Annotated in this window: 108 protein-coding genes, 1 tRNA gene and 2 pseudogenes (1 of these 111 cut by a window edge); 43 read left to right on the top strand and 68 right to left on the bottom strand. The window is 62.5% G+C overall.

The genetic code is table 11. From position 1 onward, the window contains the following. From EOC94_RS11860 to hutI, 6 genes are all read right to left on the bottom strand, one after another. On the bottom strand, positions 1-2841 hold the 5' end (the start) of the coding sequence (locus tag EOC94_RS11860; RefSeq protein ID WP_127290591.1) for a glucoamylase family protein. The gene continues 5721 nt to the left of window position 1, outside the view; only the first 2841 of its 8562 coding nucleotides appear in the window; its start codon is at positions 2839-2841; its stop codon lies off the left edge, out of view. Between the two features lie 246 nt (positions 2842-3087). After that, the gene (locus EOC94_RS11855; protein ID WP_095485700.1) at positions 3088-3675 is read right to left on the bottom strand and encodes a HutD family protein; all 588 of its coding nucleotides are present in this window, start codon (positions 3673-3675) and stop codon (positions 3088-3090) included. Positions 3676-3683: 8 nt separating this feature from the next. Further along, positions 3684-5354 carry a urocanate hydratase gene (gene hutU, locus EOC94_RS11850; RefSeq protein ID WP_095485699.1) on the bottom strand — a complete coding sequence of 557 codons (1671 nt, stop codon included), beginning with the start codon at positions 5352-5354 and terminating at the stop codon, positions 3684-3686. A gap of 39 nt (positions 5355-5393) precedes the next feature. Beyond that, complete coding sequence (gene hutG, locus EOC94_RS11845) at positions 5394-6212, bottom strand: N-formylglutamate deformylase (protein ID WP_127290589.1); 819 nt, start codon at positions 6210-6212, stop codon at positions 5394-5396. A 220-nt stretch (positions 6213-6432) separates the two neighbouring features. Beyond that, a complete protein-coding gene (gene hutH, locus EOC94_RS11835) occupies positions 6433-7968 on the bottom strand; it encodes a histidine ammonia-lyase (protein WP_127290587.1) in 1536 nt (511 codons plus the stop codon). Beyond that, the gene (gene hutI / locus EOC94_RS11830; RefSeq protein WP_127290585.1) at positions 7965-9200 is read right to left on the bottom strand and encodes an imidazolonepropionase; all 1236 of its coding nucleotides are present in this window, start codon (positions 9198-9200) and stop codon (positions 7965-7967) included. Before hutI ends, hutH begins: the two co-directional genes overlap by 4 nt. A 99-nt stretch (positions 9201-9299) precedes the next feature. Here hutI and EOC94_RS11825 point away from each other — a divergent pair, with 99 nt between their 5' ends. Beyond that, positions 9300-10652: a formimidoylglutamate deiminase gene (locus tag EOC94_RS11825; RefSeq protein ID WP_127290583.1), complete on the top strand. Its 1353-nt coding sequence runs from the start codon at positions 9300-9302 to the stop codon at positions 10650-10652. After that, entirely contained in the window at positions 10649-11395 is a 747-nt protein-coding gene (gene hutC / locus EOC94_RS11820; RefSeq protein ID WP_127290581.1) for a histidine utilization repressor, read from the top strand. The genes EOC94_RS11825 and hutC overlap by 4 nt, the downstream gene beginning before the upstream one ends. Positions 11396-11559: 164 nt before the next feature. Here hutC and EOC94_RS11815 read toward each other — a convergent pair whose 3' ends face one another. Continuing rightward, entirely contained in the window at positions 11560-11904 is a 345-nt protein-coding gene (locus tag EOC94_RS11815; RefSeq protein ID WP_095485694.1) for a RidA family protein, read from the bottom strand. 216 nt (positions 11905-12120) lie between these two features. On the opposite strand from EOC94_RS11815, the gene aztA reads away from it, so the two are divergent. The 4 genes from aztA to EOC94_RS11795 all read left to right on the top strand — a co-directional run bounded on the left by aztA (position 12121) and on the right by EOC94_RS11795 (position 15331). Further along, positions 12121-12939, top strand: coding sequence for a zinc ABC transporter ATP-binding protein AztA (gene aztA, locus EOC94_RS11810; RefSeq protein ID WP_127290579.1), 819 nt, complete (start codon positions 12121-12123; stop codon positions 12937-12939). Beyond that, entirely contained in the window at positions 12939-13814 is an 876-nt protein-coding gene (gene aztB, locus EOC94_RS11805; RefSeq protein ID WP_127291041.1) for a zinc ABC transporter permease AztB, read from the top strand. Before aztA ends, aztB begins: the two co-directional genes overlap by 1 nt. A gap of 22 nt (positions 13815-13836) precedes the next feature. After that, positions 13837-14757: a zinc ABC transporter substrate-binding protein AztC gene (aztC, locus tag EOC94_RS11800; protein ID WP_127290577.1), complete on the top strand. Its 921-nt coding sequence runs from the start codon at positions 13837-13839 to the stop codon at positions 14755-14757. A 235-nt stretch (positions 14758-14992) separates the two neighbouring features. Beyond that, complete coding sequence (locus EOC94_RS11795) at positions 14993-15331, top strand: TIGR01244 family sulfur transferase (RefSeq protein ID WP_126106965.1); 339 nt, start codon at positions 14993-14995, stop codon at positions 15329-15331. Here the strand turns inward: EOC94_RS11795 and EOC94_RS11790 are convergent. Beyond that, positions 15328-15795 (bottom strand): Lrp/AsnC family transcriptional regulator, encoded by a 468-nt coding sequence (locus EOC94_RS11790; protein ID WP_095485837.1) that lies wholly within the window; start codon positions 15793-15795, stop codon positions 15328-15330. The two genes, EOC94_RS11795 and EOC94_RS11790, sit on opposite strands and share 4 nt — an antisense overlap. Positions 15796-15937: 142 nt before the next feature. On the opposite strand from EOC94_RS11790, the gene hppD reads away from it, so the two are divergent. The 3 genes from hppD to EOC94_RS11775 all read left to right on the top strand — a co-directional run bounded on the left by hppD (position 15938) and on the right by EOC94_RS11775 (position 17722). After that, positions 15938-17053 (top strand): 4-hydroxyphenylpyruvate dioxygenase, encoded by a 1116-nt coding sequence (hppD, locus tag EOC94_RS11785; protein WP_127290575.1) that lies wholly within the window; start codon positions 15938-15940, stop codon positions 17051-17053. A gap of 70 nt (positions 17054-17123) precedes the next feature. Beyond that, positions 17124-17351 carry a type II toxin-antitoxin system prevent-host-death family antitoxin gene (locus tag EOC94_RS11780; protein WP_095485689.1) on the top strand — a complete coding sequence of 76 codons (228 nt, stop codon included), beginning with the start codon at positions 17124-17126 and terminating at the stop codon, positions 17349-17351. Beyond that, positions 17348-17722, top strand: coding sequence for a type II toxin-antitoxin system VapC family toxin (locus tag EOC94_RS11775; protein WP_095485688.1), 375 nt, complete (start codon positions 17348-17350; stop codon positions 17720-17722). The genes EOC94_RS11780 and EOC94_RS11775 overlap by 4 nt, the downstream gene beginning before the upstream one ends. Here EOC94_RS11775 and EOC94_RS11770 read toward each other — a convergent pair whose 3' ends face one another. The 7 genes from EOC94_RS11770 to hmgA are packed head-to-tail and all read right to left on the bottom strand — an operon-like array spanning position 17723 to position 22443. Next, positions 17723-18262: a DinB family protein gene (locus tag EOC94_RS11770; protein ID WP_127290573.1), complete on the bottom strand. Its 540-nt coding sequence runs from the start codon at positions 18260-18262 to the stop codon at positions 17723-17725. 1 nt (position 18263) lies between these two features. After that, the gene (locus tag EOC94_RS11765) at positions 18264-18551 is read right to left on the bottom strand and encodes a hypothetical protein (protein WP_127290571.1); all 288 of its coding nucleotides are present in this window, start codon (positions 18549-18551) and stop codon (positions 18264-18266) included. A gap of 35 nt (positions 18552-18586) precedes the next feature. Beyond that, positions 18587-18871 (bottom strand): hypothetical protein, encoded by a 285-nt coding sequence (locus EOC94_RS11760; RefSeq protein ID WP_245465544.1) that lies wholly within the window; start codon positions 18869-18871, stop codon positions 18587-18589. A gap of 13 nt (positions 18872-18884) precedes the next feature. Further along, complete coding sequence (locus EOC94_RS11755; RefSeq protein WP_127290567.1) at positions 18885-19898, bottom strand: fumarylacetoacetate hydrolase family protein; 1014 nt, start codon at positions 19896-19898, stop codon at positions 18885-18887. Between the two features lie 18 nt (positions 19899-19916). Further along, a complete protein-coding gene (locus tag EOC94_RS11750; RefSeq protein ID WP_127290565.1) occupies positions 19917-20258 on the bottom strand; it encodes a hypothetical protein in 342 nt (113 codons plus the stop codon). A gap of 2 nt (positions 20259-20260) precedes the next feature. Continuing rightward, complete coding sequence (locus tag EOC94_RS11745; protein ID WP_127290563.1) at positions 20261-21133, bottom strand: MBL fold metallo-hydrolase; 873 nt, start codon at positions 21131-21133, stop codon at positions 20261-20263. Continuing rightward, positions 21130-22443, bottom strand: coding sequence for a homogentisate 1,2-dioxygenase (hmgA, locus tag EOC94_RS11740; RefSeq protein ID WP_127290561.1), 1314 nt, complete (start codon positions 22441-22443; stop codon positions 21130-21132). The genes EOC94_RS11745 and hmgA overlap by 4 nt, the downstream gene beginning before the upstream one ends. Positions 22444-22588: 145 nt before the next feature. On the opposite strand from hmgA, the gene EOC94_RS11735 reads away from it, so the two are divergent. Then, positions 22589-23056 (top strand): MarR family transcriptional regulator, encoded by a 468-nt coding sequence (locus EOC94_RS11735; RefSeq protein WP_127290559.1) that lies wholly within the window; start codon positions 22589-22591, stop codon positions 23054-23056. A 4-nt stretch (positions 23057-23060) separates the two neighbouring features. On the opposite strand, the gene tdh is transcribed toward EOC94_RS11735, so the two are convergent. Both tdh and EOC94_RS11725 read right to left on the bottom strand, forming a co-directional pair. After that, a complete protein-coding gene (gene tdh, locus EOC94_RS11730) occupies positions 23061-24095 on the bottom strand; it encodes an L-threonine 3-dehydrogenase (RefSeq protein WP_127290557.1) in 1035 nt (344 codons plus the stop codon). Between the two features lie 52 nt (positions 24096-24147). Then, entirely contained in the window at positions 24148-25335 is a 1188-nt protein-coding gene (locus tag EOC94_RS11725; protein WP_127290555.1) for a glycine C-acetyltransferase, read from the bottom strand. 277 nt (positions 25336-25612) lie between these two features. Between EOC94_RS11725 and EOC94_RS11720 the strand changes: the two genes are divergently transcribed. Both EOC94_RS11720 and EOC94_RS11715 read left to right on the top strand, forming a co-directional pair. Beyond that, positions 25613-27685: an EAL domain-containing protein gene (locus EOC94_RS11720; RefSeq protein ID WP_095485678.1), complete on the top strand. Its 2073-nt coding sequence runs from the start codon at positions 25613-25615 to the stop codon at positions 27683-27685. Between the two features lie 65 nt (positions 27686-27750). After that, positions 27751-28494, top strand: coding sequence for a polysaccharide deacetylase family protein (locus EOC94_RS11715; protein ID WP_185928215.1), 744 nt, complete (start codon positions 27751-27753; stop codon positions 28492-28494). Between the two features lie 14 nt (positions 28495-28508). Here EOC94_RS11715 and EOC94_RS11710 read toward each other — a convergent pair whose 3' ends face one another. Together EOC94_RS11710 and EOC94_RS11705 are read right to left on the bottom strand one after the other, a co-directional pair. Further along, a complete protein-coding gene (locus EOC94_RS11710; protein ID WP_127290553.1) occupies positions 28509-28751 on the bottom strand; it encodes a type II toxin-antitoxin system Phd/YefM family antitoxin in 243 nt (80 codons plus the stop codon). A 25-nt stretch (positions 28752-28776) separates the two neighbouring features. After that, positions 28777-29205 (bottom strand): MarR family transcriptional regulator, encoded by a 429-nt coding sequence (locus tag EOC94_RS11705; RefSeq protein ID WP_127290551.1) that lies wholly within the window; start codon positions 29203-29205, stop codon positions 28777-28779. Positions 29206-29326: 121 nt separating this feature from the next. Here EOC94_RS11705 and EOC94_RS11700 point away from each other — a divergent pair, with 121 nt between their 5' ends. Next, positions 29327-29734: a hypothetical protein gene (locus tag EOC94_RS11700; protein ID WP_127290549.1), complete on the top strand. Its 408-nt coding sequence runs from the start codon at positions 29327-29329 to the stop codon at positions 29732-29734. A gap of 143 nt (positions 29735-29877) precedes the next feature. Here the strand turns inward: EOC94_RS11700 and EOC94_RS11695 are convergent, their stop codons facing one another. After that, positions 29878-31923: an NADH:flavin oxidoreductase gene (locus EOC94_RS11695; protein WP_127290547.1), complete on the bottom strand. Its 2046-nt coding sequence runs from the start codon at positions 31921-31923 to the stop codon at positions 29878-29880. Positions 31924-32036: 113 nt separating this feature from the next. On the opposite strand from EOC94_RS11695, the gene queF reads away from it, so the two are divergent. Beyond that, complete coding sequence (gene queF / locus EOC94_RS11690; RefSeq protein WP_127290545.1) at positions 32037-32498, top strand: preQ(1) synthase; 462 nt, start codon at positions 32037-32039, stop codon at positions 32496-32498. A gap of 23 nt (positions 32499-32521) precedes the next feature. Here queF and EOC94_RS11685 read toward each other — a convergent pair whose 3' ends face one another. From EOC94_RS11685 to EOC94_RS11665, 5 genes are all read right to left on the bottom strand, one after another. Beyond that, the gene (locus EOC94_RS11685) at positions 32522-33706 is read right to left on the bottom strand and encodes a mandelate racemase/muconate lactonizing enzyme family protein (RefSeq protein WP_127290543.1); all 1185 of its coding nucleotides are present in this window, start codon (positions 33704-33706) and stop codon (positions 32522-32524) included. Between the two features lie 11 nt (positions 33707-33717). Beyond that, positions 33718-34278, bottom strand: a complete 561-nt coding sequence (locus EOC94_RS11680; RefSeq protein ID WP_095485672.1) for a hypothetical protein — start codon at positions 34276-34278, stop codon at positions 33718-33720. A 4-nt stretch (positions 34279-34282) separates the two neighbouring features. Next, positions 34283-34762, bottom strand: a complete 480-nt coding sequence (locus tag EOC94_RS11675; protein ID WP_095485671.1) for a DUF3828 domain-containing protein — start codon at positions 34760-34762, stop codon at positions 34283-34285. 140 nt (positions 34763-34902) lie between these two features. Next, a complete protein-coding gene (locus EOC94_RS11670; RefSeq protein ID WP_127290541.1) occupies positions 34903-36552 on the bottom strand; it encodes an ABC transporter substrate-binding protein in 1650 nt (549 codons plus the stop codon). Between the two features lie 41 nt (positions 36553-36593). Beyond that, a complete protein-coding gene (locus EOC94_RS11665) occupies positions 36594-38144 on the bottom strand; it encodes a trimethylamine methyltransferase family protein (RefSeq protein ID WP_127290539.1) in 1551 nt (516 codons plus the stop codon). Between the two features lie 91 nt (positions 38145-38235). Here EOC94_RS11665 and EOC94_RS11660 point away from each other — a divergent pair, with 91 nt between their 5' ends. Beyond that, a complete protein-coding gene (locus tag EOC94_RS11660) occupies positions 38236-39144 on the top strand; it encodes a LysR substrate-binding domain-containing protein (protein WP_095485669.1) in 909 nt (302 codons plus the stop codon). Positions 39145-39165: 21 nt separating this feature from the next. Here EOC94_RS11660 and EOC94_RS11655 read toward each other — a convergent pair whose 3' ends face one another. Further along, positions 39166-40155: a zinc-dependent alcohol dehydrogenase family protein gene (locus EOC94_RS11655; protein ID WP_127290537.1), complete on the bottom strand. Its 990-nt coding sequence runs from the start codon at positions 40153-40155 to the stop codon at positions 39166-39168. Positions 40156-40259: 104 nt separating this feature from the next. Here EOC94_RS11655 and EOC94_RS11650 point away from each other — a divergent pair, with 104 nt between their 5' ends. Together EOC94_RS11650 and mutL are read left to right on the top strand one after the other, a co-directional pair. Then, the gene (locus EOC94_RS11650) at positions 40260-41162 is read left to right on the top strand and encodes a LysR family transcriptional regulator (RefSeq protein WP_127204363.1); all 903 of its coding nucleotides are present in this window, start codon (positions 40260-40262) and stop codon (positions 41160-41162) included. 84 nt (positions 41163-41246) lie between these two features. Then, the gene (gene mutL, locus EOC94_RS11645) at positions 41247-43121 is read left to right on the top strand and encodes a DNA mismatch repair endonuclease MutL (RefSeq protein WP_127290535.1); all 1875 of its coding nucleotides are present in this window, start codon (positions 41247-41249) and stop codon (positions 43119-43121) included. A 70-nt stretch (positions 43122-43191) separates the two neighbouring features. On the opposite strand, the gene EOC94_RS11640 is transcribed toward mutL, so the two are convergent. After that, complete coding sequence (locus EOC94_RS11640) at positions 43192-44085, bottom strand: DMT family transporter (RefSeq protein ID WP_127290533.1); 894 nt, start codon at positions 44083-44085, stop codon at positions 43192-43194. Positions 44086-44175: 90 nt separating this feature from the next. Between EOC94_RS11640 and EOC94_RS11635 the strand changes: the two genes are divergently transcribed. Next, entirely contained in the window at positions 44176-45102 is a 927-nt protein-coding gene (locus EOC94_RS11635; protein ID WP_127290531.1) for a LysR substrate-binding domain-containing protein, read from the top strand. A gap of 143 nt (positions 45103-45245) precedes the next feature. Further along, positions 45246-45479 (top strand): DUF2093 domain-containing protein, encoded by a 234-nt coding sequence (locus tag EOC94_RS11630; RefSeq protein WP_027153867.1) that lies wholly within the window; start codon positions 45246-45248, stop codon positions 45477-45479. Between the two features lie 25 nt (positions 45480-45504). Here EOC94_RS11630 and lpxK read toward each other — a convergent pair whose 3' ends face one another. From lpxK to EOC94_RS11600, 6 genes are all read right to left on the bottom strand, one after another. Next, a complete protein-coding gene (gene lpxK, locus EOC94_RS11625) occupies positions 45505-46533 on the bottom strand; it encodes a tetraacyldisaccharide 4'-kinase (RefSeq protein WP_126106990.1) in 1029 nt (342 codons plus the stop codon). A 1-nt stretch (position 46534) separates the two neighbouring features. Further along, positions 46535-47851, bottom strand: coding sequence for a lipid IV(A) 3-deoxy-D-manno-octulosonic acid transferase (waaA, locus tag EOC94_RS11620; protein WP_095485663.1), 1317 nt, complete (start codon positions 47849-47851; stop codon positions 46535-46537). Beyond that, positions 47848-48636 carry a lysophospholipid acyltransferase family protein gene (locus tag EOC94_RS11615; protein ID WP_095485662.1) on the bottom strand — a complete coding sequence of 263 codons (789 nt, stop codon included), beginning with the start codon at positions 48634-48636 and terminating at the stop codon, positions 47848-47850. Before EOC94_RS11615 ends, waaA begins: the two co-directional genes overlap by 4 nt. A gap of 5 nt (positions 48637-48641) precedes the next feature. Continuing rightward, positions 48642-48887, bottom strand: coding sequence for a DUF4170 domain-containing protein (locus tag EOC94_RS11610; RefSeq protein WP_095485661.1), 246 nt, complete (start codon positions 48885-48887; stop codon positions 48642-48644). A gap of 76 nt (positions 48888-48963) precedes the next feature. Next, complete coding sequence (locus EOC94_RS11605; protein WP_095485660.1) at positions 48964-49770, bottom strand: 3'(2'),5'-bisphosphate nucleotidase CysQ; 807 nt, start codon at positions 49768-49770, stop codon at positions 48964-48966. Next, positions 49757-51100: a TldD/PmbA family protein gene (locus EOC94_RS11600; protein ID WP_095485659.1), complete on the bottom strand. Its 1344-nt coding sequence runs from the start codon at positions 51098-51100 to the stop codon at positions 49757-49759. Before EOC94_RS11600 ends, EOC94_RS11605 begins: the two co-directional genes overlap by 14 nt. A gap of 347 nt (positions 51101-51447) precedes the next feature. Here EOC94_RS11600 and EOC94_RS11595 point away from each other — a divergent pair, with 347 nt between their 5' ends. Genes EOC94_RS11595 through EOC94_RS11585 form a run of 3 tightly spaced genes read left to right on the top strand, consistent with a single transcriptional unit; the run spans position 51448 to position 53621 of the window. Next, a complete protein-coding gene (locus EOC94_RS11595) occupies positions 51448-52521 on the top strand; it encodes a glycosyltransferase family 2 protein (protein ID WP_095485833.1) in 1074 nt (357 codons plus the stop codon). After that, a complete protein-coding gene (locus tag EOC94_RS11590) occupies positions 52496-53188 on the top strand; it encodes a class I SAM-dependent methyltransferase (RefSeq protein ID WP_095485658.1) in 693 nt (230 codons plus the stop codon). The genes EOC94_RS11595 and EOC94_RS11590 overlap by 26 nt, the downstream gene beginning before the upstream one ends. Further along, positions 53181-53621 carry a GtrA family protein gene (locus tag EOC94_RS11585; protein ID WP_245329878.1) on the top strand — a complete coding sequence of 147 codons (441 nt, stop codon included), beginning with the start codon at positions 53181-53183 and terminating at the stop codon, positions 53619-53621. The genes EOC94_RS11590 and EOC94_RS11585 overlap by 8 nt, the downstream gene beginning before the upstream one ends. Here EOC94_RS11585 and EOC94_RS11580 read toward each other — a convergent pair. The 7 genes from EOC94_RS11580 to EOC94_RS11550 form a co-directional block, all read right to left on the bottom strand. Continuing rightward, positions 53618-54229: a hypothetical protein gene (locus EOC94_RS11580; protein WP_245329877.1), complete on the bottom strand. Its 612-nt coding sequence runs from the start codon at positions 54227-54229 to the stop codon at positions 53618-53620. The two genes, EOC94_RS11585 and EOC94_RS11580, sit on opposite strands and share 4 nt — an antisense overlap. A 7-nt stretch (positions 54230-54236) precedes the next feature. After that, positions 54237-55400, bottom strand: a complete 1164-nt coding sequence (locus tag EOC94_RS11575) for a hypothetical protein (RefSeq protein WP_095485832.1) — start codon at positions 55398-55400, stop codon at positions 54237-54239. A gap of 110 nt (positions 55401-55510) precedes the next feature. Further along, positions 55511-57481 carry a glycoside hydrolase family 127 protein gene (locus EOC94_RS11570; RefSeq protein ID WP_127290529.1) on the bottom strand — a complete coding sequence of 657 codons (1971 nt, stop codon included), beginning with the start codon at positions 57479-57481 and terminating at the stop codon, positions 55511-55513. A 24-nt stretch (positions 57482-57505) separates the two neighbouring features. Further along, positions 57506-58363: a carbohydrate ABC transporter permease gene (locus tag EOC94_RS11565; protein ID WP_127290527.1), complete on the bottom strand. Its 858-nt coding sequence runs from the start codon at positions 58361-58363 to the stop codon at positions 57506-57508. After that, complete coding sequence (locus tag EOC94_RS11560; RefSeq protein WP_127290525.1) at positions 58363-59289, bottom strand: sugar ABC transporter permease; 927 nt, start codon at positions 59287-59289, stop codon at positions 58363-58365. Before EOC94_RS11560 ends, EOC94_RS11565 begins: the two co-directional genes overlap by 1 nt. 375 nt (positions 59290-59664) lie before the next feature. Beyond that, a complete protein-coding gene (locus EOC94_RS11555) occupies positions 59665-60906 on the bottom strand; it encodes a sugar ABC transporter substrate-binding protein (RefSeq protein ID WP_127290523.1) in 1242 nt (413 codons plus the stop codon). Between the two features lie 54 nt (positions 60907-60960). Continuing rightward, positions 60961-62013: a LacI family DNA-binding transcriptional regulator gene (locus EOC94_RS11550; RefSeq protein WP_126107002.1), complete on the bottom strand. Its 1053-nt coding sequence runs from the start codon at positions 62011-62013 to the stop codon at positions 60961-60963. A 459-nt stretch (positions 62014-62472) separates the two neighbouring features. Between EOC94_RS11550 and EOC94_RS11545 the strand changes: the two genes are divergently transcribed. Beyond that, positions 62473-64203, top strand: a complete 1731-nt coding sequence (locus tag EOC94_RS11545; protein WP_127290521.1) for an adenylate/guanylate cyclase domain-containing protein — start codon at positions 62473-62475, stop codon at positions 64201-64203. A gap of 153 nt (positions 64204-64356) precedes the next feature. Here EOC94_RS11545 and EOC94_RS11540 read toward each other — a convergent pair. From EOC94_RS11540 to EOC94_RS11525, 4 genes and pseudogenes are all read right to left on the bottom strand, one after another. Further along, a pseudogene (locus EOC94_RS11540) lies at positions 64357-64705 on the bottom strand (LacI family DNA-binding transcriptional regulator); the annotation flags it as partial. A 164-nt stretch (positions 64706-64869) separates the two neighbouring features. After that, positions 64870-65628 (bottom strand): hypothetical protein, encoded by a 759-nt coding sequence (locus tag EOC94_RS11535; RefSeq protein WP_127290519.1) that lies wholly within the window; start codon positions 65626-65628, stop codon positions 64870-64872. Between the two features lie 24 nt (positions 65629-65652). Then, the gene (locus EOC94_RS11530; protein WP_127290517.1) at positions 65653-66603 is read right to left on the bottom strand and encodes a Shedu immune nuclease family protein; all 951 of its coding nucleotides are present in this window, start codon (positions 66601-66603) and stop codon (positions 65653-65655) included. 285 nt (positions 66604-66888) lie between these two features. Beyond that, entirely contained in the window at positions 66889-67473 is a 585-nt protein-coding gene (locus tag EOC94_RS11525; protein WP_127290515.1) for a hypothetical protein, read from the bottom strand. 152 nt (positions 67474-67625) lie between these two features. Between EOC94_RS11525 and EOC94_RS11520 the strand changes: the two genes are divergently transcribed. Next, positions 67626-68357, top strand: coding sequence for a hypothetical protein (locus EOC94_RS11520; protein WP_127290513.1), 732 nt, complete (start codon positions 67626-67628; stop codon positions 68355-68357). Positions 68358-68422: 65 nt separating this feature from the next. Here the strand turns inward: EOC94_RS11520 and EOC94_RS11515 are convergent, their stop codons facing one another. Then, complete coding sequence (locus EOC94_RS11515) at positions 68423-69322, bottom strand: HNH endonuclease (protein WP_127290511.1); 900 nt, start codon at positions 69320-69322, stop codon at positions 68423-68425. Between the two features lie 205 nt (positions 69323-69527). Here EOC94_RS11515 and EOC94_RS11510 point away from each other — a divergent pair, with 205 nt between their 5' ends. After that, complete coding sequence (locus EOC94_RS11510; protein ID WP_127290509.1) at positions 69528-70070, top strand: dihydrofolate reductase family protein; 543 nt, start codon at positions 69528-69530, stop codon at positions 70068-70070. A 229-nt stretch (positions 70071-70299) separates the two neighbouring features. Here EOC94_RS11510 and EOC94_RS11505 read toward each other — a convergent pair. Further along, positions 70300-70575, bottom strand: a pseudogene (locus EOC94_RS11505) (LysR substrate-binding domain-containing protein); the annotation flags it as partial. 243 nt (positions 70576-70818) lie between these two features. Between EOC94_RS11505 and EOC94_RS11500 the strand changes: the two are divergent. After that, positions 70819-72171 carry a hypothetical protein gene (locus EOC94_RS11500; protein ID WP_095485647.1) on the top strand — a complete coding sequence of 451 codons (1353 nt, stop codon included), beginning with the start codon at positions 70819-70821 and terminating at the stop codon, positions 72169-72171. Between the two features lie 49 nt (positions 72172-72220). Here the strand turns inward: EOC94_RS11500 and EOC94_RS11495 are convergent, their stop codons facing one another. Further along, positions 72221-73129 carry a LysR family transcriptional regulator gene (locus tag EOC94_RS11495; protein WP_127290505.1) on the bottom strand — a complete coding sequence of 303 codons (909 nt, stop codon included), beginning with the start codon at positions 73127-73129 and terminating at the stop codon, positions 72221-72223. A gap of 158 nt (positions 73130-73287) precedes the next feature. Here EOC94_RS11495 and EOC94_RS11490 point away from each other — a divergent pair, with 158 nt between their 5' ends. From EOC94_RS11490 to EOC94_RS11475, 4 genes are all read left to right on the top strand, one after another. Beyond that, positions 73288-74184 (top strand): MBL fold metallo-hydrolase, encoded by an 897-nt coding sequence (locus EOC94_RS11490; RefSeq protein WP_185928214.1) that lies wholly within the window; start codon positions 73288-73290, stop codon positions 74182-74184. Positions 74185-74369: 185 nt separating this feature from the next. Continuing rightward, the gene (locus tag EOC94_RS11480; protein ID WP_245458060.1) at positions 74370-75479 is read left to right on the top strand and encodes a nitronate monooxygenase; all 1110 of its coding nucleotides are present in this window, start codon (positions 74370-74372) and stop codon (positions 75477-75479) included. Positions 75480-75656: 177 nt separating this feature from the next. Next, positions 75657-76082, top strand: a complete 426-nt coding sequence (locus tag EOC94_RS35065) for a CapA family protein (RefSeq protein WP_281032970.1) — start codon at positions 75657-75659, stop codon at positions 76080-76082. Further along, the gene (locus tag EOC94_RS11475) at positions 75997-76797 is read left to right on the top strand and encodes a CapA family protein (RefSeq protein ID WP_281032969.1); all 801 of its coding nucleotides are present in this window, start codon (positions 75997-75999) and stop codon (positions 76795-76797) included. The genes EOC94_RS35065 and EOC94_RS11475 overlap by 86 nt, the downstream gene beginning before the upstream one ends. Before the next feature lie 27 nt (positions 76798-76824). Here the strand turns inward: EOC94_RS11475 and EOC94_RS11470 are convergent, their stop codons facing one another. From EOC94_RS11470 to EOC94_RS11460, 3 genes are all read right to left on the bottom strand, one after another. Continuing rightward, on the bottom strand, positions 76825-77229 hold the full coding sequence (locus tag EOC94_RS11470) for a c-type cytochrome (protein ID WP_127290497.1): 405 nt from the start codon (positions 77227-77229) through the stop codon (positions 76825-76827). A 163-nt stretch (positions 77230-77392) separates the two neighbouring features. Further along, the gene (locus EOC94_RS11465) at positions 77393-78010 is read right to left on the bottom strand and encodes a cupin domain-containing protein (protein WP_126107012.1); all 618 of its coding nucleotides are present in this window, start codon (positions 78008-78010) and stop codon (positions 77393-77395) included. A 113-nt stretch (positions 78011-78123) separates the two neighbouring features. Continuing rightward, the gene (locus EOC94_RS11460) at positions 78124-78483 is read right to left on the bottom strand and encodes a hypothetical protein (RefSeq protein ID WP_127290495.1); all 360 of its coding nucleotides are present in this window, start codon (positions 78481-78483) and stop codon (positions 78124-78126) included. A 357-nt stretch (positions 78484-78840) separates the two neighbouring features. On the opposite strand from EOC94_RS11460, the gene EOC94_RS11455 reads away from it, so the two are divergent. Further along, positions 78841-79992: a LuxR C-terminal-related transcriptional regulator gene (locus tag EOC94_RS11455; protein WP_127290493.1), complete on the top strand. Its 1152-nt coding sequence runs from the start codon at positions 78841-78843 to the stop codon at positions 79990-79992. An 11-nt stretch (positions 79993-80003) separates the two neighbouring features. Here EOC94_RS11455 and EOC94_RS11450 read toward each other — a convergent pair whose 3' ends face one another. Beyond that, positions 80004-80705 carry a response regulator transcription factor gene (locus EOC94_RS11450; protein ID WP_127290491.1) on the bottom strand — a complete coding sequence of 234 codons (702 nt, stop codon included), beginning with the start codon at positions 80703-80705 and terminating at the stop codon, positions 80004-80006. A gap of 284 nt (positions 80706-80989) precedes the next feature. Between EOC94_RS11450 and EOC94_RS11445 the strand changes: the two genes are divergently transcribed. Beyond that, entirely contained in the window at positions 80990-83653 is a 2664-nt protein-coding gene (locus tag EOC94_RS11445) for a PAS domain-containing sensor histidine kinase (RefSeq protein WP_127290489.1), read from the top strand. Further along, on the top strand, positions 83650-84363 hold the full coding sequence (locus EOC94_RS11440; RefSeq protein WP_126107017.1) for a response regulator transcription factor: 714 nt from the start codon (positions 83650-83652) through the stop codon (positions 84361-84363). The genes EOC94_RS11445 and EOC94_RS11440 overlap by 4 nt, the downstream gene beginning before the upstream one ends. 49 nt (positions 84364-84412) lie before the next feature. On the opposite strand, the gene EOC94_RS11435 is transcribed toward EOC94_RS11440, so the two are convergent. Further along, positions 84413-85108: a hypothetical protein gene (locus tag EOC94_RS11435; protein ID WP_127204659.1), complete on the bottom strand. Its 696-nt coding sequence runs from the start codon at positions 85106-85108 to the stop codon at positions 84413-84415. A 327-nt stretch (positions 85109-85435) separates the two neighbouring features. Between EOC94_RS11435 and EOC94_RS11430 the strand changes: the two genes are divergently transcribed. Further along, on the top strand, positions 85436-85921 hold the full coding sequence (locus tag EOC94_RS11430) for a hypothetical protein (protein ID WP_126107019.1): 486 nt from the start codon (positions 85436-85438) through the stop codon (positions 85919-85921). A gap of 95 nt (positions 85922-86016) precedes the next feature. After that, entirely contained in the window at positions 86017-86886 is an 870-nt protein-coding gene (locus tag EOC94_RS11425) for an ADYC domain-containing protein (RefSeq protein WP_127290487.1), read from the top strand. A 112-nt stretch (positions 86887-86998) separates the two neighbouring features. On the opposite strand, the gene EOC94_RS11420 is transcribed toward EOC94_RS11425, so the two are convergent. The 5 genes from EOC94_RS11420 to EOC94_RS11400 form a co-directional block, all read right to left on the bottom strand. Next, positions 86999-87868: a patatin-like phospholipase family protein gene (locus tag EOC94_RS11420; RefSeq protein WP_127290485.1), complete on the bottom strand. Its 870-nt coding sequence runs from the start codon at positions 87866-87868 to the stop codon at positions 86999-87001. Between the two features lie 20 nt (positions 87869-87888). Then, complete coding sequence (locus EOC94_RS11415) at positions 87889-89181, bottom strand: pitrilysin family protein (RefSeq protein WP_245465560.1); 1293 nt, start codon at positions 89179-89181, stop codon at positions 87889-87891. Between the two features lie 223 nt (positions 89182-89404). Then, complete coding sequence (locus tag EOC94_RS11410; protein WP_127290483.1) at positions 89405-90769, bottom strand: pitrilysin family protein; 1365 nt, start codon at positions 90767-90769, stop codon at positions 89405-89407. A 97-nt stretch (positions 90770-90866) separates the two neighbouring features. Then, entirely contained in the window at positions 90867-91421 is a 555-nt protein-coding gene (gene rsmD / locus EOC94_RS11405) for a 16S rRNA (guanine(966)-N(2))-methyltransferase RsmD (protein WP_127290481.1), read from the bottom strand. Then, positions 91402-93558 carry a pseudouridine synthase gene (locus tag EOC94_RS11400; RefSeq protein ID WP_127290479.1) on the bottom strand — a complete coding sequence of 719 codons (2157 nt, stop codon included), beginning with the start codon at positions 93556-93558 and terminating at the stop codon, positions 91402-91404. The genes rsmD and EOC94_RS11400 overlap by 20 nt, the downstream gene beginning before the upstream one ends. Positions 93559-93635: 77 nt before the next feature. Here EOC94_RS11400 and EOC94_RS11395 point away from each other — a divergent pair, with 77 nt between their 5' ends. Then, positions 93636-94088, top strand: a complete 453-nt coding sequence (locus tag EOC94_RS11395) for a nucleoside deaminase (protein WP_095485627.1) — start codon at positions 93636-93638, stop codon at positions 94086-94088. A 23-nt stretch (positions 94089-94111) separates the two neighbouring features. Here EOC94_RS11395 and EOC94_RS11390 read toward each other — a convergent pair whose 3' ends face one another. Next, entirely contained in the window at positions 94112-94789 is a 678-nt protein-coding gene (locus EOC94_RS11390) for a hypothetical protein (RefSeq protein ID WP_095485829.1), read from the bottom strand. 310 nt (positions 94790-95099) lie between these two features. Continuing rightward, positions 95100-98102, bottom strand: a complete 3003-nt coding sequence (gene ileS, locus EOC94_RS11385) for an isoleucine--tRNA ligase (RefSeq protein ID WP_095485626.1) — start codon at positions 98100-98102, stop codon at positions 95100-95102. A gap of 43 nt (positions 98103-98145) precedes the next feature. Here ileS and EOC94_RS11380 point away from each other — a divergent pair, with 43 nt between their 5' ends. Further along, complete coding sequence (locus EOC94_RS11380; protein WP_126107026.1) at positions 98146-98433, top strand: hypothetical protein; 288 nt, start codon at positions 98146-98148, stop codon at positions 98431-98433. On the opposite strand, the gene EOC94_RS11375 is transcribed toward EOC94_RS11380, so the two are convergent. Further along, a complete protein-coding gene (locus EOC94_RS11375) occupies positions 98409-99221 on the bottom strand; it encodes a MipA/OmpV family protein (protein WP_127290477.1) in 813 nt (270 codons plus the stop codon). The two genes, EOC94_RS11380 and EOC94_RS11375, sit on opposite strands and share 25 nt — an antisense overlap. A gap of 208 nt (positions 99222-99429) precedes the next feature. Between EOC94_RS11375 and EOC94_RS11370 the strand changes: the two genes are divergently transcribed. Then, positions 99430-99984: an HdeD family acid-resistance protein gene (locus tag EOC94_RS11370; protein WP_095485827.1), complete on the top strand. Its 555-nt coding sequence runs from the start codon at positions 99430-99432 to the stop codon at positions 99982-99984. A gap of 58 nt (positions 99985-100042) precedes the next feature. Here EOC94_RS11370 and EOC94_RS11365 read toward each other — a convergent pair whose 3' ends face one another. Continuing rightward, positions 100043-101026, bottom strand: coding sequence for a bifunctional riboflavin kinase/FAD synthetase (locus EOC94_RS11365; RefSeq protein ID WP_095485625.1), 984 nt, complete (start codon positions 101024-101026; stop codon positions 100043-100045). A gap of 26 nt (positions 101027-101052) precedes the next feature. Further along, positions 101053-101913 (bottom strand): TIGR01459 family HAD-type hydrolase, encoded by an 861-nt coding sequence (locus tag EOC94_RS11360; protein WP_127290475.1) that lies wholly within the window; start codon positions 101911-101913, stop codon positions 101053-101055. Between the two features lie 340 nt (positions 101914-102253). On the opposite strand from EOC94_RS11360, the gene EOC94_RS11355 reads away from it, so the two are divergent. After that, on the top strand, positions 102254-104206 hold the full coding sequence (locus tag EOC94_RS11355) for a pilus assembly protein (protein WP_127290473.1): 1953 nt from the start codon (positions 102254-102256) through the stop codon (positions 104204-104206). A 321-nt stretch (positions 104207-104527) separates the two neighbouring features. Continuing rightward, entirely contained in the window at positions 104528-105160 is a 633-nt protein-coding gene (locus EOC94_RS11350) for a LysE family translocator (protein ID WP_127290471.1), read from the top strand. Positions 105161-105274: 114 nt separating this feature from the next. On the opposite strand, the gene EOC94_RS11345 is transcribed toward EOC94_RS11350, so the two are convergent. Together EOC94_RS11345 and EOC94_RS11340 are read right to left on the bottom strand one after the other, a co-directional pair. Continuing rightward, positions 105275-106102 (bottom strand): DUF2189 domain-containing protein, encoded by an 828-nt coding sequence (locus EOC94_RS11345; protein WP_127290469.1) that lies wholly within the window; start codon positions 106100-106102, stop codon positions 105275-105277. A gap of 233 nt (positions 106103-106335) precedes the next feature. After that, positions 106336-107085, bottom strand: a complete 750-nt coding sequence (locus EOC94_RS11340) for an SDR family oxidoreductase (protein WP_127204646.1) — start codon at positions 107083-107085, stop codon at positions 106336-106338. Positions 107086-107179: 94 nt separating this feature from the next. Here EOC94_RS11340 and EOC94_RS11335 point away from each other — a divergent pair, with 94 nt between their 5' ends. Beyond that, a complete protein-coding gene (locus tag EOC94_RS11335; RefSeq protein WP_127290467.1) occupies positions 107180-107551 on the top strand; it encodes a helix-turn-helix domain-containing protein in 372 nt (123 codons plus the stop codon). A 99-nt stretch (positions 107552-107650) separates the two neighbouring features. Here EOC94_RS11335 and EOC94_RS11330 read toward each other — a convergent pair whose 3' ends face one another. Beyond that, on the bottom strand, positions 107651-108355 hold the full coding sequence (locus tag EOC94_RS11330; RefSeq protein WP_127290465.1) for a glutathione S-transferase family protein: 705 nt from the start codon (positions 108353-108355) through the stop codon (positions 107651-107653). 108 nt (positions 108356-108463) lie between these two features. Here EOC94_RS11330 and EOC94_RS11325 point away from each other — a divergent pair, with 108 nt between their 5' ends. Further along, positions 108464-108829: a helix-turn-helix domain-containing protein gene (locus EOC94_RS11325; protein ID WP_095485619.1), complete on the top strand. Its 366-nt coding sequence runs from the start codon at positions 108464-108466 to the stop codon at positions 108827-108829. Positions 108830-108965: 136 nt separating this feature from the next. Here EOC94_RS11325 and EOC94_RS11320 read toward each other — a convergent pair whose 3' ends face one another. Then, entirely contained in the window at positions 108966-110045 is a 1080-nt protein-coding gene (locus tag EOC94_RS11320) for a mechanosensitive ion channel family protein (RefSeq protein ID WP_127291035.1), read from the bottom strand. Between the two features lie 246 nt (positions 110046-110291). Between EOC94_RS11320 and EOC94_RS11315 the strand changes: the two genes are divergently transcribed. Then, positions 110292-110366 (top strand) — tRNA-Asn (locus tag EOC94_RS11315). A 393-nt stretch (positions 110367-110759) separates the two neighbouring features. Here EOC94_RS11315 and EOC94_RS11305 read toward each other — a convergent pair. Beyond that, complete coding sequence (locus EOC94_RS11305; RefSeq protein WP_185928227.1) at positions 110760-111521, bottom strand: ferritin-like domain-containing protein; 762 nt, start codon at positions 111519-111521, stop codon at positions 110760-110762. A 259-nt stretch (positions 111522-111780) separates the two neighbouring features. After that, a complete protein-coding gene (locus EOC94_RS11300; protein WP_127290461.1) occupies positions 111781-112503 on the bottom strand; it encodes an RNA polymerase sigma factor in 723 nt (240 codons plus the stop codon). Positions 112504-112843: the final 340 nt, after the last annotated feature.

Genomic DNA, 112843 nt, shown 5'->3' with positions numbered 1-112843 from the left:
GACGCCGATAATCACCGCGCCATACATCATGCCGTAATAGGAGCCGAGATCATTGTCGCCGTTCTTGTGCGCCTGCGAGGCCGTGCGCCATTCGAGCAGGTTCTGCCGACTGACGAACAAGCGGTAGAGCGTGCGAATGATAGCGTCGCCCATCATCCAGGCCAGATGCGCCATCAGCACGATCTTCAGAGCCACCAGGGCGGTGCCGAAGACAACATCGCGTGCCAGTGCCGAGAAATGGCCGCGCGGTGTCTGGTCGCCGCTTTTCGGCAGGATGGCGTGGATGATGTCGAACGTTGGCGCCATGAACAATGTGAGGATCAGCAGCGCCTGCCATTGCGCGGCCTGTGTGAAGGGCAGCAGCGTCCAGCCGGCGATCGCCGCCATCACCCAGAAGATCGGCGTCAGCGAGCGGCGCAGATTGTCGACCATCTTCCAGCGCGACAGCGCCGGCACGCCAGAGCGCGGATCGAGAAGAAAGCCCAGAAGCTGCCAGTCGCCGCGTGCCCAACGATGGTGGCGCGATGCGTCGACCGAATAGCGGGTCGGATAGTCCTCGACCAGTTCGACGTCCGTGACCAGCGCCGCGCGGGCCAATGCCCCTTCGAGCAGATCGTGGCTGAGGATGGTGTTTTCGTCGATGCGGCCCTTCAGCGCCGCTTCGAAGGCGTCAACATGATAGAGGCCCTTGCCGGTGAAGGAGCCGTCGCCAAAGACATCCTGGTAGATGTCCGAGACGGCAAAGACGTAAGGATCGAGGCCGCGATTGGCGGAAAAGACCCGCTGGAAGAAGGATGCGTCGTCGCCGCTGGTCAATGATGCGGTGATGCGCGGCTGCAGGATGGTGTAGCCGGCGGTGACAAGGCGCTTTGTGACATCGAAATGCGGGCGGTTGAGCGGATGGCAAAGCTTGCCAACCAGACTGGCGACGGCATCGCGGGTGGTGCGTGTGTCGGCGTCCAACGTCATCACATGGATGACGTTTTCCGGCAACGGCACATCCAGCGGCAGGAAGGTGGTGTCGCTGTCACCGCGCAGCAGAAGATTCAGTTCGTGCAGCTTGCCGCGCTTGCGTTCCCAGCCCATCCAGGCGCCCTGGGATTCATTGTAGAGCCGCCGGCGGTGCAGGACGTAGAAACGCGGCACGCCTTCGCTGGGATAGCGGGCGTTCAGCCGCGCGATCTCGTCGCGAGCATATTGGAGGATCTCAATATCCGCGGCATCGATTTCGGTCTTCGAGTCCGGCCAGTCCGAAAGCAGAGCAAAATGGATTTCGTCCGCCGTGTTGGCCAGGTGGTGCACTTCGATGTTGCGGATGTTTTCCTCAACGTCGTCGCGCGAGCCGATCAGCGACGGCACCACCACCAGCGTGCGGGCCTCGGGCGGCATGCCGCGTCTGTAGTCGTAGCCGACGAGGCGCGTTGGCTTGAGGAACAACGATACGACGGTGTTGAAGAAGGCAAGCGCGCCTTCGCTGGCTGGCACGGCAAACAGCGCCAGCATCAAGGCGATCGACGGCACGGACAGGCCGAGATTGGCAAGGGCATTGCCGGAGACGAGCAAAAGCAGGACGGTCAGCGCGAAGACCGGCACGACAATGCCCAGCCATCCGGTTTTGCGGAACGCCCGTTTGGTCGTGACGCTGACGGTCGGCCGATAGCCGATCGCCTTTTCCAGTTCCAGCCGGCGCGGGCCGACCAGGAAGAACCCGACGTCGGTGTGAGCGGTCGGACCGGTGCCGGTGGTATCGACGACAGCGGCATGGCCGGCAAGTTCGATCGCCTTTTCGGCGACACGGAATTCTGAACGATCGGAGCGGCGCGCCAGTTCCTCGATCGCGGTCCGGTACTGGTCGCGCGAGAAGAAATCGAGCGCGGCGAAATCGGTGCGCTCGCGCAGCAAGGTGTCGATGCGGCTGACACCTTCGAACCAAACCGTCCAGTCGATATCGTTGATCAGACGCAGGCCACGGATGATGTTACCGGTGGTTACATTGCCACCAGACAGCGTGCGATGCTCGCTGATGATGATTTCCTCGGCATCGGAGCCGGACTCTTCAAGCTCGCCCTCCAGCCATTCCAGCGCCCTGCCGGCATTCTGCGACCCGTCGCGCAGGCGGTAGAGCAGTTGGGTGGCGAAGGTGGTGTCCTGCGCATGGGCTACGTAGTTCGACAGGATCGCCTGACGGTCGGCGTTGTCGTCGATCGCCAGCACGCGATCGGCAACCTCGTTGGCAATCTGGCGCATCTGCCGGGTACGATTGACCCGGACCGCGATCCGGCGAAGATTTTCGATCAGAACGAAGCGCAGCAGCGATGGCAGCGCCCAGAGTTCGCCGATTTTCAGCGGCTCGACGGACTGAAAGCCTTCGACGATCGCCTTGAACATGGTCGCCGAGACGGAACTGTCCGAATGGGCGACGTACGTCCAGGCCAGCGCAAGGGCGCGCGGCACGCTGGCGCCGTCGGACAGCTTCAGGGTCGGCAACTGCCGATAGAAACGGCGCGGCAGGTCGCGTTTGACCTGGAAGATGGTTTCCTCGACCAGATAGTTGTTGTCGAGCAACCATTGCGCCGCCGGCGTGATCGTCTCGCCCCTCGCCTGCGCGGCATTGGTCGAGCGGTAGACTTCGAGGATCTTGCTGGCGCTGTCGCGGACGCGTGGCTGGAAATCGAACGGCTCCAGGCCGAACAGATCCTTGACGTCACCCTCGGCGAGGCTTGTACCCAGCGTGCGCAGGCGCTCTTCCGGCAGGAAATTGGAGCGTATCGGCTCTTCGGTGATGGCCGGGAAGCTCGCGCCCGTCTTTTCCATTTGGGTGGGGTTCGTCTGGATATTCATTGAAAATTCCGTATGGGGGACGCATAGCGGCGTCACCGCCACGGCAATGTCCCTAAAACCGATTCAAATGCAATTGGTTGCATCGAAACACGGGCCGAAAGTTTGTTTTCGCACCACAACTTTCAGACGTTCACCCCTTCGCTCCCGTCGGGACTTGATCGACGGAAGGATTCGGGCTTTTTCGTGATGTGGACTTGAGCTTACGGTATATTTCGCCGGTGCTGCGATCATGTTTCGAAACAGGCGTTAATCGTTTGCAGCAACGCGATCGATGCGGATCACGAACAGCGTCGCCGTTCGGGCAGGCTCCAGGCGCCGTTTCAGGGCGTCCGGACTGAGCAACAGCGTGTCGCGCGGTCCGATGCGGACAGGCGCCGCGCCGGCCATTGTGATCTCGCCGTCAAAACACAGGATGAGGGTCGCATCGGCCGCTGAGTGGATGTCCGTCGGGGCCGAAATCACCACGCGCTCGACAGTGTGGGTCATCCGTCCGCGCCGCGTCATGACGTTGAGATCGGTGATCGGGCCGGCGATCAGCGCCGCTTGCGTCGGTACATCGGCCGGAAAGGAAAGCGGGGCGGAAACCTTGGTCACCGTGGCCGCCGGGCGACCGGCGATATCAAGGATAATCCCCTCACCTTCCAGCACGGCCAAGGTTCGGTCCACTCCGGCAAACGCGGAGAATGGCCCGCCGCTTTCGACGCGCGCCATTGAGACGCGCCAGTCGAAATCATCGAGCGCAGCACCTGCGGGCGAGACGGCGATCTCCGTCGTCACCCCGCCGCCGTTCTTCCAGGGCATAGACCGGTATTCGGCTGCTCGGAGGATGCGCAAGGCGCGGCTCAGCCGAGGATGCCTGGCAGGTTAAGTTGGTGCTCCCTGGCGCAGTCGATGGCGACGTCATAGCCGGCATCGGCGTGGCGCATGACGCCGGTCGCCGGGTCGTTCCACAACACGCGCTCAAGGCGTTTGGCCGCTTCGCGTGTGCCGTCGGCGACGATGACCATGCCGGCATGTTGCGAAAAGCCCATGCCGACGCCGCCGCCATGATGCAGCGACACCCAGGTTGCGCCGGAGGCGGTGTTAAGCAACGCATTGAGCAGCGGCCAGTCGGATACGGCGTCCGAGCCATCCTTCATCGATTCCGTCTCGCGGTTCGGCGAGGCAACCGAGCCGGAATCGAGATGATCGCGGCCAATGACCACCGGCGCCTTGAGCTCGCCCTTCGCCACCATCTCGTTGAAGGCGAGGCCGAGCCGGTGGCGGTCGCCGAGACCGACCCAGCAGATGCGCGCCGGCAGACCCTGGAACGCGATGCGCTCGCGCGCCATGTCGAGCCAGTTGTGCAGATGGGTGTTGCCAGGTGTCAGCTCGCGGACCTTGGCATCGGTCTTGTAGATGTCCTCGGGATCGCCTGAGAGGGCTGCCCAGCGGAACGGGCCGATGCCGCGGCAAAACAGCGGTCGGATGTAGGCCGGCACGAAACCCGGGAAAGCAAAAGCGTTCTCGAGCCCTTCCTCCTTCGCCACCTGACGGATGTTGTTGCCATAGTCGAGCGTCGGCACGCCGGCGTTCCAGAACGCCACCATCGCCTCGACATGCTCGCGCATCGACGCGCGCGCTGCCTTTTCGACCGCCTTCGGGTCGCTGGTGCGCTTCTCGCGCCATTCGGCGAGCGACCAGCCCTTGGGCAGATAGCCGTTGAGCGGATCATGCGCCGACGTCTGGTCGGTGACCAAGTCGGGGCGCACGCCGCGCCGCACCAGTTCCGGCACGATGTCGGCGGTGTTGCCGACCAGGCCGACTGATTTCGCCTCGCCGGCCCTGGTCCAGCGCTCGATCTTTTCCAGCGCCTCGTCGAGCGTGTCGGCGCGTTCGTCGACATAGCGGGTGCGCAGCCTGAAATCGATGCGGTCGGGATCGCATTCGATAGCCAGGCAGCAGGCGCCTGCCATGACCGCGGCCAGCGGCTGGGCGCCGCCCATGCCGCCGAGCCCGCCGGTCAGGATCCATTTGCCCCTGAGATTGCCGCCATAATGTTGGCGGCCGGCCTCGACGAAGGTCTCGTAGGTGCCCTGCACGATGCCTTGCGTGCCGATGTAAATCCACGAGCCGGCCGTCATCTGGCCGTACATCATCAGGCCCTTCTTATCGAGTTCGTTGAATTTCTCCCAGGTCGCCCAGTGTGGCACGAGGTTCGAATTGGCGATCAGCACGCGCGGCGCATCGGTGTGCGTCCGAAACACGCCGACCGGCTTGCCGGACTGCACCAGGAGCGTCTCGTCATCTCCAAGCGTCTTCAGAGAGGCGACGATGCGATCGAAATCGTTCCAGGTGCGCGCTGCCCGGCCAATGCCGCCATAGACGACCAGTTCGTTGGGGTTTTCGGCGACGTCGGGATCGAGATTGTTCATCAGCATGCGCAACGGCGCTTCCGTCAGCCATGAGCGGGCGTTGAGCTCGCTGCCGCGCGGGCTGCGGACTTCGCGGATGTTGTGGCGAGGATCGGTCATGGCGTCAGTCCCTTTCGAATGAGATGCGGCGTTGCGCGTTCAGCCGTGTGCCCAGACAATCGCGTTTTCGAGGATCTTTTTCAGCGTGACGCGGATCGGCGCGGCAAAATCGGCATCGTAGGATACCGGCCAATTGTCCGGCGCACCCTTGCCTTCGGGCTCGCGCATATAGCCGCGGTTGGACAGTTCCATCTGCAGCGCATGAACTCCGTTTTGCGGCTGGCCGAAATGGCGTGTGATCCAGCCGCCCTTGAAGCGGCCGTTGATGACAAAGGTCTCGCCGGTTTCGGCTAGGATCTGGCCGACCATTGCCTGCAAGGCCGGGTCGGCGCTTTTGCCGTCATTGGTGCCGAGATTGAACACCGGCAGCGTTCCCTCGAACAGGCGTGGCAGCACCGAGCGGATCGAGTGGCAGTCATAGAGGACGACCTTCTGGTGCAAGGCGCGCAGCCTGTCGATCTCGGCCTGCAAGGCGGCATGGTAAGGCACAAAGTATTTTTCGCGGCGCTCGTCGACCTCCGATGGTCCCGGCTCTTCCCCGGCGCGATAGAGCGGATCGCCATCGAAGGTCTCGGTCGGGCAGAGACCTGTCGTCGCCTGGCCGGGATAGAGTGAGGCGCCCGACGGGTCGCGATTGACGTCGATGACGGTGCGCGAGATCGCCGTGTGCACCACCGTCGCGCCGAGGCTTTCGGCGAAATCATAGAGCTTGTCGATCCACCAGTCGGCGTCGCGGCGGCCGAGCCAGGGCGACACCAGCCGGTTCTCAAGACCGGCGAGATCGATGCCGGTGTGCGGGATCGAGACCAGCAGGGGTGCCGTGCCCTGAGTGACTGTGAGCCAGGAGGCTGCGGTCATGAGAGATCTCCGCGGGTTGGAGCTCTACGGCGCCCCCTTCTGTCCTGCCGGACATCTCCCCCACTTGGGGGGAGATTGGCAGCTTTGGCGCCCCGCTCAACCCTGCAACCTTGGCGATTGGCGAAAGCCGGCGTGACATCCGATCTCCCCCCAAGTGGGGGAGATGTCCGGCAGGACAGAGAGGGGCGCGAAGGATCGCGACCTATCGAGGTGTGCGCTCTCATGACGCAATTCCCGGCAGCGCCACCTTGCCCGCCGCCTTCACTGCCGCGCCGCTGCGCACCATGGCGATGGCCTTTTCCATGTCGGGGTGAAAATGCCGGTCATTGTCGAGATGCGGCACCTCAGCCCTGACCAGCCTGCGCACTGCCTCGAGTGCTGCGCTCGACGCCAGCGGTGCATGAAAATCGCAACCTTGCGCGGCGGCCAGCAATTCGATGCCGATGACGGCCGTCGCATTCTCGACCATGCCGATCAGCCGGCGCGCGCCGTGTGCTGCCATCGAGACGTGGTCTTCCTGGTTGGCCGAGGTCGGGATCGAATCGACGCTAGCCGGATAGGCCTTCTGCTTGTTTTCCGAGACGAGTGCTGCCGCCGTCACCTGCGGGATCATGAAGCCGGAATTCAAACCGGGCTTCGGCGTCAGGAAGGCCGGCATGCCCGACAGTGCCGGATCGACCAGCATGGCAATGCGACGTTCCGACAGCGAGCCGATCTCGCAGACGGCGAGCGCGATCATGTCGGCGGCGAAGGCCACCGGCTCGGCGTGGAAATTGCCGCCGGAAAGTGCGGTGTCGTCCTCGGCGAAGATCAGCGGATTGTCGGTGACGCCGTTGGCCTCGGTGCCCAGCGTGTCGGCGGCCTGGCGCAGCACGCTAAGCGCAGCACCCATTACCTGAGGCTGGCACCGCAGGCAGTACGGATCCTGCACGCGCTCGTCGCCGAGCCGGTGCGATTCACGGATGGCACTGCCGGCCATCAAATTGCGCAGCGCTTCCGCCGTCTCGATCTGGCCAGGATGCTTTCTCAAGAGATGGATGCGTGGATCGAATGGGGCGTCGGAGCCTTTCGCAGCATCGGTCGACAGCGCGCCGGCAACCAGCGCCGATTGATAGAGAACTTCGGCATCGAACAGGGCGGCCAGCGCATAGGCAGTCGAGAACTGCGTGCCGTTGAGCAGCGCCAGGCCTTCCTTGGCGCCGAGTGTCACCGGCTCCAGTCCGTGCGAGACGAAAGCGACCTTGGCCGGGAAGCGGCCATGCGGGGTGAAACACTCGCCGACGCCGATCATGACAGCCGTCATGTGCGACAGCGGCGCGAGATCGCCGGAGGCGCCGACGGAGCCTTGCGCCGGAACCACCGGAATGACGTCATTGGCCAGCATCGCTTCCAACAGTTCGACAGTCTGCGGCCGCACGCCCGAGGCACCCTGGGCCAGGCTGGCCAGCTTCAGCGCCATCATCAGCCGGCAAACAGCAACCGGCATCGGCTCGCCGACACCGGCGGCATGCGACAGCACGATGTTGCGCTGAAGGGTCTCGAGGTCGGCGGCGGGAATGCGGACGCTGGCCAATTTGCCGAAACCGGTGTTGATGCCATACACCGGCTCACCCTTGGCGACGATCCGCGCAACCGCTTCGGCGCTGGCCTTGATCTTCGGTCGGCAGGCAGCGTCTAGCTTCGGCACGGCGCCACGATAGATTTCGCGCCAGTCGGCCAGGGTTGTGTTGCCCGGCTTGAGTTTGAGTTGGCTCATTGTCCTCTCCAGATGCGGGCATGCAGCGGGTTGAAGCCCATGCGGTAGACGAGCTCGGCCGGGCGCCCAATATCCCAGATCGCCAGGTCGGCCGATTTTCCGACCTCCAGCGTGCCGGTTTGTCCGAGAAGTCCGAGCGCGCGGGCGGCCTCACGGGTGACACCGGCCAGGCATTCGTCGACGGTCAGGCCAAATAAAGTCGCCGCCATGTTCATGGTCAGCAGCAGCGAAGTCAGTGGCGAGGTGCCGGGATTGCAATCGGTGGCGACCGCCATCCTGACGCCGTGCTGGCGAAACAGACCGATCGGCGGCTTCTTGGTCTCACGTATGAAATAATAGGCGCCGGGCAGGATCGTCGCCACGGTTCCTACCTTCGCCATCGCCGCCGCACCCGCGTCGTCGGTGTATTCGAGGTGGTCGGCCGACAGGGCGCCATAGCGTGCCGCGAGTTCGGCGCCGTGCAGATTGGAAAGCTGGTCGGCATGGAGCTTGACCGGCAGGCCTGCTGCTTTCGCCGCGTCGAACACGCGAGAAATCTGCTCGAGCGAAAAGGCGATGCCTTCGCAAAAACCATCGACCGCGTCGGCCAGGCCCTCGGCAGCGACGGCCGGCAAAATCTCCTTTGCGACCAGATCGATAAAAGCATCCTTGTCGCCTTTCGCTTCGGGCGGCAGGGCATGGGCGCCGAGGAAGCTCGTCCTTACTGTTACTGGACGATGTTCGCCCAGGAACCGCGCTGCACGCAGCGACTTCTTCTCGTTTTCGATGTCGAGGCCATATCCAGACTTGATCTCGATGGTGGTGAGACCTTCGGCGATCAGCGCATCGAGGCGCGGCAGCGACTGCGCAACCAGTTCGTGCTCGCTGGCAGCGCGCAGCGCCTTGACCGACGAGACGATGCCGCCGCCTGCCTTGGTGACCTCTTCATATGTAGCGCCGGCCAGCCGCATCTCGAATTCGTTGGCGCGGTTGCCGGCATGGACCAGATGGGTGTGGCAATCGATCAGGCCTGGCGTGATCCAGCGGCCTTCGCAATCGACAATCTCGGCGCTCTGGCTCAGCGCTGCCGGCATGCCGGCTTCCGGGCCGGCATAGACGATCACTCCATCGCGTGCGGCGATCGCGCCGTGTTCGACGATGCCCAGTCCGGTAGCACTTTCAACCATGGTCGCCAGACGCGCATTGCGCCAGAGGCGAACCTCCCCTGCCCGGCTTTTGCTCTCTCCAGCCATGATCTTTTCCGTTTCAATCGATGGCGATTATGTATATACATATTGCAAGGCGCTGCAAGTGCTATGATCATACTGCCAAATGGGATTTTGGAGAAAAACGTGACGGCGATCTTTGCAGAACAGGTGCTTCTGCCCGACGGCTGGCATTCCAATGCCCGGATCATCGTCAGTGATGGCCGCATCGCCACGGTCGAGCCGAACACCACATCTCGGCCCGGCGACGAACGCCATGCCATCCTGCTGCCAGGCATGCCGAACCTGCATAGCCACGCCTTTCAGCGCGGCATGGCCGGCCTTGCCGAGCTGCGTGGCCCTTCAGCCGACAGTTTCTGGAGCTGGCGCGAGGTGATGTATCGTTTCGCGCTGTCGATGACGCCGGATCAGGTCGAGGCGGTCGCCGCGCAGCTCTATGTCGAGATGCTGGAGGCCGGCTTTTCGCGCGTCGGCGAGTTTCACTATCTCCACCACGATCGTGACGGCCAGCCCTATGCCAACATCGCCGAAATGGCCGAACGCATCATTTCCGCTGCTGCTGACACCGGCATTGGGCTGACGCTGCTGCCGGTGTTCTATGCGCATTCCTCTTTCGGCGGCGCTACGCCGAATGAAGGCCAGCGGCGATTCATCAACGATGTGAATCGGTTCTCGCGGCTTGTTGAGAAATGCCGCGAATCCGTTCGCGCCTTGAATCAAGGCGTCGTTGGCGTCGCACCACACAGTCTGCGCGCCGTGACACCGGAAGAATTGGAAAACATCGCTGCAATGGTGCCCGGCGGACCGATCCACATCCATATCGCCGAGCAAGTGAAGGAGGTCGAGGACTGCCTTGCCTGGTCGGGGGCGCGACCGGTCGAATGGCTGCTCGCCAACGCCAAGGTCGATGAGCGCTGGTGCCTGATCCATGCCACCCACATGACCGATGCGGAAACGATTGGCATGGCGAAAAGCGGGGCAATCGCCGGGCTCTGCCCAATCACCGAGGCCAATCTCGGCGATGGCACCTCTGCAGCACCCTTATTCAAACGACATGGCGGCCGCTTCGGCATCGGCTCCGATTCCAACGTGCTGATCGGCCTGCCGGACGAATTGCGACAGCTTGAATACTCGCAGCGCCTCGCCCATCACGCCCGCAATGTGCTTGCGGTCGCCGGCGGCTCGACCGGCCGCGCGCTGTTCGATGCAGCGCTCGACGGCGGCAGTGCCGCCCTTGGTGCTGGCCCCTCGCGGATCGCCGCTGGTGCCTCAGCCGATTTCGTCTCGCTCGATGGCAAGCACCCTTCGCTGGCCGGCAAGACGGGCGATGCGGTGCTCGACGCCTGGATCTTCGCCAACGGCGCCAAGGTCGATTGCGCCTGGGTGCATGGCAAGAAACTGGTCAGCGGCGGCAGGCATGCAAGGCGCGATGCCATTGCCGAGCGTTTTCGCAAGGTGATGACGGCGCTTTCGGCATGAGCACAATCGAGGCAGTGGATGTGGACGTCGGCGAGTCTGTCTCGCTGCATCAGCGCATCCTGTCCGACATTAGCGAACGGATCCTGTCCGGCGCCTGGACGCCCGGCCACCGCATTCCGTTCGAGCACGAGCTGACGGCCGAGTACAAATGTTCGCGCATGACGGTGAACAAGGCGCTGTCGCAGCTTGCCAAGGCCGGGCTGATCGAGCGCCGCCGCCGCTCCGGCAGCTTTGTCCGGCGGCCGCAGTCGCAAGCCGCGGTACTGGAAATTCACGACATCAGGATCGAGGTCGAGGCGCTCGGCCTGCCCTATCGCTACGAGCGTCTGGCGCGACATAAAAGGCGCAGCAGCGCGGAGGATCGCGCCTTGCTGGAACTTGACTCCAACGGGCCGGTGCTCGCGCTGGAATGCCGGCATTTCGCCGGCAAACGGCCGTTTGCCCACGAACAGCGGCTGATCAACCTGGCCGCCGTGGCCGAAGCCGCCGACGAGGAATTTCATGCTATCGCGCCCGGGCCGTGGCTGATTGCCCGCGTGCCGTGGAGTGCCGCCGAGCACCGTATTCGCGCAGTCGCCGCCGACAGGCACATTGCGGCCGCGCTCGACATCGAGCCCGGTGCGCCGTGCCTGGTGGTCGAGCGACGGACATGGAGCGCCGAGCACCCGGTCACCCATGTCCGGTTCACCTATGCGGCCGAGAGCCACGCGCTGGTCGCACGGTTCACGCCCTCGCAGGGCTAGCTTCCCCCTCGAGGGGAGGGTCGCGGAGCAAATGCGGCATGGTGGCACTTTGTGACGCGGGGTGGGGTCGGTGCAACCCACCGACCCACCCCGTCTCGCAATCTACGCTTCGCTCCGACTACTCGCCGACCCTCCCCTCAAGGGGGAGGGTAAAGCGCTCTGCCTCAAATCGCAGCGGTAACAATGATCTCGACCAGATATTCCGGTCCGGCAAGCTTGGCCTCGCCGGTAGCGCGGGCCGGGGTGTGGCCCTGCGGCACCCACTTGTCCCATTCCGCGTTCATCTCGGCGAACGTGCTCATGTCGGCCAGCCAGATGATCGCCTGCAGGATCTTGGTCTTGTCGGTGCCGGCCTTGGCCAGCAATTCGTCGATGGCCGCCAGAATGTCCCTTGTCTGGGCGCCGACGTTTCCGCCCGGCTGGCCGACCTGACCGGCCAGATAGACGGTGTTGCCGTGGATGACGATCTGGCTCATGCGCGGGCCTACATCGATGCGACGAATGCTCATGGGACGTTTCCTTCCTTTGTGGGTCGCGCCTCTTTAGAGTCGCGGTTCGCCGGGGGCAAGGTTGCACGAGCGAATCCTCTTGAGCCAACCGCCAAAGAGCACAGGGCAAATTGCCTCGGTCGCCGCAATTCCGCCCGATTGACTTGTTGACTAATGTAATAACATCACATATCCAATCGCCGCCGCCGTACCAGTCGTGCCCCCACGGATCGTCACATGACCAAAACCTGCCTGACCTTCCGCGACCTGACGCTGGGCTACAACAGCCATCCGGCGATCCATCATCTCGACGGCACGATCCGCCGGGGATCGCTGACCGCCGTCGTCGGCGCCAATGGCTCGGGCAAGTCGACCCTGATGAAGGGTATCGTCGGCGTGTTGAAGCCGATGGCCGGCACGGTTGTCCGCGCGCCCGGCGTGCGCGCCGCCTATCTGCCGCAGCAGTCGGAGCTCGACCGCTCCTTTCCGGCCAGGGTTGTCGACCTGGTTTCGCTCGGGCTGTGGCCACGGCGCGGGCTGCTCGGCCGCCATACCAAGGAAGATCGCGATTCGGTCAGCCAGGCGCTCATGGCCGTCGGCCTCGGCGGCTTCGAGAAGCGCCCGATCGACACGCTGTCGGGCGGCCAGCTACAGCGCACGCTGTTTGCCCGCGTTCTGCTGCAGGATGCCGACCTCATCCTGCTGGACGAGCCGTTCAACGCCGTCGACACCAAGACGGTCGGCGATCTGATCGCGATGATCAAGCGCTGGCATGGCGAGGAGCGCACCATCATGGTCGTCGTCCACGATCTGGATCTGGTGCGGCAGAATTTCCCCGAGACGCTGCTGCTGGCACGTCAGCCGATCGCCTGGGGCGAGACCAAGGAAACGCTGCGGCCGGAAAACCTGTTGCGCGCGCGCCGCTTCCACGAAGCCTGGGAGGAGAACGCGCCCTGGTGCGAGCCCGACAACCATGAGCACGGTGATCACGCTCATGACCCTGGGCACGACCATCAGCACGACCATCATCACGGTTCCGGGCCGAGGGCGGCATGATGGACACGCTTTACGGTCTTCTTATCGCTCCGTTCGCCGACTTCGCCTTCATGCAGCGCGCGCTTTTCGGGTCGCTGATGCTGTCGCTCGGCGCCTGCCCGGTCGGTGTGTTCCTGATGCTGCGGCGCATGAGCCTTTCCGGCGACGCCATGGCCCACGCTATCCTGCCGGGCGCTGCGGCCGGTTTCCTGTTCTATGGTCTGGAGATCCTGCCGATGACCATCGGCGGCCTGATCGCCGGCATCATCGTCGCACTCGGCGCCGGCGCCGTCTCGCGCTTCACCATCCAGCGCGAGGACGCCTCGATGGCGGCCTTCTACCTGATTTCTCTGGCTATCGGCGTGCTGATGGTGTCGATCCGCGGCTCCAGCGTCGATCTCATGCATGTGCTGTTCGGAACCGTTCTGGCACTCAACAATGAAGCGCTGACACTGATCGGCGGCATCGTCGTGGTCACGCTGGTCAGCCTCGCCATCTTCTGGCGGGCACTGGTCGCCGAATGCCTCGATCCACTGTTCCTGCGCTCAGTCAGCCGGCTGGGCAGCCCGGTGCATTTCATCTTCCTCGGCCTCGTGGTGCTCAACCTTGTCGGCGGCTTCCAGGCGCTCGGCACTTTGCTGTCGGTCGGGCTGATGATGCTGCCTGCAGCCGCCGCCCGCTTCTGGACCATGCGCGTCGAGCCGATGTGCGCGCTGGCGGTGCTGATCGGCTTTGCCTCCTGCGTCGCCGGGCTGCTTCTGTCCTATCACGTGTCGCTGCCTTCCGGCCCGGCGATCATCCTGTCTGCAGGCGTCGTCTATTTCGCCTCGATCCTGTTCGGCACGCGCGGCATCCTGCGCGCCCGTATCATCCATCACCGCCACAGAACCGCCTGATCCCAACAAAGGAGACCCGTCCATGCTGAAATCGATCCGCGCCGCTTTGGCAATGAGCGTTATAACATTCACCGCCTTTGGCGCATCGGCGGCTCTCGCGGAGCCATTGAAAGTGGTCGCCAGCTTCACCATCATCGCCGATTTCGCCAAAAATGTCGGCGGCGACCGCATCAATCTGACCACCATCGTCGGGCCGGATGGCGATGCCCATGTCTACGAGCCGAGCCCGGCGGACGCGGTGGCAATGGCTGGGGCGGACGTGGTGCTGATCAACGGCCTGCATTTCGAAGGCTTTCTGCAGCGCCTGGTCGACGCCAGCGCCACCAAGGCGACAATCGCCGTTCTGACCAAGGACGTCACGCCGATCAACTTCAAACCCGAATTCGCCGATGCCGACGCCGCTGAAGGTGCAGACACCGATCCACATGCCTTCCAGTCGATCGCCAATGCCAAGATCTATGTGAAGAACATCGCCGATGCCTTCTGCACGGCCGACGCTGAGGGTTGCGACAGCTACAAGGCCAATGCCGCCGCATACACAACGAAGCTTGATGCGGTCGAAGGCGAAGTGAAAGCGGCAATCCAGTCCATACCGGAAGAGAAACGCGTCGTCATCACCTCGCATGACGCCTTCGGCTATTTCGAGAAGGCCTATGGCCTCACCTTCCTGGCCCCCGAAGGGGTGTCGACCGAGTCGGAGCCTTCCGCTGCCGACGTCGCCAAGCTGGTCAGCCAGGTGAAGCAGGACAAGGCGGCGGCGGTCTTCATCGAGAACATCACCAACGCGCGGCTGATCGAGCAGATCGCCAGCGAGACCGGCATCAAGGTTGGCGGCACGCTCTATTCGGACGCGCTGTCGCAACCCGACGGCCCGGCCTCGACCTATATCGACCTGATGCACAACAACATCGCCCAGATCAAAGGCGCGATCCTCGGAAGCTGAGCGGTCGACGCCGTTCGCTCGGTGGGGCTTGCGCACGTGCGGGCAACAAAGTGCTACAGCGTCCTTTGCGCATCCAAAGGACGCACGGCGCCTTAGGTAGCCCGGCTGGATTTCCCGCATGAGAATGTCTATCTGCGCAGAGGGATTTCTTTTCTGCGCGGATTGCCGCCCAGGCCTGGGAGCGGCAAGACTCCGCCCCTGGCCAGCAGGCATCGAACATTGCGAGGACGCCATCATGGAATATCGTCAGATCAGCGAGGACTATTCGGTCTCCGGCCAGATCCAACCCGAAGAAGTCGCCGCCATCAAGGCCGCCGGCTTCAAGAGCGTCATCTGCAACAGACCTGATGACGAGCAGCCCGGCCAGCCTTCGGCGGACAGTGTCAAGGCGGCGGTCGAAGCCGCCGGGCTCGCTTTCCGCTACATCCCCGTCATCAGCGGCCAGATCACGCATGAGAATGTCGAGGATCAAGCCGAGGCGCTCGACGAACTCGAAGGCCCGATCTTCGCCTATTGCCGTTCCGGCGCACGCTGCACCAACCTTTATGGGCTGATCCAGCAATCGAAGGGTTAAATCGGCAGCGCGCCGGTTTCCTTCAGCGTTTCGAGCACGATCGCCGTCTTCACATGCTGCACGGATTCGTGCGGCAGAAGCACGCCGTTGACGAATTCCGACAGCGACTTCAGGTCCGGCGTCACCACTTTCAGGATGTAGTCCATCTCGCCGGTCAGCGCGTGCGCCTCCTGCACCTCCGGCAGCCGCGCCACCAATTCGCCGAACCGCTGTGCATTGTCGCGGTTGTGGGTGGCAAGCGTCACCGAGATGACGTTGACCAGCGAGAAGCCGAGCTTGTCGCGGTCGAGCACAGCCCTGTAGCCCCTGATATAGCCGTCCTCCTCCAGCCTCTGGCGGCGGCGCGAACATTGCGACGCCGACAGGTTCACCCGTTCCGATAGATCGTTGTTGGTCAGCCGCGCGTCGCTCTGCAGTAGAGCCATTATCTTGCGGTCAAACTGATCAACGCGCGCGTCATCCATAAAGTTTCCTTCGATCATGCACAATTCCCGCATAATCTGATCATTTCAAGCGTTTGAATGCAAGCACCATGCAGCTGCTCCGCGCTATAATAGCGCCGAAATGGCCTTTCCGGCCACGCCAAGCTTTTTGGAGGACAATGCCATGGGTCCCTTCCCGCACGATGCACCGCCCGCAAAGATCAGCAAGGCCAATCCCGCCGGCACAGACGGCTTCGAATGCGTCGAGTTCGCCCATCCCGAACCGGAAAAGCTCGCCGAGCTTTTTACCCGCATGGGTTACGTGCCGGTGGCCAAGCACCGCAGAAAGAAAATCACCGTCTGGCGGCAGGGCGACATCAACTATGTCGTCAATGCCGAGCCCGGCTCGCATGCGATGAAGTTCGCCGACAAGCACGGCCCCTGCGCGGCCTCTATGGCCTGGCGGGTGGTTGACGCCAGGCATGCCTTCGATCACGCCGTCGCCAAAGGCGCCACCCCCTATGAGGGCACCGACAAGGCGCTCGACGTGCCGGCAATCGTCGGCATCGGCGGTTCGCTGCTCTATTTCATCGAGGTCTATGGCGAGAAGGGCTCGGCCTATGATGCCGAGTTCAACTGGCTGGGCGCGCGCGACCCGAAGCCGGAAGGCGTCGGCTTCTATTATCTCGACCACCTCACCCACAATGTCTATCGCGGCAACATGGACAAATGGTGGGACTTCTACCGCGACCTGTTCGGCTTCAAGCAGATCCATTTCTTCGACATCGACGGCAAGATCACCGGGCTGGTCAGCCGCGCCATCACCTCGCCCTGCGGCAAGATCCGCATCCCGCTCAACGAATCCAAGGACGAGACCAGCCAGATCGCCGAATATCTGAAGAAGTATAACGGCGAAGGCATCCAGCACATCGCCGTCGGCACGGACGAAATCTACGGCGCCACCGATAGGCTGGCCGCCAACGGGCTAAAATTCATGCCCGGTCCGCCGGAAACCTATTATGATATGTCCCATGCCCGCGTGCACGGCCATGACGAGCCGATCGAGCGCATGAAAAAGCACGGCATCCTGATCGATGGCGAAGGCGTGGTCGATGGCGGCACGACCAAGATTCTGCTGCAGATCTTTTCCAAAACCGTGATCGGACCGATCTTCTTCGAATTCATTCAGAGGAAGGGCGACGAAGGCTTTGGCGAGGGCAATTTCCGCGCATTGTTCGAATCGATCGAGCAGGACCAGATCAAGCGCGGGGTGATCAAGGTGGACGGCAAGGCGGCGTAGCCAGTTCGGCCGAGGGTGCCTTGTGGTTTGATCAGTTATGACCTAAATTCTGGTCATAAGAGGTCTGACCATGAATGTTCCGATGGCAAAAGCAAAGGCCCAACTCTCCGAGTTGGTGAAACGCGCCCAGGCCGGCGAAGAGATCCATCTGACGCGGCATGGAGAGGTGGTGGCGACCTTGAGCGCGCCCGCCCGGGCTGGCGGGAGCAAGGGCCTTTTTGGGGCCCTGAAAGGCCAAATTCGAATATCGGATGATTTTGATGAACTCGGTCCCGAATGGGACGAGTACACTAAATGAGCCACCAATATCTGGTGGATACTCATATTCTGCTTTGGGTACTCAACGCAGACTCACGCCTTTCGGACCACCATCGCGACATCTTTCTTGCGGGCGAGGATGTGGTCGTCAGCGCCGTCTCGGTAGCAGAGATCGCCATCAAGAAATCGCTCGGCAAAGTCACGCTGACAGGCAACATAGTGGAAATCTTGCGATCGAACGGCATTCCGATCCTCAGTGTGAATGAACTACACGCGGCGAGGCTTGAGCATTTGCCGCTCCATCACCGCGATCCTTTCGACCGTCTGCTCATCGCACAGGCTCAAATTGAAGGCCTGACGTTGGTCACTGCGGATCGGCATTTTTCAGCCTATGACGTTGCGTTGGTTTGATCATTCCAGGTTCAACCTTTCGACCTCCGCTTTCCGCAGCTTCAGATCATAGTCGAGGAAGAACTCGTCGAGCTGCGGCGGCTTCACCGACGTGCCTGACAGCATTGCGTGCACTTGGCCGCGATGATGGATGTCGTGGATGAAGAGGTGGGCGAGCAGGTCACCGATGCGCTCCGGTATTCTTCCGTCCTCGCGCCGGTCGGTGATGACGCGGCGATCGAGATCGTCGGCCGATAGACGGTCGCAAAAGGCGATCAGCCGCCGGTCGGCCACAACTTGGGCGGCAAACAGCGCCTGCGCTCGGTCGAAGGGCACGAAATCGTCATGGGCCGCGGCGCCAACGCCGCCCTCTTCGAGAAAATCGAGATAGAGATGATCGACCGCCAGGATGTGGTTGAGCGTTGCCTTGATCGACGGGAAGAAGCTGGTGCGCTCGGCTTCGAATTCGCCTGGTTTGAGTTGCAGCACAGCGCGATAGATCCGGTCGTTCGACCAGAGATTGTTGCGCGCCATGCGGCGGATATGGTCCAGCAAGTCCACGTCACACACCAGTCCAGGCAACCAAATTCACGGCGATACCGATAGCACCTATGGCCAGCAGACGAGCGATCATACCACGGCGCAGCGCCTGCGTTTCAACATCGCTCGCAACGTCCCGATTTATAGCGACGTTAACAAGCTTCGGCAGACGCGCCACGCTACTGAAGTTACGCAGTCTTTCAGATCGATCCTCGATCTGACGGCAGAGCCGGATCGCCGAAATCAAAAGCCAGGCAGTAACGATGCTACAAACTCCCACGAACCAAAGGTAAGTAGCGGTGTAAGGCATCTTGGGTCCCCCGCGTTTGGAACGATTAAGCTAGATCACTCCACTGACTGGACCAAGGACACGCCCGCCCAGAGAAGCGCAAATCCGGCGAGAACGATCAGCAGCAGCCGGTTCATGCGCCGCCGCATGGCTTGCGTTTCCTGATCCCGCGCCACGTTCGTGTTGGTTACGGTATGGAACATCATCGCGTTGCGCGGAAAGCCGCTGCGGTTGGCCAGGTCGGGAGAGCGTGCTTCGATACGGTAGCTCAATCGGATCGCCTGGATGAAGACCGCCAGCATGACAAGGGCCCAGACACCGCACAGAAGATAGAAAGACATGCCTGTCATTCCCTTATCCCCCGTATTTCTCGACCTTCTGCTCGATGGCGCCGAAGATCGAATGTCCGGTCCTGTCCTTCATCTCGATGCGCACCGTGTCGCCAAAGCGCAGGAATGGCGTTTTCGGCGCGCCAGCCTCGATGGTCTCGATCATACGCAACTCGGCAATGCAGGAATAGCCGGCGCCCCCTGCCGAGACAGGCTTGCCCGGGCCGCTGTCGAGCTTGTTGGAGACCGTGCCCGAACCGATGATCGTGCCGGCGGCCAGCGGCCGGGTTTTCGCGGCATGTGCGATCAGCGCCGGAAAATCGAAGGTCATGTCCACGCCGGCGTTCGCCCGGCCAAACGGCTTGCTGTTGAGATCGACCAGCAGCGGCAGGCTGACCTTGCCGCCATCCCAGGCCTCGCCTAGTTCGTCCGGCGTGACCGCGACCGGCGAAAAAGCCGAGGACGGCTTTGATTGGAAGAAGCCGAAGCCCTTGGCTAGCTCTGGCGCAGTCAGGGAGCGCAGCGTGACGTCATTGACCAGCATGACCAGCCGGATCGCCGCCCGCGTCTCATCCAGGCTTGCTCCCATCGGGACATCATCGACGATGACGGCGATCTCCCCTTCCATGTCGACGCCAAAAGCCTCGTCGGTCGCCCGGATCGGATCACGTGGCGCTATGAAACTGTCGGAACCACCCTGATAGATCAGCGGATCGGTCCAGAAGCTTGCCGGCATCTCGGCGCCACGCGCCTTCCGCACCAACTCGACATGATTCACATAGGCCGAGCCATCCGCCCATTGATAGGCGCGCGGCAACGGCGAATGGGCGTCATGCTCGTGAAAGCGCGCTGACGGCACCGCATTGTTCTCCAGCGATTCCGCCATGGCGGCCAGATGCGGCGCGATCCGGCTCCAGTCGTCGAGTGCCGCCTGCAGCGTCGGCACCAGAAACGAGGCATCGGTGAACCGCGTCAGGTCGCGCGAGACGACGGCCAACTTTCCGTCACGCGTCCCGTCCTTCAATGTGGCAAGCTTCATGTGTCCTCCCAGGGGCGTTTACTCGTAGTATTTGCCGGCATAGATAACTCTGGCTGCGGCTTTCCAGGGATTGTCACCCGCCAAAAATGCCGGGTCGCCCCGCTCATTGTCTTTGAACCAAGCGACCGATGATTCAAGAAATGTGCTGAGCGAGCCATTTTCCCATCCGTTCCAGCCGGTATCAGGTCCTGCTGGCTCCGTTGCCTCCTTGCGATCCGCGTCCTTACGGTCCTTGCTCAGCGCGTCGATGAACCGGACGAAAGATGGCAGATCCTGCACTTTCTCAAGAAGCATCGAGAGTTGCGTCGCGGATCTCTCGTCGGATACGCGCACCTCTTCCCAAAGCTTGTCGTTGGCCATCCTCACTCCCTAAGCCCCACAACAAGGCCGTCGCGGGCGATCGTCAAGTCACCCGCCCATGTTTTCCTAACGGCGGCGATCCAATCGGCCTCACCGATCTCGGGATCGTCGGCCGGAATGAGGTGGTTGAGCACCAGTCGCCCGACCCCGGCCTCGGTCGCAATGCGACCCGCCTCCCCGGCAAGACTGTGGCTGGCGAGCAGATGTTCCCTCAGCCGCGCGCCGTTGCCGGTCCGAGCAACCAGCCGGTCGATGCCTTCTTCCAGCATGGCTTCATGGACGAGGATATCGGCGCCTTTGGCAAAATCGGCCAATGGCGGAAAGTATGCCGTATCGGCTGAGAACACGACGCTTTTTGCACCATGTTCGAAGCGCAGCGCAAAGCAGTCGGTCACCGGCGGATGGTCGACGCGCAGCGCTGAAACCTTCAGGCCGCGCTGCTCCACAACCAGGCCTTGGCCGAACTCGACGATCGCAACCATCTCTCTGATATCCGGCCGGCCTTCGTCGGTGATGCGGATCTCGATGTCGAACTCCATCGCCTGGCAAAAGCGCTGCCAGTAATGGCCGGTGCCGGGCGGGCCGAACACAGTGACCGGTGTCGCCAGACCCGCCGTCCAGGCGGTGTGGATCAGCGGACCGAGTTCCAGCAAATGGTCGGAATGCAGATGCGTGATGAAGATCAGGTCCAGCATCTTCAAGCTGGTGCCGGCGTCGGCCAGCCCACGCGTCACGCCAAGCCCACAATCGACGACGATGTTGCGGCCGCCGATCTCCAGCAGCGACGAACTCGGCCACGGCCCACCCGGCCGAAGCGCCGGGCCGCCCTTCGACCCCAGCAGCACCAGCCGATCCCGCGTTGTATCAGCGCTCAAGACCAGTCGCCCTCGGGCGTGCCGTTGAAGCGCTTCTTCAGATCGGCCCAGCAGTCGATGTAATTCTCCTGCCGGGTTTCAACCTCGGCGGCGTAGCGGGTCAGCATCTGCGGGAATCGGGTCTCGAACATGAAGGCCATGGTGTTGTCGAGCTTGACTGGTTTCAGCTCGGCACGCGAGGCCTTTTCGAAGCCAGACGCGTCGGGCCCGTGGGCCAGCATCAGATTGTGCAGGCTGATGCCGCCGGGAACGAAGCCCTCCTCCTTAGCGTCGTACTGGCCATGGATCAGGCCCATGAACTCGCTCATGATGTTGCGGTGATACCAGGGCGGGCGGAACGTGTTTTCGGCGACCAGCCAGCGCGGCGGGAAGATGACGAAGTCGATGTTGGCGGTGCCCTCCTCGCCGCTCGGCGCGGTCAGCACCGTGAAGATCGACGGATCGGGATGGTCGAACAGGATCGCGCCGACCGGCGAAAACGTTGCAAGATCATACTTATAGGGCGAATAATTGCCGTGCCACGCCACCACATCCAGCGGCGAATGATCGAGTTCGGTGACATGAAACTGCCCGCACCATTTCACGATCAGCCGGCAGGGCGTTTCCTTCTCCTCGAACCAGGCGCAAGGCGTCTTGAAATCGCGCGGATTGGCCAGGCAATTGGCGCCGATCGGGCCACGATCCGGCAGCGTCAGCTTGGCGCCGTAATTCTCGCAGACATAGCCGCGCACTGTTTCATCGACCAGTTCGACCTTGAACACGAGGCCGCGCGGCAGCACCGCGATCTCGCCCGGTCGCAATTCGATGACGCCCATCTCGGTAACGAGGCGTAGGCTGCCGATCTGCGGCACGACCAGCAACTCACCATCGGCGTTGAAGAAATGATCGTCGACCATCGAACGGTTGGCAACATAGACATGGGCGGCCATGCCGGTCTGGCCGAGCACGTCGCCGGCGGTGGTGATGCTGCGCATGCCGGCGATGAAGTCGGTCGGCTCCTTCGGCATCGGCACCGGATTCCAGCGATATTGACCAAGCGCCAGCTCGTGATCGCCGAGATTGGGCGCGCTCTTCCACAGCGGATAACTCGCCGGCTTGAAGCGGCCGGTGTGCCTGACGCTCGGCCTGATGCGATAGAGCCAGGAACGCTCATTGGTGCCGCGCGGAGCGGTGAAGGGCGAGCCGGACAATTGCTCGGCATAAAGGCCGTAGGCCGGTCGCTGCGGCGAATTCCGCCCTTGCGGCAGCGAACCTGGCAGGGTTTCGGTTTCGAAGTCGTTGCCGAACCCCGGCATGTAGGAAAAGGCCATGGTTTCCTCCCGAATCCACAGTGCCAGAGCGGCCTTTGCGCGTCCACGAGGACGCGCGGCCGCTCTGGATTGACCAAACTGGTTTCATTTGTAACCATTGAAAATGTAACCATCAACTGACTTAAGAGATGCGGCGACTGCGAAAATGACAACCAAGCGCGAGATCTTTAACGAACCGGAAATCCTCGAACTTGAAAGCTTCCTGCCCTACCGGCTCTATCGCCTTGCCGACGCCGTCAGCCGCGAATTCTCCAGGATTTACAAAGATCGCCACGGCTTGACGCGGCCCGAATGGCGCACGCTGGCCGGGCTCGGACAGCACGGGACCATGACCGCGACAGCGCTCGGTGAGCAGTCGGCCATGCACAAGACCAAGGTTTCGCGCGCCGTCGCCGAGCTTGAACGGCGGCGGTGGCTGACTCGCACACCTGATGAAAAAGACCGCCGGATCGAGCATCTGATGCTGACCAAGGCCGGCCATGCCGCCTATCGCGAAATGGTGCCGCTGGCGAAGGCATTCGAACGGGAATTGCTGGCAAAACTAGGCGCTGGCGAGCGCACCGCGATCACCAACGGACTGGTTGCGCTTAAGAAGGCTCTGGGCAAGGATTAGGTGCTCACCAGTCCATCACCACCTTGCCCGAATTGCCGCTGCGCATCGCATCGAACCCGGTCTGGAAGTCGTCGATGCCGATGCGGTGGGTGATCAACCCGCTGACGTCGAGCGGACCCTGCACCAGCGCAATCATCTTGTACCAGGTCTCGAACATCTCGCGGCCATAGATGCCCTTGAGATGCAGCATCTTGAAGATGACCTTGTTCCAGTCGATCTCGAAGCCGGTCGACGCAATGCCCAAAATGGCGATCTTGCCACCATTGTTCATGGTGTCGATCATGTCGCGGAAGGCGGGCGCCGCACCCGACATTTCGAGGCCGACGTCAAAACCTTCGGTCATGCCGAGAGCTGGCATGATGTCGCGCAGCTTTTCCTTCGATGCGTCGACCACATGCTGGACGCCGAGCTTTTTCGCCAGCGCCAGCCGCACCGGGTTGATGTCGGTGATGACCACTTTTCGCGCGCCGACGCACTGCGCCACCAGCGCACCCATAATACCGATCGGCCCGGCGCCGGTGACCAGAACGTCCTCGCCTACGAGATCGAAGGACAATGCGGTGTGAACCGCATTGCCGAGCGGATCGAAGATCGCGGCGATCTCGTCGGGCACGTCGTCGGGGATCGGCACGACATTGTGCTGAGGGATTGCCAGATACTCGCCGAAGGCGCCCGGCCGGTTGACACCGACGCCGAGTGTGTTGCGGCACAGATGCCCCCTGCCCGCCCGGCAGTTGCGGCAATGGCCGCAGACGATGTGGCCTTCACCCGAAACGCGCTGGCCGACCTTGTACTCGGTCACCGCCGCGCCGAAGTCGGCGACCGTGCCGACGAATTCGTGACCGGTCACCATCGGCACCGGCACGGTCTTTTGCGCCCACTGGTCCCAATTGTAGATGTGGACGTCGGTGCCGCAGATCGCGGTCTTCTTGATTTTGATCAGAACGTCGTTCGGGCCGATTTCCGGCACCGGCACCTCTTCCATCCAGATGCCCGGCTCGGCCTTGGCCTTGACCAGCGCCTTCATCATGTTCGACATTCTTTTGTCCCTTGAATCTCTTGATCCGGAATCGCTTTTCAGTTCCGGCCGTTCAGGAAATCACACCGATTTCGCGCCCGACCGCGCCGAACGCCTCGACCGCGCGGTCGATGTCGGCGCTGGAATGGGCGGCCGACATTTGCGTGCGGATGCGCGCCTGGCCCTTCGGCACCACCGGAAACGAGAAGCCGATGACATAGATGCCGCGCTTCAGCATGCGCGCCGCCATTTCTTGCGCCAGTGTCGCATCGCCCAGCATGACAGGGATGATTGGATGGTCGGCGCCTGCCAACGTGAAGCCGAGCTTACCCATTTCAGACCGGAAGCGCGCCGCATTGGCATAGAGGCGCTGACGCAGCGCGTCGCCATTGCCGATCAGTTCGAAAACCCGGATCGAGGCGCCTGCGATCGCCGGCATCAGCGTGTTGGAAAACAGATAGGGCCGCGAGCGCTGGCGCAGCCAGTCGACCACTTGGCTCTTGCCCGATGTGTAGCCGCCAGATGCGCCGCCCAATGCCTTGCCGAGCGTGCCGGTGATGATGTCCACCCTGCCCTCGACGCCGCAATGCTCGGCCGAGCCGCGGCCGTTCTTGCCGACGAAGCCGACCGCATGGCTGTCGTCGACCATCACCATCGCGTCGTATTTCTCGGCGAGATCGCAAACGCCCTTTAGATTGGCGATGATGCCGTCCATGGAAAATACACCGTCGGTGGCGATCAGCCGAAAACGGCAATCCATTGCCTCCTTCAGCCGCGATTCCAGATCGGCCATGTCGTTGTTGGCGTAGCGGAAGCGCTTCGCCTTTGACAGCCGCACGCCGTCGATGATCGAGGCGTGGTTCAGCGCGTCGGAGATGACCGCATCCTCCTCGCCGAGCAGCGTCTCGAACAAGCCGCCATTGGCATCGAAGCAGGAGCCGTAGAGGATCGTGTCCTCCATGCCGAGGAAGCCAGAAATCGTCGCCTCGAGCTGCTTGTGTTCTTCCTGCGTGCCGCAGATGAAACGCACCGACGCCATGCCATAACCATAGCGGTCGAGTGCCTGCTTGGCCGCATCGCGCAATTCGGCACTATCGGCGAGGCCGAGATAGTTGTTGGCGCAGAAATTCAGCACCTTCTCGCCGCCCACCTCGATCTCGGCCGACTGCGTCGAGGTGATCACCCGCTCGGATTTGTAGAGGCCGGCAGATTTCAGCCCTTGAAGCTCGCTATCGATATGGGAGAGGAATGCCGCGCTCATGACCAGGCCCTGTTGAGATTGAATGGACTGTCGCCCCACGCGGGCGAAAAATCCACCGCAAAAGCGACCGTTTCGGTGACGCGACGGCCAGTGGCCAGAATGCCGCCAACGGCGGATGCTCAAATGCGTGTGCGGCGCGAAAGAACGCGATAACCATTTCGCGAGCTTTCCACCGCTACCGCTATCGCCGCTCTGTCGACTTCCAAAGCTGTTAACATTTTCAAGCCAATGGTTCTCGCACCCAAAAATCTGTCGGCGAGAGGGACCGCCCCAGAAAATGTCGCAGCAACCGGCGCAAACCATTTCGGGCAGGCTCGTCCTGTTGATCAAGGCCGGCTATTGGCTGGCGCTGCTGATCATTGCCGCCATGGTGATGGCCTCCTTCATCCTTCTCCAGCAAATGATGGCTGCCCAACGGCACAACGACACGCTGCTCGACATTGTCGGCATGCAAAAGACGCTGTCGCAACGCATTGTCTTCCTTGCCAACGCGGCAGGTGCTGCTTCGCGTGACCAACAACCGGCTCTGGTCACCGCGTTCAAACAGGCAACGGCGGAGTTCGAGAGGAACTACGACCTTCTGCTCGAGCGGGTCGTCGCCGACCCGGCGTCACCGGCAAGGTTCGATCCAAAATCAGTCGAAAGCGTACTTTTCACCAAGCCGTTTCATCTCGATTACTTCTCGGTCGGGCTCATCGCCAACGGCGAACGACTGGTTTCGGCGTTTGAATCACAATTCGGCATGGCCGACAATGGCGGCTACAAAGGCGGCGGCGAACGCGTCAACCTCGACGCTTCCATCGCCAATGCGACCCTGTCGGGCTATGCGGCACTCGGCCAGCGCATCAGCGCCCATGCCGACGCACGATCGGAAACACTTCTCGATCTCCATCGAACGCTGTTCTACACCACCATCGGCGTCATCGTGCTGGTAGCACTTTTCATCTTCAGGCCGATGTCGAACACCATTCTGCGCAAGACGCACGAACTGATCGATGCCCGCAATTCGATGGCCTTCATCGCCGTGCATGACGGCCTTACCGGCCTGCACAACCGCACCTTCCTGACTGACCATTTCGAAGCGCTGATCAAGGGTGCGCAACGTCGGCGAGAACGGCTTGCGGCGGTCCAGCTCGACCTCGACCGATTCAAGCAGATCAACGATACTCTCGGCCACGCTGCCGGCGACTATGTGCTGGTGGTGACGGCGCAGCGGATGCGCGATTCCTGCCGGGCGTCGGATCTCTGCGTGCGTCTCGGCGGCGACGAGTTCGTGATGATCCTCAATGGTGCCGGCGGCACCGAGGATATCAACATGGTCGCCAGGCGCGTGCTGACGCAGATCAACGAGCCGATCGTTTTTCGGGGCACTACCATCCTTCCGGGCGCCAGCGCCGGCGTAGCCGTCTATCCGGTCGACGCCGACAATGCGCAGGATCTGCTCGTCCATGCCGACCTCGCGCTCCACGCCGCCAAGAAGCAAAGCGGCGGCAGTCTCTCATTCTTCTCCGAGGAGTTGCGGCATGAACTCGATTACCGCAAGCAGCTCGAGCGCGACATCAGGATCGCAATCTCGGAGGAGGCGTTCCAGGTCTACTTCCAGCCGCAGGTTTCGTTGTCGAACGGCACGATCGGCGGCATCGAAGCGCTGGTTCGCTGGAAACATGCCGAGCGCGGTATGATCGCACCGGGCGAGTTCATTCCCGTCGCTGAGAAATGCGGCCTCATGTCCGCGGTCGGCCGCATCGTTATCGCCAAGGCAATCAGCGAGGCGGCCGAGTGGGACCGCGCCGGTGTTGCCTTCGGACGGCTCGCCGTCAACGTGTCCGGCTCCGAACTGCGTGAGCCCGATTTCGACGCGTTTCTCTTCGATACGCTTGAAAAGGCCGGCCTGCCGCCACAAAAACTGTCGCTGGAGATCGTCGAATCCGTCATCCTCGACGACGAGAAGACCGGCATCGCGGCAAAGCTTCGGCATATTCGCGCCGCGGGCGTCCATCTCGAGCTCGACGATTTCGGCACCGGCTACGCGTCGCTCAGCCACGTCAACCCGAACGAGATCGACCGACTGAAGATCGATCGCCGCTTCGTCCAGAACATCAATGAGAACGGCGACAATACCAAGATCGTGAGAGCCATCACCGAACTCGCCCGTGGCCTCGGCATCTCGATTGTCGCCGAGGGCGCCGAAACCGAAGCCGAGCTCGACTCGCTGATGGCGATCGGCTGCGACCAGGTGCAGGGCTATTCCATCGCCTTCCCGATGCCGCAGGACAAGGCACGCGAATGGCTGGTCGCGCGGGCACCGAAGAAAGCCAGGCTGACGGTGCTACGGGGAAGCCTGGCGTAAGGCGCCAACCTTGACAAGCCTCCTCAGAAATGGCCGCTTGTCATGATCGGAAACGGATATTCCGGATGCTGGTGCCGCTTCGCCTTGCCGTGCTGATCGTGCTGTTTTTTGCTCTCCCCGCAGGCGCCGCCGATCGCACCATCTATCTCACCTTCGATGATGGCCCGCTGACCGGCACCAATAACATTCTCGATGTGCTCGAGGCCGAGCAGGTTCCGGCGACGCTCTTTATGGTTGGCATGCATGCGCAGGCGAGCGCGCTCAACAAGGCGCTGGTGCAGCGCGCCAAGAGGATGCCGCTGGTGACGATCGGCAACCACAGCTACAGCCACGCATACAATCACTACCGGCACTTCTATGGGGACACCGAAGGGGTCGTCGCCGACATGCTGCGGGCCAACGCGGCGCTGGGGCTGAAACCGTCGGTCCATGCACGGCTGCCGGGGCGCGACGTGTTCAGGCTGCTCTCGATGTCGAAGAACGACACTTCACTCGGACTGGCCGAAGAGGGCCGTGAGGATCCCGACTATGAGTTCGTCGCCGCGTCTGGCTTCTATCTCTACGGCTGGGATCATGAATGGGTTCACGAAAACAGCGGCAAGCCGGTGCAGACCATCGACCATCTGGTCAGCGAGATCGATCATTTGTTCGGCTACGGCCGCTTCGTCAAGCCCGGCAAGCTGATCCTGCTGATGCATGACGAGATGTTCCAGAACGTGTTCGACGGCAAGGCGAACCTGACGGCCCTGATCAAAGCGCTGAAGCTGCGCCGCTACACCTTCGGCGCGATCTCCGGCTATGACGGCTGAGCAGATTCTCCTCGTTATGATCTAGTATTGCAAGCCGGCTTGCCGGAACGAGGCGGAACATCGTCGTCATCACCGGGAAAAGCCGCCAGCAATTGTCCGAAGCTCGGCATACGCGCCAACCGTTCGTATTCTTCGAATGACAGGATCACGGCCTGCCTGCGGCCATGTCGCATGATGATGGCGGGTTCTCCCGCGAGCGCCTGATCGACCAATGCTGAAAGCGTAGCACTGGCATCCTTCAACTGAATTTCGCGCATGGCATTGTCCTAGGCCTGTCCGTTCCTAACCTTCAACATTCGCCCGCAACGCCGCCAGTACCGCAGCAAACTCCGCCAGCCTGTCGTCGGACAGCCCCTTCCGCAGCCGCTTGTCGAAGGCGAGTGCTGCCGTGCGCAACTTCAGGAACAGCGCCTCGCCGGCCTCGGTCAGCTCGACCTGGTGAACCCGGCGGTTTTCCGGATCGCGGCGCCGGTTCAGCAAGCCTTGCGTCTCCATCGCGTTCAGATGATGGGTCAGCGTCGCGCCCTGGATTCCGATCATGCCGGCGAGCTCGCGCTGGTTGGCCAGTTCGCGCGACTTGACCGACAACAGAGTGACCCAGACCGGCAGCGTGCCGCCTGCCTCGACCAAGGCGGCGTCGAAGGCCTGAGCGACCACCTTGGCGGTGCGCGCGAGATTCATGCCGACTGGCGGGCGGTCAAATGGCGTCATGATCCGACACTAGAGCAAGGGAAAGGTCGATGGAACTGGCCCATGTCTTATACATTGACATCTAATCATTTGATATCTAATCTTTCGGGCAGCAGCGGCGGGCACAGGAGGAAAAGCGATCATGCAATATGTCTACATCGTCGTCCTCGGCCTTCACGTCATGGCGGGCGTGTTCTGGGCCGGCACCACCATCGCGGTTGGCCGCGACCCAGATATCCGGGCGGAACGATTCTTCCGGCCGCAAATGGGCGCGGCCGGCATGGTGTTCCTCACCGGCATACTGCTGTGGTATTTCTTCCATGAGGGCGTTTTCGGCTCGATGGAGAAAGTTCTGGCACTGGGCATCGTAACAGCCCTGATTGCCGCCGGCGTTCAGGGCGCGCTCGTCGGCTCCGCCAGCAGACAACTGGCCGGCGCCGACGCCGCGACGCAAACCCATTTGCGCGCAAAGATGACACGAGGCGAACGCATCGCCGGCGGGCTGCTGGTCATCACCGTGTTCTGCATGGCCACCGCCAGGATGTTTTGAGCGGCGCTACCGCGATCCAATCCACGAGATCGTACGGCGCCCGGCTCCAGCCGGCGGCGTGCGCGGCGCGCACCGGGCCTAAGCGGAAGGTGGCTCTCCCTGCGAAGGGTTCGGCTGCGCGCCACCAATCAATCCAGCGATCCTCAGATCCGCAGGCCGAACCGGATGCCGTCATAGATGGCGGCGTGGATGTTGCGCGAGGCGACTGCGTCACCGATGCGGAAAAGCACGAAACCGCCTTGCGGATTGCGCGCCGGAAAAATGTCGCCACCACTGACCAGCCGCTCGTAATCGACCGCGCCGCCGTTTTTCGACAGCGGTTTCAGCGCGAGATAGAGATCGTCGAGCGGCAGCGTGCCGTGCTCGACCACCACCTGATCGACCCGCCGCTCGCCGCGCCAGCCGTCTGCGAAGTCGGAGGCAAGCGCGGCGACCAGTTGATTGCCCTCGCGCCGCACCGAGCGCAGCCGCGTGTTGATGGTGATGGTCACGCCCTTTTCCTGGAAGGCGCGCATATAGGGCACGTGGTTCATGCCGCCCATTTCCGGGGCGAAGAAGCGCTCGGGCGAAACAAGCTCCAGCTTCGAACCCGCGGTCGCGATCAGCTCTGCCGCGCCCATGCCCTGATGGCCGCCATTGTCGTCGTAGAGCAGCACGTTTTCGGCCGGCTTGATGCTGCCGGCCATGATGTCCCAACTGGAAGTGACGAGGCTATCGCCTGCCACCAGCGGTGGGTTTTGCGGCAGGCCGCCGGTGGCGACCACCACCACGTCGGGGGACAGCGCCAGCACGTCGTCCTTCTCCGCCCAGGTGTCGTAGCGGATCTCAACGCCGAGCCGGTCGAGCTCGGCCAGCCGCCAGTCGATGATGCCGATTAGCTCCTTGCGGCGCGGGTTCTGTGTCGCCAGCCGCACCTGGCCGCCGGCCTGGCTCGATGCTTCCAGCACCGTGACCTCATGCCCGCGCTCGGCAGCGACACGCGCCGCTTCCAGGCCGCCTGCACCGGCGCCGACGACGACCACCTTCCGCTTTGGTCCCTCGGTTCTCGGGATGATGTGCGGGATGTCAGCCTCGCGGCCGGTTGCCGCATTGTGGATGCACAGCGCCTCGCCGCCCTCATAGATGCGGTCGAGGCAGTAAGTGGCGCCGACGCAAGGGCGGATCTCGTGCTCGCGGCCCTCCATCACCTTTCTCACGATATGCGGGTCGGCGATATGGGCGCGGGTCATGCCGACCATGTCGAGCTTGCCGGTGGCAATGGCATGGCGCGCCGTGGCGACGTCGGAAATGCGCGCCGCATGGAAGGTCGGGAATTTCGTCGCCGCCCTTACTTCGCCGGCGAAGTCGAGATGCGGCGAGGATCGCATGCCGGTCACCGGGATGACCCTGGTCAGCGCGGCATCGGTTTCGATCGAGCCGCGGATGATGTTGAGAAAATCAACCTTGCCGGAGCCGGCCAGCCGCCTGGCGATCTCGACGCCTTCCTGTTTCGACAAGCCTTTTTCGAAATCCTCGTCGGCGACCATGCGGATGCCGACGACGAACCTTTCGCCGACCGCCGCCCGCACGGCGTCGAGCACCATGCCGGTAAAGCGCAAGCGGTTGTCGAGCGAGCCGCCGAAATCGTCATCGCGCTGGTTGGTGGCCGGCGACCAAAAGCCGTCCATCAGATGGCCGTAGGCCTCGAACTCGATGCCATCGAGGCCGGCGACCTGGCAGCGCTGGGCGGCCGCGGCATAGTCGGCAATGATGCGCTCCATGTCCCAGTCCTCGATGGTCTTGGGGAAGGCGCGATGCGCCGGCTCGCGCACCGGTGAGGCCGACAGCACCGGCAGCCAGTCGGCCTTGTTCCAGCCGGTACGGCGGCCGAGATGGGTGATCTGGATCATCACCTTGCAGTCATGCTCATGGCAGGCATCAGCGAGTTCCGTGAGCCACGGCACGATGCGGTCGTCATAGACGTGCAGATTGCCGAACGCGGCCGGACTGTCGCGCGAGACGATCGCCGAGCCTGCGGTCATGGTCAGCGCCATACCGCCTTTGGCCTTTTCGGCGTGGTAGAGCCGGTAGCGCTCTTTCGGCATGCCATCCTCGGAATAGGCCGGCTCGTGACTGGTCGACATGACCCGGTTCTTCAGCGTCAAATGTTTGAGCTGATAAGGCTGGAGAAGCGGATCGTTGCTGGTCATCGTGGCCCTGCTGTTTCAAATTGTGCTAATGAGCGGCAAATTTTTGTTTTTCGCATGTCGTTATCCTAAAACCGCTGCGCAGTTTTGGGCGACATGCAGTAAGGAAACCGCCCATGACCGATACGAAGAACCTTACTCAGCTCGGCACCAACGTCGAGGCACCACGGAGCCCTGAAGCGGCAGTCCTGGAAACCGTGCCATTTTCGCGCGGCGACGGGCCGCCGGCCATCGTCCGCTTCACCTGCCCGGAATTCACCTCGCTCTGTCCGGTCACCGGCCAGCCGGATTTCGCCCATATCGTCATCGACTATGCGCCCGACACGCTGCTGGTGGAATCGAAGTCGCTCAAGCTGTTCATGACCTCGTTTCGCAACCATGGCGCCTTCCACGAAGAGTGCACCGTGATGATCGGCCGCCGCATTATCGCCGCGACCAAACCACTGTGGTTGCGCATTGGCGGCTATTGGTATCCGCGCGGCGGCATTCCCATCGACGTGTTCTGGCAGACCGGCACGCCGCCGGAAGGCGCGTGGCTGCCCGACACCGGTGTCGCACCCTATCGCGGGCGCGGGTGAGTTTCGAAACGATCGATCTCGCATCAGTTGAGCGGCAGCCGCCGGTAGCGGCCGGGATTGTTCGGGTCGCTGAAATGGCCCATGGGCCCGTGCTCGGCGAAGTGCCCCGCCCAGCGCTTCATCGCGGCTGGGTCGAGTTCGACACCCAGTCCATCGCCCTCCGGCACGCGCACCGTGTTGCCGGTCTGCCGGAAAGGACCATCCTTGATGACATCGCCGATCTGCCAGCGAAACAGCGATTGCGATGCTTCGGTGATCCACGGCGTCGCCGCCACGACATGCAGATAGGCTGACGTCATGATGCCGAGATCGTTCGAGTAGCACCAGAACCCCTTGCCCATCGCCTCACAGGCGGCGATGAATTTCAGGGTTCTCGACAATCCGCCGAGTGCTGCGAAGTTGCAGACGAAGTAATCCGGCGCGCCAAGCGCGACCGCTCGTCTGAGATCGGGAATGTGTGTGGAGAACGGAATGCGCGAATGCTGGCGCAGCGCTGCCATCTCCTCGAAGGTCGCGACCGGATCCTCGTAATTGCGGATGTTGAACGGTTCGATCTCGCGCAGCACCCAGCGCGCGGTGGTCAGCGACCACTGCATGTTGGAATCGAGCTTGATCTGTGCCTTCTCGCCGAGCGCCTCGCGCAACATCCGCACCGTCCGGATCTCAAGCTCGGGATCGCCCATGATCAGCTTGCCTTCGAAGATGGTCGAGCCATGCTGCTCGCGCATCTTCAGGCAATAGTCGACGATCGCGTCGGGCGTCATCTCGCCGCCCGCCCCGTCCTGTGCGGGACGAAAGGCGAAATACTCCGAAAACGGAATGTCCTTGCGCACTGCGCCGCCAAGCAGCTTGTAGAGCGGCATGCCGAAGACCTTGCCTCTGATATCCCACAGCGCCAGCTCGACGGCTCCGAACGCCACGGATGCGGCATTCTCGCCGGTGTTGGCGGTGATCTGCCAGGGCGGCACGCAGCGCGCCTCGCAGTCGGCGATGTCGAGCGGATCGGCGCCGATCAGCGCCGGCGCGATCTCGGCCTTGATCACCTCGCCGAAATGCCACCATGGCGCCTCGCCCAGTCCGACCACGCCTTCGTCCGTCTCGACCTCGATGATCGACTTCGAGGCGCCGCCATAAAGCCCGGCCGTCCACCAGAACGGCGCGTCTAGCGGAACGTTGACATGGGTGACGCGGATGTTGATGATCTTCATCGGTTCCCTTCTCACTCGCACTGGTATTGGCTGAGCGCCCATTCGCCGGTCACCGACAGAAGGTCCGTGACCTTCCAGTCACCGTCGATCTTCTTGAGTTTCCATTCCAGCCGGTGCGGATTGCCGGCGACGACGAAGGCGACGACCACCTTGGCCGCGTCGCCATTGACCGCTTCGATAGTCTTCAGGCTCTTGTCGATCTCGGCCTTGTCGTATTGCGCATTGTCGAGCGCCATGTTGGGATCGAGGCATTCGCCCTGCCCCGATTTCCGCAGCGCGTCGCTCTTGTCGAGCACCGACTTCGCCGGATCGGCGAAGTGGCTGCGCTGGGCCGGATCGAGCTCGAGCCCGACATGCTCGTAAAACGGCTTCACCACCGCCGTTGGCGAACCCGGCTGCACCGGCGCGGCCGCGGCGCTGTCAGTCGGCTGAGACGCGGCCGGCGGAGTTGCAGGTGCCGCATTGTCGGCCGACGCGTTCGCGGGCGGCGCGCCGAACAGGCCCTGAGCAGCGGCGCTGCTCAACCCCGCCGCCAGCAGGCACACAGTCGCCAGAGCCAGGGCGCGGGCCATGGCATCACTCCGGAGTCTGGCCAGCCAGGCATTCGAGCGCACTCAGCGTCCAGCCGTTGGTCTTCGAGGTGATGTCGGCGATCTTCCACTGGCCGTCGATCTTCTTGAGCGACCAGACCATTTCGCGTTTGGATTCATCACCTTCCGGGAAAAGGTTGAACGTCGCCGTCACCTCGGCGCTATCGCCATCCACTGCTTCAGACAGCTTCAACGTCTTGGCGACCGTCTTCTCGTCGAAATCCTGGGCGTCGAGACCGGGGGCGAAGTCGATGCAAGGCACCTCGTCCGGCTTGTTCTTCTTTGCCTGGTCGTTGAGGTCGAACAGCTTGGTCACCGGCTCGGTGAAGCGGTCGCGGTATTGCGCGTCGGCCTCGAATTTGACCTCGGGCATGTAGAAGAACTTCACCGCGTTGGATGCCGGCCCGGCCAGAGCGGCCGCAGGCGCTGCGATCGAGAGGGCGGCGGCAAGCGCAGTCAGTCTCATCCGATAATCTCCAGGCTTTCGTGGCGGGAACCGTTCAATACCACGAATCCTGCATCCCGGCTTTTTTGCGGCCCATGAATTCCCCTTGAGCGTTAACTCAGGCGCCTGGGGCGTTAACTCAGGCGCCCTGGGGCGTTAACTCAGGCGTCCAGCCAGACGTTCTGGAGATCCATCTCGAAAGTCTGGTGGACAGCGTAATTCTTCACCTTCTTGTTCATGTGGCTGTACAGCTTCTGCCAGAACGGCTGAATGATGACGCCCGAATCCTGCAGGATCTGCTCGACGTCCTTCATGACCTCGCGGCGCTTCTCCACGTCGATGAGTGAGAGGGCCTGCTTGAGCTTGGCGTCGAAATCAGGATTCGAATACGCCGTTTCGTTCCAGGCCTCGCCGGTGCGATAGCCGAGCGCCAGCACCTGAACGCCGAGCGGGCGCATGTACCAGATGGTCATGGAATAGGGGTACTTCGTCCAGTCGTTCCAGAAGGTCGACCCCGGCAGCACCGTGCGTTTCACCTTGATCCCGGCTTCGCGCAGCTGGCCGGCAATCGCGTCGCCGGTATTCTTTTGCCAATCGTCCTCGACGGTGATCAGTTCATGCTCGAAGTCGGCCTGTCCGGCCTCGGCCATCAGCTTCTTGGCGCCCGCCGCGTCGCGCGTCTTTTTGGGCAGCGGGTAGTATTCCGGATGGATCGGGCTGACGTGGTGGTTTTCACCTGGGGTGCCCCGCCCGGCGTAGCCAAGTTGAAGCACGGCATTGTTGTCGACGGCCATTTGCAGGGCATTGCGCACTCGCTGGTCATCGTAGGGCTTGTGCGTGATGTTGGTCCGGGCAACGAGGGTCGTCGCTGTCGCGACCTCCGATTTCTCCAGCCCCATCTTGTCGAGGATGTCGATGAAGTCGGCGGGTGTCTCGAAATTGACGTCGATCTCGCCGGAGTCGAATGCATTCACCGAGGCGTTGAAGTCGGTGCCGTAGTCGATGAATTCGACACTGTCGAGCGGCGCTTCGCCGCCCCACCATTTGCCATTCTCACGACGCTTGACGATTGCGTTCTGGCCGACCGAATAAGACACGAGTTCGAAAGGCCCGGTGCCGATCGGCTTGGCGATTGGATCGGCGCCGTCGGCATCGAATTTGCGATGGACCACGAGCGCCGGATAGTCGGTGAAGTTCGGGATCAGCGAGATATCAGGTTCGTTCAGCTTCAGCTTGACCGTGTTGTCATCGACCTTGGTGATTGCCCCTTCCCTGGCCTTGCCGGTTTTTGCATCGATCAGCGCACCGACGCGCGCGGCCATTGAATTACCGGCGGCTTCCTTCTCGCACCAGCGCGTCAGATTGTAGGCAACGTCATCGGCGTTGAAAGCATCGCCGTTGTTCCAGGTGATGCCCTTGCGCACATGCAGCACATATTCGGTGGCGTCGTCGTTGACGTCCCAGCTCTCGAGCAAGACCGGCTCGAAAGTGAATTCGCGCGTGTAGCGGACAAGCGGCTCCAGCCAGCAGCGCGAAATGTTCGCAAGCTCCACCCAGTCGTAAGTGCGCGGGTCCTTCTGTGCCTTCACCGACATCGAAACGCGCAGCGTCCCGCCCTTCTTCGGCTCTTCGGCCAAGGCCCGCTCAGGCACGGCAAGGCCGATCATGCCATAGGCAAGGGCCGTCGATGCCCCAAAGGCGCTTGCCAGCGCCAGAAATTCGCGCCGGTCCATCCGGCCTGCGCGAACATCCTCACCCATCGCCTCGATCGCATTCGGCACGCGATCACCGTTGCTTCTGAAGAGTGCCATTTTTTCTCCCTGTGGTTCCCGTTGGGTCTTCGCCCGTTGCATCAACTAATGCTGTCCGGCAGCCGCTCCTCGCGCTGCGCGATGAAATCTCTCAAGCCATCGGCGATGCCCTCATCGAGCTTCGGCTCCTCATAATCGGCGAGCATGTTGCGCGCTTTCTCGCGCCCCCGGGTATCGTGGTCCTTTGCCCCTTCGGCCTTCCACTGTTCGAACGAATTGAAGTCCATGATGCTCGGTATGAAGAAGGCAGACTCGAAATGGTCGAGCGTGTGCTGGGTGCCGAGGAAATGGCCCTGCGGCCCGACCTCGCGGATCGCCGCCATCGCCTCCTTGAAATCGTCGAACGGGAGACCGCCAGCATACTTGTACCAGCCGACAAGCTGTTCGCAGTCCGTGGCAAATTTCGAATAGCCGCAGGTCAGGCCGGCCTCGAGCCAGCCGGCGGAATGCCAGATGTAGTTGGCGCCGGCAAGGATGGCGGCATGCATCAGCATGTTCGCCTCGTAGCCCGCCTGGGCGTCGTTCAGCTTCGACCCGACATGGAATCCGGACGTACGCCAGGGCAGCCGGTACTTCCGCGCCAGTGCCCCCATCAGATACATCATCTGGGCGGCCTCCGGCGTGCCGCCCATGGGGGCACCAGTCTTCATGTCGACAGTGACCATGAACTGTCCGTAGATCTGCGGCGAACCCGGACGCAGGAGCTGGGTGAAGGCGATGCCTGCCAGCGCTTCCGCATTGACCTGCGCGACCGCTCCCACGGCCGATGCCGAAGTCGAGGCGCCGCAAAGCGCGAAGGGCGCCAGGATCAGCGGCTGGTTGTGGCGCGCATAGACCTTCATCGCGTCCAGCATGGTGGCGTCCCAGACCAACGGCGAGTTGCAGTTGGTGATCGACACCAGCACCGGATTGTCTCGGACATAGTCCTCGCCGAACACGATGCCCGCCATCGCCATCGTGTCTTCGGCTCGTTTCCTGGAGGTCACGATGCCCATGAACGGCTTGTCTGAGTGCTTCAGCGCCGAATGGATGATGTGGAGGTGACGCTTCGGCACCGCAATTTCCATCGGCTCGCAGATGACCGAGCTCGACGAGTGCAGCGCAGGCGCCATGTAGGCGAGCTTGTGGAAATTGTTGAGGTCGGCGAGTGTGCCGTAGCGCCTGTTGTTGTCGAGGTCACGCACGTAAGGCGCCCCATACATCGGCACAAATATGGAGTTGTTTCCGCCGACGCGCACCGAACGCTCGGGGTTGCGCGCATTGAGCGTGAATTCCGGCGGGACCTTCGAGACGAGTTCCATTAGAAGAGCGCGGTCGATGCGGACACGTGTCTCGGAGACATCGGCGCCCGCCGCCTTCCACAACGCGATCGCCTCGTCGTCACGGAACTCGCATCCCACTTCTTCGAGGATGGAGAGCGACTCCTGGTGGATCAGCTCCACCGCCTCATCCGGGACCATTTGGTATACCGGAATCTTACGGACCAAGGTTGGAAATGACGCCATGGGAGTTCCCCGCAGCGCCTTGCGCCCCAGGCGGCCGCCGCTGCGGCGGTTCGTGTGTTCGCTCACTTCAACGGCCGGTGCGTTCATGACCACTCCATCCTCCCCAGGCACTCAACTTAGCGAGACGAAATATGACTGTGACGCTGGAAAATCCTGATCTCTTGTATAAGCTCTGCTTATGCGAAGCCTGCGCCACCTATTGCCATCGGCCGGCAGCCTGATCGTCTTCGAGGCCGCCGGGCGGCTGTCGAGCTTCACCGCCGCGGGGCGCGAGCTCGGCATGACGCAGGCCGCCGTCTCCTATGCGGTGCGCGGGCTGGAGGAAAAGCTCGGCGCCAAACTCTTCCAGCGGCGCCACCGGCAGGTCAGCCTGACCGAGGCCGGCGAGCGTTTCCACGCCGACGTCTCGCTCGGCCTCTCGCATATCCGCAAGTCGGCCGAGGACCTGCGCCAGCAGGCGACCGGCGGCCATGTTACGCTTGCCGCTTCGACCGCCTTCGGCTCGTTCTGGATGATGCCGCGCCTGCAGCAGTTCCGCGACGAATTGCCGGGCATTGACCTGCGTATCCAGACCGCCGACCGCGACCTCGACATTATCGCCGAGGGCATTCCGCTCGCTGTGCGCGGTGGCGAGCCCCGGGAGTGGCCGGACTATCATTGCCTGCCGCTGGCCGACGAGGAAATCTTTCCCGTTGCCGGCGCCAGCTATGCGGCGAAGTTCGGCCTGCCGCAAACCGTCGAGGAATTGGCGTCACACCGCCTCATCCATCTCGAGGAGCCGTTTCGCGAGGCGGCGAGCTGGGAGGAGTGGTTCCACTCCGCCGGGGCCAGCCTGAAGGAGGCCGACGCCGGGCGAGGCTTGCGCATCAACGACTATGCGCTGGTGATTCAGGCGGTCATGGAGGGGCAAGGCATCGCGCTCGGCTGGCGGCATCTGGCCGAGCGACTGCTGGCATCGGGCCTGCTGGTGAGCGCCACCAGCCATGTGATGAGAACCGGCACGCGCTTCCACATCATCTGGCCGAAGAACCGCGAACTCAGCGACAATGCCCGCAAGGTTCGGGACTGGCTGGCCGCGCAGGCATGAGGCCATCCCGATAGTGCCCGGTCAAACCGTCACGACAATCTTGCCGAATTGTTCGTTCGATTCGAGAAAGCGATGCGCCTCGACGATCTGGTCGAACGGAAAGGTCCTGGAGATTACCGGCTTTAGCGCTCCCGACATCAATCCGTCGAGGATGAACGCCTTGGCAGCCTCCAACTTCGCCGGATCGCCAGTGATTTCGTGGACGAGATAGCCGCGCAGCGTCAGCGTCTTGGCCAGCACGGCGAACAGCGGGAACGGCGTCGGCTCGAGGCTCAAGCCGCCATATTCGATGAGAATGCCGCCGCGTGCCATCGCCGCCGTCAGCGGCTCGAATATCGGGCCGCCGACCGCGTCGAGCACCACTTGGATGTTGTCCGGGCCGGCGATTTCCTTCAGCCGGGCCTCCAGGTCTTCGTCCGCTGAAGCGATGACGTGGGCTGCGCCGAACTCGAGCAAGGCCTGCTTCTTGGCAGATGACCGCGTGACCGCGATCGGGGTCGCACCAACCATGTTGGCGATCTGGATCGCTGCAAGTCCGACACTGCTCGATGCTGCGGTGATGACGACAAAATCATCCCTGCCGAGCTTGGCAATGTCGATCAATGCGCCATAGGCGGTGAGATATTGCATCCAGACGGCCGCCGCCTCTTCCCAGCTGAGCGACGGCGGGTGCTTGACCACGAGATTGGCGGGATATGTGGCAATCTCGCCATAGGCGGGCCAGCAGGACATCGATTGTGGCGGCACGACGCTGACGGCGTCACCTGGCGCAAAACCGTGCACGCCTTCGCCGACCGCTTCGACGACACCCGCTGCCTCAAGGCCAAGACCGGAAGGCAATGGCGGCGTCTGGATATAAGTGCCCGAACGCAGCAGCGCCTCGGCCCGGTTGAGCCCCAACGCCTTGACCCGGATCTGGATCTCGCCCCGACCTGGCCCAGGAATATCGACATTCTCGATGCGCAGAACCTGGGGACCACCATGCTCATGAAAACGAACAACACGTGCCATCCGGTCATAACTCCAAAGTATTTGAACCGAATAGGCTATGCCAGCGGCCGTCTGGCAGATAAATAGCCGCTTGGACAGAACAGTAGAAACTGGGAGTTTTGAATATGGATCGCCTTACGAGCATGGCCGTGTTCGTCAAAACCGTCGATCTGGGCTCGTTCGCGGCGACCGCTGCCGCTCTGGATCTGTCCGGACCGATGGTCGGCAAGCATGTTCGGTTTCTCGAGGAGCGTCTGGGCGTGCGCCTCATCAACCGGACCACTCGCCGCCAGAGCCTGACAGACTTCGGGCGCGCCTATTATGAGCGTTGCCGAATGGTAATCGCTGAAGCCGAGGCCGCGGATGCGCTCGCGGCCGATCAACTTTCCGAACCACGCGGAAAGCTGCGCGTTATCATGCCGGTGCATTTCGGCCGGCGCTGCGTTGCTCCGATCCTGCTGGAACTGGCGCAGCAATATCCCTCGCTCGAACTCGACCTGTCGTTCAGCGACCCCCTCGCCGATCTTGCAGAGGATGGCTGCGATCTTGCCATCCGGACCGGCAATCTGGAAGACCAGGCCGGCGTGATGGCGCGTCGCATCGCGCGACAGCGCATGGTCGTCTGCGCGTCGCCATCCTATCTGGAGATGCACGGGTGGCCACAGCAGATAGGGGATCTCGGCAGCCACCAGGCCATCATCTACCGCCGTTCGGGCCGTGTCGTTCAACCATGGCTGTTTCCGCGCAATGGCCAGCCTGCGCTGGAGGTCATGCCGGTCAGCCGCTTGCGGCTCGACGACCTCGATGCGATCGCCGATGTCGCGGCCGCCGGCATGGGGCTTGCCTGGCTGCCATACTGGCTGGTTCGTGAGCGCATTCAGGCCGGCGCACTTGTCCCGCTGCTGCCGGAACAGCCGGGATTTCTTTACGACGCCTATGCGCTATGGCTGCAGACGCCTCACTTGCCGCTGAAGGTCCGTCTTGCCGTCGACGCGCTGGCGGCTGGATTGCCCAGGCTCATGACGTGAAGAGCGCGGTCCGTTCGCGGTAAGCCGCGGATTCCTTAATTCTACCTCTCCCGTATGGGCCGCGAATCCGCCTATAGTGCCCTCATGCCCATTCGCCAGCTCTCCGAAACGATGATCAACCAGATCGCCGCCGGCGAAGTCATCGAGCGTCCGGCAAGCGTGGTCAAGGAACTGGTCGAGAACGCGCTAGACGCGGGCGCTGCCAGAGTCGAGATCGTCACCGCCGGCGGCGGGCTCAACCTGATCCGCGTCACCGACGACGGCTCGGGCATCCCGGAAAAGGAACTGGCGCTGGCGATCGCGCGCCATTGCACATCGAAACTCGCCGACAACATCCACGACATCCGCTCGCTCGGTTTTCGCGGCGAGGCGCTGCCGTCGATCGGCTCGGTGGCGCGGCTGTCGATCCGCTCGCGCACGGCCAACGGCGACACCGCCGCCGAGATCGGCATCGAGGGTGGCCGCGTGTCCGCCGTCAAGCCGGCGGCCGCCAATCGTGGCACCACGGTCGAGGTGCGCGACCTGTTCTTCGCCACGCCGGCGCGGCTCAAATTCATGAAGGGCGAGCGCGCCGAAAGCTCGGCGACCAGCGACGTGATCAAGCGCATCGCCATCGCCTTCCCCGCTGTACGCTTCACGCTGGCCGGTTCCGACCGCTCGACACTGGAGCTGCCGGCGACCGACGACAGCCCGGAAGGCCGGCTGCGCCGCGTCGCGCAAGTGATGGGCGCCGACTTTCCGGAGAATGCCATCGCCATCGACGCCGTGCGCGATGGCGTGCATCTGGCCGGTCACGTCTCGATCCCGTCCTTCAGCCGTGCCAACGCGCTGCAGCAATATGCCTATGTCAATGGCCGGCCGGTGCGCGATAAATTGATCGCCGGCGCCATCCGTGGCGCCTTCGCCGACGTGCTGCCGCGCGATCGCCATGCGGTGACTGTGCTGTTCCTGACGCTCGATCCGGCCATCGTCGACGTCAATGTCCATCCGGCCAAGGCCGACGTACGCTTCCGCGATCCGGGATTGGTGCGCGGGCTGATCGTCGGCGCCATCCGCGAAGCATTGGCCAATGCCGGCATCCGTGCCGCCACTTCAGGGGCAGCCGGCATGATGGCGGCATTCCGGCCGGGCGCGGCGTCCTACGCCCATTCAGGACCGGCCAACGGCCACCGCAGCTACGAGGCGGCCTACCGTGCCTCCGGCTCCGCCGGTTTCGACCCGGCCCGCTCGCCGCAACGGCCGCTGGACATGGGGTTTGAAAATACCGAACCAGGAAATGGCGGCTTCGGCGAAAACGATCAAGCGGCGTTCGACGCCGGCCCGCTTCACAGCGCCGACGCGCGTGCCGGACAGACTGAGACGGCGGAGACGCTGCTTGGCACGGTGCTGGGTGCCGCACGCGCCCAGGTGCACGAGAACTACATCGTCGCGCAGACCAGGGATTCGCTTATCATCGTCGACCAGCATGCAGCGCATGAGCGGCTGGTCTACGAGGCGCTGAAGAACGCGCTGCATGCGCGCGCCGTGCCGTCGCAGATGCTGTTGCTGCCGGAGATCGTCGACCTGCCGGAAGAGGATGCCGAGCGGCTCGCCATGCATTCCGAAACGCTGGCCCGCTTCGGCCTCGCCGTCGAGCGCTTCGGCCCGGGTGCGGTCGCCGTGCGCGAGACGCCGTCGATGCTCGGCGAAACCAACGTCCAGCAGCTGGTGCGCGACCTTGCCGACGAGATCGCCGACAACGACACGGTCGATACGCTGAAGGAACGGCTGGACAGGATCGCCGCGACCATGGCCTGCCACGGCTCGGTGCGTTCCGGCCGCCTGCTCAAGCCCGAGGAGATGAACGCGCTGCTGCGCCAGATGGAGGCGACGCCGGGCTCCGGCACCTGCAACCACGGCCGCCCGACCTATATCGAGCTCAAGCTTGCTGATATCGAGCGGCTGTTCGGGAGACGCTAGCTCAGCGGATGCGACAAGAGCCGCTCTTCAGCGGCTCTTTTGAATCAGGTGAATCTTCCAAACTTTTGAATCAGCGCTTCAAATTCACCACGATGACGCCGCCGAGCGCCAGTGCACCGCCGAGAATGCCACGCAGCGTCGGCACCTCGCCCAGCCAGAAGAAGCCGATCAGCGTCGCCACCGGCGAGACCAGGTAGAGGAAGTTCGAAGCACGCGCCGCCGGCAGCCGGGAAAGTGCTGTTGCCCAGGCGGCGTAGGCGATGAGGCTCGGCACGATGCCGAGAAAGATGACGGCGCTAAGCCCGGCGGTATCGGCAACTGCCGCCTGCGCGAGGCCGCTTGGCAGGAACGGCGCCAGGCAGAGCGCGCCGAGCACCATGTTGGAGGCGGCAATGGTCAGCGGGTGGTGGCGGGCAAACAGTGGCTTCTGGACGATGGTGTTGACGGCCGAGCACAGCGCTGAACCCAGCACGAGCAGCGCGCCGGTGTTGAAATGCAGGCCCTGCCCCTCGCCCATGGCAATGATGCCGATGCCGGCGAAGGAGATGGCTGTGCCTGCCCAGGCCAGGCCTGAGAAGCGTTCGCCGAGCAGTGCCATCGCCATGATCGCGGTGAAGATCGGGCTGACATTGATGATGAAGCCGGCCGCACCCGCCGAGACGGTCAGTTCGCCGAAATTGAGCATTGCCGTGTACAGGGCGACGAAGACGGCACCGCCGAAGACAAAGCGCCATATTTCGTCGAGCTTTGGCAGCGCCGGCCGCTTGACGGCGAGGAATATCGCCGCTGGCACCGCCGCGATGGCAAAGCGCAGCGCGCCGAGTTCCAGTGGCCCGAAGGCGGCGAGGCCGGCACGAATCGCCGGGAAGGCGGACGCCCAACCGACCACCGTCAGCGCCACCGCAATGGCTGCCGTGGTGTCCATCCGCTGTGTCGAATTCAACGTTCCGGTACAGGCGCTCATTTCAATTCTCTCGCGTTTCATATGCACAAACACACAAAATGCCTTTCCTGACCGGTTGACAAACGACCAAATCGAGAGTCAGCTGTGACTATGGATCACAGCTCAGACGCGATGCTGCCGCTTGAAACCCTGCGCGCCTTCGACGCCGCGGCGCGGACGGGCAGCTTTTCGGCCGCTGCCGAAAAACTCAACCTCACCCATGGCGCCGTCAGCCGGCAGATCGCCAAGCTCGAGGATTGGCTCGGGCTGAAAGTGTTCGATCGCGGCGCGCGGGGCGTTTCGCTGACGATCGAAGGCAACCGGCTGCATCTGCGAACCACAGAGGCCTTCGCGCTGATCTCCAGCAATTCGGACCGCTGGATCGAGCCGCGCGGCACCGCCGTGGTGCGGCTGACCTCGATCCCGTCGGTCAGCGGGCTGTGGCTGATGCCGCGCATGGCGGCGCTGGAAAACAACCCGTCCAAGCTGCGCATCGTGCTCGACGTCGATATCCGCCAGGCGGATCTCGCCGACGAAGGTATTGATCTGTCGATTCGCTGCGGCCGCGGCCGCATCCCCGGCCGCGTCTCGGTGCAGCTTTTCGAGGAACATGTTTTCCCCGTCGCCTCGCCGGAGCTCGCCAGGGAGATCGGCCGTGGCGATCCTGCCCGGCTGCTCAAATTCCCGCTGATCAACGATTCGGACGCCTCGGCCTGGCGCGCCTGGTTTGCCGCGCAGGACATCGACTATCGTCCGCGCCCACAGGACCGGCGCTTCGAGGATTACAATCTGGTGCTCGATGCTGCCACTCACGGCCTCGGCATCGCGCTGGCGCGGCCACCGATGACCGAGCATCAACTGAAGTCAGGCCGCATCGTCGCCGTCGACGACCGCATCGTTCTCAGTCCGATATCCTACTGGCTCGACCGGCCTATGGGGCGACCGCGCGCCGCCGCTGCCGAGCTTGCCCGGCGCATCGCGCTCCAGGCCGGGCTGGCGGCGGAAAAGATCGAGGATTTCATCGTAGCTGAGCAGTAAGATGCCAGGCATCCACTTTGCCGGCTTACTCGGCTGGTTATCGTCCGAAACGGAGCCGACTAAACCCAACCTTGTCTCGCTCCAAGCTTGACCTTGCCGGCAATTTGTGGCGATGACATCGTCATGAACCTTGGCTCCATGTCATGATGAACCGTTTCGAAGGCCCCGGCGGCAAGGAAGCCCGTATCCGCTACCTAGACGGCGACTTCCAGGTGACCAGCCCCGGCGCCTTCGTGCGCTGCGCGGTCACCGGCGAAAGCATCCCGCTCGATGAACTCAAATACTGGAGCGTCGCCAGGCAGGAGCCCTATGTCAGTGCTGCGGCCTCGCTGCGCCGCGAGATCGAGGCACATCCGGAATTGCGCAGCCGGCGTTAAACCAGCTTCCGGATCGGCTCCAAAGTCACCCCTTCAGCTTGCGCTGCCGCCAGGCATCCAGCGTCTCGTCGATGATGCGTTCGGGCACGTGGTCGGGATCGAACACGGTGTCGATTTCCAGCACATCGAGCTGCCCGAGGAACTCGGCAGGCGCAGCATCGTGGCGCAGCCGGGCGGCGTCCTTGGCGGTGGTGATGAGGGCAAGTCCGGCACCTCGCGCTGTCGTTGCCAGTTCGGCAAGCTCGTCCTCACCATAGAAATGATGGTCTGGAAACGACCGGGTCAGCACGACTTGGCCGCCGGCCTCACGGACCGTGTCGAAGAATTTGTCGGGATGACCGATGCCGGCAAAGGCCAGAAATCGCTTGCCGACCAGCCCCGCCGTCCTGCTTGGCCGTGTACGCGCCTCGAAGATCGGCCGGCCGGCGCGCGCCGCCTGGCGGACGACCGCATCGGCAGCAAGGCCCTCGCCCATCTTCAGCAGCGCGCTGGTGAAAACCAGCTGGTCGACGATACCAGCCCTGAGCGGACCGCCAGGAATGACGCGGCCGTTGCCGACGCCGTAGCGCGCGTCGACGACGACCAGCGCGTAATCGATATGGATGCGCGCGCTCTGGAAGCCGTCATCCATGATCAGGAAATCACAGCCATGCTTTTCCAGCAGAAGACGCGCGCCGGCGGCCCGGTTCGGCGTGACCGCGACCGGCGCGTGCTCGGCCAAAAGCAGCGGCTCGTCGCCGACATGCTTGGCGGCGTCGTGATGCGGATCGACGACATGCGGCTGCGCGAAGGAGCCGCCATGGCCGCGCGACAGGAAGCCGGGATTGAGATGCATGCGCCTGGCCTGTCCGGCGAGCGCGATCGCCACCGGCGTCTTGCCGGTGCCGCCGACGGTAAAGTTGCCGACACACAGCACCGGCGCCTCGACCTTTTCGCGCGCCGCCGAGCGCATGCGGCGGCCGGCAATGAGGGCATAGATCGCGGACAGCGGCGTCAGCGCCAGCGCGCGCCAGTCCGGTTCTTCCCACCAGAAGGGTGGCGCTTCGCTGGCCACCTTAGCGGCCGTTGGCGCCCTTGAGGCGCGACTTGACGACCAACGGCTGAATATAGGGCTCAAGCGACTTCAACGTGAGCGCCAGCGCGCCGCGCATCTCGTCGACGGTCGCCGCACCGGCTGCCATCATTTCGTGGCGAGCCACCTCGTTGCTCAAAAGGAAATTGACGGCGCCGGCCAGCATGTCGCGGTCGCGCACCAACTTGGCACCGCCGCTGTCGAGCAGGCGCTGATAGGTCTCGCGAAAATTCTGGACATTGCGGCCGGCCAGCACCGCGGTGTCGAGCATGGCCGGCTCCAGCGGATTCTGGCCGCCCTCGGAGGTGAGCGAACGGCCGACGAAGGCAATCTCCGTCAGCCTGAGATAAAGCCCCATCTCGCCGATCGTGTCGCCAAGCAGAATGTCCGTATCGGCGGTGATTCTTTCGCCCTTGCTGCGCCGAGCGACTTTCAGGCCCATCCCGGAAATCTGCGCGGCAAGCGCTTCGGCGCGATCGGGATGGCGAGGCACGACGATCGTCAAAAGACCGTGGTGACGCTTGTGCAGCATCGCGTGAACCTCGGCGGCGACCACTTCCTCGCCGTCATGGGTCGAGATTGCCGCCCAGGTCGGACGGACGCCGATCTGGCGTTTCAGCGTGTACAGCGCCCTTTCATCGGCCGGCGGCGGCGTCGTGTCGACCTTGAGATTGCCGGATACGGTCACCGGCCGGGCGCCAAGCGAGAGGAAGCGCTCGCCGTCGATTTCCGACTGGGCGACGACATGGGCGAGATTCTCGAACAGCGCCTCGGCGATGTTGGCGCGCTTCTTCCAGGATTTGAACGAACGGTCCGACAGCCTGCCATTGACCAGCACTTGCGGCACACGGCGCGCGCCGAGCTCCAGGATGGTCATCGGCCAAATCTCAGATTCGGCGATGATCGCCAGATCCGGCCGCCAATGGTCGAGGAAGCGGCTGACCGCCGGCTTGAGGTCGAGCGGCACATATTGGTGGATGATGCGGTCGCCGAGCCGTTCGTCGGCAACCTGAGCGGAGGTGACAGTGCCCGTCGTCAGCACGATGTTGACGCCGTAGTCGAGGATGCTCTCGACCAGCGGCACGACGGCGATGGTCTCGCCGACGCTCGCCGCATGGATCCAGATCACCGGCCCTTCGGGACGCTCGCGCCCGGCGATTCCATAGCGCTCGCGCCGGCGAATTCGGTCCTCCTTGCCCCTGGAGGTGCGCCAGGCAACATAAGGACCAATCAGCGGATAGGCGGCTGCGCCCGCGAAACGATACGCCGTCAGGAAGGTGCGCGCCCAGCGCCCGCTCATTTCGAGCCATCCACGAGGCGATAGGCCTCGGCGGTTGCGGCGTTGAGCGCGGCCGTGACCTCCTGGCGCTTGCGTTCCATTTCGGCCTCATCCGCATTGGCCGGAACGAACACCGGCGTTCCCACGACGATCGACGAGCGGCCGAACGGCAGATTGATCGTGGTCTTGTCCCAGCTGCGCTCCAGCACCTTACGGCGGCTGGTGGCGATTGCCGCGGGCAGGATCGGCCGGCCCGAGAGCCGCGCCAAGAGAACGATGCCAAGCCCCGCGTCGCGCGGCGTGCCATGAGGAATATCAGCGATCATGGCGACGTTCTTGCCGGTGGCGAGCGACTTTTTCAGGGCAATCAGCGCCTTGGCGCCGCCCTTGTCGAGATGCTTCGCGCCTTCGCGTCCGCCCGAGCCGCGCACCGCCTCGATACCGAATTTCTCGATCATCAGCGCGTTGAGCTCAGCATCGGCACTGCGCGATACCATGGCGACCAGCGGCCTTCCCTTGGGGTAGTAGGCAGGGGTCAGAAGATGCTGGCCGTGCCACAGCGCAATGATGCCCGGCTCGAATTGCGAGTAAGCGCCACCCGATATCTGCGCCGATCCGTCGACAACGCGGTTGGTCAGGCGGATCAGACGAACGAACTGCGCAAATAGGCTGGCGATGGCGTTCTTGACAAATCGCGATTGCGCCAGCGGTTCGCGAATCTTGCGCCAGAATGTCCGCGGGGTGCCGCTAGGATGCCTCCTGACTCCAGACCTCGTGGCCGATCCTTTCACCGCTTCATGATCCATCGATTTCAATCGGCAGCCTTGGTGTCGGGGTCGAGCAACCGGTGCAGGTGAACGACGAAATACCGCATATGAGCATTGTCCACGCTGGCCTGGGCCTTGGCCTTCCATGCCGTCTGCGCGGATTGATAGTCCGGATAGATGCCGACGATGTCGAGCGCGTCGAGATCACGGAATTCGGTCCCGCCCAGCGTCTTCAGTTCGCCGCCGAACACCAGGTGCAAAAGCTGCTTCTTTCCGTCTTCCGCGGTCATGTCGGTCCTTCACATATCGTGAGTTTGTGACAGGTCTAGACCAAAGCCGCCGACTTTGGAACCATTGATGATATGTTCAACTGTCCTGCCCGGCGATGATGCCGGAGAGGACGGCGAGCAGTTCGCCGCTGCCGGCAACCAGGGCGCCGTGGCTGATCACTTCGCCGGCATAGCGCGGTGCGCGGCCCTTCTGGTCGAGCAATGCGCCGCCGGCCTCGCGCAAGATGAGGTCCGCCGCGGCGATATCCCAGTCATGTGCGTTGGGTTTGACGAAGGTTGCGTCGAGCATGCCATTGGCGACCATCGCCAGCCGGTACGCGAGCGAGGGAATATAGGGCACGCGGTTCAGCCGGCCCTGCCATTCCGCCGGCAACAGGCCGACCAATGGCTTCGGCCCGCCGATTTCGACCATCGCTGCCGGGCGGCGCACGGTAATGCGACGGCCATTCAGGAACGCCCCCTCACCTGATAGCGCCCAATAGGTCTCCTCCGTGGCCGGACATTCGAGCACGCCGGCAAGCGTGCGACCGTCCTCGACCACCGCGACGCTGACGCACCACGTGCGAAGGCCTTCAAGAAAGCCGCGCGTGCCGTCGATTGGATCGACGACGAAGGTGCGGCGGGCGGCAAGCCTTGCCGGATCGTCGGCCGTCTCCTCCGAGAGCCAGCCATAGTCAGGACGTGCCGCAAGCAAGGTCTCGCGCAGATAGGCGTCGGCGGCGTGATCGGCCTCGCTCACCGGCGAGGTGCCGCCCTTCATCCACACTTGCGGATTGTTGCCGAAATAGCGCATGGCGATGACGCCCGCCTCGCGGGCAGCGTCGCGCAGCAGGGCCAAGTCCTCGCGGGCATCGGCGGAGGTGACTTGGTCAAGCTCCGGCAAGGGTCATGCCTTCGATCAGCAGCGTTGGTGCGGCGGTGCCGAAATTGCGATCGAGATCGCTCGCCGGAACCATGTTGAGGAACATGGTCTTCAAATTCGAGGCGATGGTCACTTCCGCAACCGGATAGGCGAGCTCGCCATTCTCGATCCAGAAGCCGGAAGCGCCGCGGCTGTACTCGCCAGTCACCATATCGACGCCCTGGCCGAACACTTCGGTGACGTAAAAACCTGATTTGAGCGACTTGATGAGGTCTTCGGGCGCCCGCTCGCCCGGCTCGATGGCGAGGTTGGTCGACGATGGCGAGACGGAGGAGCCGTTGCGTGAGCCGCGCCCGTTGGTGGTCAGCCCCAATTCCCGCGCGACCGAGGTCGACAGGAACCAGTGGTTCAAAATGCCTTTCTCCACCATGAGCAGTCTTTCGCCCTCGATGCCTTCGCCGTCAAACGGACGCGACGCCTGGCCACGGCGCCGCAGCGGCTCATCGGTGACGGTGATCGCGGCCGCCGCCACCTGCTTGCCCATCATGTCGCGCAGAAAACTGGTCTTGCGCGCGACGGACGCGCCGTTGATGGCGCCGGCGAGATGACCGGCGATGCCGCGAGCGACACGCGGGTCGAACACCACATTGACCGGGCCGGTCGCCGCCTTGCGCGCGCCGATGCGCCGCGCGGCGCGTTCGCCGGCCTTGCGGCCGATGTCCTCAGGCGCGTCGAGATCGGAATAATGCTGGCGCGAGGAGAATTCATAATCGCGCTCCATGCCGGTGCCCTCGCCGGCGATGACGCTGGTCGAGCGCGAAAAGCGCGACGCGACATAGTGGCCGACAAAGCCGTGCGAGGTGGCGAGCACCAACCCGCCAAGCCCGGCACTGGCGCCGCTGCCGGCCGAATTAGTAACGCCCTTGACGGCAAGGGCGGCCGCTTCCGCGGCCAGCGCTGCTTCCTTCAACTGGTCGGCCGAAACTTCCGTCGCGTCGAACAAATCGAGGTCGCGCGGCTTATCGACCAGCAGGGCCGGATCGGCGAGGCCCTGATAGGGATCCTCAGGGGACACTTTGGCCATCGCCACGGCGCGCTCGGCCAGCGCTTTCGGGTCTGAGGCAGCGGTCGCCGAGACGCTCGCCACCCGCTTGCCGACGAAGACGCGCAGCGAGACATCCTCGCTCTCGGACGCGTCGGTCCCCTCGACCTTGCCAAGCCGCACCGACACGCCAGTCGAGCGGCCGCGCACCGCAACCGCGTCTGCGGCGTCGGCTCCGGCCCGTTTGGCCGCTTCGACCAGGGCCGCGACGCGGTCGGTCAATTTCGCTGAGTCCAGCGTATCGGTCATGCGCATAGTCCTGTTTTTCCGCCTGACATAAGTGGCGGCCGCTCCGCACCATCTATTGTTCCGATGTGGCTTGTGCAATGGCAGAAGTGGCAAGCAGAATAGATCGGCCAGCGGACATCGGCTTCAGGCGGCATGACCGAAGAGGTTCCTCAAAGACTGCTTCGCGCCAGGTTCGGACCGGCCGACAGCCCCTTTGACGTCGTGTCTCGATCACATGCGGACGTGTCGATCGCGGTAACGCCGCCTATCTCCTTTCCCACGCATGATCGGCATCTACCCGAACCATTAAATTAGCATTTTCTTGTGTACCTTGGGAACTTTGTAGCTTGCGTTCCATTTTCAACCGCATGCGAGACTCTGTGATCCAAAGCATCAGGACTGCGGTGAACGTGTCGCCGCCACGGTACTCGTTGGTCCTTCCCATATACAATGAAGAGCAGGTCCTGCCTCGACTGATCGAGCGGATCAGCTCCCTGATCTGCCGGTTGGACGGAGAGGCTGAGGCGATCTTCGTCGATGATGGAAGCCTTGATGGGAGCGTCGAATACCTTCGGAACGTGGTCGCCGTCGAGCCGCGCTTCCGGCTGATCGAGCTTTCCCGCAATTTCGGCCACCAGATCGCGATCACGGCCGGCATGGACGCGGCTGCGGGTGATGCAGTCATCGTCATGGATGCCGACCTGCAAGACCCGCCGGAGGTGGTTCTCGATCTGGTGGCGAAGTGGAAGGAAGGTTTCGAGATCGTCTATGCCCGCCGCGTCAAGCGTGAGGGCGAATCCTGGTTCAAGCGCATTACGGCGAGTCTCTTCTACCGCCTGCTGGAGAAAATGACGTCGGTCGACATCCCGCGCGACGTCGGCGATTTCCGCCTGGTCGGCCGCAAGGCGCTGGAAACCTTCAAGCAAATGCCCGAACACGACCGTTTCGTCAGGGGCATGTTCGCCTGGATGGGGTTCAAGCAGACGGCGGTGCCTTTCGAACGCCCGGCGCGGACCCTGGGCCAGACCAAATACCCATTCTGGAAGATGATGCACCTTGCCGTTCACGGCATCGTCAGCTTCTCCGAGAAGCCGCTGCGCATGGCTCTGTGGGGCGGATTGGCCATTTCCGCGCTTGCGGCAGTGTTCGGCGCTTACGCCATCTTCGCCTGGATTTTTGAAACCGGCATCATTGCCGGCTGGACATCCACCGTGGTGATCGTGTCGCTCCTTTGCGGCATCAATCTTTTCATGACCGGCGTGGTCGGACTTTACGTCGGCGGTATCCACGCCGAGGTGAAACGCCGTCCGCTTTACGTGATCGATCGGGTCACCGGATTCGATAAGGCGATGCGTGCCGCTCCTCTTGGTGAGAGCCGAAGATCGCTTCGAAAACCCAGGAATGGAGCCTCGGCTGATGGCCGAACTCTTCGACAGCTATAAATCAAATTATGGCGAGGCGGTCGCAGGATCCATCCGGTTTTCCGGCCTCAGGCACGACTTCTTTCTGATCGCCAAGGCCGACCTGCTGCGGCGTCTCGTTGCCGAACGAGGGCTTCGGCAGGGCGGGGCTAATGTGCGGGCGCTGGATATCGGCTGCGGCGTCGGTTCGCTCCATCCTTATCTCGAAGGCGCGTTCGAAAGCCTGGATGGCTGCGACGTCTCGGAGGAATCGATCCTGCGCGCCAGCCGGGACAATCCAGGTGTGATCTATCACGCGTGCATCACGCTGCGCCTGCCTTATGAGGACGGCGCGTTCGATCTGGCTTTCGCCAGTTGCGTCGTCCATCACGTTCCGCCTGTCTCCTGGCTCGATTTCTTCCGGGAAATGCGGCGCGTCGTGCGGCCGGGCGGCGTCGCCTGCATCATCGAGCACAATCCCTATAATCTGCTGACGCGTCTTGCGGTGTTGCGGTGTCCATTCGACCAGGACGCGGTCCTGCTCAACGCGGCCAAAGCAAGGTCCCTCTTTCAGGAGACGGGTTTTCGGGATATCCGATCCGAGCATTTCCTGCTGCTGCCCTCGGCCAGGCCCTTCGCCAGAAGACTCGAGCGCCTGCTTGCTCCTCTACCGCTCGGGGCCCAGTATGCGTGCAGCGCGCATGTCTAAGGGCCGTTCGACCGCCGGTGCCGGGCTGAAGCTGCTGGCGCGCTTCGGGCTGGTCGGCATCGCTGCGACGATCCTTTATGCTGTCCTGGCTACCGTCTTGATCAAATCGGAATGGATCGGCGTCACGCCCATCCAGGCGTCGCTTGCGGCTTACGCCGCGGCGGCCGTGTTTTCTTATCTCGCCCACAAATCGGTAACTTTCATGTCGAGCGGATCGCACAGATCGGAAGCTGCGCGTTTTCTCTTGCTGACCGCGACCGGCTTCGGCATGGCTTACGCAGTGCCGGCGCTTTTCACCATGAAGCTCGGCCTGTCGCCCATCTTTGCCGTTCTGATTACCTGCTTGCTTATTCCAGCGATCAATCTTCTCATGCTCGACCGATGGGTTTTTGCGCGGCGAAGATCCGGCCGGCAAGGCGACCGCCCCACCTAATCCGTGTCAACAGCATCCAGCCGGAACGACACCAGCTTGATGGAGCGCTTGTAGATGTTGCTGGCGGCCGGAGTTTGCGGGATGCCGTCGAGATAGTCGAAGGCGATGTCGAGTGTATCGGTCTTGCCGAGAGCCGCCGGTGGAATGATGAACGTAACCATCCGTGGTTCTTTGCCAGACAGCGTCACCGCCTGCGCCCGAACCCCGTTCACCGAGATCACCACCCTCTGCGTGATCTGTGGTGGCCGAATGACGGCGGCCATTTGCAGCGTGGCAGCCAAGCCGTGACCGAGCGGCGGTATCTCCAGGCGAAGCCGCGAGGTCTCGCCCAGCGAATGGGTGCCGTCGCCTGCCGACCCCGACCAGCCGCAGACCTTCATGCTGGCTGCCCGTTTGGCGCCGTCGCTGCGGAACGATACCGTCTCGCCAAGTGTGTAGCTGCCGACGGCATCGCGGTTGAGGCACGTGGTCGTTTTATCGATGTAATAGGCGCGATAGTCGGCGTTGACGTTCGGATTGAGAGCAAGCGCAAGGATGACGATCTCGGACCCGGCCAGAATCGCCGCGAACGCGTAGCCGCTGAGCCAGGCGGCGCGTCTGTAAGGCACTAGCGTGTCAGACCAGGGCAAGGTAGCCCCCGATCCACGCCGCAGTCATGAAGTAACAGGCGCCCAGGAAAATAACCAAAGCCGCTAGGTAGGTCAGCCTCGACACCGATAGCAGGACGGCCAACAACATTGTCAGAGGCGCAAGCCCAATGACGTACCTGACCATCGAGGCCAGGTTGGTGATCAATGGCAGGATGATGCAGAGCGCACAGAACAGCGCAGCGCCATATTGCCTGCGAGCCACTAGGCCCGCCGACAGCGCCAATCCGGCGATTGCGGCGAGCGCGCTCCATTGCGGCGCCGTGGGCAGCCAGCCGGTGGCCGGAACGGCGGAGAGCCCGTCCCATAAGAAGACGAGTGGATTGCCCGCTACCCGTCCAAATGCGCGCTGGACATGCAAGAACGCAAAGCCGTCCCCGATCGTAAGATAAAGAAACAGGATGTAAGCGAACAAACCGGCAGGTGAGATGAGGATAGCGACGAGCAGATCCGGCCGGCCAAGCACCCAGCGCGGGAAGGACAGCGTCGATCCGCCGTGCTCGCGGTGCTCCCTGAGCATTTGAATGACGGTCGCAAATACGACGAGAACCCCGACCAGCCTCGTCGCCGACAGGAGCGCGGATAAAACGCCCGCGGCCAGATAGCTGGAGCGCTTGAGCGCCAGAAAAACGCACGAGGTCAGGAGCACGAAAAGAGGTTCGGTCAGGAACGTCGTGAAGTGAAAAGAGAACGGGCCGCTGAGCAGAAAGGCGCAATACAGCACGTAGGCGCGCATGTTCTTCTCCAGCAGCGGCCATGCCACCAGGCAGGCGGCATAGCTGCAAACAATGGAGGTGACGGTGGCGACCAGTATCGTCGGGAAAGGGAAAACAATCCGGATCGCCGCCACCAGCATCGGATAGAATGGAAAGAAGCCCCAGCGGCCGACATTGCTTTGGTTTGGAATAGGAAAGCGTTCGTAACCTAGTTCACTGATGCCAATGTACCAGGCGCAATCCCACCGGCAGAGCGCACGGGCATAAGCCGCGAAACCCGATTCGTCCGATACCGAAGCAAATGCCGCATAGCGAATGGCTAACCCGCTGACGACGAAAAGGAGCGGCACCGCCGCGACGGCTACGGCTACAGAACGACCGCCGGCGCTCGGACGCGCGACATCTTCGAGCGCCAACTCTGCCTCCACCCATTCGAGTGGCTGGCGCCACTCTCCCCCTCTAAATTAGCGCAGTGGCGGCAAATTCAAGACAATGCCTTTCGTCGGCTCAAGATCCGCGTCGCGGATCAGGAACTCCTCAGCCAAACCAGCATCTCGCCGGGATCGCGGTTGTCCCAGGCGAAATAGGGAACGGCTTTGACTTTCGTCTCCTCCACTGCCGGCGGTTCGGTGCGATAGAGCCCGTCTTCCCAGTTTTCAGAGGCCTCTTTCTCGGCAACTGCCGAGAGTGTCACGACGCCGCCCAGAAGGTTCGGCTCCTCACGCGCCTCGATGTTTGCCGTGCGTGGCAAGGCGATGCGATGCAGCTGGCCGGCATTGTCGGTCTCCTCGACGCAATAGATCAGCGGACCGCGGGCTAGCGCGACGCGGCCGATATCCTGGCGCACCTGCGGGTTGGCGTAGAGCCGGTCGGCCGCCATTTCGAGGCCGAGCTCGACTTGATCGCCCTTGCGCCACTCGCGGCGGATCGCGGCATAGCCGTCGCTGGTTACATCATCCAGATCGACTGCCTCCCCGTTCACCTTGAGCGCCGCCTTGCGGCACCAGGCCGGCAGGCGCAGGTGCAAGGTGAACTCGGTCGGCGCCTCGGGCTCGATCGCGATCGAGACTGCCCCGTCCCAAGGATAATTGCTGGTCTGGGTCAAGGTCACCGGCCCGCCAGCGATATCGAAACGAGCCGTGCTATTTCCATAGAGGTGGACAGCCAGCGCGTCGTCCGACAGGCTGTAGAAATAGCTGCCGATCGAAGCCACCATGCGCCCGATATTGGGCGGACAGCACGGGCAGCGATGCCATTTCCAGCGGTTGTGCTTCCCCCGGCTTTCCAGCGGATTTTCATAGAAGAACAGCGAGCCGTCGAGCGACAGGCCTGAAATCGAGCCGTTGTAGAGCGCCCTCTCCATCATGTCGGCGTAGCGCGCATTGGGGCCCATGCCGAGCATGCGGCTCGCCCAGAACACCAGTCCGACCGAAGCGCAGGTCTCGGCATAGGCGGTTTCATTGGGCAGATCGTAGTCTGATGTAAAGCCCTCATTGTGCGACGATGGGCCGAGGCCGCCGGTGACGTAGAGGTTCTTGGTCATGAGATCGTCCCACAGCCGGTCGAGCGCCACCCGCAGCGTGTCGTCGCCATATTCGGTCGCGATATCAGCCATGCCCGAATAGAGATACATCGCCCTGACCGCATGGCCGACGACCTTGTCCTGATCGCGCACCGGCTTGTGCGACTGGCTGTATTCGTAGGTCTTGAAATGATAGGCCTTGGGGTCGGTGCCGCGGGCCCGCGCCTCCTCGTCGAAATAATGCGGCTCAAGGCCGCGCTGGTCGATGAAGTATTTTGCGAGTTCCATATACTTCTGCTCGCCGGTGACCCGCGCGAGCTTGACCAGCGCCAGCTCGATCTCCTCGTGGCCGCAATAGCCCTTCTTCTTGCCGGCCTCGGGACCGAACGTCTCGGCGATATGGTCGACATAGCGGCACATGACGTCGAGCAGCTTGCGTTTTCCCGTGGCCTGGTAGTAGGCGACCGCGCCTTCGATCAGATGGCCGGCGCAATAGAGCTCGTGGCAATCGCGCAGATTGGTCCAGCGCAGGCCGGGCTGGATGCGCTGGTACCAGCTGGAGAGATAACCGTCGGGCTGCTGCAGCTTGCCGTACATATCGATGACGGCGTCGATCTTCTTCTCCAGATCGTCATTGCGGCGGCGGTAGAGTGAATAGGCGGCGGTCTCGATCGTCTTGCCCCAATCGCTGTCCCAGAACATCTGCGTCGTCACCGTCGAGCCGGTGAACTCGTTGCCGGCGGCGGCTGCCTCGTCCGGCGATGGGGAGTGGAACGGAATGACGACGCCGGGCGATGGCCGGTCCGGGTCGATCTGCTCGAGCATGCGCGCCTCGACGCAGCGGTCATAGAGGATATCGGCGGTCCTGGTGGCGACTGCATCGACGCGGTCGCCCCAAAAGCCCCTGATATCGACCTGTGGCACCGGCAGCGGACGGAAGGCGAGCTTCGGCTTAGCGGATTGCGATGCGGTCATCAATTTACTCCGTTCGAATAGGGATCACTTCACGGCCCCTGCCATGAGGCCGCGGATGTAGAAGCGCTGCAGCAACAGGAAGAGCACCAGGCATGGCACCATCATCACGGTGACGCCGGCCTGCACCGCGCCCCAGTCGATGGCGCCGAAGCGGCCGGACTGAAGCGCCGTCATCATGATCGGCAGCGTGAATTTGGACTGGTCCGTCATCAGCACGAGCGCTGCCAAAAACTCGTTCCAGGCGCCTAAGAACGCGAACAGCGCTATGGTGACGATGCCCGGCCAGACCAGCGGCAGCATCACGCTGAGCAGCATGGTGACGTTGTTGGCGCCGTCCATGCGGGCGGCCTCCTCGATCTCGCGCGGAACCGCGTCGAAGGCGTTGCGCATCATGAAGATCGAGAACGGCAGCTGCAGCGTGACATAGACGCAGACCAGCCCGGTCAGCGTGTTGTGCAGGCCGATCTTGGTCAGCACCAGGAAGATCGGCGTCAGGATCGACTGGAACGGGATCATGATCGTCGACAGGATGAGGACGAAGAGCAGGTTCTTCAGCGGAAAGCGGAAGCGCGAGAAACCGTAGCCGGCCAGCACGCTGACGATCACCGACAGCACCACCGTCATAACAGAGACATAGATGCTGTTTTGCGCCGGCAGCCAGAGGCCATCGCCGAAGGTGTTGAGCGTGGCGTAGTTCTCGACCGAAAAACCCGTCGTCGGCCAAGGCGGCAGCGGCGGCTGGCGCGACTCCTGCGCCGGCTTGAACGCCGAAAGCACGGTCCAGACGATCGGCGCCAGGAACAGCAATGAGGCGATAATCCCCGTCGAGTGCTCGGCAATCTGCATGCCGATGCGGCGTTTGCGGCTGCGTGCCTGCGCCATCAGTCAATTCCCTCGGGTTGGCGCAGCAGCCGCAGCTGGATCAGGCTGAGCGCGACCAGGATGACCAGCAGGATCATCGACAGGGCGGCGCCGTAGCCGAGCTTGAACGACACGAATGACTGGTTGAAAATCCAATAGACGGCGGTCAGCGTCTGGTTGCGCGGCCCGCCGCGCAGGATGATGTAGAACTGGTCGAAGGCGAGCACCGAGCCGGCAACCGACAGAATCAGCGCCAGCGCCAGCGTGCGGCGCATCAGCGGCAGGGTGATGGCGCGAAACCGCGCCAGCGGCCCTGCCCCATCGATCATCGCCGCCTCCTGCAGATCCGGCGGGATGGATTGCAGGCCGGTCATCAGGATGATCATGGTGAAGCCCGCCACCTTCCAGACGACCATGGCGATGATCGACCAGAACGCCGGCTGGAACGTCGCCAGCAGATTGACCTTCCTTTCGGTCAGGCCGAGCTCGAAGGCGGCCGGGCTGAACAGGCCGGAATCGACATTCAAGAGCCACGACCAGAGCAGGCTGGCCGAGGCAAAACCGATGACGGCCGGCATGAAGAAGGACGTCCGGTAGAAGCCGGTCATCTGCCGCGGCCGTTCGATGAAGAGCGCCAGCGGAAAGGCGACGACGAAGATCGCGATCGTGACGATCACCGTGTAGTAGCCGGTGAATTTGAGCGCGTTCCAGAACCTGGTATCGCGCAGGATCGCCCAGTAATTGTCGAGGCCAATGAAGGAGTGCGCGCCCATCAGCGGCCAGTTGTGCAGCGACATCCACGCCGTCATGCCGAGCGGGACGATGAAAAAGACGACGACAAGGGCGACGGCCGGCGCGACATAGAGCAGGCCGATCCACTGCCGACGGCCGGCGCCGACCAGTTTGCGGCGACGCGCTGGGGCGGAGGTTGCTGCGATGGTGGTCATGGCTCTACGTCCCCCTCCCCCTCGAGGGGAGGGTCCGGCCGAAGACCGGGGGTGGGGTCCTGCGTGCAGCGCGCCGATGAAAAAGAACGTCGAGCACTTCGCAGACGACCCCACCCGGACCTATGGTCCGACCTCCCCTCAAGGGGGAGGTGGGGCCGGCGCTCATCCGCCGGGTGGTGGGTATTGCGATTGAACTCATGCCTGTTCTTCCGTTAGCGCTACGTCCCCCTCCCCCTTGAGGGGAGGGTCCGGCCGAAGGCCGGGGGTGGGGTCGCCTCTGACGCGCGCCGACGCAAAGAGAACGTCGAGCACTGCCTCAACGACCCCACCCGGACCTGCGGTCCGACCTCCCCTCGAGGGGGAGGTAGCCGGCGCTTACTGCTGCGGCGCCGAGTCGATGATCGACTGCATGGTTTCCTGCGCATTGGCGATGGCGCCATCGACGTCTTCGCCGAAGAAGACCTCGTTGACCATCTGGTTCCACGGACCGTTGGCGGAGTTGATCAGATCGTTGAACACCACCGAATAGGGCGTGCGGCCCTTGGCCATGGCCTCTGCGGCGACCTTGTAGCGCGGGTCGAGTTCTTTGAGCGCCTCATTGGCGATGTCGCCGCGCACGGGAAGGCTGCCGTATTTCGCCAGGATGGTCTGGCCTTCGAGCGAATAGGCGAAATCGAGGAACTCCTTCACCACCGCGATCTTCGTGGTGCCCTTGGTGACGACGAAATTGTCGCCGCCGGCAAAGGACGACCAGCCGCCATCCTTGCCGGGCAGGAAGGTGACGCCATAGTCGATGTCTGGGTATTGGGTGTTCAGCGCGCCGATGGCGAAGGCGCCGGACGGCGAGATGCCGATATTGCCGCCGGCGAAGGCAGCAAAGAAGTTGGAGCCGGTGTCGGTCTGTGCGCCTGCCGGCACCAGATCCTTCTTGACCATCGAGCGGTAGAGGTCGATCGCGCCGCGCAGCTGCGGGCTGTCGAGCGTCGCCTTCGAGCCGTCCTCGGTGAGGATGTCGCCGCCCGAGGCCCAGATCAGCGGCGTGAAGGTGAAGATGTTGCAGCCGCCGCAATTGCCGGAGAAATAGAAGCCCTTGATGTCGCCGCCGAGCGCGTTGACCTTCTCGGCATAGGCTTCGATCTCGGCCCAATTGGTCGGGCCTTTTTCGGGGTCGAGGCCGGCCTGCTTGAACAGCTTCTTGTTCCAGATCAGCACCGAGCTATCTGCGGAGAACGGCAGCCCGTAGATGCGGTCCTTGTAGGTGCCGGTCTTCACGTGCGCCGGCGACAGGCTGTTGAAATAAGGCAGCGATTTCGCCCAGTCGGTGATGTCCTCCAACTGGCCGGCGGCAGCGAAGGACGGCGTGTAGATCAGGTCGAGCGAGAGCGCGTCGGGTGCGGTGCCGCCGGCGGCAGCGGCGCCGTATTTCGGGATGATCTCGGCATTGGGGATGATGTCCAGCTTGACCTGGTTCTCATGCCCCTTGTTGAAGGCGTCGACGATGCGCGGCATGAAGTTCGAGCCGTCGGCGCGAACCCAGATGTTCGCGGTCTCCGCAGCGGCGGACGGAAAGCTCAGGATGCTCGCGGCAATAGCGAGCCCGGCAATCATAGTTCTCATGTTCTCCTCCTCATGGTTTTGCTTCGGCCGCGCTCCCCGCGCAGCGCTTTTGGCTCAGCCGTCCGGCGGACGGCCGCATGACTGACGCACCACCAGCCGGCACGGCAGTTTTCGAATGCCCGGCTCGGCGGGTTCGCCGCCGACGAGCGAAAGAAGCGTAAGACCGGCCTCGCGCCCGAGTGCCGCCAGGTTCATGTCGACGGAGGTCAGCGGCGGGCGGGTTGCCTCGGCCACGATCTGCCAATTGTCGAACCCGATGACGCCGACATCGTCGGGCACATCAAGCCCGCGCTCGCGCAGCGCGTCGATGACGCCGCGCGCGATCTGGTCGTTGCCGCAAAAGACGGCATCGGGTTTTTCGTGCCCACCCTTCGACAGCTTGCCGTCGAAGAGCGTCTTCACCGCCTCGTGACCCCACGCTTCCGACCACGATCCGAGCAATGGTTCCATGACCGGCAAGCCTTTCTCGGTCAGCACGTCACGATAGGCCTGCGCCCGCGCGTGCACCACCGCAAAACTCGCCGGCCCGGTGACATGGGCGATGCGGCGGCGCCCAAGCCGCCAAAAGTGCTCGACCGCCAGGCGCGCGCCGCCGGCATCATCAGACACAAAAGCGATGGCGCCGGGATCGGGCTGGGTGAAGGCATAGATCACGGGAATGCGCAGATTGGCGAGGTCGACCGGCAGATGGCGATCGATGCGCTTGCCGGTGGCGATGATGCCGTCGACGCGCTTGTCGAGCATGGCATCGACATGCAGCTGGCCGAGACGCTGGTCATCCTCGACATTGCAGAGAAACACCGAGACGCCCTTGTCGACCAGCGCATCCGAAATACCCGACATGACCGGCAGCGAAAACCGGCCATAGGTGTCGTTGGTCAACAAGCCGACGGTGAAGCTGCGCCGGCGCAACAGGCTCTGAGCCAGGCTGTTCGGGCGAAAGCCCAGCCGCTGCGCCGTCTCGCGAATCCGCTCGCGCGTCTCGGCCGTCATCCGCCCCTGCCCGTTCAGCGCCTTTGAGGCCGTGGCGACGCTGACGCCGGCGAGCGCTGCCACCTCGCGGAGGGTGACTGGCTTGGTGAAGACTGGCTGGGCGTCGGATGCCATGGTGCGCGGCATATTTTCCTTAGTTGGGAAAAGGTTTTCTCTTGTTGGCCTGCGAGGCGCTGATTGGTGAGGTCAGCGGATGCGGGGCGGTTTGGGAAAAGGTTTTCTCAGAGGGAGATTAGGGGAAGGATGTGGGGATGGCAAGAGGGATAGATTTGGTTTTGGGCGTGTCTAAGATTTCTGCTACGTGCCGTGATCTACGACCGCTTTGCGCCATTTGCAGGCGTCAGCGAGTGCAGCCACTATGGTCCGTGTTCATATCGGACGTTTCCGGTCTGACGCCGCGCGGATCCCTCCCGCCATTGATGCGATCGAGTTCGCAGCCACCTTGCGGAAGGCGGAAGGTTCTGATCCGCCCTTTCTTGCTGCTGCGGCAGGAAGACCTCTTGATTCAGCCACAAGCCCAAATTGCTGGCTTTGGCAGCCCAGGAAGGATAGGCTTGGTTTTTGGTTCAAGCGATGGAACAGAGACTAGCCGCAATTCTGGCTGCCGATATGGCGGGCTACAGTCGGCTAATGGAGGCCGATGAATCCGGCACGCTCGCACGCCTTCGGACCCATCGCATAGAACTGGTCGATCCCGCCATCGCGAAGAACAAGGGCCGGATCATCAAGACCACCGGAGACGGCATGCTCGTTGAGTTCCAGAGCGTGACCGATGCCGTGAAATGCGCCGTGGAAATCCAACAGCGCATGAAACGGCGCAATTCGGATGTGCCGCAAGAACGGCGTATCGAATTCAGGATCGGCATAAATCTCGGCGACATCATTTTCGACGATGACGACATTTTCGGCGACGGCGTCAATATTGCCTCGCGCATCGAGCAACTCGCCGACGTCGGCGGTATCTGCGTGACCGCAGCGGTGGCGACCCAAATTGCCGACCGTCTCGAAATTGCCATGGAGGACCTGGGCGAGAAGACGCTGAAGAACATCAGCCGCCCGGTTCGCCTCTATCGCATTGGGTTTGACAGTGCTGTCCTGCCAGAAGTCGAGGCAAAGCGATCCATCTCGAAACCTTCGATAGTGGTGCTGCCATTCGACAACATGAGCGGCGACCCCGAGCAGGAATTTTTCGCGGACGGTCTGACCGAGGACATCATCACCGAACTGTCCCGCCACCATGAGCTGTTCGTCATCTCGCGCAATTCCAGCTTCGTCTACAAGAACCGCGCCGTGAATGTGCGCGAAGTGGCCGAGAAACTCGACGTCCAATACCTGGTGGAGGGAAGCGTCCGCAAGATCGGCGACAGGGTGCGCGTGACGGTTCAGCTCATCGACACGGCGAATGACGCTCATATCTGGGCAGACAAATATGACCGGAAGCTGGACGACATATTCGCGATTCAGGATGAGGTGACCGCGGCGATCGCAGCCACGCTGCCCGGTCGTGTCGAGGCGGCTCAGCGGGACCAGCTCGCGCGGGCGAAACCTGCAAACATGGCCGCGTATGAATGTGTGCTTGCTGCCAAGGTGCTGCATCACCGAAGCACGATTGCGGATAATGAACGCGCGCAAACCTTGATAAACAGGTCCGTCGCGCTCGACCCGGATTATGCCCATGCCCATGCCTGGCGGGCCTGCATTCTCGGCCAGGCCTGGGTCCATAACTGGTGCGAAGACAAGGATGGCGTCTGGAACGACATCATGGCAGCGCTGGACAGGGCGCTGGCGCTGGACGACAACGATGCCGATGTCCACCGCATCCTCGCCGCAGTGAACGTGAACAACAATGAGCTGACCACAGCGCGCTACCATCAAGAGCGCGCCCTCGCCCTCAATCCCAATTACGACCTCGTGGTGGTGCAGCAAGGCGAGTTATTGACCTGGCTGGGGAGGCCGGAAGAGGGAATTGAATGGATCCGCAAGGCAATGCAGTTGAACCCGCACCACCCGGAGAGGTTCTGGAGCCATCTGGGAAAGGCGCATTTCGCCGCGCGCCAATATGGCGAGGCGATCGAAGCTTTCATGCATCTGTCAACCATGGACTCGGTTCAGCACGCTTTCGCCGCTGCCTGCTACGGCTGGCTCGGCGACGAAATCGCGGCCGCGGCGCATCTAGGCAAGATCAGAACGCTCGATCCCCAATTCGATCTCGATTCATTCATCGCCACCCTGCACTATGCCCAGGAGTCTGATGCGCAGCACGTCCGCGAAGGACTGCTGAAAGCCGGTATTGCCCACCTGTAGCCAGCCCGTAACTACGATCCAATCGGGGACAGGCAAAAAGACCCGATGCGGACCTTGTGGCATGACCGAACGACGGGCGGCGCAGGATCAGAGGCGGCCGTTCCCTACCAACACGCTCCCACGCCAGCGCGCTTAAAATAGTAATCGCGGTGCCAGCTGGCCGAGGCGCTGGTCGTCCTCGTCATTGCAGAGAAACACCGAGACGCCCTTGTCGACCAGCGCATCCGAAATGCCCGACATAACCGGCAACGAAAAGCGGCCATAGGTGTCGTTGGTCAACAGCCCGAAGGGAGCGCCGCCGCAACAGGCTCTGCGCCAGGCTGTTCGGGCGAAAGCCCAGCCGCTGCGCCGTCTCGCGAATACGCTCGCGCGTCTCGGCCGTCATCCGCCCCTGCCTGTTCAGCGCTTTTGAGGCGGTGGCGACGCTGACGCCGGCAAGTGCGGCCACCTCACGGAGGGTGACGGGGGTTTTGGCGGGCGCTGGCGAGGCGTCGGAGGACATGGCGTGAGGCGAATTCCTTAGCTGGGAAAAGGTTTTCTTATCAACCCTGCGAGGCGCTGACTGGTGAGGTCAGCGGATGCGGACGGTTTGGGAAAAGGTTTTCTCAGAGGGAGATTAGGACGAAAATGGGGGTAGATCTAAGGGGATGGCTCGAGCTTAGATCGCTATTTCCAATAGTGCAGCGCAGCACGCACCTCATAGCGCGGATAGTATTCGCCGGCCGACTTCAAATCCGATCGAATGCGTTCAAGCCGTCGGGCCGCACTCTGTCGAATTCTGTCGCTGATCGGCGCCACGCCGAGCGGAGTGGAGGACGAGCCGTCGCGGGGCCAACTAGCCGGATAGGCACCCCAATCGGTCCAAGCATTGATTGATGCGATTGAATGCGTCAGGCCGTCATGGTCGCACTGCCAACCGTAGAAATTTCGTGCGCATATCCGCAGCATGGCCTTCACCTCCGGCATTGTATCCGTGAAAGCCTTCAAGGGTGTGGGTAGCAGCACCATGTTAGCGACACAGGAGTAAAAACGACGGTCCTGAACGACTGCATTTGATTCCTGGTACAGCGCGTCATCGACGCCCCAAATGTGGCAGCACGACCAGTTCGGACGATCATCCGATCGAAACCCGAGCGCATGCGTCAGAGATTTGTTGGCATAGACGTTTCCCTCTCGCTTGTGTTCAGAATGGCCTGACTGCCGATTCTTGTTCATCTGAGGCTTCGACCAATTCTCTTTGTAGAAGTAGGCGCGGCGCGCATGTTCAGGATACCAGATCGGTAAGAGCCGAAACGTTACAGGATCGACCCAACGTGCTGTTCGCTCGATTAGGCGCATCACCTCACCCAATTGTAACTCCGCGCGCAGAGCTGCCAGCCCGTCTGGCAATGTCGTGAACGCTGCGCTACCCCCGGCTGTGTTCATTGGTGGTGACCCCTCGATGGAAAATTATGTCTTTGCGACTATGAATTTTGCGCGTTCAAGCAACTCGTCAAATGTCATAATTTCAGGCTGATGAGTATGCCGGCGCAGAAGTTCGAACGAAGCGAACTTCTCATGATTTACCCCTTGGCTGGTCTGGAACTCCGCCAAACTTCCAATGATCAGATACGATTTGGGTTGATACGAATGCACTACCTCCCCAGTCGGGTCACCTTGCTTAGTTACTGATCGAAGCACGGGGCTTAGCGCAACGTTTTCAATGGTCTTTTGAACTGTCTTTTGCGCCTGCGCAATGCCACCACTAAGTGCCCTAGACGCTTGCCAGCAATCGCTGCGGTACTGATGTTCCTCCACCAGGTTCGCGGTGGGAGTCTTGATCTCGACCAAGCAAAGAGAGCTGATGATTCCTGCTGTCTTCAAAACGCCATCGGCGATTTTACCAGTGCCGGCAAGGTCAAAACCATGAACAGTTTGTTCCAACCGCTTGCCGTCAAGCGGACAATTGAAAACGAAGTCCAATCCGTAACCAAAGATCCACGTGTTCAACTCAAAGAAGTGCTGCCATATAGCCTCCAACCCTCCACCAATGCTATGATCTTGCCTGTAGCGTTCTATAGCCCTGCTATCGCGTAACAAGTTCTCGAAGACCTCAAGCTGAGCTTTTCGATAGCCAACATTCACTAGATCTGCAGAAGTAATGTGGCCACTGCGAACCGCTTCGGTGACCAGTGCTTGGCCCTCGGCAGTGGAAATAAGCGTTCGAAAGCGCCTCATCGTATCCGCATCCAGATCCGGATTGTCTGCTAGTGGGATGCGGCGCTCGTTGAGTGAATTGAGATCAAGACCGGCCAACCCCTGCAAGAAGCCGATCAGTTCAACGAAGAATGAGAAGGAGAATTTGATGCCCTCAGACTGTTCGACGTAGCCAGAGCGCGCATAGTACTGGAAGCGCTTCATCTCAATGTAGCGCCTCCACGCTCTGACCTCACGAACGTGAGGGTCGTTTTAATCTTGTTGCGCGCGGGGATGGGATGATTCGCCTCAATCGACAAAGGCAATCCATCGACATCGGACGACACTACGGTGAAGAACTTCCCCGCGCCGTCCCGGAAAGGATGCGTGTAGAGATAATCTAGGCGATGGCGATCGACGATCTCCGCCTCTGAAGCGTCCGTAGCATTAGGACCCATGTTCGCTTGCACTTAGTTGGCTCCAAAGTGAGCTCGGAGGTGCGACAGAAGACTACTCAACATGTTCGATGAACGTGATGGTACTGCCGCCACCGGTCAGGGTGTCGAATATCTCCAATTTAGAACGGCTGAGGAGATCGCGCCAGATAACCTCCATATCGTCGAACGCGTCATTGACGAACTGCTCGTTGAGTTGGCTCTGCCAATCGGCCGTTAAATAACCCCGCCTCTCTAGCTCCTCATGAGTCGTGATGATCTCCTTGTCGTTCTGCAACTCGATCGGCTTGCCATGGGCCATGGTGTCTCGAAAATTCTTTAGATCGCGTACCGTCTTGTAAGGTCTGGTTTGCTCGTCAAATGCTACGCCGAGTTGCTTGGTGACCATTTTTACCTTCGTCAGGTACGGAGCTCTCTCATCCCATTTGGAGATGAGTTTATGCCCGAGGAAGTTGATCTTCGCCTCGACAGCGAAAGCTATCATTGTCAGGCAGGCCATCATTTCGAGGGCGACGCCTTCGCGATCATCATTCTTCAACCGCTCTGCGATGCGCTCTTTGAAATAATAGGCTGCGTTTGCAAGATCGTTGTGAATGAAGAAGTGGCGATGTTCTTGTAGCCTCACTTTTATCTTGTTCATTTTACCGCCCAGCCTTTTTTATCATCATCGAGGACAACGAGAATTCCAGCAAGCCCCGCACTCGTCGTAACGACAGATTTTCGCATTGCAGCGTCACGTTCGAGTATCTAAATTTGACGTCGAGACATTGCCCGAGGGCTGGGAGCGCGTCGATGAACTACGAAGTTATTTCGGCACAGGAATTTGCCACCCTTCCTGACGATCCTGAAGAGAAGTTTGTCGCCCTTGAGGAGATTTGTCGCCGCAATATGAACGTCATGATCAATGACGATAGCAACGCTAATTTTGACAGACTAATCAGCACACAATACATGACTGTCATTGCAGCTGCTGCCCAGGAGTTTGGGATTGAAGGGCTTGAATACCCCTACAACATGGAAAATCCTTGGCAAGAGTTGGGGAACTTCATGTTGAAGGCGGGTGGAATCACAACTCGATTTCGCCTCCGCGCGTCTCGCCGAAATCCCGATACCTCTGTTCGCCTAGCCAGCAAGACACGCGGCCGTATTGAGCAACAGATTCAGAAGCTCCGCAATATTGTCCAAGAAAGCGATCTTTCCACCGATCACCAGAAGGCGTTGTTGCGCAAACTGGATGAACTCTCCGTCGAACTCTCTCAGCCGCGCCTTAGCTTCGCGAAGGTGATGGCGATCCTGGCGGTTGTCAGCGTAGGGGTGACCGGTGCGACAGGCTTCCTTGCGGAAGCGCCGCAGGCGATCGTAACTATTACTAGCCTGATTGGCGGAGACAAAGAGGCAGAAGATGCGGAAGACGCCCGGCTCGGGCCTCCGCCTGCACAGAGGGCATTGCCGTCACCGCCCCAGAAGTTGCCGTCGCCTGAGCGGTTCGGTCGCTCAAATGTTGATGATGAGATTCCTTTCTGACATCAGTGAGGCTGAACCACGGGGCCGGCGCTGCCGGCTCGACCTTTCGAGTCCAGAACCCCACCTCACTGCTTAAAACAGTGCTCACGATGCCATTGCAAAAAACGAGGATGCGGGCGTTCAGCTTGTCGGCGAGACGGAAGTGCCCGACCGGTCTTGTTTATGAACGCCTGCACGCTATCAAGGTCGTTGACCTGCCGCGAGATCAGGATTTCCAAATCATCGGATAGGCTGATCAATCCGCGATCGAACATCCAGTGCGCGGTGCCGGACAGCGCGATCCCATTGTTGATGATATCGGGTCCGTTCTTTTCGACCGGTCGAATATGGGCGGCGGAAACCTCGGCTCGGCCGCCACCATTTATCAACTTCAGTCCCGTGATCGCGCAGCGCTCGTCATAGGCGCGCAAGACGATGCGACGGAAAATGCGGTCCCGCACAATTCGCGATCCGATGTAGTTTATGCGATCACGGCTCTGCTCGAATTCGAATGGCGCCTGCTCATCCTGAAAACCAGTAGACGTGCCTACCTCATCAACGCGCGGTAGCAGCAACTCGTTCGTGTCCAGGCCCAAATCGATGATGCGGTTGAAATCGGCTGGACTGATTGGGCGGACGGCCGATTGAGCGCGACCGGAAATCCGTCCTTGGTCGTTGAATAAGCCTCGTTCAACGAGACCATTGGTTCCGTTAAATGGAACAGGATTGACGAAGTCGAGATAGGTGCCGGGCTCGATCAAAGCGAGGTACATATCAGGCGTCACAGGATCGGGAATGATCTGTTGGACTTTGGCTACGGCGTAATAGCCACGGGTATCGTCTACCTTGCTAGGCTCGTAGTAAATGATCCAGTTGCCGACGCATGCTTCGACGCGGCTGAGATACGGGCGAGGAAATTGGTACTGCTCTGCGGGACGGTCGTTGTATCTCGAATCTGAGCGGTGAATGAACACCCCGAATCCCATGATCTTCCTGCAATGCGTTTCTTGGGAATATCTGCCTCAGATGTAACACCAATCCGATCTTGGGAACTTAGTCCAGGTCGAAGAAGCTTTTCCCCATGGTATCGGTCCTTTGGAGGCGAATAGCCCTAACAAGCACCGCGCTATTTTCACGGAGCGTGTCGCAAACCGTCCGCCCCATCCGTCCTCTGACAAAACGGATACCGCCATGCGAAAACTTATCGTCACCGAATTCATCAGCGTCGATGGCATTGCCGAGGTCGAGAAGCTGCCCGGCGTGACCTGGAACGATGAAATGCAAAGGTTCAAGGAAGACGAACTTGCCGACAGCGGCGCCATGCTTCTGGGGCGCACGACCTATGAGATTTTTGCCGGCTCGTGGCCTGAGGAAACCAGAGACTTCGCCGAGCGGTTCAACGCGCTGCCGAAATATGTCGCGTCGACGAGCTTGAAGGTGCTCGACTGGAAGCCGGCCGAGCTGCTGACGGGCGCCTTGCCGGAGGCGGTCAGGGCACTGAAGCAAGGCAGCGGCGGCAACATCTATGTGCATGGCAGCCTGAGCATCGCCCAGCAGTTGCTGCGCGATGGCCTGGTCGACCGCATCAGGCTGCTCAGCTATCCCGGCGCCGTCGGCCAGGGCAAGCCGCTGTTCCCGCCCGGCGAGCAAGTGCCGCTCGAGTTGATTTCGGCCACGCCGTTCAGCAACGGCGTGGTGGCGCTTGAATATGCGCCTGTGATGGGGAAGGCGTGAGGCGCCGATGACAGCCAATCTCCCCCCTTGAGGGGGAGATGCCCGGCAGGGCAGAGGGGGCGGTTCGACCGGGCGCGGCCTCCTCTCTTGCGACAGTGGAGGTTGGCGCATTACGCGAGACGACCCCCTCTGGCCTGCCGGCCATCTCCCCCTCAAGGGGGGAGATCGGCAGCTTCGGCCTCGGCTCGTCAAGCTCGCCCGTTTAGACCATCAGCGCCTCACTCCAACCTTACAGCACCCGCCCCTCCCGGGCCGCTCCCTTCTCCCGCTCAGCCGCGACCAACATCTCAACAAACCTCGTCACCTTGGGCGGGCGGAAGCGTGCGGCGGGGTAGACCGTGTAGATGCCTCCGGAGGGAGGGCGCCACTCGGGCAGGATCTGCACGAGCCGCCCTGCGGCCAGCTCATCCCGCACCAGGAAATCCGCCGACAGGCCGGCGCCGGCGCGGACGGCCGCCAGCACTGCCGGCGTTGCTTCGATGGCGATCGTGGCCTGCATGCGCATAGGCAGCCGGCTCATTCAAAGCCGTGTCGTCGGTCAAAAGCGAGAATGCCGGTCCACCTCTGCCACGGCGGTCATCCGGTAACCGGCGTGCGGTTGGCGAATCGTCGAGAAGCCTTTCGACAATCGGCGCCGGAACCTTTGTTGTTTTAGAATGTTCTAATGCTTCGGCTGCATTCCGTTTCGCGTGGCCCCGCGAACCAAAGATGACCGCCGATTGGCAATCGTCTTTGGGAGGGACGTGACATGCCCTTGCGTTTCAACGGTACAGCAACAATTTTCGCTCTGCTCCTGTCTTCAAGCTTGATCCCCGCCGCGGCTCAAATGAGCGCGAAAGAGAAAATAAGCGGGAAGGATTTCGACAACGCTGCCGCCGAGCAGGCCAAGCGATATCTCGAGGAAGGCCGCGAGACATTCCGCTTCGACACCTTCGGCAGCGAGGATTTCTGGGGCGGCAAACTTAAACTCCACGAGGCAATCGCAGGTGAGAAGCTGGGCGGCACGGGGCCCGGCCTGAGCCCACAGAAAGCCCTCGAACTCGGCCTCAAGGTCGATGTGAACGCCATTCCCAAGGATGTGGCCGATGCGCTCAACAAGGGCGCGGTCGACCTCGCGGATCCCGCGAGCACGCTTGTCCTGCTGAGAGCCAATGCCGTTGTCGGGGTGACCGGGTTCTTCGCCGAGGACGGAAAGACGCTGACTTCGGTGGGCATCCAATGCGCGGTGTGCCATTCAACCGTCGATGACGCCTATGCGCCCGGGATCGGACAACGGCTGGACGGCTGGCCCAACCGTGACCTGAATATCGGCGCGATCGTTGCCCTCGCACCTGATCTCACGGCGTTCACCGAGATGCTGCAGATATCCGAAGCGGAGGTGAAGAAGGCGGTTGAGGCGTGGGGTCCCGGGAAGTTCGATGCCGAACTGAACCTCGATGGCAAAGCATTCCGGCCGGACGGCAAGACGGCCGCCACGCTCAATCCGGCGGCATTCGGATTGGCCGGTGTAAACAACCACACATGGACCGGAGCCTGGGGCACGGTGAGCTACTGGAACGCTTATGTGGGCAATCTCGAGATGCACGGGAAAGGCGTGTTTTACGATCCGCGCCTTGATGACGCCGAGAAGTATCCGGTCGCAGCACGAACGAAGCAGGGCCACAAGCAGGACAAGCAGGACCGGATTACGGCCAAGTTGCCGGCGCTCCATTTCTATCAACTTTCGCTGCCGACACCGAAACCGCCGGAGGGCGCCTTCGACAGCGCCGCTGCGGAGAAAGGAGAGGTTCTCTTCAACGACAAGGCCAAATGCGGCACTTGCCACGTGCCACCGCTCTTCACGGAACCGGGCTGGAACCTGCATACCGCCGACGAGATAGGGATCGATGATTTCCAGGCGATGCGATCTCCGGACGAGCGCTACCGGACGGCATCGCTGCGAGCCCTTTGGGACATCGAGAAAATTCACAAGGGCGGTTTCTACCACGATGGGCGGTTCGCCACACTCGATGACGTTGTCGAGCACTATGACGGTCATCTGAGCCTTGACCTAACCGATCAGGAAAAGAGTGATCTGATCGAATACCTGAAGTCGATTTGACCCGGCAGGCTTGAGCGAAGACCATCCCTCCAACAACGCGCGTGACATTTCACAGCGCGCTCCCCTCCGCGACTGAACCCGTCCGCGGCTCGGCCGCGACAAGCATCTCAACAAACCTCGTCACCTTGGGCGGGCGGAAGCGCGCGGCGGGGTAGACCGTGTAGATGCCTCCGGAGGGCAGCCGCCACCCGGGCAGGATCTGGACGAGCCGCCCCGCGGCCAGTTCATCCCGCACCAAGAAATCCGGCAGGACCGACAGGCCGGCGCCGGCGCGGACGGCCGCCAGCACTGCCGGCGTTGCGTCGATGGCGATCGTTGCCTGCATGCGCACGGCGTGATGCTCGTCGCGGCGCGAAAATTGCCATAGCAGCGGTTCGCGCAGCGCCAGGTTGGCGACGAAGGGCAGCCCGGCAAGGTCTTGCGGTTCGCCGGCCTTGAAGCGCCCGGCAAACTCTGCTCCGCACACCGTGAACTGCCTGAAAGTGCCGATCCGCCGCGCCTGCAGGCTGGAATCGGCCAGCCAGCCGACGCGGATCGCCACGTCCATTCCACCGGAAGCCAGGTCGATGGTTTCGTCGCCCAGCGTCAGTTCCACCCGGCAGGCGGGATAGCGCGCGCTGAAGGCGGTGACCACCGGCACCACCGCCGACGTGCCGTAGTCGTTGGGCGCCGCGATGCGCAGCGTGCCGGTCGGCTCGGTGGCCGCCTGCGCGAGCTCGTCGAAGGCATCCTCGGCCTGCTGCAGGACTTGCAGGCAGCGGGCATGGAATGTCCGGCCGGCCTCGGTCGGATGGACGCGCCGCGTGGTGCGGATCAGCAGCGTCGTTCCGACATCGCGCTCCAGCCGCGCCACCTGCTGGCTGACGACCGCCTTGGTGATGCCCAGCCGCTCGGCAGCCCGCGTGAAGGAGCCGGCATCGACCACCGCGGCGAAATAGGCCAGCCGGTTCAGGTTCATGCGTGGCTCATGGCAAATGCGGCCTCATTGTCAGGCAATGGCATACATTACGTCTATTTTGTTGGCCTTCAATACGCGTCCCGCTTTTGCCATCTTCCTGAAATCGAGGCTGCGCGGCAGCCGCCCGAAGTCCGCATTCCAAAGCCCAGGAGATAATCATGTTCACACGGAGAGCCATCATGAAAACCACCCTCGCCGCCGGCGCCGCTGCCGTCTTCGCTCCCGCCGGGCTTGGCCATGCAGCCGCTGGGCTTTCCTGGAAACATTTTCCTGCCGGCGAAAACGGCTTCTTTCGCGCCCCCGTGCTGATCACCGGCGCCTCCGAGGCGCTGCTGATCGACGGCGGTTTCACCTATTCCGACGGCCGCGCCGTGGCCGAGGCGATCAAGGCGACCGGCAAGACGCTCACCACCATCTATGTCAGCCAGTCCGACCCGGACTATTATTTCGGCCTCAAGCCGATCAAGGAGGCGTTCCCGCAGGCACGGGTGATCGCCGCCGCCGAGACCGTGGCCGCCATCAACGGCAGCGTCGACAAGAAAATCGCTGTCTGGGGGCCGCAGCTCAAGGAGAATGGCCCGCAGGCGCTCGCCGATGTCGTCATCCCCGAAGTGTTCGACGGCAAGACGCTCACCGTTGATGGCGAGACCATCGAGATCGTCGATGCGGAAGGCCTCGCCAACCGGCGCTATCTCTCGGTGCCGTCGCTGAACGCGGTATTCGGCGGGGTGATGATTTTTTCGGGCGTGCATGTCTGGACCGCCGACACGCCGACTAGGGAACAGCGCGCCGCCTGGCTCGCCAATCTCGAAAAGATCGCGGCCGCCAAGCCTCAAATCGTCGTGCCCGGCCACATGACGCCGCAGGCCGCAACGGATCTCTCGGGCGTCGAGCACACCAAGGCCTACCTCATTGCCTTCGAGGAAGAACTGGCCAAAGCCAAGGACGCGGCCGCGCTCAAGGGCGCCATGGAAGCCCGCTTCCCCGGCCTCGGCATGGGCGTCGCGCTCGACATCGGCTCCAAGGTCGCCACCGGCGAGATGAAGTGGGGCTGAGATGGGCAATCTTTCCTTCTCCCCTTGTGGGAGAAGGTGGCCGCGAAGCGGTCGGATGAGGGGTGCTCCAGCTTGGCAAGGACGGCGCTCCGTCCAACACCCCTCATCCGGCTCGACGCTGCGCGCCGATCCACCTTCTCCCACAAGGGGAGAAGGCAAGGGGCGAGGGGCGGCGCAAACTTGGAGTGATTGCCCTTCGCGGTCGTCTCAAACGCCAAGCGCCCTACTCTCTTCCCGGTTCTGGCGGTGTAAGCGGGACCACTATCCTGCTATTGTGCATCGCCTTTGATGATCTGACGAGCGCAAACGTGCCCCTGAAAACCCGACTGACAGAGCGTTTCGCGATCAGGCATCCCATCCTCCTCGCTCCGATGGGCGTGATGGCAGGCGGACGGCTTGCAGCAGCGGTATCGCATGCCGGCGGGCTCGGTCTGATCGGCGGAGGCTACGGCGACGAAGCCTGGCTGGACAAGGAATTTGCCGCCGCAGGCAACGCGCGGGTCGGATGCGGCTTTATCACATGGTCGCTGGCAACCAGGCCGCATCTGCTCGACCGCGTATTGGAGCGGCAACCCGCGGCGCTCATGCTTTCATTCGGCTCGCCTGCGCCCTTCGCCGCACATATCAGAGAAGCGGGAGTGCCTATCATCTGCCAAGTCCAGTCGATGTTGCATGCCCGCGAGGCACTCGACGTCGGCGCAGATGTAATTGTGGCGCAGGGCAAAGAAGCCGGCGGCCACAGCGGTCATCGCTCGACCTTCACACTCGTTCCCGAGATTGCCGATCTTCTCGCGAAACAGTCGCCGGAGACGCTTCTCGTGGCGGCGGGTGGCGTTGGCGACGGTCGAGCGCTTGCCGCGGCATTGATGCTTGGCGCCGACGGCGTGCTTGTCGGCACGCGGTTCATTGCGGCTGCAGAGTCCGCTGCGCCGCGCGGATTCCAGGAGGCTATCATCGCCGCCGATGGCGACAAGACGATCAAGACCACAACCGTCGACATTGCCCGGAATTATCGTTGGCCGACAGACGAATTCGTCGCGCGTGTGTTGAGGAATCGATTTGTCGCCGCCTGGCATGGCCGCGAAGGTCAGTTGGCTGAAGAGGAGACGCTGGCCACCCAGAGCAGCGACTATTGGGACGCTTTTTATGCTGGCGATGCTGAGAACACCGGCGTTTTGATGGGGGAAGTCGCCGGAGTGATCCAAGGCGTCGAGTCGGCTGGACGTGTGATCGAGGACATGGTCGGACAAGCCGAGTGTCTGCTCGCGGACGGGCCGCAACGTATCGTCGATTGACTGCTCAGTTTCTCTTCGACCCTACCTGATTATTTGCAGAAATAACAACATATGAGGTTTCCCGATCCGTCTCGTCGGGCGCGCCGCGCGCCTTTCGAACCGGGTGCGAGCTTGTAGGGCTGAGAATTTGGTGGTCACCCTCAGCCTCGCTGGAGGTTGGCACGGAGGAGGTCCAGGATGCCGCAGATCGCAAACAACGCCGACGCCGACGCCGGACGGCCCGTCCGAAGCAGCGCAAAACTGTTCCTGTGCGGCGACGTGATGCTCGGGCGCGGGATGGACCAGATCCTCGCCAATCCGGGCGATCCGCACCTGTCCGAGCGCTATGTCAAATCGGCGACGACCTATGTCGAGCTTGCCGAACGCATCAATGGCCCGATCCCGAGAAAGGTCGACGATGCCTATGTCTGGGGCGATGCGCTCAGCGAATTGGAGCGTGAAGCTCCCGATGCGCGGATCATCAATCTCGAGACCAGCATCACAACCAGCCTGTCCTTGGCGCCCAAGGGGATCAAAGATGAACCCGGCCAACATCGGCTGCCTGGCGGCGGCGCGGGTCAGCTGCTGCGTGCTCGCCAACAACCATGTGCTCGACTGGGATGAGCCTGGCCTCGTCGAAACCCTCGATACGCTCCGGCATGCCGGCCTCGTCTATGCCGGGGCCGGCCTTGACGCGGACGAGGCGGCGGCGCCTGCCGTCATTGAACTGGCGGGCGGAGGCCGCGTGCTCGTGTTCGGCTTTGCACTCGAGACGAGCGGCGTTCCAGCTTCGTGGGCAGCCGGAGCCTACAAGCCAGGGGTCAACCTGCTGGCGGATGTCTCTGCCCGGTCGCTCGCGCAGATCGCCCGATCCGTGGAGGCCATAAAACAGCCCGGCGACCTCGCGGTGGCCTCGATCCACTGGGGCGGCAACTGCGGCTACCAAGTCCCCGCGGAAGAACGCGCGCTTGGCCATGCTCTTGTCGATGTTGCAGGTTTCGACGTCGTGCATGGGCACTCCTCCCACCATCCCAAGCCGATCGAAATCCATGACGGCCGGCTGATCCTTTATGGATGCGGCGACTTCCTCACCGACTATGAGGGAATTACGGGCTACGAAACCTTTCGCGGTGAACTTGCGCTGATGTACCTGCCGCGGCTCGCCATACCGGACGGCACGCTTGTTTCGCTCGACGTCGTGCCGTTCCAGCTCCGCAAATTCCGGCTAAACCGCGCCTCGCCCGAAGATGCCGCCTGGCTCGCGGCGATGCTTGAGCGTAAGAGCTCGCCTTTCGGCACTCATGTGGCGCTCGATAACCGTCTCACTGTCCTTTGGTGAAGCGCCTGCGGTCAGCAGCCAGCGATACTAATTTTCAAGCCTCTCCGGCCGTCCTCGGCCAAGCGCACCGTCGGCGCGGGCCTGCAGGTAGGCATAGATGTCGTCGATGTAGGGTGCGACGTTGGGATCGTCGGCGAAGCCCTTCATCACCGAAGGGCCGCTGCGCACGCCGTCGCGAACGTTGCGGCGGAAGACCTCGATGGCGGGCAGCCGGTCGACAAGGGCCGAGGCGAAGGTTGAGCCCATGCCGTCGGGGCCATGGCAGTGATTGCAGCTGCCATGGTAGCGACGGAAGCCGTTGTAGGTTCGCGCGTCGACCTTAGCGCCGACAACTTCGTAGAACTTGCCCGCGGCCAGCTCAGCTTGCGAAGACGCGCCGAAGCCAGCGGCAACGGTAAAGACGACGACAGCCGGGATGAGCCATGGAGACATCGCCAAGGACGCGCGTGCGAAGAGTGACTGACTTCGACTAATCGCCGCGGAGCGCTGTCGCGAGCGCAAGCGAAAATCCAAAATAGTTGGAACCGTGCGGATTTTCGCTGGGTTTGGCGCGCCTCCGCTCGTCCCAAACATTCGCGCCGCTACTCGAAACGTCTCAGTCGAAATTGGCCGGTGACGAGAACGGCCGATTGGCGTCGACAACGAAGATGGCCAGCTCATCGAGATCGCTTGTGCCGGCGTTGAACACCTCCATCGGCGTGTCGGCCCCGTGTCCGACCATCGTCGTGCCGGCTTCGGCATAGGCCACCCCGTGGGGTGTTCTCTGGCCGAGCTTGCCGGCCAGCACATAGAAGGCCTCCGGTCCCGGATGCGTATGGATCTTCGTCTTGACGCCGGGCGCTCCACCGGCGCGGTTGACGCGCAGCAAATACTCGCTTGCGCTGATCGGAGGGACCGGTCCGATCTCGACGACCTTGGTTCCGCCGGTCGTAGAGCCATCCTTCGCTCCAAGCGTGAACAGCCAGACCTTGCCTGCAACCTCCGCCGCAAGCGAGGTCGGGCCCGCAGCGCTTTGGGCCTGCGCCAGCGTTGGGAAATTTTCCAGCCGCCAGTACAACGGTCCGGAGGGCAGTTCCCTCACCTTTTTCTCAACCACCGGCTCGACGGCGAATTTGCCGTCTGCGGGCATTGAGGCTGACGTCGTCAGTCCGAAAGCACACAGTGAGAACATAAGCAGGCCAATACGGCGGGCGCTGAGGGAATGCCGCTTCATGGTTGGTCCTCCTATCGATGCAACGTGCCCCGGATTGCGGTTGGTCGGCGGCTACGATGATGCAGCCAGCGCCGCCGCAACGCGCCTGCCCCCGGATCACTCGACGGCGGTCATCAGTCAACGGCGAGCTTCGGAGAAGAAACCACGATCCCGTCTATCGGATGCGGGCTGACGACAAGCTTACCGCCAACGCGCAATATCTCGACGATCTGGTCCGACTCTCCTAGCTTGCCTGGCACCGAGAGCGCGACCTTCTGATTCTCGGTCAGTGTCGCCACGAAACGCACGGGCAAGCCAGCCTCGCCCTGCGCAATTGTGGTGACCACCCGATAGCCGTCCTCCTCCGGCGTGTAATAGACGACACCAAGAAAGCCGGCGAGATCGATGCTTTCGGCCTTCATGGCTCCAAGCTCGCCGGCATGCGCGGGCATCGCCGCCATGCAAAGTGCTGCAAAAGCAATGTACCTGTACATAATGCTGCTCCATCCCGAATTGTCCGGGCCGAACCCGGCTCAAGGTTTCAGCAATAGCGGTCGTGCGCCGTGATAGTCGGCGCACGCAGGCAGAATTCTTGATTAGTCCCCCCGGCTGCATCACTGTGGCGAAGGCTCGCGAGCCGGGAACGGCGCTGAACCCCACTGGTTGTCACAGTTCCGTGTGACCTTTTCTTCTGGGGCGCAAGCATTTCACTGCCCGGTTGCTTGCGCATCCCCTGTTTGGGGGAGATAATCGGAATTTAAGCGATCGCTAAAGTTTGGAGAGGCGAGAGCACCTGTGAGAGCGCGCGGCTTTCCGCGTCGGACGCGCTGTCGACATGCGGGGGGCCGTCGATGGCCAAGGCATTGTCGCATCATGAGCTGTCGAAGCTGATCGGCTCGATCTACGATTGCGCACTCGACCCGGAGCGATGGGAGCACGCGCTTGCCGGGATCAGAGATGCGCTCAACGCCCAGACAGCGGTCCTGCACCTTGACGACCTCACCAACGACCGGCTGCTGATCCACAGGACCGTGGGAATAGAGCCATACTGGCTGGAGCAACAGGCGAAACATATCCCCGAGATCCACGCCCGGCTGATCGAGGATCTCTCGACGTGGCCTTCGCTCGATGTGCCGCATGTGGTCTCACGCCATATCCCTCAAACATACCTGGAGACCTCCCGATATTTTCAGGAGTGGCTGAAGCCGCAAGGCCTGATCGACGTCATGTCGTTTTTCCTGATCCACACCCCTACCCGCCTTGCCGGCTTCGCCATTGCCCGGCATAAGCGGCAAGGCATTATCACCGGGCGTGAAATCAAGCTTGGCGGATTGTTGCTGCCGCATGTGCGCCGCTCCGTGATGATCAGCAACATGCTCGACATGGGCACGATCGAGCGCGCACGGATGGCCGAGGCGCTCGATGCGCTCACATGCGCCGTAGTCCTCACCAATGGACGTGGCGCGATCCTGCACGCCAACCACGCGGCCAAGCACATGCTGCGGAGCGGCGGCCCGGTCCAGGATGTCCATGGCATCCTGCAAGCGAAGATCCCGTCGGCTTCCAGGGAGCTTCACAGCGCCATCATGCTTGCGGCTCAGGATGATGCGAGCATCGGCAAGACAGGGCTTGCGGTCCTCCTCACCGAACCCGGCCTGCCGCCCGTCTTCGCCCGCGTGCTGCCTATGGCCGGTGGCGATCTGCGCGCCGGCATGGACCCCGCGGCGGTAGCCGCGGTGTTCATCGGCAATGCACCGGACGAGCATGACGCCGCCGACATGCTGGCGACAGCCTTTGGGCTCACGCTGGCCGAAACGCGCGTGCTCGCCAGCCTTCTCGCCGGGCACACCCTGGCCGAGACCGGCGCCAGCCTTCACATTGCCAGCACGACCACCAAGACGCATCTCGACAATATCTTCCAGAAGACCGGGGTCTCCCGTCAGGCCGATCTGATGCGCCTTGTCATGCAGATCGTTCCGCCCGCGGGGCAGCCTGTTCCCTGAACTACAGTCATTCACCGCTTTGGATACAGGTATCCAACGCCGCGGATCGTCTTGATCAGCTCCGGCTTGGCCGGGTCCTTTTCGAGCCGGCGGCGCAGCCGCGTGATACGGCTGTCGATGCTGCGGTCGAAGGGCTCGTCGCCCCTGGGTGGCGCAAGGTCGAGCAATTCGTCGCGACCAATGACTTGGCCGGCTCGGGTGGCGAAGGCGGCCACCAGATCAAGCTCCATCGGCGTCAGCGGAATGGCCACGCCGTTGGTGTCGACGAGGTTTCTCGCGCGGGCGTCAAACACATAGGTTCCGAAGGCGAAATGCCCGGCCGGCAAAGCGTCGGCATTGTTCAATCCCTTCGGCCTGCGCCTGCGCAACACCGCGGCGATCCTGGCTTCCAGCTCGACCGGTGCAAAGGGCTTTGCCAGATAGTCGTCCGCGCCGACCTCGAGACCCGCCACCTTGTCGAAGACCGAATCGGCGCCGGTCAGCATCAGGATGCCGGTGTCGTGATGCTCGCGCAGCCAGCGGGCCAGGCTAAAGCCGTTCTCGCCCGGCATATTGAGGTCGAGCACGACAAGATCCGCCTTCGCCGCCGCGATCGTCTCGCGCAATTCGGCACCGCCGGATGCCGTGCGCATGCGGTAGCCTTTCGCCTGCAAATAGTCGGCGATCATGAACGCAACGTCGGTCTCGTCGTCCACGACAATGATGTCGGCCATGCGTTCCCCCGCGGCGAGCGACGCTCCAAACCTACAGGGCGCATTAACCCCGGGTCAATCGGGCCCGTCTGCTGCCGACTCCGGGCGAGCTCGACACAATTGAAACAATCCAAGCCGGGAAACCCGGCTCACGGCATCATCGTGAAACATCCCGTGGTTATTTGTCGAAAGACGTCGGGCAGATTGCCGGCAGGCCGGCTTGACAGGCTGGGAGCCGTTCAATCCACTGCCCGCACGGGAACAGCAACCGTCGTGACGGCGCATCCGTCTGTGGAGACCTCGCCGTGCCGACCTCCTCGAAGCTGTCCAGGCATTTCGCGTCGTTGATGGCGGCCTGCGTTTTGCCTCTCGTCGCGCTTGTCGCCGGCATCGGCCTCTACCAGTCCTACGCCCTGCAACAGTCGCTTCTACCCTATGCGCTCATTTTGCTCGGGTTGCTTGCCTCGGTGTTCGCTTTGCATCGAGTGCTTCTGAGAGAGATCGTCGGTCCGGCGATCTCGCTTGTCGACCATGTGCGCTCCGGCGCCGCCGGCGAAACCACCGACAAGCCCGGGGCCGCGATCAAAACCTCGGCGCTTTGGCAGCCCTGGATCGATATGGCTTCGAGCATCTTCGCCGAAAACCGCAGGGCGCTGCGCGAGCTGGCCGATAGTGAGCAGCGCTACCGCAATGTTGTCGAGGCACAGACGGAGTATATCATTCGGGTCGCGCCGGATGGGCGCATGAGCTTTGCCAATGACGCCTACTGCCGTCTTGTCGGCAAGACGCGCGAAGAGCTGCTGAGCCCGGACTGGCACTATTTCAACTCGTTTTCCGCCGATTTCGGCAGCTTCGACGAGATCATCGGTCGAGTGACCCCGGAACGGCCGGTTTGCGAAGTGGAAGAGACCGGCGCCCTGAGCGATGGCCGCCAGGTCCACATTCATTGGACCGATCGCGGCATCTTCGACGCCAGCGGCAAGCTCATCGAAATACAGTCGATCGGACGCGATGTTGCCGAGCAGAAACTCGCCCGTCAGGCACTCGAGGCCAGCGAGCAGCGCTACCGCAGCGTGGTCGAGCTGCAGACCGAGTTCGTCGTCCGGATGTCGCCGGAGGGTCATTTGAGCTTCGTCAACGACGCCTATTGCCGGGCGTGCCGGATGACCCGTGAACAGCTTCTCGACCCGTCCTGGTGCGAACTCGATGTGCTGCCGCCCGACGAACGGCGCAGGTTCCTGGACCACCTTGCCCGCCTCACCCCGCAGGCTCCGGATGCCAGCATGGAACTTCTCAATGCGATGCCGGATGGCGTGCGCCGATGGCTCGCCTGGAACGATCATGGCATTTTCGACAGCGACGGGCGCCTTGTCGAAGTGCAGTCCGTCGGCCGCGATATCTCCGACCGCGTCCTGGCCGAGCAAGCCAGAATTGAAGCCGAAAAACTGTTGGCCGAACGGGAGGCGCAGTTTCGCGCCATAGCCGAAGGCGTGCCGCTGCCGATCACCATCTCGGCAATAGAAGGCCCCGAAATCCTGTTCGTTAACGAGCCGGCGCGCAGGACGCTCGGCATCGAAGTCGGCCAGATCGGAGCCGAAGCGACGTCGACCTGGGAAGACCTCTCGCGGCGAGACCATCTCCTGCGGCTGTTGCTGAGAGATGGCATCGTCGACGCATTCGAAGCCGGCATGACCAATATGCAAGGCTCAAGAATGGATACGCTGGTTTCGGCGCGGCTGATCACGCAGGCCGGCCGTTCGGCAATGCTTGCTGCCGTCACCGACATCACCCGTCAGCGCGAAGCCGAGGCGGAGATCGCCCGCCAGCGTGAAACGCTGTACCAGTCGGAAAAGCTCTCCGCTCTCGGTTCGCTACTGGCCGGCGTGGCGCACGAGCTCAACAATCCGCTGTCGGTCGTCATCGGCTATAGCTCGATGCTGAAGGAATTCTCGACGGACAAGGCGACCGTGGGACGCGCCGACAAGATCCACGCAGCGGCCGAGCGATGCTCGCGAATCGTCCGCACCTTTCTGGCGATGGCCCGCAAGAAGCCGCCGACACGGGGCGCCGTCGACATCAATGAAGTCGTGGTCGCTTCGCTGGAGCTCGCCGCCTACAGCCTGCGTTCGGCTGGGGTCGAAATCCGCACCGAGCTGGCGGAACCGCTCCCCAATATCTGGGGCGATAGGGACCAGCTTCATCAGGTCATCACCAACCTGGTGGTCAATGCGCAGCAAGCTCTGCTGCAGGTCCCGCACCCGCGGCGGCTGACCATCGTCACGTCAGGGGAAGGCGATGCCGTCGAGGTGGTTGTCGCTGACAATGGCCCAGGCATGCCGGAGACTGTGCGCGCGCGTGCTTTTGAGCCTTTCTACACGACCAAAATGGCCGGCGAAGGCACCGGGGTCGGGCTGTCTGTCTGCCAGGGCATCGTGACGGCACACGACGGCAGCATAGAACTGGATTCGACGCAGGGCGGCGGCGCACGGTTCACGGTCCGGCTTCCGAGCGGCAAGGCAGAGACGGCTCCTGCGCCCGAGGCTGCCGGAAGGGCGCCGCCTGCGCCATCGGCGGCACGAATTCTGGTGGTCGACGACGATGCCGACATTGCCTCGATGATCGCCGAGATGCTGCGCCGCGACGGCCACGACGTCACCATTGCCGACGATGCGAATGCCGCCCTCAAGGCTGTGCGCGCGGATGGAATCGATCTGTTGATCAGCGACATACGCATGCCCGGCCTCGACGGCCCCGGCCTCTATCGCGCGCTGGAGCAACTGCGTCCCGGACTCGCCAAACGGCTTCTGTTCGTGACCGGCGACACGCTGGCGCCCGAGATCGATCGTTTCATCGGCGAGACGGGCGCGCCGGTGATCGAGAAACCACTCGATCCGCAGACCTTTCGCAGGCTCGTGATGGAGCGCCTGAGGGCGATGGAGACCAGCGCAATGGAAGAGGCTAAAGCGTGACAAAACAGAAATTGCTCATTGTCGACGACGAAGCGCCCTTGCGCGAGATGCTGTCGGATTACTTGCTCATGCACGGCTTCGACGTCCGATCCGTTCCGGATGGGGCGGGAATGCTGACCGAACTCGATCGCTTTGGCCCCGACCTCGTCATTCTCGACGTCAATCTCGTCGGCGAAAGCGGCTACGACCTCGCCCGCGAAATCGCCAAGGGCAGCCGCGTCGGCATCCTGATGCTGACCGCAGTCGGAGACCTGCCGCATCGGCTCGAAGGTCTTGCCGCCGGCGCCGACGACTATATGGCCAAGCCGTTCGAGCCGCGCGAACTCCTGGCGCGTGTCAGGAGCGTCATCCGGCGCCTGGGCGAGGAAGAACAGACGCCGGAAAACCGCATCCGTTTCGGTGGCTGCATCCTCGATATGGACGGCCGCACGATGGTCGATTTGGATGGCACCGACGTGCAGTTGACATCCATGGAATTCGACCTGCTGTGCGTCTTCGCGCGCCATCCCCGGCAGATATTGTCGCGCGACCAGCTGTGCAGGCTGGCCCACAACCGCGACCTCGAGCCGGGCGACCGGAGCATCGACATCCGCATCACCCGACTGCGCAAGAAGTTCGAGAGCGAGCCAGACGCTCCGACCGTTCTGGTGACGGTTCGCGGCGAAGGCTATGTCTACGAGCCTGCCCAGGACGAGGCGCGGCGCCGGTAGATACGGCGCTTCAAAGAGGCTGAGCCGTCCAGCTGTGACGGTTCACAGCTTACGCGATCGGCTTGCGCGCCCGGCGAAATTCCCTTCGCAGGCTTCGAGCCGTGTCGCGCGCGACCGGTATGGTCCAGCGCGCGGTCATCGTCGCGATCAGCAGCCCGGCAACCGGATCGATGAAGCGGGCAATGATCGTGCCTTCCCAAATCATGGCTGTTGCGAGCGACGCGGCGATGAGCAGGTTCGACGAGAGCTTGTCCGAAAACAGACAGATTTGCGCGCGGGCCAGCGCGGAAGCGGCAGCATTGTTGCGGGCTTTCCACCGGCGCAGGATCCAGAAATTGATCGCCGCGTAGGCCCCGTTCAGGCTCATGGCGAGAACAATGCCGGGACCGTGGGGTTCGACGCCGCCGACGGTGATCCGCTGGATGGCGATGCCGGCGACGACTGCCATGGAAAAGCACATGCCGACGGCGGCCAGCCCATTGACGAGCGTCTCGGCCAGGGCTGCTCGCCGCTTGTTCATGCCCAGTTTCTTGCTGCCGCCAGCCACAACCAGGACTGAGACCAGCACCAGCATGTCCATCAGCGTCAGGGCGAGATCGGCACGGATGGTCAGCGATGTGGATGTCGCCGCCGCATATGCCGTCAAAAGCAGGCCCGGCGTGCCCGCCAGCACCGCCAGACGTGCCGTTCGGGCAGCCGTCGCCTCGCCGTTCAGTCTGTCATCGGTTTTTCGCGCAGGTTGCATCGCCAGAGATCTCCTCGTTCTGGCGTCACCGATGAGGCAGGGATGTTGCACTGATTTGCCGATTTGCCGGCTGAAGGTTTCCTTTGTGTCGCCGCACCGGGCGCACGCCGCGATTGTTCATTTGAGGGGATGCAGACGCGGGGGCGTCATGCCCGTCTGCATCACGACAAGGCGGACGTTCGCTGATCAAGCGCACTGCCCGGATCGCAACAACTGAAACAATTCGGACGGATTTCGGCATTCGTCCGAAACAGTCGGGAGCGAAAAGCCGCGCCATGGAGCGAACCCGATGGGACGGCTCCGCTGAAAACGAAAAGGGAAATCAACATGAATCGCTTCAAGACTTACCTAGCTGCTGCCTCAGCAATGGCCTGCGTCGCGGCTCCGGCTAGCGCGGCGGGCCCGGAAGGCTCCAACGGCAAATCGCTGAACGGCCTGGAGAAGAATTCGCTGACCAGTAACTCGCTCACCAGCAATTCGTTGACCAGCAACGGCCTCGGCGTCCTTGCGCTCAACGGCGTGCATGCTGACGGCATCGTTCTGGCGAAGAGTCTCGCTCCGGCCAGCAAGTCTATCGTCGACCCGAATGTCCGCTCCATCATCGACCCAAATATTCGCAGTCTACCGGCTGTCCAGCACGGCAGCGGCTCGGTGATCGATCCTAATTTCGGCAATCTGCCGGCTGTCCAGAAGGGCAACGTCCGGGCATCGACCGCAGGTAAGAAAAGCAGCGGCCTTCCGTCTGGCCAGCACGGCACCGGTAGCGGCGCCGGGACCAACCATGACCGGCCAACCCCTTCGCCGAGGCGTTGATATCCGGCGTCCGTGATCAATGGAACGGATGGCGTTGTGCTGTCCGTTCTCTTTGGCCGCGCTTCACCTGCTAGATATGCCGTCAGGAACCAACAATGTCAGCCCACAGAAACCGCCTCGTTCATATCGGCCGCCACGCGTTGGTTGCTGTCGCCGCAGCCATTTCCAGCATGGCCGCCATGCCTCCCGCCGAGGCCGGGATCGGACATGCGATCAGCTCGATCTCCGTTGTCGGCACCAGATTCGAGGTGACGACGGCAGATGGTCGCGTTGTCGCTCAGGAGGATCTCGTCGGCGCCGTTCTGACGATTGGTGGTGACGGACAGGACCGGATGCCACTGCGCATCGACGCGGTCGAGATCGATCCGAGGAACCCGGATGGCGAGATCATGCTCTACACCATGTCGGCCCGCGACGCGGCAAGCGGTGCATGGCGCAACATCTGCGAGCCGGACATCGAGGGCCGGCGCATGGGCTTTCCGCTCGGCGGCACCTGGACGCAGGATGGTCGCCATTTGCCATCCGACACGGCGTTCAGCATTACCTGCACCGGCGGCGCCCAGGCGAAATGCGTGCGCTTCGGCTATCGCCCCTGGGAAAAGTCACCGGACGGCACTTCGCTCTGGGATCATCATCAAGCATGCACCCGCATGATCCGCGCTGATTATTGCGGCGATGGCGTCGGCCATACCCGCAACGGGACGCCGATCGTCATCTATGATCGCAAGGGCATTCAGCAGGACGAGGCCGCGCCTGATATGTCGTTCGAGGCGGCCTGGAGTGCCGACGGCGCGCTTTGCGTCAGCCACACCAGAATACCCGACGTGCTCACGATGGAGGGTCTGGCGGCGATCTGCCCAGGCGTGCGGCAGCAGCCACAGATAGCGGCGTGCGAAAGCGATGCCGGGGCGCTGATCCTCAACCGTTCGATCGATCCGCGAACGGTTCAGGCCGCAGCGAAATAGTCATAGCGCGGAAGATCTGCTGGGCTTGTCGGAGTGCGGATGTCCCGAATGGTCAAACGCATGCGCTCGTTCGACTGAGGCCATCAAGCATCCGACCTTCCGCGCCACTCCCTCACCCACCCACCTGCTTGGTGCGCTTGGCCGCGTCGACCTTGGCTCGCGCCTCCACCGCCTTCTCGATCTCGCGCTTCAGCTCGTCCTTGATCGCTACCGTTTCGGCCATCAAGGCGTCGATCTTCATGAAATCGAGCACCCGGTATTTCGACACTGCCGGGCGGATCAGAATGTCGGGCCGGCTCTGCATCAGCTTGGCGGCGATGATCGACTGCATCATCAATTGCGTCGCGCCGAACATCAGGTCGACGGAGGTTGGATGTTTGCGCCCGGCTTCGGTCGGTGCGCCAACGACGTCGACGGCGATGATGATGTCGGCGTCGAGTTCGATCAAGTCGAACGGCACCGGATTGTAGATGCCGCCGTCGATCAGCAGCGTGCCGTCGCGCATCACCGGGCGGAACACCGCGGGAATAGCCGCCGAGGCGGCCAGCGCCGAGTGCAGGTCGCCGTCGTTGAGCACGGCTAGCTTATGGCCGAAGAAATCCGTCGCCGTCACCTTCAGCGGTATGGACAGTTCGGCGAAGGTTTCGGGAATGGCGTCGGGCAGGAATGCCTTGAGAATGCGCTCGACATTGAACTGGCTGACCCGCAGCCCGCCTTGCAGCACCTCGGCGAAGGTGCCGGGCCGCGCCCGCCACATGCGCGTCGCCACCTCGGCGCGGCGGCTGAGGATTGAGCGCGTATAGGCGTGCATGTCCTTGCCTGTCATGCTCGACGCCATGCAGGCGCCCATGATGGCGCCGATCGACGAGCCTGAGATGGCAACCGGTCTTATGCCCAGCTCGTCCAGCGCCTCGATGACATGGATATGCGCCAGACCGCGTGCGCCGCCGCCGCCAAAGGCGATGCCGAAGCTCGGGCTCATCCTTTGCCCCCCATTTGGGCTCATTCCTTCTTGGCCTCGCCGAGTTTCGGCCCGACGACCATGATGGCCGGCTCGGCGGAGAGCAGCTTTTTCGCCACCGCCTTGACCTGGTCCAGCGTCACCCCGTTGATGAAGGCGGCGCGCCGCTGCATGTAATCGATGCCGAGCTTGTCAAGCTGCAGTTCGAGCAGCGTCGCGGCAATGGCGCCGGAGGAGTTCAGATTGTTGATTGCATAGGCGCCGATCATGTATTTCTTGGTCGCGGCCAGTTCCGCTTCGGTCGGCCCCTCCTCAGCCATGCGCCTCACCACCTCGCGCACGACAGCCAGCGTCTCCGCCGCCCGGTCCGAGCGGGTCGCAGTGGTGATGGCCAGTGCGTTGGCATGCTGATGATCGACCAGGTCGGAACTGACGCTGTAGGCCAGGCCACGCTTTTCGCGCACCTCGTCGAACAGCCGTGAGGTGAAGGCGCTGCCGCCGAGGATCTCGTTCATCAGCACCGCGGCGAAGAAATCCGGCGCATTGCGCTTGACACCGGGATAGGCCAGTTGCAGCGAAGTCTGCGGCTGGTCGTAATTGACCTCGAGCTGCTGGTTGAGTTTCGGATCCGTATCGGCGACCGCGCTGAGCGCCTGGTGTTCCGGCAGGCCGCCGAAGACCATATCGAGCTTTTTCTTCAACGTCTCGGCATCGATAGCGCCGACCACCGCCACATGCAGCCCGTCGCGGGCGAAGTTCGCCTTGTGAAAGGCGATGAGATCGTCCGGTGCGATCGTGGCAATGCTTTGCCTGGTGCCCTGGTCTGGTCGTGCATAGGGATGGGTGCGGTATAGTGCTTCCAGCCATTTGCGCTGGGCGACCGTGTCGGGGTCAAGCTCGTTGGCGATGATGCCGGACAGCACTTGCGCGCGGATGCGGTCGATTGGCGCCTGGTCGAAACGCGGCTCGGTGACCGCCAGCCGCAACAGGTCGAACGCCGCATCCCGCTGCTCGGCCAGCATGCGCATCGAGCCGTAGGTGCCGTCGCGCGCCGCTTCGAAGCTCATCTCGGCGCCGACGTCGTCCAGCTTTATCTGGAAGGCCTCGCTGTCGAGATCGCCGGCGCCCTCGTCGAACAGGCCGCTCATCAGATTGGCGAGACCTTCCTTACCAGCCGGATCCTGCGTCGTGCCGCCGTCGAAGACGAAGCGGATGGCGACGAGCGGCACGGAATAGTCCTCCACCAGCCAGGCGGTGATGCCCTTTGACGAGGTCACCTCCTGGATGCTCATGGCCGCGCGAGCGGAAAGCGCCGGCAGGACGAGGAAGAGCAGGGAGAGAAGTAAAGTGAGTACAGGTGCGACGGCACGCCGGGCCTTACCTTCTCCCCTTGTGGGAGAAGGTGTCGCCGAAGGCGACGGATGAGGGGTGCTGGACGGATCGCAGCGTTGGAGTTTCTTCCAACACCCCTCATCCGTCTTGGCGCTGCGCGCCAATCCACCTTCTCCCACAAGGGGAGAAGGGAAGTCGCCGCTATGCTGTTTCCTCATCATCAAATCAATTCCCTGCCTGTGTCTGCGGCAAGAGATAGCCTGATGTCGAATGGTTGAGATTGAGGTAGCGCGCGGCAACCGCCTTGACTTCGTCGGCGGTGACCTTGCGGATGCGGCCCGGCCATTCCTCGACATCCCTGACGGTGCCGCCGGTGGCGAGCGTCGCGCCGTAGATGTTGGCCATCGAATCCTGCTTGTCGCGGGCGAAGATCATCGAGCGAACGAAACGATCCTTGGCCTTCTCCAACTCGCCTGGTGTGACGCCGTCCTTGGCGATGCGGGCGACCTCGACCTCGACTGCCGCCTGGACGTCGGCCAGCTTGGCGTCGCCGCGCGGCGCGCCATAGACGGTGAAGTTGCTGGCATCGAGCATGGTGCCCTGGAAGAAGGCGCCGGCCTCGGCGGCGATGCCTTGCTTGACGACCAACTGCTGGTGGAGCCGGCTGCGGCTACCGCCGCCGAGGATCTCCGCCAGCAGGTCCAGCGCTTCCGCTTCGCCCGGCTTTGCAGTGTGATAGGAGGGAACCACCCATTGCGTCGAAAAGTTGGGCACGCTGACGCGCGCGTCAGTGAGCGTCACCGTGCGCCTGGTGTTCTGCTCGGGTTCGACCGGACGGATACGCGGCGGCAGGTCTGGACCACGCGCTATCTTGCCATAGGTCTTTTCGGCCAGCGCCTTGACCACCTCCGGCTCGACATCGCCGGCCACCACCAGCACGGCGTTGTTGGGCGTGTAATATTTGTCGTAGAAAGCCTTGGCGTCGGTGCGGTTCAGCTTCTCCATCTCCTGCATCCAGCCGATCACCGGAATGCGGTAGGGCTGGTTTTGCCAGAGCGTGGCGTCGACCTCCTCGCCGAGCACTGCCTGCGGATTGCTGTCGATGCGCGAGCGGCGTTCCTCGAGGATCACGTCGCGCTCGGTGGCGATGACATCGTCGTTGAGGATGAGGTTGCGCATGCGATCGGCCTCGAAGTCCATCATCTGCTCGAGCGCCTGCGGCACCACCGTCTCGTAAAAGGCGGTGTAGTCATATGAGGTGAAAGCGTTGTTGGAACCGCCGATGGCGGAGACGGCGCGGTCGAACGCGCCGGCGGCATGATTGGTCGTCGCCTTGAACATCAGATGCTCGAAGAAATGGGCGATGCCGGACTTGCCCGGCGGCTCATCCGCGCTGCCGATCTTGTACCACACCATATGAGTGACGATCGGCGCACGGTGATCGGGAATGACGACAACCTCCATGCCGTTATCGAGCAGGAAATCCGTCACCTTGCCGTCGTCCGGCTTGGTGTCGGCCAGAACCGGGACGGTCATCACGAGAGCCAGCGCCAAGAGCGTTCCGCGCAGCCATTCAGCCTGAGATGTCATCAATGGCTCCAGGTGTCATGGGGTGGGACGATAGGCGGGGATTGCGAAACAGGCAAAGTGATTTGTTGGTCATTTTCGCGCGCAAAGGCGGCCGAACTCAGGCGGCTTCGATGAAGCGGATGACGGTCTCGCCGTAGCTGCGCTCGTCGACAACTGAAAAGCCCGGCCCTGCCTCGAAGGGCGCCACCGCCGCCTCCTCGACTACGCAGAGCCCGCCGGGCGCGAGCCAGCCGCCAGCCTTGGCCGAGCGCAAGGCACGCTCGCCCAGGCCCTTGCCATAGGGCGGATCGGCGAATACCAGGCCGAACGCGGCCATCGTGCCCGCCTCGCCCAAAGCCGTGGCGTCGCGGCGGAATATCCTGGTGCGCCCGGTCAGGCCGAAGGCCTCGACATTGGTGCGGATCAGGCCGCGCCCTTCGGCCGATTCTTCGATGAAGACGCCGTAAGACGCACCGCGTGACAGCGCCTCGAGGCCGAGCGCGCCGGTGCCGGCGAACAGGTCGAGCACACGCGCCCCGTCCAGCCTATCGGGGAAGCGATGCGCCAGCACGTTGAAGACAGCCTCGCGCGTGCGGTCGGTCGTCGGGCGGATGGCGCTTGAACGGGGCATCGCCAGCGGACGCCCGCGAAATTCACCGCCGACGATCCGCATTGCCTCCCCTTGATCCCCCAGGGCCACTGCGCGGCCGGTCGCCATCACTCTTGCCGGAATTTGGGCGTTCGCCACGCGGCTTGCCGAACGGCTTTGCGCCTCCGGGTTTTCCACCTCCCGGTCCACTGGCGGGCTTGCCATAGGACGGCTTGAACGAGGCCTTGCGTGCCTTGGTTTCGGCTGCCTTGGCGGCATCGGCCTCCGCCCTGCCTTTGCCGATCGGCCGCGCGCCTGGCGCCATCCAGACATTGGCCTTGCGCTGGCCCGGCGGCTCGATCGGGCGCTGCTCGCGTTCGGACTTCTTCCCACCGCCCGGTCTGCCGCTAAAGCCGCCTGGCCCGCTACGTTCAGATTTGGGGCCGCGATCGCCAAAGCCTCCGCGTTCGGGCCCGCTCCGTTCAGATTTGGGGCCACGCTCACCAAAGCTCTTTTCCGGCCCAAAGCTTCTGCCAGGACTTGTCGACAGCTTGCCCAGCGCCTCGTCGCGGCTGCCTTCGCGGCGCTTGCGGTTCTTGATCAATCCGCCTTCGCCGATCGGACGGCGTTCGCCATCGCGGGTGAATTTCGGCCGCTCCGGTTCCTCTTCCCGCACCGCTTCACGCCGTACCGGCTTGTTGGAAAACGGCTTGGTGATCTCGGCGTCGAAATTGGCGCCGGATTCCTCTACCAGGCGTTCGCCGAGCTGGTCGCGCAGCACGCGGCCCTTGATCTCCAGCACATGGCCCTCGGGCAGGTCGTCGAGCTGGAACGGTCCGTATGAAATGCGGATCAGCCGTGTCACGTCGAGACCAAGCGAGCCCAGTATGTTCCTGACCTCGCGGTTCTTGCCTTCGCGCAGGCCGAGAGTCAGCCAGGCATTGGTGCCTTGCTCGCGGTCGAGCGTCGCCTCGATGGCGCCGTAGAAGACGCCGTCGACGGCGATGCCTTCGCGCAAGCCGGCGAGCGCACTTTCCTCGACCTTGCCGTGGACGCGCACGCGGTAGCGCCTGAGCCAGCCGGTGGCCGGCAATTCGAGCACGCGCGACAGGCCGCCATCATTGGTAAGCAACAGCAGCCCTTCGGTGTTGATGTCGAGCCGGCCGATGGTCATCAGCCGCGGCAGGTCGGCCGGCAGCACGTCGAAGACGGTCTTGCGGCCCTCGGGATCACGGTTGGTGGTGACCACGCCGGCCGGCTTGTGGAACAGGAACAGCCGGGTGCGCTCGATCGGCGGGATCTCCATGCCGTCGAGATGGATGATATCGCCGGGCATCACATTGAAGGCGGGCGAGGACAGCACCCTTCCATTGACCTTGACGCGGCCGGCCGCGATCAGCTCCTCTGCATCGCGGCGCGAGGCAAGGCCGGCGCGGGCCAGCCGCTTGGCAATGCGCTCGCCAGCCTCTTCCGTCGCCTCGGCGGGACGCGGGCGCGGCTTGAAGCCGCCGCCTGATGTCCCCTGGGGCCGATCGCCGAAATCGCGCTTGGGCCGATCGCCGAAGTCGCGCTTGGGGCGATCACTGAAGTCTCCCTTGGGACGGTCGAAGCGCCTTTCGCCGCGCTCGCCTTCGGCAGCTGCCGGCCGGTCGCCGCGTGGCGCGTAGGGCTTGCGCGGTTCTTCGCGCTTCTCATAAGGCTTGCCTTCCGGACGCGGCCCTTTGCTGAACGGCCGGTCGCCACTTTTGAAGTCGCGCTTCGGCCGCTCGCCTTCGGCCGCCATCGGGCGGTCGCCCCGCGGCGCATATGGCTTGCGCGGCCCCTCGCGCTTTTCATAGGGCTTGCCTTCAGGGCGCGGCCCTTTGCTGAATGGCCTATCGCCACTTTTGAAGTCACGCTTCGGCCGCTCGCCATCAGCCGCGATCGGCCGGTCGCCGCGCGGCGCGTAGGGCTTGCGCGGACCCTCGCGCTTTTCAAAAGGCTTGCCTTCCGGACGCGGCCCTTTGCTGAATGGCCTATCGCCGCTTTTGAAGTCACGCTTTGGCCGCTCGCCATCAGCCGCCATCGGTCGGTCGCCACGCGGCGCGTAAGGTTTTTTCGCGCCGAAAGACGGCTTACCGCCTTTGCCGGCAGCGGCGTCACGACCACGCGGGCCCGACGGTTTCGGGCCGTTCTTGCGCGGGCCTTTTTGACCCGGGAATTTCTTGTTTTTGTCGTCCATGTGGCCTTTGCTCGTTTGGGCGGGTAGATAACAGGATCGCGCCTGAGTAGCGAGGAGATAATAGGAATGGAAACCGCTTGAGGCGGCCGGATTTCATGGCGCTGGCGCTGAAAGAGGCCGAAACTGCCGCCTTGCGCGGCGAAGTGCCGGTCGGCGCGGTCATCGCCAGCGGCGATACGGTCGTTGCCAGTGCCGGCAACCGCACCCGCGAGCTTGCCGATCCCACGGCCCATGCCGAAATGCTGGTGATCCGCGAAGCCTGCAGCAAGCTGTCGAGCGAGCGGCTCACCGGCCACGATCTCTATGTGACGCTGGAGCCCTGCGCCATGTGCGCCGGCGCCATTTCCTTCGCCAGGCTGCGCCGGCTCTATTTCGGCGCCGCCGACGAGAAGGGCGGCGCTGTGGTCAACGGCGTCCGCTTCTTCGCCTCACCGACCTGCCACCATGTGCCAGACATCTACCCAGGCATGGCCGAGAGCGACGCGGCGCTGCTTCTGAAGGATTTTTTCAGGGAGCGACGCGAACCGTAGCGGCGCCAGCTTTCCCTAGCAGCTTACCACGGCAGCCAGTCGAACATGCCGCCGCTCTTGTTCTTGGCGGCCGCTTCCTTCTTGAGGCGGCGTTCTTTCTTGTACTCGTCCTCGCCGAGGTCGCCCGCAGGCGCGGTGCCGGCAGCGGCGCGGTATTGCACGGGCGGCTCGCTCAGATATTTGCGGGTGTTCGGGTCGCCCTGCTTGCCTTGGGCGAGGCGGCGCTTGACCTCGGCGGCGCGGCCCTTGTCCGAATCCGCCGGAGTCCAGGCCGGCGGATGGCTGGATCCCGACTGCGCCATCGCAGCCTTGATCGCCGTTGGATCCGTCTGGACGTCATCGACGATCTGCGCCTGGTAGTCCGGATCGTCCTGATGGAGCGTGGCGTCGGCGCGCAGGCGAGCACGGCGTTGCTCCGGCGATTCGGGCCAATCGGCGCTCGCCGTCGCGATACTGTCTTGCGGCGGCGGCAGTTCCTTCTGCCCCGGCGCCGGCTTCACCAGCTCGGGACGCGGCTTGTAGTCGATCCTGTCCTTGTTCTTCGGCACGACTGAAAAAGCGCTGGTGAGATCGCCGGCAAGCTGTGCAGCGGCGGGCTTGTCGGTCCCGTAGGTCGGCGAGCCCATGCAGCCGGACAGGGCCAGGCCGGATACGACAAGCGGCGCCAGCAGCGCAACGCGCGCGCAAGTTCTTTCGGTCATGCCAAAAAGTCCCACTCTAGACAGCCTCTCGATCGCACCGGCCAAAAGGTCCGGTCCCCATCGCTTATGCTCTTCCGACGGAAATCCGGCGACAATTTGTCGTCCGGAGTTTCGCGTGTTTACCTCAACCACTCGTTAAGGGCAACGCGCGGAGGCCGATCAGCCGCCCGCCGTGGCATTTGTGCACCGATATGGTGGCTGTGCATGTCGTTATCCCAAAACCGCTTCACACTTTTGGGCGACATGCATCGATATGGCGGCTGTGCATGTCGTTATCCCAAAACCGCTTCACACTTTTGGGCGACATGCATCATATACGACCAAGCGACTTCAACTCATGCAGCACAGCGGCATCCCGGGCCGAAACATCGGGGAATTCCGCGTCGCTGCCGACATCTGCGGTATAGCGCCATGAGCGCGCGCATTTGACCAGGCCCCGGTCCTCGGCCTTCTCGACCACGACGGCGACGCCCTTGACGTCGTCCAGCGTGAAGGCGCCAGAAGGCGCGCTGCCATGCGCAATGACCAGATCGCTGGTGATCGCCATCTCGGCCATGTCGACATCTGATATCGCCGCTTCGAGCGCCGCATCGTCGAGCGTGACGACCGGCACCGCTTCCAGCGACGAGCCGATGACCTTCTGGGCGCGTGCGATCTCCAGCGCGCCGGTGACGACACGACGCACCTGCCGCACCTTGCGCCATTTTTCCGCCAGCGCCTCGTTCTTCCAGTCGGCCGGGATTTGCGGAAACTGGTCGAGATGAACCGAGACGGCGTCAGGATGACGGTCGAGCCAGGCTTCCTCCATGGTGAAGGGCAGCATCGGCGCCAGCCATTTCACCAGGCAGTCAAACAGATGGCGCACCACCTGAACGGATGCCTTGCGCTTCACGCTGGACGGGGCCTCGCAGTAGAGCGCGTCCTTGCGGATGTCGAAATAGAAGGCCGACAGCTCGACCACCATGAAATCGAGCAGCATGCGGGTGATGCGTTTGAACTCGAAAGCGTCGTAGCCCGCGCGCACGACCTCATCGAGTTCGGAGAGCCGGTGCAGCATCAGCCGCTCCAGCTCCGGCATCTTGTCCAGCGGCACTTCCTCGCCATCGTCATGGGCAAGCGTGCCCAGCATCCAGCGGATGGTGTTGCGCAGCTTGCGGTAGGCGTCGATGTTGGTCTGCAGCACATTCTTGCCGAGCCGCTGGTCTTCCCAGTAATCGGTCGTCACCACCCATAGCCGCAGGATATCGGCACCCGACTGCTTGATGACGTCCTGCGGCACCACGGTGTTGCCGAGCGACTTCGACATTTTCCGTCCCTCCTCGTCCATGGTGAAGCCATGGGTGACGACGGTGTCGTAAGGCGCCCTGCCCCTGGTGCCGCAGCTTTCAAGCAGCGAGGAATGGAACCAGCCGCGATGCTGGTCGGAGCCTTCCAGGTAGACGTCGGCCGGCCACTTCAGGTCCGGACGATCCTCGAGCGTAAAGACATGGGTCGAGCCGGAATCGAACCAGACGTCGAGGATGTCCATAACCTGCTGCCATATCGAGGCATCGTGATTGCCAAGGAAACGCTCTTTGGCGCCGGCCGCAAACCAGGCGTCGGCGCCTTCCTTCTCGAAGGCATCCATGATGCGCTGGTTGACGGCCTCGTCGCGCAGGACGTTGCCGTCGGCATCGGCGAAGACGGCGATCGGCACGCCCCAGGCGCGCTGGCGCGACAGCACCCAATCGGGGCGCTCCTCGATCATGGCGCGGATGCGGTTCTGGCCGGCGGCCGGCACGAAGCGGGTGTCGTCGATCGCCTTCAAGGCACGGCTGCGCAGCGTCGTGCCGTCGCCCAGTTCCTTGTCCATATAGACGAACCATTGCGGCGTGTTGCGGAAGATGATCGGCTTCTTCGACCGCCACGAATGCGGGTAGGAATGCTTCAATCGCCCGCGCGCGAACAGCGCGTTGCGCTTGATCAGCTCGTCGATGACCGCCTGGTTGGCATTGCCCTTCTTGCCGTTGTCGTCGATGACGCGCGCAGCTCCGCCCTCGCGGTCCGGGCCAAGGCCCGGCGCATCCTTTGTGAAGAAGCCGGCATCGTCGACGGTGAACGGGATGGCGGTGTCGATGCCGCGCTGGCGCAGGTCCGACGCAGCATCCATCCAGGCGTCGAAGTCTTCGCGGCCATGGCCCGGCGCGGTGTGGACGAAGCCGGTGCCGGCCTCGTCGGTGACATGGTCGCCGGCGAGCATCGGCACGGGGAATTCGTAGCCGCCATTCAAACCTTTGAAGGGATGAGAAAGCGTAAGGATTCCAAGCTCTTCGGCCGAAACGCTACGGAGGCGATTCATCGTCACTTTGGCCTTGAGAGCGGACTCTTCCGCCAACGCGTCGGCAAAGATCAGTCTTTCGCCGGGCTGCGGGCCGAACGCGTTCTCTGCCGCCGTCACCTCGTAGAGGCCGTAGTTGATGCGTGGCGAATAGTTGACGGCGCGGTTACCGGGGATCGTCCACGGCGTCGTCGTCCAGATGACAACGTGGGCCTCCAGCAAGTCCAGTGACGTCCCGGTAAGCTCTGGATTTAGTCTTGCGGGCTGCCCATCCGTGACGTTAGTAACTTGCCAGGCAAGGCTGACGACCGGAAACTTCGCCCAGATCGTGTCGCTCTCATAATCCTGGTACTCGACCTCGGCCTCGGCCAGCGCGGTGCGCTCGACCACGCTCCACATCACCGGTTTGGAGCCGCGATAGAGCTGGCCCGACGTGGCGAATTTCAACAGTTCGCCGGCGATACGCGCCTCGGCATGAAACGCCATGGTCGTATAGGGATTGTCGAAATCGCCGACGACGCCGAGCCGCTGAAATTCTGCGCCCTGCACCTTGATCCAGTGCGCGGCGAACTCGCGGCATTCCTTGCGGAACTCGTTGACCGGCACCTCGTCCTTGTTCTTGCCCTTGGCGCGGTACTGCTCCTCGATCTTCCATTCGATCGGCAGGCCGTGGCAATCCCAGCCGGGCACATAGTTCGAGTCATAGCCGCGCATCTGGAACGAGCGGGTGATGACGTCCTTGAGGATCTTGTTCAGCGCGTGGCCGATGTGGATATTGCCGTTGGCGTAGGGCGGCCCGTCATGCAGCACGTATTTTTCGCGGCCGGCGGCGTTTTCGCGCAGCTTGCGGTAAAGGTCCATGTCCTGCCAGCGCTTGACCAGCAACGGCTCCTTCTCGGGCAAGCCGGCGCGCATCGGGAAGTCCGTCTGCGGCAGATAAAGCGTCTTGGAATAGTCGATCGTTTCGACGGCATCGGTCGTTGGGGTGTCGGTCATTGGTCTGCCATATGCATTGCCCGGCGGCAAAAGAGCCCGGGTGTTGAACTATCATGATCTGGAAAAAGCGCGAGAGGCCGCACGCAAGATTCCCGGCGGCTCCGGCGGCGGTCAGGCCGCCCGGAACACCGGGCTCGTAATTCGTATCGCAATCGCGAGAAGGCGCGAAAAGCTCGTCATGGCTGGGCTTTTAACCGAGACAGGCGACATTGAAAAGCCCGAACTCTCGGTGCCTTCCTTGCAGCTTGTGCCGTCACAATGCATCCGGATGCATCCGGCCAATAGGCGATTGCCGGAACAAAGCACTCACATCGAGAAATCAAACCGGTAGGTCGTCGAGACGCCGATCGTGAACTGGTTGCGGTCGCCGCGCTCCTTGACCAGGCTGGAATCGGCCGCCGGAGCCATCAGGCGCGAATATTCGCCGAACAGGCTGGCCGTCATCGGCTCGGTCACCTTCCAGGTCACCGCGCCACCAAGGCCCGCCGATCTCACCCCGCCGCCCGGATGGTATTCGCTGAGGCCCGAAGCCACGGCTTCCTCGGCATTGACGCCGTAATAGGCGTCGAAATAGTCCGATGAGGCGAACGAAACGCGCGGCCCGCCCGAAATCCTGACCTCCGGCGTCACATCATAAAAGGCGTCGGCGGCGATGTCGGCGACAAAGCCGCTATGGGCGCGAATGCCGTGCCGCAATTCGGCGCGAGCGCGCAACCAGTCAAAAGGATAGAATTCGAAGAAGCCGCCGGCCTCGCCGCCCCAGCGCACCGGGTCGAGGCCCTTCAGCTCGTCGGCGTCGCCGCCATCGCGCGAAAACAGGATCTTTCCGGTCAGGCCGGCGCGCAGGCCGCCATCGTCGATCAGCGCCAGCGAGATGTTGTCGTTGCGTGAGGTGAAGCGGGCCGCGGGACCCGCCTTGCCGAGCGAGATGATCGGCGAGGCGCTGAGCAGGTACTTCTTGCTGCCCTCGAAATCCGGCGCGACCATGCCGGTGGCGCCGACCGTCAGATACCAGTCGCCGGACAGCCAGCCCAAGGCGCCCTCGCCTGCTTCGGCGGCACTGGGCGCGCCAAGCATGAAGGTGGCCAAGACCAGCTGAAACACCCTGACAGAACGCATCGTCACTCCATACGCACGGAACACCGGCAGGAACAACCGGCCTGGCCAAGAGCCATGGCGCCGGTTCAGTAAACTTTGATTTAAATTCGAAACGCTTCCTCGCTTTTTTGGCATGCGTCTGGCGCACGCTGCTCGCTGGACGGGCAAGGCCTTCGGCGCTACCCTCCAATTGGCAAGATGCCAGGCAACTTCGATGGAGATGGCGGCAATGACCCTGCAAGGCGATGTTTTAAAGGATGCGATTGGGCAGACACAGGCGAAATGGGGGTGGTTCGTCGGGCTCGGCGTGCTGCTGTTGATCCTCGGCGGCATCGCCTTCGGCAATCTGTTCATTGCCACGGTCGCCTCGGTCTACGTCGTCGGCTGGCTGATGCTGATGGCCGGTGTCATCGAGATCATGCATGCCTTCGGTGTGAAGACATGGAGCCGGTTCTTCTATTGGCTGCTCAGCGGTCTTCTCTATGCAGTCGCCGGGTTCTTCGCCTTCTATAATCCGCTGCTGGCCTCGGCGGTGCTGACCTTCCTGCTGGCGGTCGCCCTTCTCGCTTCAGGCGTGCTCAGGGCCTGGGTCGGGTACAAGCACAGACCGGCCAAGGGTTGGGGCTGGCTCGTTGCGGCGGGTGTCATCAGCGCGCTGGCAGGCCTGGTCATCGCCATGGGCTGGCCAGTCAACAGCGTATGGGTGCTGGGACTGTTTCTCGCTATCGACCTGATCTTCCAGGGCTGGGCCTTCATTGCCGTCGGCCTGGCGCTGAAGAAATAGGTTCTTGTTTTAGCATGATCTTGTCCGAAAACCGGTTCCCACTTTTTGGGATCATGCTTTAGAAAGCAATGGCCGCGTCGAGCTCGGAAAGCGGGCTGACGCCGGCCAGCAGCGCCCTCGCCTCCGCTTCGTCGCGTTTCATCTGCGCGACCAGCGCGTCGAGCCCGTCGAACTTCACCTCGGCGCGCAGGAAGCCGAAGAAGGATACCGCGCATATCTCACCGTAGAGGTCGCCGTAAAAATCGAAAACGAAGGTTTCCAGAAGCGGCGTGCCGTTGTCGTCGACGGTCGGGCGGCGGCCGAAGCTGGCAACGCCGTCATGAAGCGTGCCGTCGGCGCGACGGAAGCGGACGGCATAAATCCCTTCCTTCAGAGTGGCTTCCGGCGAAAGCCTCATATTGGCGGTTGGAAAGCCCAGCGTCCGGCCAAGCCGTTGGCCGCCGATCACCTCGCTCTCGACCGTGAAGCGATAACCGAGCAGGCCGGCGGCCTCGGCCACCTCGCCCTCGCCGAGCTGCGCGCGAATGCGGCTCGACGACACCACCTCGGCGCCCTCGTCGCGAAACGCGTCGACCAGCGTGACACCGAAGCCGTGGCGTTCGCCGGCCGCCATCAGATAGGCCGGGCCGCCCTGCCTGTCCTTGCCGAAGTGGAAGTCGAAGCCGGTCACGGCGTGAACGATGCCGAGATTCCTGTCCAGCACGTCGGTCACGAACGCTTCCGCCGACAGCGCGGCGAAGTCGCGCGTGAACGGCTGTTCGACGAGTGCGGCAAAGCCTAGATACGACAGCAGTCGTGCCTTCATCGGCGGCGGCGTCAGCACGAACAGCGGTATATCAGGCCGGAACACCTTTCTCGGATGCGGCTCGAAGGTCAGCACCAGAGCCGGCACGTCGCGCTGGCGGGCCTCGGCAAGCGCGCGCTCGAGCACGGCCTGATGGCCGCGGTGAACGCCGTCGAAATTGCCGATCGCCACCACGCCGCCGCGCAAATGGGCCGGCAGCGGCGAGATTGCAGAAACGCGTTCGAAGGCTTGCGTCATTTCGAGGCTTCCGTCATCGAGCGACCCTACCGCAGTCTCGGAATGACCGCGACCGGCCGGTAGCCGTGCTTTTCCAGAAAGGCAATTAGCCTGGCCGGATCCGGTTGTAGCGGATCGCCATAGTCGCGGGCATGGATGCCGCCCGATACGTAGAGCACGTCGAAGCCGTTGTCGGCAGCACCTTTGATGTCGGTCATCATGCCATCGCCGATGGCCAGCACGCCCGAGCGCTCGACCGGGCGGCCGAGCAGGTCGGCGATCTCCTTCATCGCGACGTCATAGACCGGGGCATATGGTTTTCCGGCGATCAGCGTGCGCCCGCCGAGCTGGGCATAGTCGCGGGCCAAGGCCCCCGCGCACCAGATCATCCGCTCGCCGCGCTCGACCACGATGTCGGGATTGGCGCAGATAAACGGCAGGTTCCTGGCGCGCAACCGCCGCAGAAGTTCGGTGTAGTCTTCCGGCTTCTCCACCTCGTCGTCGAACAGCCCGGTGCAGACCACGCCGGACGCCTCGAACTCCTCGACGAGCTCGACATCAAGTCCGTCATAGAGCGTGAGATCGCGATCACCGCCGATGTGGAAGATTTTTCGCGGCCCCTCGATGATCAGGTCGCGGGTCACGTCGCCGGAGGTGACGACGCGGTCATAGGCGCTTGGGGGGACACCGATCGCATTCATCTGCGCCACCACGTCGGTGCTTCGCCGCGGCGAATTGGTGATCAGCACGACAGGTATTTTCGCCGCGCGTGCGGTGGCCAGCGCCAGAGCCGCGGCCGGAAAATGCCGTTCGCCATTGTGGACCACGCCCCAGACATCGCACAGGATGGCCGAATAGGCTCCCGACAAATCTGCGAGCGAGCCGATGATGTCGGGTGAATCCGCCATACTATTTTTCCCAAGTCATGATCGGCCGCTACCGACGGTCCGTGCGGCAGGCCCGCATTAACCGAAGCGCTTGATCCTGTCACCAGCTTTCGCAACGTTCAGGATTGCCTGGCGATAATCAAGGCAGGCGCACAAAGCGTGAAAGCCGCCTCTTTCCAGAGGTTTAACCCATTGCGGAGGCTTCGACCGGGTCCAATCGTGGGCAGCACTGCCGCCATCTGCGGCATGGTTAACGAGCTTTAAAAAACTGTGCCGATCTTGGACATATTTTAGCAATCTGAAATTTAACTATTGGTGGCATCGTTCGCCGACAAAGGGTTCTGGCGGGGTTCTGAAGGCAATGTTCCGTAAATTCGGTAGGGACCGGCGTGGCAACTATACGCTCATGACGGCCATCACGATTGTGCCGCTCATGGGGGGCTTGGCGCTCAGCGTCGATTACTCGGAACTGCTCCGCCAGAAGCACGGTACGTTGAACGCCCTTGACGCCGCCGGCCTCGCCACCGCTCAGCACATCGTCGCCGGCGCAAGCGACGCCGACACCGTGGCCTTTGCCAAGACCTTCTTCGAAGCCAATCTTGGTCCCGTCGATCCGGCGAATACGTCGCTTACCGTCACCCTGCCCAACAACAATGCGGGTGGCGGCACGCTGAAGCTGTGCAGCGCCCTGACGTATACGCCTTATTTTCTACCGGCTGCCGCCATGCTGACGGGTGGGAGCGGCACAGCCTTCACGGCTTGCTCGGAAATCCGCCTCAAGAACACGCTGGAAGTAGCCCTTGTGCTCGACAATTCCGGCTCGATGAACAACCTCGGTTCCGGCACCGGCGTGAAGCGAATAGACCTGCTGAAGACTGCCGCCAAGCAGCTTGTCGACACGCTGGCGCTGCAGGCACAGCAGATGAAGCAGGTCAGCAAACCGGTGCAGTTCTCCCTCGTGCCGTTCGCTGCTTCGGTCAATGTCGGCCCCACCCATGACCAAGAAGGCTGGATGGATCAGGACGGCATCTCCCCGATCCAGCACGAGGATTTCGATTGGACGACGATGACCCCCGCCAACAATCCGGACAAATACGCCGAGAAGCTCAACGGCGTCTGGTACAAGCGCGGCACCGGCTGGGGCGACACCCAGGATCAACCACTGACCCGCTTCAGCCTTTACGCCGACATCACGGTCGAGTCCGGCCGCGAAGAAGTGCCTAACACGAAACAATACATCTGCGACACCTATAACAAAAAAGGCAACTGCAGCAGCGGCCATTGGACCACCCCGGAATACATCTACACCACCAGCCGCTATGCGAGCTGGCAGGGTTGCGTGGAGGCGAGGCCGTACCCGTATAATAACGACGACACGACGCCGACCACCGCCGCGCCTGCCACGCTGTTCGTGCCGATGTTTGCGCCGGACGAAGCTGGCACCCTCTGGCTCGATTTCGACCGAGACGGTGTCAACGACGCGACTTATCTGTCCTATGGCTACGGCAACAACTGGTGGGCCGACTGGCCGTATTACAGCGATAGCCCAACCGCCTCGCAGCGGCAGTCGGACATGCGCAAATATTTCCTGGTGAAGCCTTACGGTTCGAAGTCGGCTGCCGCGGGCGACGGCCCGAATGCGTCCTGCACGACCAACCCGGTCACGACGCTCAAAGACGTAAGCCAGCTTGCCCAGAAAGAGGAGATCAACGACGCCATCGACGCCATGGCACCGAACGGCAACACCAACGTGCCGGAAGGGCTTGCCTGGGGCTGGCGGACGGTGTCGAGCAACGAACCTTTCACGGAAGGCCGACCGAACGCCGAAAAGGGCAACGACAAAGTGGTCATCGTGCTGACCGACGGCGCCAACACCTACAGCGCCGTCAGCGACAGCGACTATGCCAATAACAGGTCGACCTATGCCGCTTACGGCTACACCGGCCTCACATATCCAGGGTCGGGAAGCGTGACGCGCCTGTTCATGAACACAAGCACCGACATCGGCAAGACGACCTTTACTGGCGGCAACTACACGGCCGCGCTGGACGAGCAGATGCAGACCCTTTGCGCCAATGCAAAGAATTCGAACGTTCTCGTCATGACCGTTGCGCTCGACCTGTCGACCACCGACGCCGGCGACAAGAAAGCGCTCGACGCCCTGAAGGCATGCTCCTCGGACTCGCGCTTCCGCAAGGATCCCACCGATCCGACCAAGCCGGCCAAGCTGTTCTGGAACGCTACCGGGGCGACTCTGTCAGACAATTTCAAGGAAATCGCCAACGAATTGTCGAACCTGCGTATCGTCGGCTGAGGATGACTTCGCCGAAGCTGCCGATCTCCCCCCTTGCGGGGGAGATGGCCGGCAGGCCAGAGGGGGTGGGAAGGATCACAGACTTTTTGTGGAATCCATTTCCAACTGGAGACCGGCCTTGTGGCGTTGATGCGATTGCCTGATAGGCCGGCGGGACAGCACCCCCCTCTGCCCTGCCGGGCATCTCCCCGCACGGGGGGAGATCGGCAACATTGCCCCTTTCGCCAATTGTCAACGCTGGCGCAAAGGCTATCGCCACCTTGCCCTTGCGGCGGTCGAACGGACATGGTGAGTGTCCCCACCGCCACCGGAGATGCGCCCGTGCCCGACGCCGCCAACCATCTCGCCTTCGCGCTGGTCTGCCTTGGCATGGTGCTGACGCCTGGCCCGAACATGATCTATTTGATCTCGCGGTCGCTGTCACAGGGGCCGAAGGCCGGCCTGATTTCGCTCAGTGGCGTGGCGCTCGGCTTTGTCTTCTACGTGTTGTCGGCGGCATTCGGCATCACCGCGCTGCTGCTTGCCGTGCCTTACGCCTATGACGTGCTGCGCTTTGCCGGCGCGCTCTACCTCTTGTGGCTTGCCTGGCAAGCAGTGAGGCCAGGCGGACGCTCGCCGTTCCAGGTTCGGGAACTGCCGAAGGACAGGCCGCGCAAACTGTTCGCCATGGGCCTGATGACCAATCTGCTCAACCCGAAGGTGGCGGTGCTTTATCTGTCGCTGCTGCCGCAGTTCATCAGCCCCGGTAAGGGCCACGTGCTGTCGCAGCTTCTGGTGCTCGGCACCACCCAGATCGCGATAAGCCTCACCGTCAACGCGATCATCGCGGTCACCGCCGGCTCGATCGCCGTCTTCCTCGCCGGCCGGCCGCTGTGGCTGGTGATCCAGCGCTGGATGATGGGCACGGTGCTGACCGTGCTGGCCCTGAAGATGGCGACCGACGCGCAGCGTTGACTTGAGCATCGGATCCAAAAGCATGCCCTCGGGCCTGACCCGAGGGTGGATACCGGTTTTGGGAAAATCCGATGCTCAAACAAAAAGATAGAGCGGCGGCACCGCTGCGCTTGCTTACATCGGCCGCCGGTCCTGCTGCACCCGCTCCGGCTCGACCACCCTGCGATAGAGATGCCACGTCGCATGGCCAAGCACGGGCATGACGACGGCGAGCCCGGCAAACAGCGGGATCGAGCCGATGACCAGCAGCACGGCGACCATCAAGCCCCACAGCGCCATCTGCAGCGGGTTAGCCATCACCGCCCGTGCCGAGGTCTCGATTGCCGAGACAGCGCCGACATCGCGGTCGAGCAGCAGCGGAAAGGCGATGACGGTCGTCGCCAGCACGATCACGGCGAAAACGAACCCAGCCGCATTGCCGAGCAGGATCAGCGTCCAGCCTTTGGTCGTCGTCAGCACCTCGCGCACAAAGCCGCCGATCGAGGCCGGCGGCTGATTGCCAAACAGGCTGGTGTAGATGGATTGCGCGGTGAACAGCCAGAGCAGGAACAGTGCCACCAGCATGACGCCGATGACCGCGATCGCGGGCAGCGCCGGCGAGTGACGCACATCGAGCGCGTGCCACCAGGACGTGTCCATGCCGAGTTCGCGGCGGCGGCTGATCTCGTAGAGCCCGATCGCGGCGAAGGGTCCAAGCAGGGCGAAGCCGGACATCAGCGGGTAGAGGAGCTGGATGGCATAGGACCCGGATGTCGTCCACTGCGCCAGGATCAATCCGACCACCGGATAGATCAGGCACAGGAACACGTAATGCGATGGCTTGGCCCAGAAATCCTCGACGCCGAGCCGCAGCACATCCATCAGGTCCGCCGTCGTGATGCGGCGCACCGTGGGCTGCACGTGCATTCCACGTGCGTCCGACATGACATGAAAGCTGGCCATGACCATTCTCCCGTGTGTCGGGGCGGTCACCGCCAGGATGGCCGCCCGTAGCTGCCACTTCTCGTACAAGCACTATGATAGTCGATTTAGGGGTGATTGTCGCCAAGTCGACGGTCGCGATGGTAAATCCGGCTAGAGCGGGATGCATTTGGGTTGAACGGGGCATCCCGCTTTATCTGTGTTTCAGCCGCATTTGTGCGACGCCAAGTGTAACCACTTGGCTGCAAAATGCTCTAGAGATTTCCGACGCCGCCATCGACGAGCAGTTCCGTGCCGACGACGAAGCTCGACTCATCCGAGGCCAGAAACACCGCCGCCTTGGCGAGCTCCCAGGGTTTGCCCATCCGGCCGATCGGCACCAGCGCGCGTATCCGATCGCCCAGCGCCTTCTCTTCCGCTTCGGGCAGACCCAGCTTGCCCAGGGCCGGCGTCTCGGTCGGGCCGGGGCTGAGGCCATTGACGCGAATACCGCGCTCGATCATCTCCCCCGAGAGGGTGCGCGCCAATGACAGGAGGCCCGCCTTGCTGGCGGCGTAGGCGCTGCTCTGGGGCAGGCCGATATGGGCACTGACCGAACCGCACAGGATGATCGACGACGGGTTGGAAAACATCGGCAACAGGGCCTGGATCAGAAAGAATGGCCCCTTCAGATTGGTCTGCATCAGACGGTCGTAGACCGCCTCGTCCCAATCCTGCAGCGGCTGGTGCATCACATCGCCGGCGTTGATGTTGAGTATATCGAGCCGAGGCCAGCGCTGCGCAAGCTCGGCGGCAAGCGCACGCTGATCGGCGAGATTGCCGGCATCATTCCTGATCACCTGCGCCGATCCGCCCAGCTCGCGCTGCGCAGCGTCGAGCCCGGACGGGTTTCTGCCAGTGATTGCCACCGTAGCGCCCTCGGCCAGAAACTGGCGCGCGGTTTCGAGACCGATGCCGCTGGTTGCCCCGGTGATGAGGGCATATTTGCCTTTTAAGCGACCCATGATTTGCCTTCCCAATGAGATGAGAACGGCATTGTCGGCATGATAGTATGCTTTGTATAGTAGGCACCGAATGGGTACTAAAGGAAATAATTTCATGGCACAGGCAAAAGCCATCGAGGTCCCGCCAATCGAAGGCGGAAATGGCGCGACCGATCGTTGCCCGATGATCGATTTCGTCAATCTGGTTTCGGGAAAATGGGCCATTCCCATTCTTTATCGCCTGATCGTCACCGGTTGTCCGATCCGCTTCGGCGAGCTGCAGCGGGCCGTCGCGCCGATTACGCAAAAGGAGCTCACGCGGCAGCTGCGCCTGTTCGAACATCGCGGTCTGGTCTATCGGAGGGTCTATGCCGAGATGCCGCCGCGCGTGGAGTACGAGATAACGCCACTGGGCAGAACCTTGCGTGGCACGCTGGATTCGCTGGCCGACTGGATGCGTGTCAACGCATCCCACCTGATCACCTGACCGATCGTGGACGGATTGTTTGCCCTGCCCGGCCAAGGCCACGGCGGTCACCGCGCGGCGCCACACTTTGGCGCCGCGCGGTGAGATGCGTGACAAAAGCTAGGCAGCGAAGCGATCGATCACCTCGGCCAGCGGGACATGGCCGAGGCAGGCGCCCGAACCAGCGGGGTTTTCGCCGTCCTCGATAGCCTGTGCGTAGCGCACGGACGGATCGGCTTCGATCCTGCCGCGCAACGCAGCCAGCTTGGGGTAGCTCGTCGCGTCGACGGCCTGGTGGAATTCCGCCCAACGTGCCACGCCAATCAGCGTGGTGTCGGCAAGCGTCAGGCGGTCGCCGACCAGAAAGTCGGTGTCGGCGATCATCGCCTCAAGCCGGTCATGGCGTTCGGTAACGGCCTTGCGGCCGAAGTCGCGCAAGGTCGCCAGCAGGACAGGCTCGGCCGATTCCATTTCATATGCGGCCCAGAGTGGGGTGAAAGCGGCGGTGAAGCCGGTGTTCACGAAAGCCATCAGCTGATGCATCCGGTCGGCTTCCGGCGAGCGAGGGTCGAAGCTGATACGACGTTGCGTGTCGCGGGCTTCGAGCCAAGCGGCAATCGCCATGGTCTCGGTGAGCACCTTGCCTTGGTCCGTGATCAACACCGGCGTTTCCTGACGGCCGTTGATGCTGGCATAGGCGTCGTTCTTCATTTCAGCGAGCATGTCGACGCGGCACAGGCGGTAGGGCTGTCCGACGCGTTCAAAAGCAGCGACAAGCCCCATCGAACTTCCCGCCGGGATGCCGTAAAGGAGGATAGGTTCCATTTCTTTGTCTCTTCCATGATTTAGGGATCACGCTGCGCAGCGAAACTTGACCCTAAACGCTGGTCGCCCCATGTAAATTACGCACTATTCTGTAACCAGGTCCCCGCCATGAAAGATGTCGTCTCACGCTGCCCGATCGAAGAAACCATGCGTGTGCTCAGCGGTCGCTGGCCCACTTTGCTGCTTTACTATCTGAAAGACGGGACCAAGCGCTTCAGCGATCTGAGGCGGGACAACCCGACCGTATCGCACCGCATTCTAGCGCTGGAACTGCGCAAGCTGGAGGAAGCCGGGATTGTGCGGCGAACGGCGCATGCCGGCTATCCGCTACGCGTGGACTACGACCTCACGGCGCCCGGCCTGAAGCTTGTGCCGCTCATCGACGCCCTGGGCGACTGGTGGGAAGTTACCGAGGACGATCGGGCCGGCCGGGTCGGGTCGGCGGCGGAAGCCAGGCTGGTGAAGGCGGCGTAGTGAAAATCTGACGCTTGCCACCCGAGGCTGGACAACCGCTTTGGGTCGGATCTGCCGTCCGGGCCGGATACCGGAATGGGCGGGTGGCCAACTGCCGACGCTCTGCGCCTCGACCGCGGTCGGAGCGTGAGGAAGTTCACCTCAAATTGCTCTTCGGAAACAACACGCGATCGGGTTTTGCATTCATTCGCGCCAGCATTTCCTTGATCAGGCGTGTTTTGGTGCGCCCCGCTTCCTTCGGCGGCACGAGGTAACGCACGATGGCCTCGAGCCAGGTGTTTTCACTGACGCGAAAATGAACCACGGGATGCTCCTTCACTTCGAGTTCGTCCACCGGCGTTTGTGACAGGATGTGCTTATAGACCTTCACCTTCTGGCTCATGATGTCGCCGATCTGCTCGTCAACGACCTCTCTCATGGTTTTCGCTACGAATTCCAGATCGCTTTCATAAGCGAGCTGGAACTTGATTTCGTTCCAGACATAGGGAAACAGCGGCCAAGAATAGTTGAAGACCGGCGTGTCAAACACGGTGGAGTTCGGAAACTTGATGACGCGTCCGCTCGGATGATCGGTCCAAAGATGTTCGCCGCCGAATTCCCATAACGTCGTGTCGAGATAGCTGACATCAATGACATCGCCATGGGCATCGCCGATGCGAATGCGGTCGCCAACGCGATACGGCGCCCTGGCCAGAATATAAATCCACGCGATGAAACTGGAGATCGGCATTTGCAGCGCAAAGCCGAGAATCAGTGAAATCAGGCCGAGTGAAACAACCGCAGCATACCAGTTCACAAATAAGACTGAAATGGCCACGAAGACGATGGCGACGACGACGACCAATCGAAAAATACGTTGCAGGTTGAAACGCGAAACACGATTGGGAATTCGGCCAATGAGAAAGACTTCGATAACATTCGCAACGGTCAGCATAACGAAAATGAGAAGGGCGCCCCTGACGTAGTTCAGCACGCGAACGCGCAAAGGCGCGTCAAGCCATTCTAAGCGCCAATTGATCAGGACTTGGATGCCAAAAAGCAGCAAGGCAGCGGCAGCGAAACCAACCGTCCACCAGACGTCTTCCTTGCGAAGGCTGAAGCGGAATTTTTCCTCGGGCTTTTTCGCCTTCTGTTCGATAGTTTTTGGATCAGCAGTCTGTTGCGCGGCCCGTTCGAGTCGGGAAAGGTTCTCCTCCTCCTTGGCCCGCGGTTCCATGGATTCACCTCCCGATGTGGCCATCAACACCCAGCCAGTGCCTTCTCGTTCCTCGACGGCGGCATTCGGCAAACGACCAATGTCAGTCGCTGACTGGCTCCTTGCCGGTTCACGAAAGCTGGCCTTCATTCCGGCGGCCCGTCCTTGGTGAAATAGGGCGGCAAGCAGAAGATGCGACGCCGCCACCATATTCGGCAAATGCCTTATAGCCCGATCCGAATTTAAGCTGAGTTTGGTATCAGCAGCTCCCCGATAGCTCACCGGTAGAGATCTCCAGTGTTAATCGAGTGCCCGTTGGTTCAAATCCAACTCGGGGAGCCAGCCTTCATCGGCCGGCGCGTTTCTTGCGTGAGGCGGACTTCGCTCTTCCGGGGGATCATACCGGCGGGTAGGGCCGCGAGGGCGGCGTCGCCAGCGTGAGTAGGTTGTCGTCAGGATCACGCACCTGCGCCAGCGTCGAGTAGTCGCCTGAATGTCGTCCTCAAAGCACGATCCCTAGGCTCTGTAGCCTACGGCGCTCGGCCGCGACATCGTCGACGATAAGGAACATCACGCCCCTGCCGGCGATCTCGAGTCGGTTGAAAGCGCTACCCCGCCCTGGCCAAAGAGATCCCGCTGCACCAGCGTGTCCATCGGCCGGGAATCCGGTCCACGACCGAGCAGCTTCGTATACCAGCCTTCGGCCGCCGCCAATCGTCACTCGTCGCAACTTGCTCAGGTGCTCTTGAGCGTGCCGTTCATCCCTTCCGGATAGAAACCGCCCTTGCTCACTCCGTCCTTGTCGGTGAGGTAGACGATCCGGAGCACCTCCTGCGGCGTTCTGGTAAACGCGATCGCATCGGGCGTCGACGGAACGATGTTGGCTTTGCCGTCCAACTGGATTGCCTGGTCCTTATCGTCCGATCCGTCGATTTTGTCTCGGGCATCGGAGACAGCATTGGCGGCCTTCCAGGCTTCCTCTCCCTTCCGGTATAGCGTAGATCGCGCCATTCCCATGTGGTAGGCCTCGACCGCCAGGATGCCTGCGGCGGCGGCGAGGAAGTCCTTGTTTTTCAGAACTGTCGCAGCACCGGCATAGGCGGTGACGCCGACATCCTCGAACAACATCCCGCCGAGAACGAAGTTCGTTTCGTTGCCGAAGGGATCGAAGTCCGCACCGAGACCGGCCGCTTCCGCGACGGCTTTGAACCCCGCATTGAAATCGATCGCCGGCCGGTCGACGGCGTTGGCTCCAAGTGTCTTGCGGTAGAAGCGAACGTGCGCGAGTTCGTTTTCCGCGACTTCCTGCATGAATTCGCCGATGGCCGGCGTCTCGAACGAAACTTGCTTTCCACCAACGACGTCGCCGGGTTTCGAACCGACATCGGCTGCTTCGATGCCCATTCCGGTGGTGCCGCGGAGGTAGTATTCAGCCTCCATGTATTCGAGGTTGAGCGCAAAGCGGAAAATGTCCTCGTCCGATATGTCCTGTGCCAATACCGGAGAAGGCCGTGCGATTCCGCCGAGTGCCGCTCCGGCACCGAGTATGACAAGTCCCTGAAGCGACTGACGCCGGGATAGGTGAAGTGCGCCCTGCATGGCGGTCTCCTATGTTTGTTGATTCGACACCGCTGTCCGCACCGCGGCGCCGAATGCGTTTGCCTGACGATTAGATGGTCCGGGCCGCCAAAATATTCCCGCGTCCGGCCACAAGAGCTCTGCGAAGAAGCCGGCGTAGTCTCGGCGTGGACGGCGTCTACGTGCGCTCAGTCGCCGCGTTCAACTGATGAGTATCCTTTCGAACCAGGCGGATTGCGAGCCGATCGAGGACTGATTGCGCGAGGCGGTCACAACGGGCGCCAGCGAAGAGAAACGTATCCGTGAACACGGTGGCGAGCTCGTCCCGCAGCGCCTCGCGGAGCAGCCGGCGTGCGCGATAAAGGCGGGTGCTCACTGTCTGAGGTCGCAATGCCAGAAGAAAAGCCGTTTCCTCAATGCTCATTTCCTCGACGTCCCGCATGACAAAGACGATGCGAAAGGGCTCTGGCAAGTCACCGACGGCTCGCTCTAGGAGGCTGCGGATTTCAGCGAGAGCAGCCGCCTCTTCGGGATCAGGCTTGTGGGCGCTGAACGGAGCGACCATGCCTTCGATGGCTTTCACGTCTACGGTGGGCCTCCTTTTCCGGCGGCGTCCCAGCGCCTCGTTCAGCGCGATCCGGGTGAGCCAGGTCGACAGCCGCGCCTCCGCGCGGAATTCGGCCAGATGGGTGAAGGCGTGGATGTAGGTTTCCTGAAGTACGTCCTCCGCCTCGGTGTCGTCATTCAAGATGGCGCGGGCGACCCGGTGAAGCCGCTGATTGTGACGCTTGATGATTAACCAGAATGCGGCGGAGTCACGCTGTCGCGCGTGTTCAACCAGCCCCGCGTCGTCAAGGTCCTCGATCCTCACTGCCTCGGTGGATCCGGTCGGCTTCATCATCGGCGCTCCAGATGCATCAGCTTACTATGAGATAAGCGTTTTCCGGGTTTTCGGTCTGCGGCCAGGTGGAGACTTGGGACTCTAGCGGACCAGAGGCCTGCTCACCAAGTAAATCGGACCTCCTCCACCGCACGATCATACTGTGAAAGTCCCATCGTGTTTTTCCTTCGGCCACCATTGGCCGAAAGGAAAGCGAGTGGACGATGGGGTTAGGGGCCGTTGAACGAACCCGCTGCGCGGGAGGGCGCCTGCGATTGAGGTAGAGATCGGGGACCGGTCGTCGCGCCTGCATTGAGCGTTGTTCGGCGGCGGCAGAGCATGACGGGCTTCTTCAACAAGG

It is taken from the genome of Mesorhizobium sp. M6A.T.Ce.TU.016.01.1.1 (genome assembly GCF_003997065.1).
Classification (GTDB): Bacteria; Pseudomonadota; Alphaproteobacteria; order Rhizobiales; family Rhizobiaceae; genus Mesorhizobium; species Mesorhizobium mediterraneum.
The sequence above is the reverse complement of the archived record's forward strand: the minus strand, read 5'-3'. Positions and strand labels throughout refer to the sequence as shown.

Excerpts from the sequence above, each read along its gene's own strand:
- hutU (WP_095485699.1), bottom strand. The coding sequence starts at position 5,354 with ATGACCGATCCTCGCCACAACATCCGCGAAGTCCGCAGCCCGCGCGGC.
- hutG (WP_127290589.1), bottom strand. The coding sequence starts at position 6,212 with ATGACCGCAGCCTCCTGGCTCACAGTCACTCAGGGCACGGCACCCCTG.
- hutH (WP_127290587.1), bottom strand. The coding sequence starts at position 7,968 with ATGAGCCAACTCAAACTCAAGCCGGGCAACACAACCCTGGCCGACTGG.
- hutI (WP_127290585.1), bottom strand. The coding sequence starts at position 9,200 with ATGGCTGGAGAGAGCAAAAGCCGGGCAGGGGAGGTTCGCCTCTGGCGC.
- hutC (WP_127290581.1), top strand. The coding sequence starts at position 10,649 with ATGAGCACAATCGAGGCAGTGGATGTGGACGTCGGCGAGTCTGTCTCG.
- EOC94_RS11815 (WP_095485694.1), bottom strand. The coding sequence starts at position 11,904 with ATGAGCATTCGTCGCATCGATGTAGGCCCGCGCATGAGCCAGATCGTC.
- aztA (WP_127290579.1), top strand. The coding sequence starts at position 12,121 with ATGACCAAAACCTGCCTGACCTTCCGCGACCTGACGCTGGGCTACAAC.
- aztB (WP_127291041.1), top strand. The coding sequence starts at position 12,939 with ATGGACACGCTTTACGGTCTTCTTATCGCTCCGTTCGCCGACTTCGCC.
- aztC (WP_127290577.1), top strand. The coding sequence starts at position 13,837 with ATGCTGAAATCGATCCGCGCCGCTTTGGCAATGAGCGTTATAACATTC.
- EOC94_RS11795 (WP_126106965.1), top strand. The coding sequence starts at position 14,993 with ATGGAATATCGTCAGATCAGCGAGGACTATTCGGTCTCCGGCCAGATC.
- EOC94_RS11790 (WP_095485837.1), bottom strand. The coding sequence starts at position 15,795 with ATGGATGACGCGCGCGTTGATCAGTTTGACCGCAAGATAATGGCTCTA.
- hppD (WP_127290575.1), top strand. The coding sequence starts at position 15,938 with ATGGGTCCCTTCCCGCACGATGCACCGCCCGCAAAGATCAGCAAGGCC.
- EOC94_RS11780 (WP_095485689.1), top strand. The coding sequence starts at position 17,124 with ATGAATGTTCCGATGGCAAAAGCAAAGGCCCAACTCTCCGAGTTGGTG.
- EOC94_RS11775 (WP_095485688.1), top strand. The coding sequence starts at position 17,348 with ATGAGCCACCAATATCTGGTGGATACTCATATTCTGCTTTGGGTACTC.
- EOC94_RS11765 (WP_127290571.1), bottom strand. The coding sequence starts at position 18,551 with ATGCCTTACACCGCTACTTACCTTTGGTTCGTGGGAGTTTGTAGCATC.
- EOC94_RS11760 (WP_245465544.1), bottom strand. The coding sequence starts at position 18,871 with ATGTCTTTCTATCTTCTGTGCGGTGTCTGGGCCCTTGTCATGCTGGCG.
- EOC94_RS11755 (WP_127290567.1), bottom strand. The coding sequence starts at position 19,898 with ATGAAGCTTGCCACATTGAAGGACGGGACGCGTGACGGAAAGTTGGCC.
- EOC94_RS11750 (WP_127290565.1), bottom strand. The coding sequence starts at position 20,258 with ATGGCCAACGACAAGCTTTGGGAAGAGGTGCGCGTATCCGACGAGAGA.
- hmgA (WP_127290561.1), bottom strand. The coding sequence starts at position 22,443 with ATGGCCTTTTCCTACATGCCGGGGTTCGGCAACGACTTCGAAACCGAA.
- EOC94_RS11735 (WP_127290559.1), top strand. The coding sequence starts at position 22,589 with ATGACAACCAAGCGCGAGATCTTTAACGAACCGGAAATCCTCGAACTT.
- tdh (WP_127290557.1), bottom strand. The coding sequence starts at position 24,095 with ATGTCGAACATGATGAAGGCGCTGGTCAAGGCCAAGGCCGAGCCGGGC.
- EOC94_RS11725 (WP_127290555.1), bottom strand. The coding sequence starts at position 25,335 with ATGAGCGCGGCATTCCTCTCCCATATCGATAGCGAGCTTCAAGGGCTG.
- EOC94_RS11720 (WP_095485678.1), top strand. The coding sequence starts at position 25,613 with ATGTCGCAGCAACCGGCGCAAACCATTTCGGGCAGGCTCGTCCTGTTG.
- EOC94_RS11715 (WP_185928215.1), top strand. The coding sequence starts at position 27,751 with ATGCTGGTGCCGCTTCGCCTTGCCGTGCTGATCGTGCTGTTTTTTGCT.
- EOC94_RS11710 (WP_127290553.1), bottom strand. The coding sequence starts at position 28,751 with ATGCGCGAAATTCAGTTGAAGGATGCCAGTGCTACGCTTTCAGCATTG.
- EOC94_RS11705 (WP_127290551.1), bottom strand. The coding sequence starts at position 29,205 with ATGACGCCATTTGACCGCCCGCCAGTCGGCATGAATCTCGCGCGCACC.
- EOC94_RS11700 (WP_127290549.1), top strand. The coding sequence starts at position 29,327 with ATGCAATATGTCTACATCGTCGTCCTCGGCCTTCACGTCATGGCGGGC.
- EOC94_RS11695 (WP_127290547.1), bottom strand. The coding sequence starts at position 31,923 with ATGACCAGCAACGATCCGCTTCTCCAGCCTTATCAGCTCAAACATTTG.
- queF (WP_127290545.1), top strand. The coding sequence starts at position 32,037 with ATGACCGATACGAAGAACCTTACTCAGCTCGGCACCAACGTCGAGGCA.
- EOC94_RS11685 (WP_127290543.1), bottom strand. The coding sequence starts at position 33,706 with ATGAAGATCATCAACATCCGCGTCACCCATGTCAACGTTCCGCTAGAC.
- EOC94_RS11680 (WP_095485672.1), bottom strand. The coding sequence starts at position 34,278 with ATGGCCCGCGCCCTGGCTCTGGCGACTGTGTGCCTGCTGGCGGCGGGG.
- EOC94_RS11675 (WP_095485671.1), bottom strand. The coding sequence starts at position 34,762 with ATGAGACTGACTGCGCTTGCCGCCGCCCTCTCGATCGCAGCGCCTGCG.
- EOC94_RS11670 (WP_127290541.1), bottom strand. The coding sequence starts at position 36,552 with ATGGCACTCTTCAGAAGCAACGGTGATCGCGTGCCGAATGCGATCGAG.
- EOC94_RS11665 (WP_127290539.1), bottom strand. The coding sequence starts at position 38,144 with ATGAACGCACCGGCCGTTGAAGTGAGCGAACACACGAACCGCCGCAGC.
- EOC94_RS11660 (WP_095485669.1), top strand. The coding sequence starts at position 38,236 with ATGCGAAGCCTGCGCCACCTATTGCCATCGGCCGGCAGCCTGATCGTC.
- EOC94_RS11655 (WP_127290537.1), bottom strand. The coding sequence starts at position 40,155 with ATGGCACGTGTTGTTCGTTTTCATGAGCATGGTGGTCCCCAGGTTCTG.
- EOC94_RS11650 (WP_127204363.1), top strand. The coding sequence starts at position 40,260 with ATGGATCGCCTTACGAGCATGGCCGTGTTCGTCAAAACCGTCGATCTG.
- mutL (WP_127290535.1), top strand. The coding sequence starts at position 41,247 with ATGCCCATTCGCCAGCTCTCCGAAACGATGATCAACCAGATCGCCGCC.
- EOC94_RS11640 (WP_127290533.1), bottom strand. The coding sequence starts at position 44,085 with ATGAGCGCCTGTACCGGAACGTTGAATTCGACACAGCGGATGGACACC.
- EOC94_RS11635 (WP_127290531.1), top strand. The coding sequence starts at position 44,176 with ATGGATCACAGCTCAGACGCGATGCTGCCGCTTGAAACCCTGCGCGCC.
- EOC94_RS11630 (WP_027153867.1), top strand. The coding sequence starts at position 45,246 with ATGATGAACCGTTTCGAAGGCCCCGGCGGCAAGGAAGCCCGTATCCGC.
- waaA (WP_095485663.1), bottom strand. The coding sequence starts at position 47,851 with ATGAGCGGGCGCTGGGCGCGCACCTTCCTGACGGCGTATCGTTTCGCG.
- EOC94_RS11615 (WP_095485662.1), bottom strand. The coding sequence starts at position 48,636 with ATGGATCATGAAGCGGTGAAAGGATCGGCCACGAGGTCTGGAGTCAGG.
- EOC94_RS11610 (WP_095485661.1), bottom strand. The coding sequence starts at position 48,887 with ATGACCGCGGAAGACGGAAAGAAGCAGCTTTTGCACCTGGTGTTCGGC.
- EOC94_RS11600 (WP_095485659.1), bottom strand. The coding sequence starts at position 51,100 with ATGACCGATACGCTGGACTCAGCGAAATTGACCGACCGCGTCGCGGCC.
- EOC94_RS11595 (WP_095485833.1), top strand. The coding sequence starts at position 51,448 with ATGCGAGACTCTGTGATCCAAAGCATCAGGACTGCGGTGAACGTGTCG.
- EOC94_RS11590 (WP_095485658.1), top strand. The coding sequence starts at position 52,496 with ATGGCCGAACTCTTCGACAGCTATAAATCAAATTATGGCGAGGCGGTC.
- EOC94_RS11585 (WP_245329878.1), top strand. The coding sequence starts at position 53,181 with ATGTCTAAGGGCCGTTCGACCGCCGGTGCCGGGCTGAAGCTGCTGGCG.
- EOC94_RS11570 (WP_127290529.1), bottom strand. The coding sequence starts at position 57,481 with ATGACCGCATCGCAATCCGCTAAGCCGAAGCTCGCCTTCCGTCCGCTG.
- EOC94_RS11565 (WP_127290527.1), bottom strand. The coding sequence starts at position 58,363 with ATGGCGCAGGCACGCAGCCGCAAACGCCGCATCGGCATGCAGATTGCC.
- EOC94_RS11560 (WP_127290525.1), bottom strand. The coding sequence starts at position 59,289 with ATGACCACCATCGCAGCAACCTCCGCCCCAGCGCGTCGCCGCAAACTG.
- EOC94_RS11555 (WP_127290523.1), bottom strand. The coding sequence starts at position 60,906 with ATGAGAACTATGATTGCCGGGCTCGCTATTGCCGCGAGCATCCTGAGC.
- EOC94_RS11550 (WP_126107002.1), bottom strand. The coding sequence starts at position 62,013 with ATGGCATCCGACGCCCAGCCAGTCTTCACCAAGCCAGTCACCCTCCGC.
- EOC94_RS11545 (WP_127290521.1), top strand. The coding sequence starts at position 62,473 with ATGGAACAGAGACTAGCCGCAATTCTGGCTGCCGATATGGCGGGCTAC.
- EOC94_RS11535 (WP_127290519.1), bottom strand. The coding sequence starts at position 65,628 with ATGAACACAGCCGGGGGTAGCGCAGCGTTCACGACATTGCCAGACGGG.
- EOC94_RS11530 (WP_127290517.1), bottom strand. The coding sequence starts at position 66,603 with ATGAAGCGCTTCCAGTACTATGCGCGCTCTGGCTACGTCGAACAGTCT.
- EOC94_RS11525 (WP_127290515.1), bottom strand. The coding sequence starts at position 67,473 with ATGAACAAGATAAAAGTGAGGCTACAAGAACATCGCCACTTCTTCATT.
- EOC94_RS11520 (WP_127290513.1), top strand. The coding sequence starts at position 67,626 with ATGAACTACGAAGTTATTTCGGCACAGGAATTTGCCACCCTTCCTGAC.
- EOC94_RS11515 (WP_127290511.1), bottom strand. The coding sequence starts at position 69,322 with ATGGGATTCGGGGTGTTCATTCACCGCTCAGATTCGAGATACAACGAC.
- EOC94_RS11510 (WP_127290509.1), top strand. The coding sequence starts at position 69,528 with ATGCGAAAACTTATCGTCACCGAATTCATCAGCGTCGATGGCATTGCC.
- EOC94_RS11500 (WP_095485647.1), top strand. The coding sequence starts at position 70,819 with ATGCCCTTGCGTTTCAACGGTACAGCAACAATTTTCGCTCTGCTCCTG.
- EOC94_RS11495 (WP_127290505.1), bottom strand. The coding sequence starts at position 73,129 with ATGAACCTGAACCGGCTGGCCTATTTCGCCGCGGTGGTCGATGCCGGC.
- EOC94_RS11490 (WP_185928214.1), top strand. The coding sequence starts at position 73,288 with ATGTTCACACGGAGAGCCATCATGAAAACCACCCTCGCCGCCGGCGCC.
- EOC94_RS35065 (WP_281032970.1), top strand. The coding sequence starts at position 75,657 with ATGCCGCAGATCGCAAACAACGCCGACGCCGACGCCGGACGGCCCGTC.
- EOC94_RS11475 (WP_281032969.1), top strand. The coding sequence starts at position 75,997 with ATGAACCCGGCCAACATCGGCTGCCTGGCGGCGGCGCGGGTCAGCTGC.
- EOC94_RS11470 (WP_127290497.1), bottom strand. The coding sequence starts at position 77,229 with ATGTCTCCATGGCTCATCCCGGCTGTCGTCGTCTTTACCGTTGCCGCT.
- EOC94_RS11465 (WP_126107012.1), bottom strand. The coding sequence starts at position 78,010 with ATGAAGCGGCATTCCCTCAGCGCCCGCCGTATTGGCCTGCTTATGTTC.
- EOC94_RS11460 (WP_127290495.1), bottom strand. The coding sequence starts at position 78,483 with ATGTACAGGTACATTGCTTTTGCAGCACTTTGCATGGCGGCGATGCCC.
- EOC94_RS11455 (WP_127290493.1), top strand. The coding sequence starts at position 78,841 with ATGGCCAAGGCATTGTCGCATCATGAGCTGTCGAAGCTGATCGGCTCG.
- EOC94_RS11450 (WP_127290491.1), bottom strand. The coding sequence starts at position 80,705 with ATGGCCGACATCATTGTCGTGGACGACGAGACCGACGTTGCGTTCATG.
- EOC94_RS11435 (WP_127204659.1), bottom strand. The coding sequence starts at position 85,108 with ATGCAACCTGCGCGAAAAACCGATGACAGACTGAACGGCGAGGCGACG.
- EOC94_RS11430 (WP_126107019.1), top strand. The coding sequence starts at position 85,436 with ATGAATCGCTTCAAGACTTACCTAGCTGCTGCCTCAGCAATGGCCTGC.
- EOC94_RS11425 (WP_127290487.1), top strand. The coding sequence starts at position 86,017 with ATGTCAGCCCACAGAAACCGCCTCGTTCATATCGGCCGCCACGCGTTG.
- EOC94_RS11420 (WP_127290485.1), bottom strand. The coding sequence starts at position 87,868 with ATGAGCCCGAGCTTCGGCATCGCCTTTGGCGGCGGCGGCGCACGCGGT.
- EOC94_RS11410 (WP_127290483.1), bottom strand. The coding sequence starts at position 90,769 with ATGACATCTCAGGCTGAATGGCTGCGCGGAACGCTCTTGGCGCTGGCT.
- rsmD (WP_127290481.1), bottom strand. The coding sequence starts at position 91,421 with ATGCGGATCGTCGGCGGTGAATTTCGCGGGCGTCCGCTGGCGATGCCC.
- EOC94_RS11400 (WP_127290479.1), bottom strand. The coding sequence starts at position 93,558 with ATGGACGACAAAAACAAGAAATTCCCGGGTCAAAAAGGCCCGCGCAAG.
- EOC94_RS11390 (WP_095485829.1), bottom strand. The coding sequence starts at position 94,789 with ATGACCGAAAGAACTTGCGCGCGCGTTGCGCTGCTGGCGCCGCTTGTC.
- ileS (WP_095485626.1), bottom strand. The coding sequence starts at position 98,102 with ATGACCGACACCCCAACGACCGATGCCGTCGAAACGATCGACTATTCC.
- EOC94_RS11375 (WP_127290477.1), bottom strand. The coding sequence starts at position 99,221 with ATGCGTTCTGTCAGGGTGTTTCAGCTGGTCTTGGCCACCTTCATGCTT.
- EOC94_RS11370 (WP_095485827.1), top strand. The coding sequence starts at position 99,430 with ATGACCCTGCAAGGCGATGTTTTAAAGGATGCGATTGGGCAGACACAG.
- EOC94_RS11365 (WP_095485625.1), bottom strand. The coding sequence starts at position 101,026 with ATGACGCAAGCCTTCGAACGCGTTTCTGCAATCTCGCCGCTGCCGGCC.
- EOC94_RS11360 (WP_127290475.1), bottom strand. The coding sequence starts at position 101,913 with ATGGCGGATTCACCCGACATCATCGGCTCGCTCGCAGATTTGTCGGGA.
- EOC94_RS11355 (WP_127290473.1), top strand. The coding sequence starts at position 102,254 with ATGTTCCGTAAATTCGGTAGGGACCGGCGTGGCAACTATACGCTCATG.
- EOC94_RS11345 (WP_127290469.1), bottom strand. The coding sequence starts at position 106,102 with ATGGCCAGCTTTCATGTCATGTCGGACGCACGTGGAATGCACGTGCAG.
- EOC94_RS11340 (WP_127204646.1), bottom strand. The coding sequence starts at position 107,085 with ATGGGTCGCTTAAAAGGCAAATATGCCCTCATCACCGGGGCAACCAGC.
- EOC94_RS11335 (WP_127290467.1), top strand. The coding sequence starts at position 107,180 with ATGGCACAGGCAAAAGCCATCGAGGTCCCGCCAATCGAAGGCGGAAAT.
- EOC94_RS11330 (WP_127290465.1), bottom strand. The coding sequence starts at position 108,355 with ATGGAACCTATCCTCCTTTACGGCATCCCGGCGGGAAGTTCGATGGGG.
- EOC94_RS11325 (WP_095485619.1), top strand. The coding sequence starts at position 108,464 with ATGAAAGATGTCGTCTCACGCTGCCCGATCGAAGAAACCATGCGTGTG.
- EOC94_RS11320 (WP_127291035.1), bottom strand. The coding sequence starts at position 110,045 with ATGGAACCGCGGGCCAAGGAGGAGGAGAACCTTTCCCGACTCGAACGG.
- EOC94_RS11300 (WP_127290461.1), bottom strand. The coding sequence starts at position 112,503 with ATGATGAAGCCGACCGGATCCACCGAGGCAGTGAGGATCGAGGACCTT.